Below are 115,343 nucleotides of genomic sequence, written 5' to 3' on the forward strand. Positions count from 1 at the left end.
GACGGAAAGGTCTCCGTTACGATTAACGAGGGTCGCCGGAACGATGTAGTCGAAGTCAGGACGGGCCAATGTCGTGCTGTAAGAGGCCCGGATGTCAAACCAATTCACCGGCTTGTACTTCACGTGGAGGTGCGGCAGGAAAACACTGTAGTCGTTCTCAGCAGTGCGCTCCGAACGTTCACCGCTCTCGCCCCAGTCGCCACTCAGATCTGCATAGATGCCGTTATATGTGTTCTGGTTCGCTTCATACCGGAAACCGGGAATCACGGTGAGCTGATCACCCATGCTGAATTTAAGCATTGCGTAGCCGGCAGCTACATTTTCAGTCAGGTCAAAATTATTCGTGATGCCAAAGAAGTCTCGCGGATACTGGTCGCGGAAAAGCTGATCGAAGCTCCGTAGTCTTTCCTCATCGAAACTGTAGGATAGACCCACATCGCGTCCCTGATTGTCTTCCACGCTAAGCGGGGAATCCGGGTCGAGGAAATTGACGACGCCTAAATACACTGTCGGGTCAATGCCCGAGGCACCAACTACACCTTCCCCGGGTAGGAGTTCATCCCAGTTGCGGATGGAGCGGAGGTAGTAGAGTTTGTCGTAGTATTCGTTGAAGGTCCGGCTCTTTTCGTTGGTTCGGTACTTACCGCCGAACTTGAACTCCGCCCGGATTTTATCACCTATCGAGAAAGGAATCTTTAAGTCGACAAAGGCCGTAGTGATGGATTCTTCGTTGCCACTGTCCGCATAGCTGGATCCCGTTAAGTAGGTACGTTCGGGGGCAACATTCAGGAAGTCATAAATCCGGTTAGGGTCATCACGATTATCCTGTACACCGGGTAGGAAGTTGTTGCCAGCACCCCGGAAATCAAATTCTATATCGAGCGGCGTTTCACCCACCACCTGACTGTAACTCACACCCCATTCGATGCTTAGGCTGTTCAACTTATGCCTGGTAGATAGCGAGGCAGAATATAAACTGATCGCACTCTGCTGAATGTTTGGGCGAAAGCTGACGCCGGTATTCTCAATGTCATAGCGTTCGGCGTGGTTGAACTGATCCCGGGAGGTGCGGGAGTAAATACCTAATAAGGTGACGTCGGTAGATTTACCAAAAGCATAATCCAGACCTAAACTACCATTATACCGGCGGCGGATCTCCTGCCGGCTGTTCAGCGTAAGCGCATTTGCCTGCTGATCGAAAATATTGAGCATGGTATCCAGGATGACCGCACGGTCGTCCCCCCAGCTTTGCCCTACCGTGTACCCGCCACGGTTGAACCTTTCCACGTTGGCCGTGGCAATGATGCCAAGCTTATCTTTAAAAACCCGGCGTGTCATGGAGCCAGTAAGTTTGTAATCCTTAAACTGATCGACAATACCATTATAGCCGCCAATCGCCTTAAGGGAGCCACGTGGCCGGTCATCGGCCTTCAGAATGTTCAGGTTGACGGTTCCTCCCAATGCATCACCGTCCATATCCGGAGTAGGGCTTTTGAACAGTTCGATGCCAGAAAGCAATTCTGGAGAAATCAGGGACAGGTCGACGGAGCGGTCAGTACCCGAGGTAGATGGCAGGCGGACGCCATTAATGTTGATGGCCGTAAACTTCGGGTCAAGACCACGGACAACAATTTTAGAGCCCTCGCCACCGCTACGGTTTATCGCTACCCCCGGCAGCCGGGAGATAGCCTCTGCCGCATTCACGTCGGGCAGTTCTTTGATTTTATCAGCAGAGACGAAGTTGGCAATGGCGTCAGAGTTCAACTGCTGGTTAATGGCCTTAGCCTGACCCAACATCTGGGCCGTGACCACAATCTCCTGGTCAAAGAGGATCGCACCGCCTAATCTCGCGGAGGCTTCGGCAGTCCCGTTCTCCGTAACGGTTACGGTCCTTTCCTGAGAGGCAAAACCCACAAAGGAAATTACTACCACGTGGTCACCTATCGCTACGTTTGTAAGGCGGTAAGAACCGTCCAAATCAGTAACCGTACCTACACCCGGGCTGGCCTTAAGGTAAATGCTGGCTCCTGGTAACCCGGATCCTTCTTCCGCATCCGTAATTAAACCGGAAATGGAGCCGGTTTGGGCTATCAATGGCATTAAACCTATCAATAGCAATAACGTCAGTAGTGATTTCAGTTTCATTTTTTGCATTTCAATCGACTAGTGAAAACTTCTTTCATTCGCCACCAGGTAAATCTGGTAGTGGGTGAAAACGAAGCATATCTTTTAAAAGCCGGTCATGCATGCCAGACTGAAATCAGTGGTGGTTATGCATTTTGATCAACCAGTAAGAACCCTTTTATGGTAGTAATAGAGAACCCTTTTGTGTCTTCGTGACACTAAAGTAATACTTTTTTATGTCTTTGTGACACACAAAGAAAAAAATTATGCAATCCCCAGCCTTATTTAACACCTTAAAAGGTCCTTTTTACTTAGCTAAAGGGGCCTAATAGTACCGTTCCAGATTTTCTGTGCACCACGCTAAATAAGCGGCCTCTAGTCTATTAACGACTTCTGGTAGTTCTTCCGCCAGGTCATTCCGCTCTCCCGGGTCATCAACGACGTTGAAAAGCTTGAGGTTCAGACTGTCCGAAATCGGTGCTATGTACTGGGCCGATGGCCGGCTCTTCCAATGATTTTCATTGGAGTTGGTAAGTTTGTAATCCCCCTGTCGTACGGCCCACGTTTTTTGCCATTTCCAGACAAGTAAACGCTCCGGATTGGGATTGGACAATAGCCGGCCGTCCAGCGTTGGATCATTCAGCGCGATGCCAACGGCTTCTGCTACCGTCGGCAGCACGTCCAGGGCAGAGACGTAGCGATCTTCCCGGCCTCCCGCCTTAATGGTTCCTGGCCAACTGACGGCCATAGGCACCCGGATACCTCCTTCCCACAGGGAGTACTTGCCACCCGCCAGTGGTGCATTGTCTGCCCCGGTCAGGGGAGAGCCTCCGTTGTCGGAGATAAAAATTACCATGGTATTCTTATCCATGCCTCCGGCTTCCAGCGCATCAAGCAAACGACCAATGTTGTCGTCCAGGCAATGCAGGTTGGCTAAGTAGTATTTTCGCAGCGGCCCCTCCTCAATTGCGCCCAAACGGGAGTATTTGTCATAATAGGCGGAGTACGAGCCAACCGGATGATGACTGTACGCTAAACTGTCGGCCGGATCGTAGTTAGGGATCGGCGGCACGTCGTAAATGTCCAGATATTTTTGCGGTACCTCATGAATCAGGTGATGAACGGCACTGTAAGCCAGGGTAAGAAAAAAGGGCTTGTTCTCCGCTTTATTCCCGTTCAGGTAACTAATGGCCTCATCGGTCAGGATGTCCGTCATATAGCCTTCCTCGTAGCTCTTTTCCCCTTCGTTATGGAGTAACGGCCCTAAAACCGCACTCGTTCCGTAAGGGTCAGGTGTCCTGTCTTGTATGGCCTTACTGTGTAGCCAGAAATCATGCGCGTGGGCGTTGAAGCCCAAAAACTCGTCGTAGCCGTGGCGGGTAGGGTATTCCCTTTTATCATAGTTCTTATGAAAGTTCCGGCCCAGGTCATTTTTCCCGATCCGTGCGGTGGAGTAGCCCGCATCGCGTAAGTACTCGGCAATGGTCCTGACGCTGTCCGGCAGGCCGGGCCCCCAACTTGCCGGTCCGTCCCAGCGAAACTGGTTCTTTCCCGTAAGCATGCCTACCCGCGAAGGGCTGCATACCGGTGCAGTGACGTAGGCTTGGGTGTAAATCGTTCCTGTTTTAGCCATCCTGGCCATGTTAGGGGTATGCGCCGAACCCTCGTAGTTGTCGAAGGGTGAAAAGTCTGCATAACCCTGATCGTCCACCACGATCAACAAAACGTTTGGCGGTCTCTCGTCCTGTTGGATAGTCTTACAAGAAAACAGAAAGAGAAAGGCTATTGGAAGAATGTACTTCATGATCTTGATTATCGTAATGTGTAAGATGGTCTGTTAGGAAGAATACAAGGAACTAATGTCGTTACCTAACAGGCAATAAAAATGCGCAGCGTTTAAATTTCCTCCTCGTAGAGCCAGCGACGAGACTTGCCGGGTAAGGAGACCCGGTGGGGTTTTAAAGCGTTAGACCAGTCCCCCAACTAAACAAACTTGCAGATAAAGCCATTTATTCCCTCGCTAATGCCCTAACCCGGTCCGGGTAATTCGTGATGAACCCCTCAATGCCCAAATCAAGAAGGTGGCGGATATCGGCATGGCTGTTCACCGTCCAGGCAAAAATTTTAAAACCAGCGTCGTGAATTTCCTTCACCGACTCTGGATTGAGGCTTCCGAGATAGGCATTGATGGAATAAGCACCGACTTCTTTACCTATTTCAAGGGCTTGAAGTGGTGATCTGTGCGGCAGGATACCGATTTCAATACGTTCGTCAAGTCCACGCATGATCTTCAGTTCATCATGTCGGAAACTGGAGATGTGAAAATCTTCCAGCTTCCATCCGTGTTCGCGGATAAATTCTTTGATGATGGCGTAGGTCGGTTCAGCAGTACCTGGCCCTTTCAGCTCTACGTTGATGCGTAGTTGTTTATCGGTCAGGAGTAGGACGTCCTCAAGACGGGGGATTTTATACATGCCGCCCAACATCAGCTGATTGAGTCCAGCCAGGGTGTAATCGGCGATCTTCCCTTCGGTGCCGGTCAGTCGCTTCAGGTCGCTGTCATGAAAGCAAACGACTTCGCCATCCTTCAGGGTAAAAACGTCCAGTTCAATCATGTCGGAACCCAGATCAACAGCTTTTTGGAAAGCGGGCAGAGAGTTTTCCAGGGCGTACCCACTGGCCCCACGGTGGGCGATAATCAGGGGGCGCGGCCGCAGGTGCAATGAAGAGACCACGGCAAAGTGGTCCGACGGAAAACGCCCGTCTACTGCATCAGTCAGGGTCGCGTAATTAAGGACCTTTACTCCTGGAGAGACCATAATATAATCGATCCTGCGGCTGGCTGATTTATCGTAATTGAAACCGGTGAAGGTTCCCGTCGGGCCAAGTCGTATCGGGGCAGCGTGGTAGGTGTCCGTCAGTGCCGCACTCATCTTTTGTAGCGGGGCGGTCTCTGGCGTCAGGTTGAGGTCTCCGGTAACCACGAAGGGCAATCCATCCTTATTCAACGAATCGATCATGGTCATGATGAGGTCCACGCTTTTGAGGCGGGCTGTTTCCCCGACGTGGTCAAAGTGCGTGTTGAAGACCAGGAAATCCCGCTCGCCAGTTCGCTCCGCCAGGCGTGCCCAGCTTACTATGCGTGGAAGGGCCGCATCCCATCCCGTAGAAACCTTGTCTGGTGTCTCCGACAACCAAAAGGTTCCGGAGTCGTGTACACTGAATCGTTTCCGGTTGTAGAACAACGCGGAGTACTCGCCGGCATGCCCTCCTTGCCTTCCTTCCCCGACGTAAGCATAATCCGTAAGCCTGCCGTTCAGCCAATCGATTTGTTCGGGGAGGCCTTCCTGGGTGCCCATGACGTCGGGAGCATGAAATTCAACCTGGCTGGCCAGGAACTCCTTACGCTCCGGCCAGGCATTTTTACCGTCATTGGGCGTATTGAGCCTGATGTTATAGGTCATGACCTTCAAACGCTGCTCTCCATCATCTTCACACTGCACCTGCGCGCCGCCGCCCAAAGGACAAAGGAAGAAGAGGAGAAGGAATAAAAGGGAGCCGTGCACCCGAAAAAAATTGATCGACATAACTTGACATTTTACGGTTCAGGGAAGCTGGAAGACTCCTTAGAGTACTTCTCCATCAGCGTGCTTCCAACTATGGACTTCCGACTACGAATTACTCTCTAGTAACCTTCATTCTGCGGGTAATTGGGACCCAGTAAATCTAATTCCGCTTCCGGAATTACCCAGTTTACGTGTTCAGGCTGGATCCGCTCCCGGGCAAAATTCACCAGGTTGTCGTTGGCGGCATGGTCACGGATGTAGTCAACCAGTACGCCCATGCGCTTCAGCGTATACCAGCGCTGCCCCTCGAAGAACAATTCGCGGGCCCGTTCATCCAGCAGTATTTCCTGGTTGATCTCGGTGAAAGGTGCTGCTCCCGCCCGGTTACGGATGGCATTGATCCGATCTAGCGCCATAGGGGTGTTGCCCTGGCGCATATGTGCCTCGGCGGAAATCAGGTAGGTCTCGGCCAGGCGGTAAACAATGATGTTCTTGATGGTATTGGCTTCGTTCGGGTCTGCGTCCCGCTGCTGGAATTTAAGGACCCCAGGATTCATCGTTTTGTAATACTGGGTATAAATATTGGAGTTGGGGCTGTCGCGTTCATATATCTTTATGGTGTCACCGATCGAAACGCCGTCCGGAAGATTTGTCGGATCATTATATATGTAAGCCGAAATCATGTAGGTATTGTCGTCTCGGGTATCTCCCGGATCTTCGGCCAATAAGTCGACGAGGTAGTTGTTCGGGATAAGTAAAGCAGCACCACGTCCGCCATTTTCGTTGGAGCGAGTGATGCCTGGGATTTCGAAGTAATTGGCCACCAGGTTGAAGTGGATTTGGTTGCGGCTGCCACCACCGATTGCCCCATCCTCGAACTGGATGGCAAAAAGCGTTTCCGAATTATTCAGATCACCGGCGAATACGTCGCGGGTATTCGGTATCAGGGCGTAATTCTCGTTGCCGATCACTGCTTCGGATTGGGTGATGGCCTCCGGCCAGTCTTCTTGCCACATAGCGGTCTTTGCCCGCAGGTGCCTGGCGGATGCCTGGGTCCACCGGCCAAAATCGGGCGTGGTCCAGGCAAGGTTTTCAATAGCAAAATCAAGGTCGGAATTGATCAGCGCGAATATCTCTTCGGGCGAACTTTTGTCCTGCGGTACGTCAAATACATTCTCCGGCGTAGTTGGCTCGGTAGTAATGAAGATGTTGTTGAATAACCGATAAAGGGTAAAGTAAGAATTTGCCCGCATCGCCCGGGCTTCCCCCAATATTTGGTTCTTTCGTCCCGCTTCACTTGTCGGAAACGTTACTTTCTCCGCCCCGGCAATGACCGCATTAGCACGGTCGATTACCCGATAGTGATTACGCCAGTAATGGCTGTAACCTCCCAGTCCGCCGGTGGTCAGGTCTCTGCCCCATCCCAGACGGGCATAGAGGGCTACTTCACCTGCCCGGCCTGCGGTCAGGTCAGATTTGGCCTGAATGATCAAGGCACGGTGATCGTTGTTGCCGGCACCGCGCTCGATATAGGACCGGTTAAGGTTGTAAAGTCCGACCACTGCATTCTCCAACCCTTCCGGGCTATTGTACAGGAAGTCTGCCGAGGTCTCGGAAAGAAGTTCATCTTTAAGAAACTCCTGGCAGGAGAACATCAGGAAAAGTAATGGCACAATTGCCAGAACTGCTTTGGTGAAAAGTTTCATTGTTTTATGTTTTTCGCCTGAAGGCGGTAGCGTAAAGGAAGTAAGGAGTAAAGAAGGAAAAGGGAAGCTTATCCCTTAAAAGCCAACTTTAAGGCCGAAGGTGTAACCCTTGGCGTCCGGGAATGCTCCGGGGTTAGTTTCCGGGCTGTAAGAAAGATATTCTGTATCGGTGAACAGGTTGGTACCGGTGAAGTAGACTTTTGTCGTCTTCAGACCAATTTTACTAACTAGGTCAGCGGGGAGATTATATCCCAGCGTGAGCGTGCGCAAACGCAGGTAACTGGCATCATCTACTGCCAGAGCGAAAAGGTTACTTGGCGTTCCGGGGCGTGGGCGTGGCGCAGTATTACTTGGGTTTTCGGGAGTGAAATAGTCGCGAGCGATGCCGTTGCGCGAGCCCTGTAGTGTTCCACCAAGGGCAAAATCAGCGAGATAGGGATTTGATTTGAGGGCTCCGCTGACGAAGTAAACGTCTGCAAATAAGTCAAATCCTTTCCAGGCCAGACTGGTATTTAGCGAGCCGTACCAATCGGGGTTTTCCCGGAAGATCATCAGGTCATCGTCGGTGATCATACCGTCGTTATTTAGATCTTGCACCCGGATGTCACCGACGATCGCATCAGGCTGGGAGGACGCGGCGATCTCTTCCTCGTTCTGGAAGATGCCGTCAAAAACCCGTTGGCGGATATTGTCAATTGGCTCACCAATGAAGAGCCCCTGAGACACAAAGTCAATCGGCACGCCCTGATCGTCCACACTGCCATCAAGACTGATGATTTTGTTACGGTTTTGGGACCATACCGCGCCGATGTTCCAACGAAGAGCTTCATTGCGTACCAGGTCGTAGCTCAGCGTAAGTTCAACACCACTATTTTCTACTTCCCCGATGTTGAAGCGGGTAACTTCGAAGCCAGTGGTGCCGGCCAGTACGCGGTCCAGCAGGAAGTCCGTTGTGCTGGAACGGTAATACTCTGCGGAGCCCTTCAGGCGATTATTCCACAGGCCGAAATCAATGCCAGTATTCAGCGTAGTGGTGGTTTCCCACTTCAGGTTCGGGTTGGGCAACCGGCTCAGGGGAGCGAAACCACCAGCGGAGGTCCCACCGAACGTATAAGGAAGGTCATCCGCCAAACCAAGGGACTCGGATGGGTTGATACCCTCGTTGCCCGTAGCGCCGTAGCTGACCCGGAGCTTCAGTTGAGTAATGGCTTTAGAATCGCTAAGGAAGGATTCTTCGTGCATTTTCCAGGCGACCGCAGCTGCTGGGAAATAACCCCACTTGTTGTTCTCTGAAAAAACGCTTGAACCATCGGCCCGCATTGTCAGGGTCAGCAAATAGCGGTTTTTAAGGTTGTAGCGGGCACGGCCGAGGAAGGAGACGAGGCGGCGGCGGCTGACGTCGCGCGTTGTGCCACGGATCTCACTGGCGTTGCCATTGAAACCAAGAGCGTCGTTAGGGAAGCCGGACTTGGTAATGCTACTTTCTTCGTTATTTCGCTGGTTGGTTGCCTGTACGAAGAGGAAGTCGAGCACATTGTTTTTGTTGATCGTCGGGCTGTAGTTGACAATGTTCTCCAACAGAAACTCACGATAGAACTCATTGCCCAGTGTTGCCAGCCCCTGGATGTCAGCATCTCCTTCGGAGTGTTCGGTGGAGCGGTAGATACCCTGGTTGGCCGCTCGGTTACGGAAGAAGGTGTTGAGCTTGTAGCTTAAGCCGGGGAGAAGTTCGTAGTTGCCAACGAAGTTCAGGTCAATCAGCGTCGTCTCAATCTGATTGTCAGATTCCCGGATATTCCAAAGGGGGTTCACGGTCGTAGAGCCTTCTCCAAGCGGGAATTTGGTTACGTTCCCATCCTCGTCGAAGGGGCGGGCAAGAGGAGAAATGGTAATGTAATTGATCGAGCCGGACTCTCGGTCCTGATCGCTTTTTTGAAAGTTGACGTTGGCCTGAAGGCTCATTTTACTGTTGATCTTCTGGTCTACGTTGAGGCGTACGGCCCCCCTTCGGAAACCAGAAGTAGGGATGATGCCATCCTGATCAAAATAGTTGAAGCTGGAATAGAACTTGGTGCTTTCGCTACCACCGGCCAGGGTAAGCGCGTGGCTCTGGATTACGGCGTTTTTAATCAAAAGGTCCTCCCAATCTACAAAGGAGCCCTCTTCTAACGATTGCAGTTCCTGTGGTTCGAAAATGATGTTGTCGTCGAAGTATTCGTCGTTATTTTCAGTTCGTTGTGCTTCGCGGCGAAGCTGCGCAAACTCAGGCCCAGTGAAGAGCTCGAAATTTTTGGTCAGTTTCTGTGTGGTGGTGTAGCCGTGGTAGTTCACCACGAGTTTGCCTGCTTTACCACGCCGGGTGGTGATCAAAATGACCCCGTTGGCCGCCCTGGCACCATAAATGGCCTGGCTGGAGGCATCTTTGAGTACCTCAATGGACGTGATGTCTTCCGGAGCAACGTCGTTGATGTTGTCATAAGGAACGCCGTCAACGATGATCAACGGATCGTTGCCTACCAGGGAAACCTTCCCCCGAATAACGATATTCGAATTTCCTCCCGGGCGCGCATCAGCCAGGTTGACCTGTACTCCGGCTGCACGGCCGCGCAGCATTTCGCTTACGTTCGTGGTCGGAATCGCAGTGGCTTCATCAATGTCAACGCTCGAAACAGCGCCCACCACGTCGCTTTTCTTAACGGTTCCGTAGCCTACGACCACCACTTCATTGAGCAGGTTGGCATCTTCCCCCAGCCGAACAATGATCGGACCTTCACCGATGGTAACCTCCTGAGTCGCATAGCCGAGGTAGGAGACAATCAGCGTATTAATTCCCTCGGGAACTGACAAGGTGAATTTTCCGTCGAGGTCGGTTATCGCACCGGAACTGGTTCCTTTTGCAAGAATACTGGCAGCAATCAGTGGTTCGTCGTTTTCGTCGGTTACCGTGCCGCTAACCGTCCGCTGGGCGCAGACGGAAAGGGTTAGTAATAAAGCAGTGAGCAACATCCCCAGGCGGGGTGCACAAAAAAGGAAAATCTGTTTCATATGACTAGTGTTATTGAAAATCAGCCGTAAATATCTAAAGTACAAAGTAAATTGATAGACGCCTAAAGTTACCTTTTAGTTACTAAATGATCGACTCCTTATTGCTCGACCAGGTTTAAACCTATTGCACCTGCGTACGCGCCCAGAATCCTTAACACAGCAACACATGCTTTGGCCCACCGTTATTTTTTGAAACCCACCTTCCATGTCTCTTCGTTATGCACTGGCCTTAGTTGTCCTCATCCTTGCCCAATTTTGTACAATTTATGCCTGGCAGCAATACGAGCGGAACGAAGAATTAACTGTAATTACGTCTAGCCTGCTGGCTGCCCACGAGATGGCCATTACCGGCCAGGAAGAGCTACTGGAGGCAGACATAAGAAGCTACGAGGAATTAATGAAGGACGATACCAAGGCTCGGTTCTTGCCACTTTTGCGCTTCGTGACCGAAAACCATGCTGCTTATCAAGCACTGATCAACGGCGAAGACGAGCACAGCTTCCGGGAGGAATCCATTGCGCTTATTGAGACGGTTTCTGCAGATTATGAGGCGATGATGATGACCCATCATGGATCAATGGATCTGAACGAGGAGGAAGCTAAAATCAAATGTAACAGGACTATGGAGTTCGCGGCAGAATCTCGGGCTCAGCTAGGCGCCATCTCCCAGGATCTTCATCCTGCATTACAATGCGATGTGGTACGGATTATTACCCTGAATTACCTCCAGAAGACACTATTCGACGCCATGGCAACAAGTTCTGACCGTGCCATTATTTTTGACCAATTCTTCCCGGTCTTCATGGCAGACCGCTGCGCCTATGAACGAGGAGACTCCCTCAATGCCCGGGTAGCCGTCGGCAGCTACAGTAATTCTCTTGACCCGGCGAACGTGAAACTCACCGTCGATGGGCAGGAACTTAAAATCGGCCCCGATGGTACGGCAAGATTCAAGGCTCCGGCGGGGAGGCGTGGTGAGCATTCGCTGGAAACCAAGGTTGTCGTCTCAAATCCGCTGACCGGTGAGGTGAAAATTGGGGCCGGATCGTTCAGTTACCGAGTGGAGTAAGTGCTTCACGCCAGCCCATTCCGCCCAATTACCTCCGAATACCATTTAGCAGAATGCTTAGGCGTACGTTCGAGGGTGTCGAAGTCGATATGGATCATCCCAAAACGTTTGTCGTAGCCACTGGCCCATTCAAAGTTGTCCATGAGAGACCACAGGAAATAGCCACGTACATCTGCTCCGCCAGCGATCGCTTCGTGTACGGCACCGAGGTATCCGTCCAGGAAGGCGATCCTTCTGGGGTCGGCAACCTCGCCTTCTACTACGGTATCGGGCATGGCACAGCCGTTCTCCGTAATGTAAATCGGCGGATGGTCATACCGCTCATTGATCCAGAGTAGCAGGTCCCGCAGCCCCCAGGGCACCACCGGCCACTGCATTTCGGTCAACTCCCAATCGGGAGCAGCAGTGAGGGCAACGTCCTGATCTTTGTAGATGCCGGGGTTGGCGTACACGGAATGCTCCACATGAGTGCCCGGAGCGACGTCGGCGGCATACATCGTAGTATAATGGTTGAGCCCAAAAAAGTCGGAGCTGCCCTTAATCAGGACTTTCTCCTCATCGGTAAAGGCAGGAAGCCGGTCACCAACGCGGTCCTTCATCACCTGAGGGTAATCCCCCAGATAAATGGGGTCGGTAAACCAGGCCAGGAGGAATTCCACCGAACGCTGGGCGGCGGCGTGGTCTGCTGCACGGTCTGTAAGTGGGTGGCGCCAGTCGCAGTTGTTGGTCATCCCGATCACGCCACCCTGGGTGGCTTTGAACTCTTGGCGGTAAATTTTTACTGCCTTGGCGTGCGCGAGGATGAGGTGATGGCCAACGGTATACGGTTCGCTGTCTGACTTACGGCCGGGAGCGAAAATACCGTTGTGGTATCCCAGGATGGCCATGACCCAACTTTCGTTAAGGGTGATCCAGTGTTTGACCCGGTCGCCGAAGGCGGCGAAGCAGATCCGTGAATAGGCAGCGAAGTAGTCGGTAGACGCACGCCCCAGCCAACCATCATCCTCCATTTGCAGTGCTGCCGGCATGTCCCAGTGATGCAACGTCACCCAGGGCTCGATACCATGCGCCAGTAGTTCGTTGATGAGATCGTTGTAAAAGGCAATGCCTTTCTGATTCACTTCTCCTTTACCGTCGGGCTGGATTCTGGTCCAGGCGATACTGAAACGGTAAGCTTTGAGACCCAATTTGGCCATCAGGGCAATGTCTTCCTTGTATCGGTGGAAATGATCACAGGCTACGTCCCCATGATCTCCTTGGGCAATCCGCCCCGGTATATGGCTAAATACGTCCCATATGTGTAAGCCTTTACCATCTTCCAGCCACCCCCCTTCTATTTGGTAAGAGGAAGTAGCAGAGCCCCAGAGGAAGTCGGGCGGAAAAGTCTTGGGCATATCTAGTGTTGTTTTTTCGAAAAGTGAAAGGGTGGAGGTTACAGAGTAGAGTGCGCTTGATTCGCGTCACTAGAATTATTTGTTGAGTTTGACCCCTTGCTATGTCCTGAAGGCTGACGCTTGATACCTGAATTCTGATCCTTGAAACCTAACTACTGAAACCTGATCAATACCTGGCTGCTTCGTTTCAGATCACTAATCTCACTTAACTCGATCTTGCACTTTAGTGAGCGACGATCAGGACTGATGATGATGTTGGGTTGGTCTACTGACTTAATACGCTCGGCGAAATGAACGGTAAGTAGCATGGTGGCACTGCCCATCTCGGAACTGAAGGCCTGATATTCCTTAAAATCCATGCTGAAGAGGTCCACATTAAGAATGTTCCAGCGAATTTCTTTACGACTGACCCTGCTGAAAGTATTCGGGATGTATTTGAAATACCATTTGGTACCGTCTGAGAGCTGGTCCAACAGAAGATTGTACGCTTGCTTATCTCCGATCTGTGGCTGGTCGCTGTTGAAGTTGAACGAGACGCGTAGATACTTGTCGTCCTGCTCCATCTTATAGTTGCTGATATTGTCAAGCTCAGCAAAAAGCTGTTCTATGATGGCAATATCCGTTCCGGCATCACCCATGGCTTCCATCAAGCCGGCACGAATGGCTTCTTCCGTGATTTCGTCCTCTTCTTTCGGGAGGTCAATAGTGTCCTCCTTTTCATCTTCCAGTGTATCCTCCTCCCAGGAGTCCTCCAGGCTATCGTCCATAAAGCCATTGGTGTCAGGCAATTCGAATTCAATGACTTTAGTGCCAGAAAGGTCTTTATTCAGGGTGATGGTTTCGCCAACGGTACAGCTGCACAAGCAGCTGGCGAGCAGGAGTAAGAGGCATAAATGGCGCATAATTTGAATGTCTTGGTGGTAAAAGGGGGAAGATAAGTTATTTGTATGGGCGGCCTAACATTTAGGCAAACCCTGCTACCTACTGGTAAAGGGAACCTCAATCCGCCACAAATCGTCCCCCGCGTGGCTATTGGAGAAGATGGTTCTTGCCTCTTGTTCGTGTGCAGCCCCGTTTTCGTACCGGGTGCTGAAGTGTCCCATCACCAGCTGTCCGACCCCGGCATCTCGGGCAATTGTTGCCGCCTGTTCGGCGGTGGAGTGACCTTTTAGGGAAGCATCTTCCGCCATGTCTTGCAGGAAAGTGGCTTCGTGGTATAACAGGTCTGTGCCACTTATAAAGTTAGTTAATTCAGGGAAATAGATGGTGTCTGAGCAGTGTGCGTAGCTGCGGGGTGGGGGAGGCGGCGTGGTTAGTTGGTCGTTGGGGATGACCTTGCCGTCAGGCAACTGATAATTTCCTCCTGCCTTGATATCCCTGATGGCTGGCCAGGGGATGTCGTATTGTGCGATAGCATCCTTACGAATATTGGCTTCGCGTGGCTTTTCACGCAGCAGGTAACCATTGGTGGGGATCCGGTGCCGGAGTGGGAAGGCCAGGATTTCCAGATCACCACTGATGTGCAAAGGCTCAAGGGAAGTGGCGTGAAAAGTATGAAAGGTGACTTCGAAGGGTAAGTCGTATTTATCCATTTCCAGCATAGCACTCAGGCGCGGCCGCAGGTGCTGGGGGGAGGTAATGGAGAGCGGGGCGGTACGTCCGTTGAGCCCGAGGCTGGAGAGTAAACCCGGTAGTCCGAAGAAGTGGTCGCCATGTAAATGAGTAAGGAGGATGTGGGAAACTTTCCCCATCCCCAGACCAGCCAGCATCAGCTGGCGCTGTGTCCCTTCTCCGCAATCGATCAATACATCCGTTGTGTCCGTTCGCAGCATCGCCGCAGAGCAGTTGCGGGTAGTGGTAGGGACGCCACCAGAGGTGCCTAGGAGGATAAGTTCGAAACGCAATGTGAAGTGTTCAGCGGTCAGGGTTCAGTGACCAGTTTTGAGTATTCAGTTTTCAGTAACACGAGTGATAGGTAACCTTTGCTGTGAAAAGTTCCTTTATCTGCTGAGCCCTGATAACAAAGTATCAAATCAGCGCACTGAATTCTGAGCACTGTCAACTGAATCTTAAGAACTGTAACCTGAACCCTGAGTACTGAATCCTGTCTACTCCTCTCCCTGAAGGTCCCGTTGCAGTTCCTCCATCATGATGAAGTCACTGGATTCGGAGACCGTTGGTAAAATGGTCAATACGGAGTCTACCTTGGATATTTCCACCAGCCGCTTAACTGCGGGGTGGTCTACACCCGTAACGACGAAGGTGCCGAGGTTAGACCACAGGCGACGAGCCGTCAGAATGGCGCTAAGGCCAGAACTGTCGACGTAGTGCACGGAACTTAGATCAAGGATAAGGTTAGTGATGCCCTCGTTGGCGAGGATCACGAATTCCGACTTGAGCTGCGGCGCAACGGCGGAGTTCAGGTTCTCTTCCTCCGGCTTAATGAGCGTATAGCGTTCCTGCTTGTCGATGCTGAATTTCATGCAAATGTATTTTGGCGCAAAGATAAGTTTTTGCTGTTTATTAGTTAAGACAGGCATAAAGTATGCCAGTTTTGGCGAAACAAACCAATAGACTGGGCAATTGTCAGTGTGTTTAGTCGTCCTTTAACCAACTAATTGTGACCTGCATTTGTTTCCTTGGGGAGTTACCGATTGTATAATAATCCAGGCTCGTGCACAGCTGTCAGGAAACCGGCGAATTGTCAGGTTCTTTTGTCAGGATAAGACGAGTGGCATGTTTATTTCACAAGAGAACGTAACTTTCACGAAGTAATGCTCAACTCTGCTCTTCGCAAATTGTCTTTGCACCAGCGGCCGCGCCAAAGCTAAGTAAAGTATACCCCCAGGTCTGGAATCTGGAAAACAGGTTTCCGAGCACAAATTGCCAATTAGGAATTTTTCCTTTACTTGGTACTTGCGAAGACCGCCCCATCGAACGAAGAATTGTTAAATATCTATAGAATGAATCCTAGCCAGAGAGAATTTAGCCCCGAGATAAAAAAGGCCATGGCCAGGGGAAAAATGGAAGCCGAAAAGATGGGCCACGCCTACGTCGGCCCCGAACATTTGTTGCTTGGCGTTCTTAGCATGCCTGATACCCTGGCCTCCCGCGTTTTGCGGAATCTGGCCGTGGATATTCAGGCGCTGAAGGACACTATTCGTGACAATGTTAACCGCAACGGCGGCCAAACCAGTGTAAATACTATCTCGCAGTTGCCCCTTAATGATAAAGCGGACCGGGTGCTGAAAGTTACTTTCCTGGAAGCCAAGGCGCTGAAAACTTCAATGGTCAGCCCCGAACATCTTATCCTGTCTATCCTACGTAATAAAGAATTGCCGGCGACAAAAATCTTACGGCAGTTTGAAGTGGAGTACGACATTTATAAAGCAGAACTCGATTACGTGAAAGACGAAAAAGACTTTACTGAAGATACCAACCTGCCCCTCGGCGCCGCTCCCGGCAATGATGATGAGCAGTATGATGAGGAAAGTGAGCAAGGCCGTGGTTTCCAGGGCGGAGGCCCTCGCAAGGGAGCTGCCAATAAAAGCCGGACACCGGTACTCGATAATTTCGGTCGCGATATTACTTCACTGGCCGACGAAAATAAACTGGACCCGATTATTGGTCGGGAAACGGAGATCGAACGCGTTAGTCAGATCCTTAGCCGGCGGAAAAAGAACAATCCGATTCTGATCGGAGAACCCGGTGTTGGTAAAACCGCGATCGTGGAAGGCCTGGCCCTCCGGATCAAAGAAAAACGGGTTAGTCGTACGCTTTTTGATAAGCGGATCGTGATGCTCGACCTCGCAGCGCTCGTAGCTGGTACCAAGTACCGCGGTCAATTCGAAGAGCGGATGAAAGCCATCATGACCGAGCTGGAAAAAAGCCGGGACGTGATCCTGTTCATTGATGAGATCCACACCATCGTAGGTGCTGGTGGTGCAACCGGTTCGCTTGATGCCAGTAACATCTTCAAGCCAGCGCTTGCAAGAGGGGAGCTCCAATGCATCGGTGCTTCTACGTTGGACGAATACCGCCAGCACATTGAAAAGGATGGTGCCCTCGACCGGCGCTTCCAAAAGGTGCTCGTCAATCCACCAAGCCCCGAAGAAGCTATTCATATTCTTAACAACATCAAGTCAAAGTACGAAGACTTCCACAGTGTGGAATACTCGGATGATGCCATTGAAGCTTGTGTGAAGTTCAGCGATCGGTACATTACCGATCGGTTCCTGCCCGACAAAGCGATTGATGTGCTCGACGAGGTAGGTGCCCGCACCCACCTTAAGAACATCATTGTGCCCGAGCACATTGAGCAGGTAGAAGCACAGATCGAAGAGGTGAAGGAAGCTAAGAATGCTGCGGTGAAAAACCAGCAGTACGAAAAGGCTGCCGACCTGCGCGATCAGGAAAGCAAACTACAGCGTAACCTGGAGGATGCGAAAGTGCAGTGGGAGGAGGAGTCCAAGACCCGCCGTTACCCCGTCAACGAAGAGGACATTGCTGAGGTAGTGTCAATGATGACGGGTATCCCCGTAAATCGCGTGGCACAGAACGAAAGTAAGAAGCTTGTCGGTATGGCTGAAGACCTGAAAGGAGCCGTGATCGGCCAGGACAGTGCCATTGAGAAGGTGACTAAGGCCATCCAGCGTAATCGCGTCGGTCTCAAGGATCCGAGTAAGCCAATTGGTACGTTCATTTTCCTCGGTCCTACCGGTGTCGGTAAAACCGAGCTCGCCAAAGTGCTGACGAAGTACATCTTTGATAGCGAAGACAGCCTGATCCGCATTGATATGTCGGAGTATATGGAGAAATTCAGCGTGAGCCGCCTCATCGGTGCGCCTCCCGGATACGTGGGCTACGAAGAAGGTGGACAGCTGACGGAGAAAGTACGCCGGAAGCCTTACAGTGTAATCCTGCTCGATGAAATCGAGAAGGCGCACCCCGATGTGTACAACATCCTGCTGCAGGTGCTTGACGATGGTCAGTTAACCGATGGTATGGGCCGCAAGGTGGACTTTAAGAACACGATGATCATTATGACTTCCAACATTGGTGTACGCCAGTTGAAAGACTTTGGTCAGGGCGTTGGTTTTGCCACCAAAGCGCGAACTGAGAATGCGGAGGAAAATACTAAGGCCGTGATCAACAACGCGTTGAAGCGGACTTTCTCTCCTGAATTCCTTAACCGGATTGACGACGTGGTCATTTTCAACAGCCTGGACCAGGACAACATCTTCAAGATCATCGACATTGCGTTGAACGACCTATACAAGCGCCTGAGTGGCCTTGAGTTCACGATGACGCTGAGCGAAGAAGCGAAGAAATTCGTTGCGGAGAAAGGTTTTGATCCCCAATTCGGCGCAAGACCGCTGCACCGGGCGATTCAGAAATACATCGAAGATCCACTGGCGGAATTCATCCTCAATAATAACCCCGAAGGCGGCGCTGCACTGGTAGCGACCCTCAACGAGGAAAAAGACGGACTGGATATTAGCCAGGAAGCTACCGTAAGCTCTGAAGCCGAGTAAACACTTTAGGAGATAAAGTTGACAGCCGGCTGCGTTTTACGTGGCCGGCTGTTTATTTTGGAAGGAAACACGGAAAACACAGAAATTTAGGCTGGAAACCTTGGTTTTCAACCCTGGATGATTTTTTGTGCCTTTTGTGCCTTTTATCTCAGGCATACACCACAAAATTCAGTCCTTTCGACTATTTTTGTAGGTGATGGAAATACCTTAACCAGAATTTTCAGCAAATACAGGGAACTTATCCCGTCAAAAAGCCTTTTTACTAAGGTATAACTACTTGAAATGCAGTCGCCTCGACCACACACCATAAGAGACGCCCGCTTTCCTTTTTTAAACTAAACGCCATAATTTTTTGGGTAGACGTAAAGGCGGCGGCCGCAAACGCACTTTCCGCAGAGAAGATACTGCACCGAAACACCGGATCAATGATATGATTCGGACCCCAGAGGTTCGCCTTGTTGGGGATAACGTAATGGATATTGCCAAGGAACTGGGCCTCGATATTGGCCCCGGTCAGGTACATGATACCCGCCGGGCCAAGCAATGGGCTCGTGACGTGGACCTCGACCTGGTAGAGATCAGCCCTAACGCTGAGCCGCCAGTTGCTAAAATTATCGATTACAAAAAATTCCTTTACCAGCAAAAGCAACGGGAGAAGGAACTCAAAGCCAATACCGTGAAAACGGTGGTGAAAGAAGTACGCTTCGGCCCTAATACCGATGACCATGACTTCGAATTCAAAACCCGCCACGCCCGTAACTTCCTCGAGGATGGAGCTAAGGTAAAAGCCTACGTCCATTTCCGTGGCCGTTCGATTGTCTTCAAAGACCGGGGAGAGCTCTTGCTGCTTCGTTTTATGAAGGAACTGGAAGACCTCGGCGTTGCTGAGGCCATGCCTAAGATGGAGAAGCGTCGGATGAACGTCATGATCGCGCCTAAGAAACGGCCGAGCAAGAAGAATGAGAAGAAAAACGATGCTCCCCTTAGCAAAAAAGCTAAGAAAGCCCAGTCGGCTGCTGAGCTTGCTGAAGCTGAAGAAGTGGAGAAGCGTTTGATGTCTACTGGCGAAGAGGAATAGGTAGATTATTGACCTAATCTGATAAAGGGTAGTAAGTAGCGGACCGCAAAACGTGTGGGGTGTTGCTTACTACCCTTTTTTAGTTGAGTAGGAGAGAGAGGCTTCCTGAAAAACTAATGCGTCAAGCAGGTATTAAAAGTATTTTTCAATCCCTACCATCTCCTCCGTCATTTCCCACAAAATACGCGCCTCGTCTTTGTCGTAAGAGCTGGAGTAAGACTTTTTCGGTGCAGCGTTGTCCCAGTATAATCCGGACTGGTCGGCTAAGTTAGGCTCGGTGGCCAGGAAGATGCTGGTGGCTGCGCCTTCAGCCGGCGTTTTATTACCGCTCATGCGGCGGCGAACCTTCCAGGCCAGGCTGTGCAGCCAGGTGTTGCCTTTGAGGCCGATGTCGGTCTGTACGAGGCCGGGCTGTACGGCAAAGATGGTGGGGTCATCAGACCGGCGTCGGCGGTCGAATTCATAGCAGAAAAGCACGTTGGCCAGTTTACTCTGCGCGTAGGCGCGCAGGCCGTGGTAGTTGCCATCCAGGTTGATGTTATCGAAGAACATGCCTTTAATCTGCTGGTGGCTGTCTGAAGCAACGCAGACGATCCGCCCATCAGAAGAACGTCGAAGTGACGGGAGTAGCAGATGGCTTAGCAAAAAATAACCCAGGTGGTTGACGGCAAAGGTTTTTTCTACGCCTTCGCTGGTAAGTTCTTGTTTGGAGTTCCAAACGCCGGCATTGTTGATTAATACATCCAGCGTAGGGGCAAGGATCAGAACTTCCTCCCCCAGACGGCGGACTTCCTCTAGCCTGGCCAGGTCGGCCATCACTATCTTTAATTCGGCATCCGGTTGCCCGGCGAGAATGGTATCCCGCGCAGCTTCTGTTTTCTTCCGGTTTCGACCGTGCATGATCACGGTGTATCCACGCCCTGCAAGGTCAGTGGCTGTAGCCAGACCAATGCCGCCCGTGGCACCGGTAATGAGGACTGTTTTAGACATTTTCTTGATTTGACCACAAAAGTAAGGAAAGGTGTTCACCTTACTGTTGTGCACCATTAATTATCTATGAATAGCGCCGGACCTATGGGAAGCTTATTCGAACCCTTGTTCAGAGATCGTATTCAAAAGGAATTGGTATTCTTCTGCCATGGTGTCCTGGAGACTCATCTGCTCGATGGTGCTTTTAGCGTTAATGGCAGCCTCATAGAACCAGGGCATTTCTTTAACCACGGATAGAAGCTTCACTAGGCCTGGAATATTTTTGCCAGCCTCTAACATCTTATATGCATACCGCGTGCGGTAATGAGGGCTCCAGTAGAATTCAGACTCATACTTCTTCCATACATCCAGCGTAACGCCGGGCGCAAAATCGAGGTAATTGCTTACATAAAGTGGGGCGTAAAGTGGGCCGTGGTATCCTACCAAATCCATCAGGCTTATGTTGGTTTTGTCAGGATTTAGCGCTTTCCATTCCTGTGCCAGCTTTTCATAAGCCGAATGGGCTTCAGTCGCACGATCCGTCATGTGGTAAACATCAGCGAGTAGGGCATGGGCTTGTTTGTCTTGCAAGTTTAGCTGGAGGGCTTTATCCAGAGAGGCTTCCGCTTCAGCGTAATTGGTCAATACATAATAGGCCCGGCCTAAAGCTAGGTGGAATCGGGAACTGGCTTCATCTTCGGGTGTGGCGTTTTCAAGCCCGGTTTTTACGCCTTGTGCAGGGTAACGATCTAGGGTGAAGCGCTCGATTACGGCCGCAAGGTCCCGTTGGTCTGCGAGAAGGTTATCGAGAAAGTAAATAATGACCATGCGACGATCATACGCTGACTGTACGGACTGCCATTGCATAAAATTGTTCTGAAAAGCAAGGTCAAGAGACACTTCTCCTGCTTCGGTACTCCATTTGAAGTTGGGGGAGTCAGCACCCGGCTTGCATAGATAACGGAGGATTGCCTCATTAAAAGCGGAAGTGTATTGTGCTTCCGGAGATTCCGGGCGAGGCAAATTAGCAGCGTCTTCTTTAGTGGTCTTTTTATGCCCAATTGATGCCTTAGGCGTTGTCATTTGGGTGGAAGGTTGTTCTTTCTTTCCAAATAGTTTTTTTAAAAAATTCATGGGTGTGTACAGGGTAATGGTGAGGAGGTCTGGCAAATGTAGTGACGATTATTTTGTTTAGAATCCGAAAGGTGATTGTTAAGTCAATTACCGGTGAGGGTCATCTTTATTAGGTGTCAAACGGTTTGCTCACTAAACTACCCAACAATTATGCTCCGACTGCTGCTTTTCTGCGTGACCTTGATCCTGTGCCTTACTGCTTGTCAACCGGGAGAGACTTCATCCACAACTATCTCCGAAACGCCCTTTGCACCTGCGTCCGCGCAAGAAAAAACACCCGCAGAACTGGTGCTTGATCAGGCACTCGCAGCACACAGCAATGGTAAATACGATCAGGCCCACTACCAGTTTGTCTTTCGGGGAAAGACGTATACTTTTTATAATAATGGTGGCCAATATACCTACACCCTAACCCATGAAAAAGATGGTTCTGTCCTATTCGATCAACTGGTCAACGGGGAGTTTACTCGTCAAGTCGACGGTAGTACAGTATCTCTCAGTGTTAAAGAAACAGCCAGCGGTATCGAGGGTCTCAACTCCGTAATCTATTTTGCTACGCTTCCGCACAAGCTCTCCGATCCGGCCGTGAACCTACAGCTTTCCGGTACCGATACCATCAAAGGGCAAGCCTATGATGTGCTCGACGTCAATTTTAATAAAGAGGGTGGGGGTGTTGATCACGACGATAATTTCCGGTACTGGATTAACCAGGAAACTCACCGTATTGACTACCTCGCCTACGATTACCTGACCAGTGGAGGCGGGGTTCGTTTCCGTTCAGCCTATAACCCCCGGGTGGTTGACGGTGTGCTTTTTCAGGATTACGTCAACTATAAGGCACCACTTGGGACGCCGCTGTCTGATTTGGCCGCAATGTTTGATAACGGCGACCTCGAGAAATTATCAGTTATTGCCACGGAGGAAGTAGTTAGTATTCAGTAAGCAGGAGCCAGGGTTCAGGACTTAGGGCTCAGTGCTTAGGAGTCAGGGTTCAGCTATTAGCGACCTGAATCCTGATGGCTAATGACTGAACACTGATAACTGAGCCCTGAACACTGAAACCTGACTACTCCTCAGTCTCTCCCAACTTAGCCAGAGCTTCCTCCGCTCCCCGGAGCTGCGCCCGGCATCCGGCGATAATAGCTTCTGCGCGAGCTACGCGCGCGTGGAGCTGGTCGATGTCAGCGGGGACCTCCTGTAGTCGGGCCAGGAGGGTTTCTAGTTCAGCGATGGCGGTGTTATAGTCCATATTCAAGGAGTCAGAGCGTCAGGTAGTCGGGCAAAATTAGCGTATTTTATACAGAACGACCTAAACGAACGAAGTGCGCAAAGCTGTGCAGTAACGACGATGACTGCCGAACTCCCTGACTAATAAAGGGCGCCCCGATAGCTATCGTAGCAGGTGCAAGAAAAGTTTGCAGGGTATTGGTCGTAACCCACCTATGACATAGGTGTCCCGCTGAATACCTAAATTGCCCATTCAATCTATTAACCATGCGCTTGCTGATACTTTTGTTTCTTCCCTTCCTGGCCGCACTTGACGGTTGTTTTGAAGAGAAAGCCGACGAAACCGCTGATGCTCCGGAGCAAACGATTACGGTAAATAACACAGGCAAGCCTTCCGCTTCAGCCGTTTATCGAGACGCTTCCCAATCGGTTGATGGGCGGATCACCGACCTGTTGGCCCGGATGACCGTGGAAGAAAAAGTAGCCCAGGTCACCGCCGTCTGGAATGACAAGCGGCGTATGGACAATGCTGATTACAGTTTTAATCCCGACAGCGCACGTACGCTCATGCCCCACGGTATTGGTCATCTCTCCCGGCCGAGTGAACTTGCCGGCAGCCATATTGCTGGGCGGACTGGGAGTGAACAGGTAGCGTACATTAATTCGGTACAAAAATGGCTCGTTGAAGAGACCCGGCTAGGGATTCCTGCGCTGTGCCATGAAGAAAGCCTCCATGGACTCGCAGCGGTAAACGCCACCAGTTGGGGGCAACCCATTTCGGTTGCCGCTACCTTCAACCGGGAGTTGACGCGTAAACTTTATGCGACTGCCGCCCGGCAGGCTGCCTCACGAGGTACACACGTGGTCCTCACGCCAGTTGTTGATGTTGCCCGCGACCCCCGTTGGGGCAGGGTAGAGGAAACGCTGGGAGAAGATCCTTATCTGGCGGGCCAGATCGGCCTGCAGGCTGTTCTTGGTTTTCAGGGAGACGACGATAAATGGGATGAAGGAGAAGTCTTCGCCACCCTTAAGCACATGGCCGGGCACGGAGAGCCCGAAGGCGGTAATAATATTGCTCCCGCCAATATTTCTGAACGCACCCTGAGAGAAGTCTTTCTAAAGCCGTTTCGCTATATCGTTAAAAACGGAAACGTACGTAACATTATGGCCAGCTATAATGAGGTGAACGGCATTCCCAGCCATGCCAACGGCTGGATGTTGAATACCCTGCTACGCGATACCTGGGGCTATAAAGGGGCCGTTGTTTCCGATTACTATGCAGTACGAGAACTTACCGATCGCCATGCAGTTGCGCCTGATTGGAAGGCCGCAGCAGTGCTCGCCATTTCCTCCGGGGTCGATATTGAATTGCCAGACCGGGAGGCTTTCCCCAGTCTGGTTGAAGCGGTCAATGATGGTTCGCTTGACTTAAAGGTGCTCAACCAGGCCGTCAGCCGTATCCTGAGGCAGAAGTTTGACCGAGGGTTATTTGACAATCCATACCAAGACCCGGCCAGAGCACTGGATAACACCAATGCTGATAAAGTACTCGTACGCCGGGCGGGCGCTGAAGGGATGATCCTACTGAAAAATGAGGGTATCTTACCGCTTTCCGATGAAGTCAGCCAAGTCGCCATCATCGGTCCGAACGCAGATAAGGTATTACTTGGTGGATACAGTAATGTGCCGGATGGCTTCGTAACGGTAAGGGATGGCCTGGAAAACCATTATGGCGATAAGACTAAACTGGTGACTTATGCCGAAGGGGTGCGAGTGACTGAGCCAGGGAGCTGGTATGCAGACTCTGTTGTTGCAGTGCCTGATAGCGAAGACCGGTTAAGAATAGCGGAAGCCGTGGAAGCAGTCCGTAATGTAGAAGTCATCATACTAGCCCTCGGCGGTAACGAACTTACGAGTAGGGAAGCCTGGGCGGAAGGACATATGGGAGATCGGCCAAGCCTTGAGTTAGTTGGGCTGCAAAACGAACTGCTGGACGCTTTGGCGGAAACGGGGAAACCCATAATTAGTTTGATCTTCGGTGGCCGGCCACTCATTATCAGTAACGTGGTGGAGAAATCTGCGGCGGTCTTTCAGTGTTTTTACCTTGGGCAGGAAACAGGGAACAGTGTTACCGATGTATTACTGGGTAAGGTGGCGCCGGGAGGGAAGTTGCCCATCAGTATTCCCCGTTCTACGGGGCACATCCCTGCTTACTATAATTACAAACCTACTGCACGACGTGGTTACTTATTTGATGACGTGTCGGCAGCCTGGGCCTTCGGCTACGGGCTTAGTTATACCACTTTCAGCGTGTCTCCACCTACGCTTGACGTACAAGCCATTGAGAAAGGTGCTACAGGTCGGGTATCTGTCGACGTTACCAATACTGGAGATCGGGCTGGTTCTGAAGTGGTACAATTGTATATAAGGGACAAGTTCAGCTCCGTTACCCGACCAGTAAAGGAGTTAAAAGGATTTGAAAAGGTATTTCTGGAACCCGGTGAGAGCCAGACGGTCAGCTTTGAGCTTGGCCAGGAACAACTTGAATTGCTTGACATTAACATGGAATGGACCGTAGAGCCAGGAGATTTTGACATCATGGTGGGTACCAGCAGCAGAACAGAGGATTTAAGGTCGGTAATGTTGACCGTACGGTAAAAAATGAAGCTCCCGGCCACAGACTTGGTGCCGGGCCGGGAGACAAAACAAAAAACAGCAGAATAAAGAAGTCGGCGGGTTGGAATCCTTGAAACCGACTTCTGGTTCTTGGTCATGGAGTAACCATTAAGGCACTAAAGCATTGAGGGCTAGGCTAAGGAGTGTAGATAAGTACTTATAGAATAAGCAACATATTTAGAAATTCCTTAATGGCCACTTAATGTCTTAGTGCCTTAATGGTTAAAAACGGAGAAGTCCTAGATTTCGCTGATGCGACGAACTACCTCATAGAGTTTGGTCGACATTTCAACTTCCTCTACCCAAGGGTCATGCTCGAGGTAGTTAGCGGAAATGAGTTTGAGACCAGTGATGCGACCTTTATTATCGGGTACTTTCTGGACGTACTTGATCCAGATGCTTCCTTTGCTACGTACGGCGTAGATGCGGTTTTCCCGAATCTGGCTGATACCGTCGATTTCTTTACAGATCACCACGTCGCCGTTGTTGATAACGGGTTCCATGGAATTACCAGTAATTGGAAAAGCAACGTAGCCTGAGCCCATGATGCCGGGAAGACGGAAGAAGTCTGTATCCTCAGTAGTAAAGCTGTCGGTGTCAATGCTGGCACCAGCGAAAGCTTCTTTGGAGGTAAACATGATATTCAGCGGAACATCGGTTCCGGTAACCGTAGGCGGTTCAGGAAGCTCCATGCCGAAGGGGGTACCTTCTCCCTCCAGTAAATAACCGAGGTTGACATTGTACTCATGGCATACCCGGCGGGCCTGCTCATAGTTGATGCAACGCTTGTCGTCATCATTAAGGAAGGCACGGACGATGTGCCCATAGGAACGATTGTTGAGGATGCGTTTGGCAAAATCACCAAGACCACGGCCATTACGGTCGTTTTTGATGATCTCACCACGTTCTTCCAAAATATGGAAGACCTCTTTAAAGCGATCGTTCAATTCGCGGCGATCTTTTGTAATCATAATAAACTATTCTATTGGTATCTACAGCAAATTAAAACATTTTAAACCTCCCGCGCAACTTTTCCTCTTAAAATCTTTAAATTTTATGTTTTTTTCTTAAAATTAGTTAGGGATTTCTGGTAAAAAACAAAGTGTTGGAGGTTGGCTTTAGAACTTTACTACCTTGCGGATAACCTTGAACAGCTTCATTGCTGGATCTACTTCTTCCTCCCAGGGTTGGTGTTCAAGTTTGTTCTCTGAAATGAGCCGAAGGTGGGTAATGCGTTGATCTTTATCGGTAATCAGCTGGACGTACTTGATCCAGATTTTCCCATTGGTGGTGATGACATAGATTTCGTTGTGCTTTAACTCAAGAATATCTTCAAGCTTCCGACACACGACCAGCTCACCACTACTAATTACCGGCTCCATAGAGTTGCCACTAACGTCAAAGGCAACGTGACCTTCTCCCTTGATGCCGGGTAAACTGATATAACGTTGATCTTCGAAACCCTCATTGCCAATACTTGCGCCCGCAAAGGCTAGCTCGGTGGTGTATAAGATGTTAGGCGCGTCCCCAGAATCCAGCGCTGAAGGAGCCGGTGGAATATCTGTCCCAAATGGTGCTCCCTTTCCTTCCATCAGGTAACTTAGATTGACGCCAAATTCCTCACAAACTTTGCGGGCTTGCTCATAGTTGATCAAACGGTTGTCATGATCATTGAGAAACGCTTTAATAATATGGCCGTAAGTGCGGTTACCGAGGACGCGTTTGGCAAAATCTCCCATTCCACGACCCTTTCGATCATGCAGAATAACAGCATTCCGCTTCTTGAGTATTTCAAAAACTTTTTTGAAACGCTCATTTAGTTCCTGTCGCTCTTTTGAATACATGTGGTTGGATTTGTTGGTGAAACCACAATGTACAACAAAAAATAGCTAGTATAGAAATTTCAAACAAAAAAAACCGGGAATGTTTGCTGATTCAATAAAATAAATTGCGGAAATACTACATTCTGTACTTGTTATCCCAGGAGTAGCTCTGCTGAAAAACGGGCGACGTACCCCAAGCTCTCCATTGTGCTATGCTCCCGCTTATAAAGCAGGTTGTGTTTTATCCCTGCGATGACCCGGGGGGATTTGGCGGCAATAGCCACGGCAATCTCCATGACACCTGCCATGAGCGCTTCCCGGTCGGCGAAGGTGCGATTAACCATACCCTGAGCTGAAGCTTCGGGGCCATACATTTTACGGCCGGTAAAGGCCAGTTCCGCAACCATACCAGGATGCAGGACGTGGGGCAGGCGTTGGAGTGTGCCGATATCGGCGACGATGCCAAAGTCTACTTCCTTTACCGTAAAGTAGGCGTCTTCGGTACAATAGCGGATATCGCACGCTGTGACGATGTCAACGCCACCACCAATGCAGCCACCATGAATGGCCGCCAGTACCGGCTTGCTGCACTGCTCGATGGCAGAGATGCAGTCCTGAATGTCTTCGATGAAGTCAATAAGCTGTTTTCGGGTTTCTTCCGGGGTGTCGGCCATACGGTGCTGCAGGCTGCCCAGTACCGCAAGGTCCATGCCGGCGCAGAAGTGTTTTCCTTCTCCGGCCAGTACAATTACGTGGACGTCGGGATTTACATCTGCTTCATGGAAAGCTTTCCGCATCGCAGCCCAGGCCGCTTCGTCAAGGGCGTTCGCCCGTTCGGGAGCGCCAAAAGTCAGGGTGGCAATGTGATTGGAGACGGTTGTTTGCATGGTCAGGTGGTCAGTTTATCGAACTCCGTAAGCTCCTGGTGGGCGCCGCCAGAAATTTCTGATTTTATGCTGGTCGGGCGGGGGCAAGCCCAGCCCGTGCTAGCGTCAATTTTATTGACCGCGTTCGCTCAGCGAACGCGGTATGATTCTGTTCTGGCCAGTAGGGGCGGGGCTTGCCCACGCCCCACTGGTGCGATTTGTAGCTGGACCTTCTGGCGTCAACTACAAACCCTTAAGTTACCTAAAAGCATCAACCATCCGCATTCGGTTTGAATGCAGGTGGTCTAACCCATCGACGTAGAGCGTCGTTCCGCTGGTGTAGGCTGAAAGGGGAGAGGCGAGGAAAAGCACAGCGTTAGAAACGTCTTCGATGGTTCCGTGGCGTTTCATCAGGTTATCTTCCTTCATTTGATCGAGCAGTTCCTTGACGGGTTCGGCGTAAGTGTCGAGGCCCGAGGAGATGATGGTGCCGGGAGCCACGCAGTTGATCCTGATGTTATAAGTTGCCCATTCCTGAGCGAGGGACTTAGTCAGGTTTTCTACCGCGGCGCGGGCCGCACCGGTGTGCGCCATGCCGGGAAATCCGCGAAAATGGTTGACAATGATGTTGACGATGTTCCCTTCCTGCTGTGGAATGAAGAAACGGTTGGCCATGATCCTGGTCACAAAAAAGGTACCGTTGACGTTAGTATTGATCACTGCTTTCCATCCGTTGTCCGAAATATAACGGGCGAGGCTGGGGAATTGGCCGCCGGCGTTATTGACCAGAATGTCCAGCCTTCCGAATTCTGCTTCAATAAGGTCTGCAAGTGCTTCCACCTGATCACTTTCCCGAATATCACAAGGGCGGTGCACGCAGGTGCCCAGTTCGGATAATTGAGCAGCGGCCTTGGCCAGCGGCTCTTCTTTTCGGGCACAGATGATGACTTTGGCGCCGAGTTTCAGTAAGTGCTCGGCAATACCGTAGCCGATACCGGAGCGGCCGCCGGTGACAAGGGCTACTTTATCCTGGAAGAGGGTGGGGGAATACATAGAGGTGGCAGTTGTTGCAGGGGTTGCAGTTGTTGCAGGGGTTGCAGGGGTTGCAGGGGTTGCAGGGGTTGCAGGGGTTGCAGGGGTTGCAGGGGTTGCAGGGGTGCAATTTAGGCTTTATGAGCGGAACTATGGTATTCAGCAAGAATGGTTTATGCAAATCCTGCAACGGGAGTGAAGCGACCATGCAACCCTTGACCCTTGAAACAGGAGTACAGCGACGCACATCCGCAGGCCAGGTTAAGCAAACCGTCGGAACGCCGCCACCAACCGGTCTGGTAAGGTTTGTTTCCCACTAGCCGTAAGGTAATCCTGATAGGTACACGGTACTAACCGGTGGCGCTCTTCACCTTTGCGGCCCTGGGCTGGTACCTGTACCCACCAGCGGTTGCTCCGGGGGGAGCGCCAAAAGGTAAGCCGGTTGAACCCTTCCAGGTCGACGACGTATTCCAGCATGCCTTTACTGCTGACGGGAAAGTCCCCTTGCCTGCGGCTAAAGCCATGAAGGAAGTACCAGGCAAGCTGAGCGTAAGCTGCGGAGGTCAATTCGACGTCCGTTGGTGTGCCGGCGGACAAGTCGAGGCCGTAGAGCCCGAAAGAGGACAACTTATCGCTATTGCCGGCATAATAGGCAAGCTGGGTTGCCTCCTGTAGAGAAAAGCCGCTGGGGTGAAAACCACTCCTGGCGGGTGCTTCATTATGGCCGATGGCACGGATGTTGAGACCAATCAGGTCGGCGTCTCGTAGCAGCGGTTCCATCGCCGATAAGTCGCCTCTGGCTGGCCCCAGGCTAACGGCTTCGTAGGCCTGGCCTTCACACAGCTCCAGTATGGCGGGATCGATCAGGTGCTGCTGGGCTCCAAGGTGAGTGAGGTGAAAACGGCGGCGACCTTTTTCATGAACGGCATTATCCAGCACGCCATCCGCAGCTCCCTGGGGTGAAAGGCTGATCGTTCGGTCTACTTGTAACAGGCTCACCTGCCGGTTCAATTCCGCGAAAGCAAGATACTGGGCTTCGAAGGCCCGATCGCTTCCCCCAATCAGAATTGGGGTGATGTTGGCAGAGTGAAGCTCCCGAAGCAGCGGAATGATGAAATCCGGCGTTGTCTTGCGCAGGTTGCCCAGGTCACGTACCGCCAACTTTCCGAAGTCCCAGCTGGTGGCGTAGAGATGGGTACGTGTCTTTTCGGCAATCTCTGCGTCTATACCAATGATCGCAACGGCGACCTTTCTGGAACGTTGGCGCAGATGTTTGCCGAGAGTATGTGCCGCCAGATCGGCGGACGGTTTAGCGGGGGCAATTAACCAGGGATTGTACATAGGCAATATCGAATGCGCCGAAGGTACTTAAAGCCTTGTGAAACCAACAAAGTAGACTGGAAAAACGAATGTAATTTTTTACTAATACGAAAAAAAATTATATCCGTTTCCCTAAAAAGTACTACCGTTTCGAAAACAACTACTACCTTTGAACTGTGAAAAATGCACGTTTTGCCCTAGAATGGTGCCGTTCCTTCTCGGAATTGTACCGTTCCCGGTAAAAACAGATCCTTTTTAATCTTTGCATTTTACCGGACAGCCGACTATTAATCCCATTTAAGAAACTAATCCTTACTACCGATCCTATGAAAGTATTGCAACTTTCCCTCTTTAGCCTGCTGCTTTCCTTAAGCGCAGGAGTATTGGCCCAGGGAACTCCCGTTCCTGCCACCAATGATGCCGAAACCGTAGAAACCACTGACATGACCATTGATGATCTCAATGGTGATGAAAAGATGGACAAGAAGTCCAAAATGTCTGGTGAGAAATCAGGCACGATGCTTGAGATCGGTATTCGCCCATCTTACATGTTTGTTGCTGGAGACGTACCATCCGAAGCCGGCTATGGTATAGGTCTGCATTTCCGTAAGTCTCTTGACCACTTGTTCTCAATTCGCGTCGATGGCATTTATGGTGTCAACAAAGGAATCAACGAGTCCATGACCCGCCAATTCGAGAACACCTGGATCAGCGGTTCAGGTTTGGCCGTAATGACCCTGAACAATTTCCGCTTCAACGGAGACACCCGCTCCACCAATTTCTACGTTATGGCCGGTGCCGGCGGTAACCTGGTGGAAGTTGAGCGTCAGGGTAACGCTATTCCGTGGCAGGACGGTCGAAACACCATCTTTGAGCAGGACTTGACCGTTCACGCCGTTGCGGGTGGTGGTGTTACTTTCCGCCTCAGCCCCAAAGTTAATATCGGTGCTGAATTCCAATCTTTCATCCCCTTTGGTAAGCGCGCTGACCGCCTTGACGGTTATACCGTTGGAGGTAACTTCCGGGACATCCAGAACGTAGGCTCCCTCAGCCTCAACTTTAACCTGGGCAATGCCTCTAAGAAAAGCGAACCTCTCTACTGGACCAACGCTTTCTCTCCCGTCCGTGACGAATTAAACCGCGTAAGTGGCAAGATCGACGCGGCAACAACGGACTCTGATGGTGATGGTGTGGTGGATGCCATCGACCAGGAAGCCAACACCCCCGCTGGTGTACCCGTCGATACCAAAGGACGCGTACTCGACAGCGACAAAGACGGCGTGGCCGATTACAAAGACCTCGAACCGTTCTTCCCTCCCCGCGCCGGTGAACAAGTGGACGCAAATGGCGTGGTTATGAACCGCAATGACAAGCCGATTACGGAGGACCGCGTACAGGAGATGATCGATGCTTCGATTGCCAGCCTGAAGAATTCTACTAATCAGCCCGGAACTACTACCGTACGTACTGATCGCGGAGAGGTTTACCTCCCGATGATTTACTTCCCACTCGGCCAGTCTACCGTTAAGTACAGCGACTACGGCATCCTGTCCAGCGTCGCCCGCGTACTGCAGGGTAACACCGGCATGCGGATGGTTATTCGTGGTTACACGGATCGTACTGGTAATGCTGCTAACAACGAGGTGCTTTCTTACCGTCGTGCTAAAGCCGTTGTCGATCACCTCGTGAATCAGCACGGCATCAACCGCAGCAGCCTTGTCCTGCAATTCCGTGGTGAGGAAAACGCTATTGTACCTCTTGATAAGTCCTACATCAACCGCCGTGTTGAGTTCCTGACCGCCGAAGCCGGTGCGTCTGAAGATGAAGCTCCAGCCGGTGGAAACTCCGGTCGTGGAGGTTTCTAAAGATCTTTACAGCTTTTAATCCCATGAACCCCGTCTGCTTCGGTATGACGGGTAGATTTAGCCCCTCGTCGCTTTTCGATGAGGGGCTTTTATGTTCGCTTCGCTCGCTTTGCAGTGCGCCTGCGGCGCGATGCAGGTTGCAGCTACCGCACCAGGCAGCTAGCTAGGCTCGGCAGGCAATGCATCCTGCAACCAGAGCATAGCGACCCTGTACCCCCTTCAACTGGATTCCCAGTGATGCCTTATACGAAATATTGCCAGGCTAATCAGAGCGCCCCGATAACTATCGGGGCAGGTGCAAAAGCTACACGTGTAGCCTCGTCTTCAACCGAGTTGCTCTCCATAATACCTACCCCTCATTGAACACACCGGTCTTTTTTGAAAAATCAATTTGGAACAACAAAAAAACGCCCGACCCTCAATTAAGGAGGTCGGGCGTTTCAAGTATTCGCTCTAAAAATCAACTCGGTATTCACCCATAAGATACCCTGGGTTTTGGATGCGTTGCCCGAGGGAAGAAAAAAAGATTATTTTTTCCCACTACCTTCGTTTTATGCGTTTAATCCTTTTGATTTTAATCTTTGCCAGCGGCGCAGCCGCTGCTTTCGGGCAGGAGACTTTGCCCTCAACGACTCCCGCTACGGACCTGCGTTCGCGCCTGCAGCCCCCCGTAAAACCCCTGGAGACGGACCTCAATGGCCTCTGGGTCGGTGAACTTCTGCAAAATGAGGGAGGCATTGCCGATAAGTTTGAATTCAGCATGCAGCTGCATCAAAACGGTATTTTCATGAAGGGGACCGCTTATGTCCGGTTTGGGGACATCTGGGCTGAAATGAGGCTAAGTGGATATCAACTGCAAAATGGCTCCTGGAAACTGACGGAAACCGAAATTCTTCGCGCTAAAAAACCAGCCGATTTATCCTGGTGTATTAAAAAGTACGAACTAAGGGTAACCTACACCAACGACGGAATAAGCCTGCACGGACCCTGGTGGGGGAACTCCGACTTCGGGCCATGTATCCCCGGCTCGGTGAGGCTGAAAATGAAGAAGAAGAGTGCGTAGGTTAGTTCGTAGTTCATTAGTCAGACATACTAGGAACTAATGAACTATGAACTACCGACTAATCTCTCGCCCAAACCCAGTCGTTCTCCGTGCTGAGTGATTCGTTGAAAACGTAGTCATTGACCACCAGATCTTTCAGCGGCTCTGCAGTAGTAATACCTTCCAGCGTGATTAATTTTGCCATTCGCCCCCGGGCACGTTTAGCGTTGAAGGCCACGACGCGGTATTTCCCGTTGTGCGCTTCTTTGAAGTGCGCGGTCAGGAGGCGAGCCTCCAGTTTTTTGGTGTTTACGCTTTTGAAGTATTCCTGGCTAGCCAGATTCAGGACCAACTGTTCTCCTTGTTCCTTTAGGTCAGCATTCAGCAAGTTCGTAATGCGATCTCCCCAAAAATCATAAAGATTTGCCCCGCGCCGGTTCTTCAGCCGGGTACCCATTTCGAGGCGGTAGGCCTGCATCAGATCATTAGGGCGCAGAACGCCATAGAGGCCGGAGAGTATTCGGATTTGCTTATTGGCAAAAGCCATCTCTTTATCCGAGAAGGTATCCGCTTCAAGGTCCTGGTACACGTCTCCCCGGAAGGCGAGCACGGAGGGCTTAGCGTTGTCGTTGGTAAAGGGCAGGTGGAAATCCTGATAACGCTGGTAGTTGAGGTCTGCTAAGTTTTCACTGATATGCATCATGTCCTGAAGCTTGGTCCGCGACTTTTTCTTTAGTGCGTCGGCCAACTTCTTGGTATCCTCCAGTAAACGGGGTTGCGTAGCTTCTGTTGCTACGGGGGTCATGTCGAGGGTCTTGGCGGGGGAAAGAAGAATTAGCATTTTGGTATTTTGGTCTTTTGGTCTTTTGGGCGGTGTGATCACTGATCATTGAACCCTGATTACTGAACTCTGAATCCTAAGTACTGAATCCTGAATCCTAAAAAACTGAGTCTTGAACTCTGAATCTTAGACCTCAGGGTTCCGGTTTTTCAACCGCAGCAGGTATCTTTTTTTGAGGTAATAATCTTTGAGGCGTTGAAGTTCACCTTCATTCGTCGTCGCGTCGTCATAATTTTCGAGCAGATCGCCGACTTCAGCCCGGAAACCAGCTTCCAGTTCGTTGACCATACTGTCAATCCTGGCACGTGCGCCTGGGTCGTCGTCGAACTCCAGTTCCATCAATGCTTCGTTAACCTCCATAATTTCCATGAGAAAAGACTGCGGCATCTTGTTGCTGCCTTCTTCCCCCAGGACTCCCTTGATGTCCAAAAGATGTTTCAGGGTGCGATCTTCGTCACTCAGTATCTTATACCCCTGGTTGTTTATGGTGCTTTGCTCAAGGGCATCATCACGGGTGGCGTCATCTGCCAGGGTATGGAAGTCGGGATGGAACTTTTTACTGTTGGCGTAGAAGGTCTTCTTTAGTGCTGCCTTGTCTACGGTGGGGGATGGGGGGAGGTTGAAAAAGTTGAAGTAGTTGATCATGGTTGCATTGGTTGCAGGGGTTGCAGGGGTTGCAGGGTCGCTTCGCTCCGGTTGCAGGGGTTGCAGGGTCGCTTCGCTCCGGTTGCAGGGGTTGCAGGGTCGCTTCGCTCCTGTTGCATTGGTTGCAGGGTCGCTTCGCTCTTGTTGCAGGGGGTGCAGGGTCGCTTCGCTACTGTTGCATTGGTTGCAGGGTCGCTTCGCTCCTGTTGCATTGGTTGCAGGGTCGCTTCGCTCTTGTTGCAGGGGGTGCAGGGTCGCTTACGCTCTTGTTGCAGGGGTTGCAGGGTCGCTTACGCTCCTGTTGCAGGGGTTGCAGGGTCGCTTCGCTCTTGTTGCAGGCTGCAACAATTGCAACCCTTGCAACGCGAACGAAGTGAGCTTCTGCAACGCGAACGAAGTGAGCTTCTGCAACGCGAACGAAGTGAGCTTCTGCAACGCGAACGAAGTGAGCTTCTGCAACGGGAGAGAAGCGACCTTCGGCGCTAGCCGAAGAGTCCCCGCCAGATATCAAGCCCGTTGGCCAGTACTACGAGGCCAAGAACAATGACGAAGCCGACCATGGTGGCGTACTCCATGAACTTGTCGCTGGGCTTACGGCCAGAAACGACTTCGTAAAGTAGGAACATCACGTGGCCGCCGTCGAGTGCGGGGATGGGGAGAAGGTTCATAAAGGCGAGGATAAGCGACAGAGAAGCCGTCATGTACCAGAACCGTTCCCACTCCCAGGTTTTACCGAACATGGAACCGATGCTGGCGAAGCCGCCGAGACTCTCGGTCACCTTAATGTTGCCTTTGAACATTTCGCCAAATGCCTTGAACTGATCGCCGAGGAACCGTACCCCCTGGTTATAACCGGCGGGAAAGGATTCGATGAAACCATATTCGATGCGTTCGGTATCATAAAACACGGTAGGGCCGGCGGGGTTAACGCCGATCTGAGCATTCTCGTTGGTGATGAGGGTAACGTTTTTAACCGTTTCGCTGCCTTTAGATTTTATACCCAGGGTTATCTCCGTATCCTTTTTTCCTTTGATGTAGGTGGAGAACTCATCGAAGTAGGCGATGGGACGACCATCTACACTGACGATCTTATCTTCTACTTCCAGTCCGGCTTCGGCGGCGGGTCCGCCTTTGCCTAGCTTGGCTATCATAAATGGAACCCGTGGTAGAAACAGTCTTTCCCGCTTGTTTTCGTGCCGGGTCAGAATGTCGGCCCACTTATTGTCAATGCTGATCTTTTGCTCCCCGCCATCGCGATTAACGGTCAGCTCCCGGACGTTATTGATGGCCACAGCCCGCAGTACGGCCCGGTCATTGAAGCGTTCGAACTTTTCATTGCCGATCATCAACAGCTTGTCTCCGGTCATCAGGCCCATTTCCTGGCCTAGACTGTCGACGGCGATACCGGCCACAGCGTTTTCCGCTGGCAGGTACTCTTCTCCATAGCCAAACAAAACCATGGAGTAGATCAGGAAACCGAGGATAAAATTGACGGTAACACCGCCCAGCATGATGATGAGGCGTTGCCATGCCGGCTTACTCCGGAACTCCCATGGTTGCGGTTCAGCTTCCATCTGGTCCGTATCGAAGCTTTCATCGATCATTCCGCTAATCTTAACGTAGCCACCCAGCGGTAGCCAGCCGATGCCGTATTCCGTTTCACCAATCTGCTTCTTGAACAGACTGAAGTAAGGGTCGAAGAACAGGTAGAACTTTTCTACACGGGTACCGAAAAAACGGGCCGGCAAAAAATGACCGAATTCGTGCAGAACGATGAGGATGGACAGGCTGAGGACCAGCTGCCCGATGGTAATTAAGAGATCCATAGGCTTCTTTGGGGGCGGAACACGAATGAGCTCCGTTCCTATAACTAACGAAAACGCAAATTTAAGGTTGCGCAGCGGGATTATTTAGTCTAAAAGAAGACGTGAAGCCTTTTGGTTCGGTAGCACGGCACAATTTTGGCTAAGGTAGACGGCTCTTTTTTACCCCTCCCTGCACCTGCGTCCGCGCCCAAAAGAGAAGGAATGGATTAGGGAATGAGTGAATAACTGACGCTGCTATTACTTTCAGTGCTATGCCTGTTCGCCCACGGGGAAATGCGAAAAACAGAAGCCTTGAGCAAAATGTCCAGAAGTATACCGGGTGGATATAACCTTCTCCTGACGTAAGTCGGAACCGGACAACGTACCTTGCAGCCTGTAAAAAAGAATACTGCCTCATGAGCTTCGAACAACGAATCCCCCGACAAAAATCCGCTGACCTATTTGATGAAGCCAAGGGCTATTTCCCTGGCGGCGTCAATAGCCCTGTACGGGCATTTCGCAGCGTAAGCGGGCCGCCGCTGTTCATCAAAGAAGGGAAGGGCAGTCGAATGACGGATGAAGACGATAATGAATTTCTCGATTTTTGCTGTTCCTGGGGGCCCCTCATTCACGGCCACGCCAACGATTATATTGAGGCAAAAGTGATGGAGACGGTGCGCAAAGGAACCAGCTTCGGTACGCCGAACCGACTGGGTAACCAGCTGGGTAAGCTTATTCTGGACAACCATCCTTACGTTGAGCGCATTCGCTTCGTCAGTTCCGGTACGGAGGCGGTCATGTCCGCATTAAGGCTGGCGCGCGGCGTCACTGGTAAAAACAAGATTCTCAAGTTTGATGGTTGTTACCACGGCCACGTCGATAGCTTGCTGGTGAAGGCGGGGTCTGGGCTGGCTACTTTCGGAACCAGCTCGTCTGCCGGCGTACCCGAGTCCGTAGCGGCCGATACCCTGGTCTTGCCCCTCAACGACCGCGACCTGCTGGAAGAAACGCTCAGCAAGCACGCAGACGACATCGCCTGTATCATCGTGGAACCGATACCTGCAAACAACGGACTGTTAATCCAGGATCCCAGTTGGCTAAAGTGCCTGCGGATCAAAGCCTGGAAGCACAATGTATTACTCATCTTCGACGAGGTCATCTCCGGCTTCCGTGTTGGCTTTACCGGCGCAGCTGGCTACTACGACGTACAACCCGACATCATCACCTTCGGTAAGGTGATCGGCGGCGGCTTTCCGGTGGGTGCGTACGCCGCAAGTGCGGAGATCATGGACCATATCGCACCCGTCGGCCCGGTGTACCAGGCAGGGACGCTGAGCGCTAACCCCGTTGCCATGGCTGCCGGCCTCGCAGCACTGGAGCTGTGCCTTACCCCGGGTTTCTATGAATTGCAGGCCCAAAAAACACACGGTATGGCCACCGCCATCGAAGCCTATGCTCAGGAAAAAGGCTACCCCCTGCACGTACCGCACATTGGTTCTATTTTCTGGCTGGCCTTTGGTAACGAACGCATTACCCGCTCCGACCAAATCGACGCAGCTAACATGGCTTATTTCAAGGTCATTCACCACGAGCTGTTGCAAACTGGTGTTTACCTCGGACCAAGTGGCTACGAGGTTGGCTTCGTCTCCGGCGCACACTCGGTAAAGGACCTGGAAGAAGGCGTCACTAAAATTTGCGCGGCTATGGATGTGGCTTTTGGGGGGTAGGCCCACTGCAGCTAATTTGGCAAGGGAACGATTTTCGAATCGCAGATTTAGGCAGATTACTCAGATGAACACAGATTTCCCTGGCTATTAATTCTGTGTCAATCAGCGTAATCCGTTATAATCTGCGATTCAAAACATACTTCGCCAATGCCGCGGGCCGAGCGTATCCTTACTTCAGCTTCGTTCAATAACTCCCCTCTATGTAGAGTCTTGGAAGACGGTTTTTTGTAACGATTACAGCGACCGAAGAAAAGAGAGATGAGCACTGCAAATAAAATCGCTTTATCTTACCAATAAAAACCAACCATGCGTAACCTCCTTTACCTTCTTCCACTAGCCCTGGTACTGACCCTGGCCTCCTGTAATACCGCCGCTAAAGCCACTGCCGCCAAGTCGGAGATGGCCCCCAAGAAAGAAATGGCAGAAAAAGCCCCCAGCTTTGCCGGGACCTGGTCCGTCACCGTGGAAGACACCCCACTCGGTACTACGACAGGTAAAATGATCCTGGAAGAGGAGGACAATGGCCTAAAAGGTACCTTCGTTACCGCCGATGGCAAGAGCCTGCCGCTGCAGAACATAAAAACCACTGAGAGTGGCATAACCACCAGCTTTTACTTTGCTGATTATGACGTTGACGTCGACGTTAATCTGAAGGGAAAGCCGACGGATGCTATACTGGTTGGCACATCTATGGGTGAATATAGCACTACGGCTAAGCGGATGTAGGTACCGCAGCCAGCGAGTCACTGAGTCACAGCCTCAGAGAGCCACTGAGTGGCTGCCGCTGTTACCACTCTTCGCTGCGCTCGTTCGCCCAAGGTGAGCAAGCGCAGCGTCGCGAACGGTACCTTCGGTAGCCACTCAGTGACTCAACAACTCAAAGACTCAGTACCACGCGCCGACGACCCACAGCCCCCGCAGTATTGTGGAAAACAACCGTGTACATGCCGGCGGGTAAGGGGCTAAGCGATACGGCCCGGTTACCGCTTAGGGCACCGAAGGTTAGCACACGCTGGCCGGTAATGGAGAATACTGTAAGGGAAACCGGACCTAAATCAACCGGAATATCCAGGTTGATCCGGCCATCACTGGGGTTGGGGTAGAGGCGGATGCGATCATCGTGGGGGAAGTTGTTGACGCCGTCAACCAGGCCGTTGAAATTTAAGGGGGTACCGTCACTACAAGTAGCATTGTTGAAGTAAAGCAAGCGGTTGATGACGTGTGAGCCTTCCACGGACTGATCAAACGGACCTGCTACTTGGTTGAGGTAGGTTCCACTGTGACCTATCAATCCACTCATCCAATTGTAACACTCGTCATCTTGAGGCCCCCAGTGGAGGTCAAGTAAAAAGTACGTTCCGAGGCACCCGCCGGGAATGACTTGAAGTATGTTTTGGTCGCCGAACTGGCCCGGGAAAAGCTGGCTGGCCTGGCCTCCCAACCAAGGTTGCTCGCGAAGGTCATAGACAATGGTCTCCCGACGATTCTCCCGATAGATGGAATCAGACAAATTTAGGGAGGGGGATGTCCCGTTGTAAGTCAGCTCGTTTTTCATGATGCTGACAATGACCAGACTGTCACCAAGTCGGTGGACGTCAAGTACCGTTGCCTGGGTTTCTACCGTTTGGTAATAGACCCGGTCCATATCTTCAATGGTGTTGATGGTCCGGGTGTGGTATTCGTCGCCGGGCGCAAAATTGGTCAGCGATTTAAAAGAGGGGGCTTGTAATCCTGCCTCCGGGTTGCTGAGTCCTGCCAAAGGCAAGGATTTACTACTCGCCAGATCGTAAAAATAGGTAGCAGTCAGTAGACCATAGTTTTGCTTAGGCTGATCGTTGAGCCAATGGTTGCACCAGTTACTGCGTGCTTGAAACTGATGTGCTTCACGCTGTCGGCCATCCCGAAGAAAGTCTCCATCAATACGGAGTCAATAGTGGCAAGAGTAGTGTCATTTGCCATCCAGCTTTCGCCAGTTTGGGCGGCGGTGCGCAGGTGCAGGGAATCAGCATAAAAGAGCAAGGTGGTCAGTTCCGGTTCCTGCCGGATGCGTATGCCGGCAAAGGAAGGCACCCGTTCACGACAGTTAATATCTTCCCCACGTAAGGATTCGTAAACGGCTTCTTCCCCATTACCAGAGAGCTTCATGCCAAGGTATTCCGGCTCGTCAAAGCCGGGCTTTTCGTACAGGTACTGAACGCCGGGGCGAAAGAGTTGCCAGTCAAAGGCCTGCCCAAGCACCACGTTATCAAAAAAGCTGAAGTCAAAGGGCTCGCCGCACAAAGCTCCGTCGGGAGCAAGGGTAGCCTCCAGGTCATTGAGGTTTTGGGACTGAGCACCCACCGTGAAATAAGGACCACCCAACTGCTGGAAATAATAGCCTGACTTGACTTCTTCCCTTAAGCCATTTACTTCCCAGACGCCTTCTGCTGTTTGAAAGAGATAAGGAGAACGTCTTTTACCCAACCCGAAGCAACTGAAGTCTTTTAGGTAGACCAATACCAGCGAAGTTTCTCCGTTGCTTCCGGGAGCCTCAGCGACTACGGCAGCGCCGGGTTGGGCGTTTAACCAATTGTGTCTTTCTTCGGTCAGCCGATATCTTCCGGATAGGTTCTCGGTGAAACTGAGGTCATAGGCTGCTTCCCGTTCTAAGTTCTTCACGGTGAAACGGAACTCATCGTAGGTGAAACCCTGTTCCCAGGAACCAGTGACGGAGTCTCGTTGGAAATCTCCAACCCTGATCTTGTGTTGCTTTGCGATATAAATGTAGTCTCCGGCCCCATCGATATAAGCTTCCTGAACGCGTTCAACATCAAGGATGGTACCCTCCGGAATTTCCAGCACGTTATCTAAAACGGGGAGCTGCTGTTCCTCCTCCGGAGTAATTGCCAGCCATCGGGGCATTGCCGTTTGCGGCTTAATCAGCTCATGGAAGAATACGGATGTTAACAGGCCATGGTTTTTGCTGATCCGAATAGAAGCGGCAACGCTGCTACCGTCCGCTAAAAGCGCGAAACTGATGTATTTGACGCTGTCCGTAAACGTACCAAATACCTCCTCCCGAACGGAATCAACCCTGGCAAGAACCAGACTTGTAGCCATCCAGCTTTCTCCGGGTGTAGCATTATTTCGGATAATGACATTTTCCCGGTCTGCTCCCATATTCATGGTGGTAGTCCCGTCAGTTTGCTGTACTTCTTCACCGGCAAAAGAAGGCACCAACTTGAAGCTGGCGCGTGAATGCTCAACAACCTCGTCAAGGGACCTATATGCGGCTAACGGGCCGTTCTCGTCAGGGTGGTCATCATCTACCTTCAGTTGCATCCCCAGCATCGGCGATTCATAGTCCCCGTCTGCGGTCAGGTCTTCAAACAGGTACTGAACGCCCAGGTGAAAGAATTGATAATCAAATCCCTCCTGAGCAAAAAGCTGCAAGGAGGAGACGCAAAAAAGGCAGGTAAGGATCAGGTGTCTCATAAGTTGTTTAGGTGAATACCTAATCAATATACGAGTTCAGCACTGTCGGTCCAAAAGGACTTATTTTATAATTGCTCCATTGTCCGTTCCATTGCACCTGCGACCGCGCCTCATTAGTCAGGGAGTCAAATAGTCAGGGAGTCTCGCCCACTATTTGAAACACTGACGTTCTGACTGCTTGACTAATCACTCCACGGAAGTGAAAAAGTTACAGTCCACCGCACCATTCTCCATGGCCTGTTTTGCCAGCCCGAAACGGAAGGGCAACGCACCATTGGTGGTCATCTCTTCCATGGGCACAGTGTCCGGATTTACGTTGTCCACCTTATGCGTGTAATGGTCGTATTTCTTCTTCAAAAATTTGAAGACAGTGCCGTCTTTCACATAATGACGGTACTGCGCCGTTGTATTTTTGACGCCGGGAATCATATTGCCGTTACTGTCTTGCATCATAGGACCATCCAGCTGCCAGGTATTGGTTTCGGATAGCTGGAAAATGAGTTGCCCGTCCTGAAAGTACCAACGGTCGGTTGTCGTCTGCTGTGTACCGTCTTTGTACTGGTTGAGCGCGAGTACGATCTTTCCGTTTTCAGTGTGCAGTTGAATGCTGCCGTCGAGTTCACCACAGTGATAATCAACATTGCGTTGCTGCAACATCCCTTTTTCGTACTGGTCTTCAATCCGGCCGTATTCGTTGCGGATGGCGTCGATCCTTTCGTCTCCACTTTCCTGCCGGTCGAGGGGAACGGCGGCAGGGGCGGGTTCCGTCGTAGTGGCGGTAATGGGGGCCTCGTTGCCGGAGCAACTGAGTAAAAGGGCGAAGACGAGCAGTGAGAAGTAGCGCATAGTATAAGAATCAGGGAGTCAATTAGTCAGGGGGGCAGGGAGTCAGGGAGTCAGATAGTCAAGGAGTCAGTCCAGTACTCTTTGACTATCTGACTCCTTGACTATTCTTCCTCCATCTTGCGGCAAAGCAGTGGCAAGACTGAGTCATACCAGTCGATCAGGGCAATTTCCTTTGCCAGCGTTAGATCTTCGCAGGCACCAGCGAGGCGGTTGTGGTCCATCCTGATCTGGCCTCGTATGATGCGGAAACGACCGTCGCGCGGGAACATATCAACAGCTTGGTCCATCTTGGCCAGGCCGGCCTCAAGGGTGATGCTATCCTGGGAAAGCTGCTGACCTTCGGAGATCATGGCAACTGCATCGTTATATTGGTCGAGAACAACTTTACATGCTGCTGATTCGGGTGCGAAGGTGAAGCTCACGTCGTAAGCTGAGCTTACCGGGCGGCCCTCATATTCACCCGGAGACCAAAGTCCGTAGGAGCTGGTGGCTACGTTTACGGCTTCGAAAGTGAAATCGGAGCCCAGGTCATTATAGTCGATAATGTCCTGTACGTCAACCTGCCCGTTGGGGTGCACGATAAGTTGTACGTCCAGCTGGCCGGTACTGCAGCTGTCTTCCCCACTGGCTGGATAGTTGATCTTACTGTTGAAATATCCACCGAGGTCGCCTTCGTTGCCGGTGAACGTAAGGGCTTTGGTTAATTCGGTATAAATGGTGTCCCGCCCGGAAAGCACGTAAGGCTTGCGCTCCTCCAGCCGGAAACGGATGGGCAAGATATATTTAAAGCGGACGAACTCGCCGTCGCGCACCGCTGGTCGGAAGCGGACTTCGTTGGCCATCCCGGCGACGGCCCGCAGGGCCGAAAGGCCCAATTGCGCTCCAGGATCACGCAAAATTTGAGCCTTGGATATATAGCCATTGGCCTCCACCACGAAACCAATTACTACCATGCCACTGACGTTGTTTTCGCGAGCCTCCGCAGGGTATAGGGCACGGCCATTAATGTAACTTAAGAGGGCAATCTGAGAACATTCAGATTTGGCGGCAGCGGTGGTATCCAACCGCTCGCAGGGAGAGGGGAACCGTGGCGCCTCATCGGCAATATCGTAAATGGTCGTATCTACCGTCACGGAGTCGGGAGCAACGGGGGCAGGGGCGTCCTGAGCCAACAGAAAGAATGGCAGGGAACAGAGGAGCGTAAGTAACGTTTTCATTTGCGTAAGCGTAGGGGAGTAGTAGATAGTTGGTTTTGGCGCTCTCGTGTGAATGGAGGGCAAATATAGGGTACTGGGGGCGAGATTTTGGAAAGATGTGCTACCTCGACCTTTACAAACAGCCTCTTGTACAGTTCCTGTTCGTCCGTCCCCGTCTTTGCAGCCCCGCTTAGTTATTCCCTTCGGTCATGCTCTCCGCTTCGCTCCTGGTCAGAGACCGGGTTGCCCTAAACGCCCTTGCAGCTTGCTAGGAACCTCGTGCCGACTGGAGCAGGAATGCCGCGTCAATATGGAAACGATGTGGTTGACCAGAAATTCGCAGCCGAAACATAAAACCATTGCTGAATTTCCAGAAACTTATCCAAAGCTGATTAAGAGGGTATTTCGCGACTACGTTCTGCTATTGAAGGATCGGGATTTGATCCTGGTCACGTCCCAGACAAGCTTGAAAAGCAATACGTTTTCGGTATTTAGAGCAGCAGCTATAAAAGCCATCATTCTGATGGTTTCAGATGAATTGTGGACTATTAATATAATTGATTTGTAATTTAATAAGTAGTCTTAATCACCCAATTAAGTAGTTATACCCATTATTAATAATGCGCGTTTTTACGCTTGCGCTCCCTTGTCTGCCGTACTAATTTTGGTGTATCAAGGCAACGGGGAGGAGCGAATCACTTTCGGTTAAATCTTTTCCGGTGCCATTTTTTTCACCTCTTTATTTAAATCATTGTTATTATGGAAAATCAAACCACTTTCCAGGCTGAAGCTACCCACCAAGCCAAGCAGCGTCACCTCGTCGAGATGTCGAAACTCCACGCCAACCTGAAGTTGGATGCGCAGGCCTACACAACTACCGTGGCATCGGGATCTTGTGCCTTCGTATTCCTGTACCTTCAGTGCGACTGTAACCTCACTTTTTCCGATGGATTAAATCTTACCTTCAATGGTAAAGGTATTGTAGCGGGGCTTGGTGCTACGGGCTCTATGGCCGGCCAGGCTTCCTTCAACGTAGATCCACATACGTTGAAAGGCGCGAGTGGCATTTCTTTCGAAGCTGCCGCCATCGGAGTCGGAGTCGCTGGCTTTCAGGTAACCTGGTATAAGGACAACCAGTATATCGGTCACGGAGAATTTGCCGGAGCCGGAGCACAACTTGGTACGCCGGGTGGCGGCTGGGGCACCTTCTCCTAATTACTTTCGGGTAGCCGTTTTGTCCATCAGGACTATCGGATTTTAGTATCGCCGATGCTGAAAGCGGTCATCAGGTGCCTTCGCGCACAAGGTGACCGTTTTCGGAGTCGGCTTTGCTTTTTTAAGCGTACACCGCTATACACATGGCGTTGCTTTTTCCCAACGTACATTCTGTGATCTTTATGGAAAATCGACCGTAAAGTGGGTCATGTATATTCCCATAAAGCGCAATTATGATAAAATAAGAAGTAACGCTTATTGACCTATTCTCCTAAATCCCACTAATAACCACCACGGTGTCCACCCCCCAAGGTGGATTAGGTGGCTTACGGCGCGCACCATTGTCCAGATCAAAAATACCAAAGATGACCGGCAGGTCGTACCGGTGTGGCGGGTACGGGGTGAAGCCGTCAGTCAGCACCAGAATAGAGTCTGGTCGGGGAACTTGCTCCAGCGCGGCTTCGATCCCTGCAACCATATTGGTGCCACCGCCGCCAGCCAGCTGATGAACCTTAAAGGCTTCGGCAGCAGCCACCAGGGTAACGGGCTCGTAGACCTTGTTGTCACAAGGAATGATCGTTACGGGGTATTGAAAGACGCGTAATACACCGGCGACCTCGGCCAGCGCGCGTTGCAGGAGGTCCGGGCCCATAGAGCCGGAAGTGTCGACCACAACAGTAATTCGGGCGGTTTTATCTCCCCTTAATGAGGGTGTGAGAATGGGATGGTAGACCGATTGCCGCCGGCTGGGCCGTTGGAAACTGTAGTCGATCCGGCTACCCAGTCCTTTGCGAATGGCGACACTCATGCGGTGGCCGAGACTGCGTCGCCAGTCGACTTGCGGGACTAGTGTGTCTTCGGCCCAGGAGCGCCAGCTTTCGGGGATACTGCTGTTGCCTGCCTTCCGGATACGTTGTGCCACTTCCCGGCGTAACACCTGATCGTCGAGCGAGCTGATGTGCTGTCGTTCATTGCCCGCTTCCCAGTCCCGGGATTGGTTATGGACGCCGCTGCCGTCGTCGTGTGGAGCTTGCAAGTCCGGATGGTCAGAAAATATGGTGGCGTAGTAGACTTCAGCTAAGAGGCCACGTTCCAGTCCAAAGGCGTCGGGTAACATCCCCGGATAATGCAGCGGCATGGTGAGGCCAGCCCATTGGCCGTCGTTGATCTCGAAGTCTGCCGCAATGTTCCAAAGCCTGGCGGCTTTATCTCCCACCAGGTTGCCGTCCTTAGCCCGCTCCGCGTGCTGTCGTAGCCGATGGCTGATCTCGTGAACCCAGATAAAGCCAAGTTCTGCCAGGGCTTCAGGTCTTGGCCGGCGCGTCCAAATGTCTTCAACTACCTCCGGATTCCAGTATACGTTGTAGTGTAGGTCTATTGCTGCAACGTCGACGGACGGCGTCACCAGTATCCGGCAGCGAAAGAGTGCAGGTGCAAACCAGGGCAGCTTCTCCGCTGCGTAGGCACGAGCGAATCGAAGATGGTCAAGTAGTTCGTTAGCTGAGGACACTGATGAATTCGTTGAGGCCGGGATCGCTGAACAGGCTGGTGATGTGGGTATGTACGTCGGCTAATTCATCGGGGCCTGCAGCCTGAGCGGCATTGACCAGGTCGTGCATCCATTTTGTCCGGGCCAGGTCTTTGAGCGGGACGAAGACAACGTCACGCCGTCCACTACTGAAGGCCACCTCGGCCAGGGTGAGATAAACCCGGGAATAAGCAAGTAATTCATCCTCAGAGGAAACATGTTTCAACTGGTCGTTCAGGCTGGCGAAGAGCACGAAGACTTCACCATCGTCAAAATCCTTCAGGTCAATGCTCGTTTTTCCGGACAGGAGCTCGACCGGGTCCGGCAGGCGCAGATTAGTCAGGTATTCGAGCAGCATGATGGCGACGGGTTCCCCAAGGCAACCAGTAGTAAGCTCGAAGAGGACGTTGTTGTTACCTCCGTCGGAGAGGTGGTAGCCGAGGAGGTCCGCTGCGGCTAGCAGGGCTGCTGCAAAATCCCAGCTGCGAGGACTTGCGAAGCCGTATTTGTTTTCTTCCGGGCTGGCGTGCAGCGCATCGGGTTTGATGCGGAAGAAACCCGTGATCTTTGTCTGGTACTCCCGAAGTTTCTCGGCGTGGGCTGCAGGATCAATTTCGGGTAGTACTCCCATCTCCCAGCCATGGTTGAGGGCGTTGATGTAGACGTCGGCGGGTATGTCCCAGTTAAGGTGGACGAAGCGGTTACGGAGTGGGGGAGAGAGCTCCCAGCCACCGACCATAAGGTCGGGCGGATTGGCCGCTGCCACAATCCTAACCCCGGAGGGTAGTGGGTGAAAACCAACTTTGCGTTCGAAGACGACGCGCAGCAGGGCAGATTGCACGGAGGGAGGTGCGGTACTTAGTTCATCGAGAAAGAGGATGCCCGTTTCGGTTTCTTTGAAATCGTCGACCCAGCGGGGGACAGCGTAATTTACTTTTCCGTCTTCGAGTACTGGAAGTCCACTGAAATCAGTGGGGTCATGAATGGAAGCGATCAAAGTGGTTACGGCCAGGTCTTTGGTGGCCAGGCCCTCGATAAAGCTGGACTTACCAACGCCGGGCCTGCCCCATAGCAAAACGGGGATTCCGGTCAGGCCCTGGGGAGAAGGGGTGGCCAAGGCAATGAGTAGGGCTTCGGCGCCGGTGGGGAGATGCTGAGATGTGTTCACGAAGATTAGTAAACGGGGAAGGCGATGGTTAGTTGAGGTTAGTGAGCTATTGATTACACTAATGGGTGTTTTCCGAACCGGACGCTCGCAGTACTCGAAAACCCTCCGTTCCGCTTCGGGTTCGAGACCTTACGAGGTCCTAATCGCCCTACTTAGTACCTCGCAGCGTCTTCGTCAATAGAGCCGAAGGCGAAATTGAGGAGGTCCGCATCCGGTCTCAATTTGAAAAAGTCCAGTAGTCTGGCAATTGACTTACCTGCTTACACCAATGTTGAACGTAATGTCGGCCTTGACCCTTACGGAGTCTGTGGGCATAATTGCCCGATATAAATAACCATTATATTCTAACTCGGCTCTCAGTAAAAACGCGTTGGATATTCGGCACTCGTTCCCCAAGTTGCCAAAAAGCTCGGGGGTTGCTATAACTTCAGCAGTAGGATCGGTCTTGGTGAAAAAGACCCCCTCAATGTAGTTGATGGAACGAACGTGAGAGGTGTAATAGTCACCGTTGATGATGCAGGCAACTACAAAGTATACGTTGGGGTCATTGAAGATGCCTACACCGGTTTCCAGCACATTATTAAGATTTATAAATCCTTTGTCGGCTCCGGATTGGCCAAAATAATAGATAGCAACAGGAGGTCCCTGCCAACCTGAGTCGGTAGTGAGGTAGCCCCAGGAATAGCGCTCATAAAAATATTCGCCATGACTCCCTCCCGAAATTTGGGTGCTTCCCGCTACGTAAGGGCTGTTGCACCAATCATCATAATGTGCATACAGTAGGGTGTCACTGTTCTCGAGGTTAGTAATGAAGAATTCAGTTGTTTCATGTTCTGCCGGTGGCAGGATGACCTCCTCATCATCGGGAGCGCATCCATTTATTTGAATGCCTAAGAATACGAGGAAGAGGAACCTGAAGAGTTGTTTCATTAAAGGCTTGTTTAGGGTCTGTTAAAAGGTGGGACTTTCATCCCATTGCTAAAAGTAAATGACCGCCAGAGCGCAACCAAATCTAGGTAGAGAATAAATTTTAGGAGTGTCCGTCGTTTCCCACCTTGCTTTCGTCGACCTTTTTTTGCACCTGCGGCCCCGCCCTGCATATTTGTATCATCAACAACAAAAGAACTTTAAAATACCCTCAAAAATGATCTGGAAGAATTTTATCCTCGCACTTAACAATTACCTGAAATTTGAAGGAAGAAGCCGCCGGGCAGAATTCTGGAGTTTCGTTTTGGTAACGATGTTGTTCGGAGCCGCTGCGAGTTTTTGGGATAACCTGATTTTCAACGAAAGAGAATTCTTTGAAGGTTTGGTAAACCTGGCCTTCCTGGTTCCTTCTATTGCTGTATCAACCCGTCGTCTTCACGATATCGGTCGCAGCGGCTGGTGGCAATTACTTTGGCTGACGGGAATTGGTGGTTTAGTGCTGATTTACTGGTACGCTCAAGACAGTGACAGCAACCGCAACGAATACGGCAGTAGCCCCAAGTACGACTTCGTTGATAACGACAACGATACCCTGTACAATGATAATGAGATCGTCTGATCTCGCCGATAAATTTTATGCATCAGTTTCGTGGCGATGTCTCTTATGGGGACATCGCCACTTTTGTTGAAGCGCCTAGTCCCGCCAAACAAACGGAAACAACACCAAGCCCACAGCCAGCGCCAATAAGTCGATGGCCAGTGCCAATAGAAGGTAAGAGGTTTCTTGTCCGGAGGTCAGCCCAACGGCGTAGCCTCCAGCATTGACCAGTAAATAAAGCAGTGGAATAACCAGCGGAAAACTAAGCACCGCCATTAAGGTGCCACTGCCGCCAGCCCGGGCCGCCAAAGCGGCTACGAAGGTAAGGATCGCACTCAGTCCGGCTCCGGCCAGCATCAATGCCAGGATGAAATAGCCTGGTTCGAGTACATAATTCTGTGAGGTAAAGAAACCCAGTAAAGCCCAGGTCAGCCCACTCACGAGCCAAATGATCAGGGTGTTGTAGAGGAATTTACTGATCAGTAAAGCCTCCGGTCCGGCCAGGGTGTAATAGTAGTAATGTCGTTTACCTCCCTCCCTAAGGAAGCTTCGTCCTGAAGCAACCGTTGCTCCGAAAAACAACACTACCCAGTATAAAGCGTTAAAGGTCATGGGGCTGAACCGCTGCACCGCAAAATAAATAACAACGGTGGTTGCTGCCACATAGAGTAGTACGCTTCCAAGGGCATATCTATTCCTCCATTCCGTCCTCACCTCCCACCCCAGGAGGTGAATTATTTGCCGTAGGGTGCTCATGGCGCTAAGGTAAGCGCTTGACTTACTATCTTGCGCCTTCCCTGGATTATTGTCTTTCCCTTATGCCATTGAAACAGCTCTTTTTTACATTATCTCTACTTGTTCTCACTTCGACCCTGGCGGCCGAGCATCTGCTCGTGACTGCACAAAAAGGCGATGGTATTTATGCTGTGTTGCGCCGCTACCAGTTGTTAGACTATAGTTGTAACCTCGAAGAATTTTACCGACTGAACAGTCTGAAACCGAATGCTAATCTCCTGGTGGGGAGAACCTATAAGCTGCCCATCGAAGTAGTTAACTATAATGGTAAGAGCATCCGGAGCTCAACGGGGAATGAGGATTTTACCCGGGCACTGAACATCCAGTATTACAATGAGGAATTGCTGGAATTGGAGGTTCGCTCCAAGGATTTCCGGGAGGATAAAATCCTGTATGTTCCTTACCACATCGATAATTGCTACGAGGAGAACCTGAAAGCTGCGCCGGAAGAAATCGTTGGTACCGGAGAGATCGCCAAAACGGGAGGGAACCCCGACAGCCTGGCGCAGGTGCCGAGCCAGGTGACGACGAGTGCCTACCGGACCTTCAACATTTTTGGCGAAAAGTATGCTTATGTTCCTAAGATGGACGATAAGCTCGCCGGCCGGATCTTCTACGTCGTCTCCGGACACGGTGGCCCCGACCCGGGAACGATCGGTAAGCGATCAGGTCATCACCTACACGAAGATGAATATGCTTACGATGTAGCCCTGCGGGTAACCCGTAACATCCTGGCCCACGGCGGTACGCCCTACATGATTATCCGGGATACTGACGGCATCCGTGACGAGCGCTACCTGAAAGGAGATAAAGACGAGACAGCCTGGGGAGGGCAACCAATCCCTTACCAACAAAAAGCCCGGCTGGGACAGCGCAGCACCATCATCAATAAGCTTTATGATGAAAACCTGGCTAAAGGCATTACGGACCAGACAATGTTGGCCATCCACGTAGACAGCCGGCAAAAAAACAAAACAATTGACCTCTTCTTCTATCATTTCGAGGGAGACCTCGTGGGCGCCAAACAGGCCGAACGGATGCACACCATGATAAAAACGCAATATGACCGGGTACGGAAAGGCCGTGGCTATACCGGCACCGTAGGTGCACGTGACCTTTGGGTGCTCCGTGAAACCAAACCAAGTGGCGTTTTCATCGAACTGGGCAATATTACCAATCCATCGGACCAGGTCCGGATAGTGGAGCCGAGTAACCGGCAATTGATTGCGGATTGGCTGGTGATGGGACTGTTTAAGTAGGCGAAAAGTCGCTGACTCCTTTTCTCGGTAAACGGGCCTTCGGCCCTGGTAGACGGCCTTCGGCCTTGCAGATTGATAGGCTACCGCATGAGGCAGCTCGCTTCGCTCGTACGGCTTCGCCTACCGTGAATAGTAGCAAAATTTGATCAAAATGACGGTAAGACTTGCAGGCGTAGCCTGAGGATTGTTTCTTCCGACAACCCGACAACCCGACAACCCGACAACCCGACAACCCGACAACCCGACAACCCGACAACCCGACAACCATGACCTTAACCTCCAATGTCAAACAACTCGCCCAAGCCGCCGGCTTCTCCTTCGTAGGGGTAGCCAAAGCGGAGATGATGGACGAAGAGGCCCACCGGCTGGAGGAATGGCTGAGCCAGGGCCGCCATGGCACCATGCGGTGGATGGAGAACCATTTCGATAAACGTGTGGACCCGACTAAACTGGTGCCGGGGGCGAAGACGGTAATCTCACTACTGTACAACTACTTCCCGGAAGATGAATCACCTAGCCAGGAGGCGCCAAAAATCAGCCGATATGCTTACGGGGAAGACTACCACCGGGTGATTCGGGCAAAGCTGAAGGAATTGGTTTTCCGGATCGAAGAACTGATCGGCGCGCCGATGGATGGGCGGGTATTTGTGGACAGTGCGCCAGTGATGGAACGAGACTGGGCCAAACGCGCCGGGGTAGGGTGGGCTGGCAAAAATACCCTCCTCATCAACCCAAAAGCCGGTAGCTATTTCTTCCTGTCTGAGATTATCTCGGACCTGGACCTTGAACCAGACACTCAAATTAAAGATTATTGCGGTACCTGTACGGCCTGTATCGACGCTTGTCCAACCGAGGCGATCAGCCCACAGGGCTTTTTACTCGATGGTAGTAAATGCATCAGTTACCTGACGATTGAATTGCGCGAGGCCATCCCGGAGGAATTTGCCGGGCGGATGGAAGGATGGGCCTTCGGCTGTGATATCTGTCAGGAAGTTTGTCCCTGGAATAGATTCAGCACCCCGCATAAAGAACCCGCCTTTTCCCCACATGCCGACCTGCCAGAGATGACGACGAGAGAAATGACGGAGATGACGGAAGAGGTGTTCCGAAAGGTATTCCAGAAGTCGGCCGTGAAGCGAACTAAATATGCCGGGCTGCGGCGTAATATTGATTTTTTGTCCCGATGAGGGGCGCTACGCGCCTGCGGCGCGTTGCAGTAGTTGCAGGGTCGGTTCGCTCCTTGTTGCAGAGGTCGCTTATGCTCCCGTTGCAGTGCGCCTGTGGCGCGTTGCAGGGGTTGCAGGGTCGGTTCGCTCCTTGTTTCAGAGGTCGCTTATGCTTCCGTTGCAGTGCGCCTGCGGCGCGTTGGAGTAGTTGCAGGGTCGCTTCGCTCCTTGTTGCAGAGGTCGCTTATGCTTCCGTTGCAGTGCGCCTGCGGCGCGTTGCAGGGGTTGCAGGGTCGCCCTCGCTCCTGTTGCAGGTGTTACATTGTCGCTTCTTGTAAAGGCGGCGCTGCAAAAACTGCAACCCCTGCAACGCGAGCGCTAGCGAGCCTTTTGCAACGTGAGCGGAAGCGAACCTCAGAATTCAACTAATATGTACCAACTAACCTTTCCCCTAGCCCTGCTTCTTTTAACGTTCCTGGCACCTGCGTGCGCGCCAAAGGACCCACCGTCTCCGCCCGCAACATTACAAAATCTGGTTTTGCTTACGGATACTACGCAATGGGAAGCGACCACGCTGCAGTCCCTGCAAGACAGCCTGGCTTCAAGCGGCTACCGCGTCATCACCAGTGGCTATCCTGGTGAAACGGCTGCGGAACTAACGGCCCGACTGCCCTGGCTTTTGCAGCCTGGAGTGGATGTCTTGCTTTATGACGATCGGCTGGCGGGAGCTGCTTTATTTGATAGTCTTGTGCAGAGGGTTGGCTTGTTGTCTCCTCATACTGAGGTACAGGGTTTAACCACTAAGGCATTCAGGCATTAAGGAGCTACACTAAGAGCTAAGGTGTTGGAGTAACCATTAAGGGCATTAAGGAGCTACACTAAGAGCTAGGGTGTTGGAGTAACCATTAAGGGCATTCAGGCATTAAGGAGTTACACTAAGAAGTAGGGTGTTGGAGTAACTATAAGGGCCACACGAGCGAGGCGAGCATTCACTTGCGGTAGCACTTCCTACTACCCGCTACAAGGGCGGAGCCCGCACTACAACGAAAAGGAGCGCAGCGACTTTTGGACTACCCTTTCGGAATCAAAACATACCCAGTCGTAGCCAACCGCCCAAAATCATCGTAGCTGATCCGGACGTAGCCCGCATCGGCCCAGTGCCGTCCGAAGAGGCCACGAAGTTCAAACGTTTCGCTGTTGCCATCGTAGCCAACCACGGTGAGGAAGTGTGTTTCCCCGGTTGGGGTAGCTGTTGAATAGGCATTGGTCCGCAGGGAAGAAAAGGTCGCATCGGTATGGAGTTCCACGATCACCGGATTGCCGCGACTGAGGGCTTTACGCGTTTCGAAAACGCGGTTGCGCGCCCGGGTTTCGGGACGGAACAGGTAGCCGAAGTTCGTGATGGTGTACTTAGGCACGGAGTACACGGCCGTTGGGATGGTCGGGCTGCCATAAGGAACGATGGCCGCTGAAACGGTTCCTTGCTGGACTAAAAAACGCAGTCCGTCCTCCATCGTAGGGCGCTTGCCCTGGGCGGCGAGGTTAAGGGTAAGGAAATCTGGGCTCAGGTTGTCTTTGAAGTTACTGTTCAGGTTTTGATAGTACTCCAGTGTGCCGGTCAGTGCATAGGCCCACTCCATTTGCGGGTGGGGTGCCTGGCGAATGGGCATCATGTAGCTTTTGATGTTCTGCCGGAGCAGATCTTCCCGTGAATCGCTGCCGATGCCGGGGATGTAGAACATCATCTGGTCGAGCATTGACGCGTCGTCCAGACCAAGTACAGCGGCTGTGCCACGTGTTTCGCCGTAACTGACAGCGGGTCTTTGGGCGCGGACGCTGGTGCAAGCCAGGGTGAACAGGAGCAGGGTAAGGAAGCCACGGTAAAGCATATTCTATCGGTCTCTGATGATGAAAGGAACTATAACTCTCAACGCTCCGTGAACAGCTTTTCGTTTAACCATTACCGGATGGTTTAGGGAACGGTCGTTTATCTTAGTGTTCAGTAATCCGGATTCGGGGATCAGCCATCAATAGCCTGGATTCAGTGTTCAATAGTCACCAATCAATAATTAATAATTATCAATCAACCATCAACGCGCCTGGCACCCACACCTTCGGGCTATCTCCACCGGGGCAACGCAGCTAACTTCGCCCTGAACGCTCTCCTTGCCGGAGAGAATGGCCATATCCTGCTTCGCATCGATGACCTCGACCGCGCCCGCTTTCGTGAGGAATACCTCGAAGACATCTTCAAAGTAGTCGACTGGTTAGGCATCACCGTCACCGACGGTCCGAGGGACGCAGCTGACTTCCACGCCAACTGGAGCCAGGAGCACCGCCTGTCCCAATACCGGGAGGCATTGAGTCGACTCCGTGGCCATCCCTTAGTTTTCGCCTGCCCCTGTTCCCGTAAAGATCTCGCCTCCGGCGAGCATCGCTATGATTGCCTCAACGGAGAACGCTCCCTTGACGACGTGAACGTAGCCTGGCGCATCAATACCCGGGAGCTTGGCCCGGTGACCATTCCCGACCTCGTCCGGCCAACGCCCTTCATCGTTGACCTGCACCAGGAGATGCCAGACTTCGTCGTCCGCAAAAAAGACGGCCGGCCGAGTTACCAGCCGGCCTGTGTTGTGGACGATGTCATCTTCAATATCAATTATGTGGGCCGTGGGGAAGACCTGCTGCCGAGCACGGCCGCTCAGGCGGTGTTGTCAGAAATGCTGGGCTTCGCCCCGCTGTTCGAGCGGATCAGCTTCGTCCATCACCCGCTGGTGACAAGTACTGATGGTGCGAAACTGAGTAAGTCTGCCGGGAACGCCGAAGGACCAATCGTCGGCACTTCCGGAGAACCCGCCGACTTTTTTGACGTCGCTCGGAGTTGGCTGACTACTGCCTAATTTCGTTGCGCCTGCTGCCTGCGTAACTCTGCCAGTCGCTCCTTAGTCATCAGGTTCACCTGGTATGGGTACTTACCGTAGTTTTTCGCATTTTTCATCAACTTACTTACCCTGAAAAAGCTAAAATTATCGGGCGAATAGTTGACCAGTTCATCGTTCGAAATCTGCCGGCGGTCTACCCAGACGCCATATTCCTTACTGTCTTGCCATTCCTTAAGCTGCGCGGCTGAGGGAGTCTTTTCCTCAAATTCATTCCAGTCCATTGGTGGTGGTGGCGGTGGAATTGCCGGAGGAGCTGGCGGGGCTACACCGGGTGGCGCCGGTGGAGCAGGAGGCGCGGGAGGCGCCGGAGCAGCAATGGGAGTTGCCGCTGGAGCCTTTGGAGCTTTACCGGGAGGCATGGGCGGGAACGGCGGTGGAGGTGGCGGTACGTCAGGCCAGGGATACGCCTTCTCGGTAAACAGGAAAACATGCAGGCCATTATCTCCAGATCCCTCAGGTGCTTTCAGCACATAGTACTGACTGAAGTCTTCTGGTTTATAATCTTTTAGCCTGGAAGCATCGACTCGTTGCTGATCAATGCGAAACTCATTGTCCTTATTTGCTTCCCAGGTTGCCAGCTGTTTTGCGGTGGGAATGGCCTGCTTGACGTCCTTGAAGCGGTGCTGCACTGACACAGGTGCCTTGGTTGGTGGCGGTGGCTTTTGAGCGTAGCCTACTTGCCCGAACAGGAACAAGAGTGCTACCCAAAGCAAACCGGAAGTGAACAGTTTCATCAACGGGCGCGGACTGCCTGCTGCGTGTAAATTCATCATTTGAAATCGTTTTTTGGTGAGGTAGAAATCAACGCCGCTGCTGAATTCCGGTGAAGCCGGACGCCGCAGGGCCGCAAGTAATTGTTGTTGGTAGGAAACAGGATCGATGCCCTGCTGAAGTACTGCCTGGTCGGCAAGCAACTCATGGTTCACCCGGATAGCGCGCTCATAATGACCAAGCAGCGGGTTGAACCAGAAGACCACCCGTAACGCCCCAACGAAAAGGCGGTCGATACTGTGCCACTGTCGGGCGTGAGCCAGCTCGTGGGCCAGGACCTCCTTCGCTGGAGGGGCGGCTTCGTAGAAAAATATCCAGTGCCCAAAGGTGTGCGTCGCCGTCGGCTCCGCCAGCCCAATTAGCCGAATGCCCGGTGCAATTTCTTGTGAACTGGTCGCCTTAGAAAGGCAGTTTCTTACCGACCAGAGCGCCTTCAGCATACGGACGAGGTAAACCAAAACGCCAAGGCCATACAGAACTACCACCAGTGGCCACAACAAATCACTCAGGGAATACACTTCGACGGGAGGGAACTCCGGCGTGCCGGAGAAACCGGTGCCTGGTTCAATAGGTATGCCGCTGCCGATAGTCGGCGCGAAGACGCGTACGGGCTGAGCAAATAACGGCGGTACGGCCACCAATGGAATGACGAAGGACAATAGCAGGCTGCCCAGCAGATAAGCCCGTTTCCAATGTCCGAGTGGCTCTTGATCCAGGAGAAGTTTATAACAGCCGAAGGCGATCAACTGGATCAGCACCGTCTTCAATAAATAACTTAGCCAGATCATTTCTTGTCCTTTAATTGGCTGTCGATCATTTGCTGAAGTTCTTCCAGCTGCTCACGCGTCAAGTCGGCCCCGTCAGTAAACAGGGACGCAAAAGCGGTCGGAGAATCGGCAAAAAAGTCGGAAATCATGCCTTTTACCTGCTTGCCGAAATACGCCTTTTTACTGACCAGCGAGTAGTACTCCCGACTGTTGCCCCGCAGGCGGTAGCCAACTACTTTCTTATCCGTCATCCGTCGGATCAGCGTAGCCACGGTGGTTTTTGCCGGCTTGGGGTCGGGTAGGGCCTCCAGCAGGTCCTTCATGAAGCAGGGCTCCAACTCCCACAGGTACTTCATCAGTTGTTCTTCGGTATTTGAAAGCGGCATGGTCTATGTTTGTGGACTTTGTTCTACAAATGTAGATCAATTAGCGTGAATTTGCAAATTCTCCCTGAAATCTGATCACGAAAATGTCGCTTAATCTATTTTTCACCCATGAGATTCCTGAGTCGCCTTAGCCAGGAACTCGTCAGCTGAGGATTTAGTGAGTGGTCAATCGGCAGTTAATAAATATTCTGGGAGGGCACGTAATAGCGGATGGAACCTGGATAAGTGCTGCCATCTTGTTGTTGTAGATGTTCCTGCATCGTGACTTTCTGCCCATGTAGGTTGGGAGATAAACAGCACGAATCATGCAATAGATGTACCTGGTCATGACGGGAAAATTTGCGACCTTCGCCCGCCAATGAAATTACCCCTGACTTCCTTTATTCATGATTTACCCCCTGAGGTGTTGAATACGCAACTTCCTGAGCGTTTCACTTTCCCGTTTCACTATGTTCCCCATCCGGTGGCAGTGGCTGCGGTAGCTGACCTGCAGCGGCACCTGGAAACGCAGTCGGATTGGGTACACGATTTTGGCCACGGTGAAACTGCTGGGGTAGGGGCTAAAGGTAAAATGTTTGGCGTCCTGGTAGTCAGGAAAAATAACGGTAGCCTCGGTTACCTGGCTGCATATTCTGGTAAACTGGCCGACTCCAATCATCTGCCGGGATTTGTTCCGCCGGTGTACGATGTCTTGCTCGCCGAAGGCTTTTACAAGCAGGGCGAAAAGGAAGTGAACGCCATTAATGCCCGGATCGAAGCGTTGGAAAATGCGCCAGAATTGGCGGCAGCACGTGATCAGTTGGCGCGGGCGCAGGTGCAGGCAAAGGACGAATTAGCAAAGGAAAAGGCATCGGTTAAAGCTGCGAAGAAAGCGCGTAAACTCCGGCGGGAAGCTGCCCGGGAAACCATGTCTCCCGAAGCTGTTGAAGCATTAGAAAAGGAGTTGGTCCGCATGTCCGTTGGTCGGCACTTCGGTTACAAAGACCTGGTCCGTGCCTGGGATGCCCGCCTCCAAACGGCCACTGAAAACCTGGAGGAACTCACCGGTGAGATAAATCGGTTGAAGGACCTGCGCAAAACAATGTCCAACGACCTCCAGCGTCGCATCTTCGAGGAATACCGTTTTCTTGATGCCGACGGTACGGAGCGTGATCTGACGGACATCTTCAAGGACACCATCTTCAAGACCCCGCCCGCAGGGGCGGGGGAATGTGCGGCACCTAAGCTGCTGCAATTCGCTTATCTCCACGGGCTGCGCCCGGTGGTTATGGCGGAGTTTTGGTGGGGGCAAAGCCCCCGTTCCGAGATCAGGAAACACGGCCATTTTTACCCCGCTTGCCGGGGGAAGTGTGAACCCATCCTGGGCCACATGCTCGTTGGTTTGCCCGTTGACCCTAACCCGATGCTGGATAACCCTGCCCTGGGTAAAGTTCTTCCGACAATCTATGAAGACGATCAGTTGCTGGTGGTTAATAAACCCGCTGAGTTTTTGTCCGTTCCAGGGAAAAATATCGAGGATTCCGTTTGGCTGCGCATCAAAAAGAAATACCCTGACGCAACGGGCCCACTCATTGTGCACCGGCTCGACATGAGTACCAGTGGCCTGTTGTTGTTAACCAAAACTAAGGATACCCATAAGCTTCTCCAGCACCAGTTCTTCAAACGCTCGGTGCAAAAGCGCTACGTCGCGCTTTTGGAAGGCGTAGTGAAAGGGGAGGAAGGGACGATTGACCTGCCGCTGCGCGGCGATATTGAGGACCGGCCGCGACAGATCGTTTGCCACGAACACGGAAAAACATCGCGTACCCACTGGAAGGTAATTGGCCGGGAGGAAGGCCGGACCCGCGTCCACTTCTGGCCGGTTACCGGCCGGACGCACCAGCTACGGGTTCATGCAGCTCATCCGCATGGCCTCAACGCTCCGATTGTGGGCGATGACCTGTACGGGCAGCCGGCCGAACGTCTGCACCTGCACGCGGAGTGGATCAGTTTTGTGCATCCGGATACCCGGGAAGAGGTGGTGTTTGAGGCTCCTGCGGAGTTTTGATAGAACAATGACAAGATTGACCGGATAACCAAGCCATTGTTCGCCGTCCGACAGCTGCTTAGTTAGCGCCTGAATGCAATTGGTTGTCCCCACCTTACTGGAGCATAAGAACCTCACGGCTAATCTACCCTTCCTTGCACCTGCGGCCGCGCCTGAAAATCGCTAAGCGGGCTGTATCTGATCATCGGAACTCACCTTAAGCGATGTCTCCGGTTGTGGGTTGACGGTCTCATCAGCTACACGCACCAGTTCCCGTTTCACCTTTACGGCATCTTTCGTAGGGACGATGGGATTACCTCGCCACCGGGCCCAAACCTGGGTGAACTCCGCCCCAAGGAAGAGAATTTGGCTGTTATAGTAGGTCCATACCAATAGCGTGATCAGTGCGCCAGCTGCTCCGTAGGTACTGGAGAAATCACTGTTGCCGATGTAAAAACCAATCAGGAAGCGTCCCAATCCAAAGAGAAGAGCGGTGAAAATAGCACCAGCCCACAGGTCGCGCCAACGCGCTCGGGCATCAGGCAGAAAGCGAAATAGCAGTAGGAAGATGAAGGCGGTGACGATGGTGGAGACAAACCAGCTGGTGACGGCTAGCATCAGTGGTCCGAGTGCAGGGATGAAGGAGGCTATCTGGTCCATAAAACCAATTACGAATGCATTGATGATAAGGGTCGTCATTAGCAGAAAGCCCATGCCAATCACGAAGCTGAAGCTCAACAGTCGCGTGAAGATGAAGGCAAGGATTCCGTTGGTCGGCGTGGATTGAATGTTCCAGATTTTGTTCAGGCTAATCTTCAGGTTACTGAAAACACCGGTAGCGGCGAAAAGTAGCGTACCGAGGCTGATGGCCGTGGCCCAGAGGGTGTCTCCAGAGACGTAAGCATTGCTGATGATCTCCGACAAGGTCTGGGCGGCATTTGGCCCAAGAAGACTGATTAGCTCACTGTTGAGGCGACCATTGATGGCCTCCTGACCGAAAAAGTAGCTGGCAACGCTGGTCGCAACTACCAACATAGGCGCGAAACTGAAGACGGTATAGTAGGCCAGGGCGGCCCCGAGGTTCAACGCGTCATCTTCCGTGTAGGCGTTGATTAGGTCTTTGGTGAATTGGAATATTTTCTTGAAAAAATTGGTCTGTTTCAACGATTTTTTTTGGTGAAACGGGCAGGAGGATGTGCAGGTTCGCTGTTAGTCAGCATTGATTAAGCTTCTTCGTTTAGTCGGCCTCCGCAGTATTTACAATAAATGGCGTCGTTGGCGTGGCCTTCCCTGGTGCAGTACCGACAAACTTGCGTGTTGGTAAATTTAGCGCCAGAGTTTCCGATCATTTCATTGGTGACAATCCCGGTAGGTACGGCGATGATCGCGTAGCCCAGAATCATGACTACTGCAGAAAGAAACTGGCCAATGGAGGTTTGGGGCGTAATGTCACCGTAGCCGACGGTCGTAAGGGTAACGATGGCCCAGTAAACGGATTTGGGGATGGAACTAAAGCCGGTGTTCGAGCCTCCCTCGACTAGGTACATCACGGAACCGATCAGGACAACTAACAAGGTGACGGCAAAAAGGAATACCGTTATTTTGTTTCGGCTGGCGATGAGCGCACGCCGCAGCTGATCGCCCTCGGTCAGGAACTTACCCAGTTTGAAGATCCGGAATACCCGCAGCAGGCGGAAGACGCGGATGATCACGAAGTACTGTGTCCCCGCGAGGAAAAAACTCAGATAGCTCGGCAGAATGGCGATCAGGTCAATGATGCCGTAGAAACTAAGCGCATACTTCCAGGGCCTGATGGTGACCCATAGTCGGAGCAGGTACTCGATGGTGAACACAATGGTGAAGATCCATTCGAGTATAATGAAAAAATTATGGTAAGCCTCATTCCATTCATCCGAGCTTTCTAACATCACCGTGATGACTGATAGAACGATGAGAATCAGGAGGCTGATGTCGAAGAGCTTACCGGTGGGGGTATCTGCTTCAAAAACGATCTCATGAATACGGTCACGTAAACGCCGGTTGGCCATAAATTCTGGTTGCTGCCCGCCAAATGTAGGTAAAAGGGTAGAGTTGCCGGGAGCAGAAGGGCGCGCGAAATCCGATTTATTGTATCCCGGGCGATAAAATGCAGGGGGAAGCCTATGACAAATTGGTATAAAGTAGCTGGTGAGCTATTTTACGTCTCATATAAAAATAGTACATTTGTTCTCAGGTTATAGGATTACCACCCAAAACGGTCTTTGCACCTGCGACCTCGCCAAATGCCGGGAAAACGTTCTGTGCCGAGCCCGGAATTTAGTTGGCAGTGTCCCATAGTTCCACCCAAAAACGATTAAAATAAAAAGTATGTTACTCAACGCCGTAATCATTGAGGACGAACGCAACGGCCTCATCAACCTTAAGCACTTGCTGGCTGAGCACTGCGACGAAGTCGAAGTAATCGGCGATGCTGATGGCGTCGAAAGTGGCTTGAAACTGTTTAGTCGTGAGGATATAAAACCCGACGTTGCTTTTCTGGACATCAACCTCCAGGACGGTAAAGTCTTTCAGCTGTTGAACCAACTCACCAGTATCGAATTTGACGTGATTTTCGTTACGGCCTATGATCAGTTTGCAATGAAGGCCTGTGAATATTCCAGCATCGGTTATATCCTCAAACCCATTGATCCGGACAAGTTAGTGGAGGCTGTTTCACGCGTTCGCCCCCGCCGTCAGGGCCGCACGGAGGAAAGGTTACAGGTGATGCAGCAGTACACCAGTCACCCCAATTCTTTCGAGAAAATGTCCATTGCGGCGCTTGATGGGATACATTTTGTGAAAATCAGGGATATTGTTCGGTTCGAAGCAGAAGATAATTATACTCACATTTTCCTCCACGGTGGTGGTCGGATCACGGCCTCTAAAACCATCAAAGCCTACGAGGACATGTTGACGCCGTTTAACTTCTATCGCGTGCATAAACGCCACGTGATCAACATGAATTATATGAAAAAATTCGTAAAAGGTGACGGTGGGTACCTGATTATGGATGACGATGTAAGGATTGAGGTCAGCCGCCGCCGCCGGCCTGCCTTCATGACACAACTTCGTGTCCTTCAAGACGTTCTTTAGGTAGTATCAAAACTATGTGCTATTTTTGGAGCGGTATTTAAAACACCCAGATCGGTGTCCCCCATCCGATTAGCGGTTAGAATTACAAACGTGTTATTAAGGATCTCTCTATGTCTCAAAACGGGAAGAAAACAATCGAGGAACTAAAACGGGACCAGAAGGATAAAATTCTGGACCGGAAGAGTATGGATCAGGTGACCGGCGGAAAGCGTCGGGGAAGCTGGCTTCGTCGTGTCTGCGGCGGTATCATGCCACAATAAAGCACGGGCAGTTTACGTAACTTGCGGAGATATATTCCGGATTTTACCCAGCCCATGTCAGTAGTTCAACCTCCGCTTCATACAGCTTCGATACTGGAAGATAAGCTCTCCACCGCTACCGACCCCTATTTGCGGGTCAGGTACATTAATGATCTTATATCAGATTATGTCTACACTAAGCCCGTTCGGGCCAGGAAGCTTCTTGGGCAACTTGCAGCTATATATGCTGCCGGGCACCCCAGAGAGTCAGACTACCTTTACTTTCTGCATTTAGGTAACCTGGAAAACCAGGAATACGACGATCAAAAAGCATTGAAGGCTTTTGAAAAGGCTGTATTGAGAGTAGATGAGCATGGTGATATTGGCGAAAAAATAGAAGTTTACCTCGATTATCTCGGTATTCTGGTTAACCTGGGGAACATGGACCTGGCCAGAGATTTCTACGAACGAAGCCTCCGGTTGATGGGGTCCTACTCCTCGGCGCGCCTACGTGCCAGAGTGCTGTGCCGACAAGGGTTTTTCTACCTCCATGATCATAGTTACGCAAAAGCTACGCCTAAATTCTTAGAAGCAGATCGTCTGCTTTCCGGAAAAGAGTTTGAACTCAACACCAAAGACCATTACTTCTATACCCTGGTACATTCAGGTCTAGGTACACTTTGGACCAGGCCGGATAGTGAAGATAAAGCTGCCAGTGCCTTTCAGCAAGCAATCACCAGATGTGAAGAGAAAGGTTTAGGAGCACGGCTTCCCTGGCATCAACTCAATTTGGGTAAGGTGCTGATGAGTATGGAGGCTTATGAAGAGGCCATTGGGAATTTCCAGTCGATCATCGATAATAATGCCAATGGCAGTAAGCCTGCTCTGGCTGCGGCCTATGTCAACCTTGGTCTCTGCTACTACGATACGAACGAGTCTCCGGGAGCGGTCATTCGGTTGCTCAATCATGCGGAGAAAATTTTCCTGCAAAGCAAGCAACCTAAGAAACAAGACCTCGTCTCCATTGAATTGGTCCGTGCGCAGTTGTTTTTGGACAAAAAAGACTTCGTGGGCGCCATCGAGAAACTGCAGGGTACCCTGGAGGGAATTGAGCAAGAGAAAGATACGGAGAACCTGACCCTAACGGGCCACGCTGCAGAGATTTGCCAAACATTGGCCCGCTCTTATGCTGAGATTGATGCTTTTGACCTGGCCTACTACAGCCAGGTGGAAGCAGAGATGTACCTGGACAGGTACTACGAGCTACAGGATGCCAAACAACAGGAACAGTTTGCTGCCCGTTTTGAAGCCGAAGCCAGAGAAAAAGAAAGAGAGAGTTTACAACTCAGGGCCAGCCAGCTTCAGCTGCGCGCGCTACGCGCACAGATGAATCCTCATTTTCTCTACAATGCCCTGAACAGCATTCAGTCTTTCATTACCACCAAGGATGCCAGCACCGCCTCGAAATACTTAGCAAAGTTCGCCATGCTGATGCGGCGAAGTCTGGAATATACCAACCGGGAATACATTACCCTGGAAGATGAAATACTGTTTTTATCCGATTATCTGGACATCAACTGTCATCTGCGATTTGACGGACAGCTTTCTTTCAATGTGGATATTCAGGGAGAGCTAGAGGAGGACATTATGGGGGTTCCGACTATGATACTGCAGCCGTACGTAGAAAATGCGATAGAACATGGTCTACGGACGCGCCCCAAGGGGCACATCCAGGTTACTTTTACCCAAATCCCTGACGATGACGACAATATCATTGCCACCGTCGTTGACGACGGTATTGGACGGGCCCGGGTCCGCGAAATGCAGGAGAACGATGTAATCAGGCCGTATCACCAATCACGCGGGACGGACATCACACAGTCCCGACTGGAATTGCTTACGGATGATCCCGATAATCGGGTGCTGATCGAAGATCTATTCCATTCAGACGGAACTGCTGCGGGAACTAAAGTAACCGTTCGCATACCGGTAGCCGATGTTTTGATGAGAAGAGGAGGATAAGTAATTCCCTTTCATCAGTATCTCTCATACTTAATTCCCGTTACTAACCGATTCTCCGGACCTCCTCTGCAATCCGCGCCAGTTCTCCTTCGGGGTCTCCCCAAATATCTAAAGCAGGTAAGGAGAGGAGTTGAAAACCTGCCGTTTGTAGTTCACGCAGGCGGAATTTTTTCGTCGTAATGGTCCCGTGGCCGGGCAATTCACCGTCAGGCAAAAGCACACTTTTTTTCCCGGTAGGTGAAAGGATGACCAGTGGCAGGAAGGTGTCTCTCCAGGGCTGATGGATTTCGAAGAAATGGTCTGGCAAGTAGCTTTTAAGCTTATCACCAAAGTGTTCTGCCAATGGGTGCGGAGCAGGGGCTGGAAGTCCGCAACGTAGCAGTATCTCCTGACCCAGCGCTACTAATGCCTGCCGGTCAAACGGCTCAAATTCCGCAGCTTCTGCTGCACGGAGCAGTGCTGCAGACAAAAAGCCTGCGGTAAAGCCATCGGAAAGCAGCGCTTGCGTTATATCGTCCGGAGTCCAATTATGAAAGAACGTTATTTCCTCAGTCGTCGAGATCAGGTATTCCCAGATCTCCAGCAGGCGCTGTGCGTCTGCTGGCGTTGGTAAAAGCGGCAGGAACAGATGAAGACCAGTTGATGCGCTGAGTGGCCAGTTGGAAATAGGAATCCACTCGGTAGCATTTGCTGCCTGGCAAAGAATGGTACCTTCCGGAAACCCTGGGGGAGGGATTGAACTTGTTCGTGCATGCCAGGCTGGAGGCGTGAGCGGGAAGAACGTTTGAGAGAACAACAATACCGGGTTCCGAACTCCTGCAACAGCAACGAAAACTGCCTCCTCGTCATGCAATGGAGCAAGGCGAATGGAAGGACAGGGTAGGTTAGCCCTCAGGGTGGTTGCTGCATCCAGAGCGATAAACAAATCCTCTTCGGTCATTTCTCCGGGCTTGGCTCCTTTCGCGGTTACAAATACGACACGGCCGGTCTTCGTATCGTTTGGATCACTGTCCACTGCTTCTTGCCTGGAAGCGGGGAGTACGGGAGTGTGGTCTTTGGTCCACCTTTCGATGCACCGATCAAAATACCAGGAAGTAAATGCCGTCTCCCAGTCTGACGTAGGCAGATTAAGAAGCGGTGCCAGGAGGCGCCGCAAATGAGCTGGCTGGGCGTACCAGAAATGACGGCGACCGTAAAAATCTGGCAATTCCGATAAGTGGCGTTGTGTATTTCTAAGTTTGTCGAGTAGACCTTCTAACCGCAATAGTTGCCGGTGGGTGGTAGCTGCCTCGGTCCCGCTAAGGGGGAGTTGGTATAGGCCGGCCTCATCTACTTCCCTGATCAGATCAGTCAGGCGGGTCTCGAGAGAAGAGAGCATGGTGGGATCGACAAATCTGGGATCAGCGGTAAGGGAATTCAGGCCGAGCCCCGCTGATTGAAGATCTCTGAACAACTGGTCTTGCCGTTTGCTAATGTCCTCAAGTTCATGGTTGAGCTGTACCTCCATCGGTTGATCGGGCGCAGGCGTGAGCTTGTGTTCCTCGTGGTATTCCTGCCAGCGCTGTTGGGCTTCACGCCTCGCTCTTTTAGCCACCCTGCCGGATTCGCTTTTGGCTGAACTTAGCACCTCCGAAATGTCGGCTAGCTGCTCCTTGCGTTTCCGGAGCTGAGCTCTCCCCGAAAAAATAGACTTCCGTGTGTAGCGGTTGATTTTCATGAGGTAGTCACGATGCAGATCATCCCCCTTATTCAAATAAATACTAAGCCTTTCTGTGATAAATTCCTGGCTCTCTTCCAGCGAGCGGTGACGAAAAAAACCGGTGTTTAAGTCCTCCAGCCCACGCGACACATTAGGCAGGCGTTCATACCTGCGAATGGCCGTTTGTAGTCGTTCCCGCAGGTCAATGAATTCTTTTGGTGTGAAGGAGAACCCTTCGGTGGAAATGAAGGGGCTGAGCAGGGCAGCAGCATCGGTTCCCATACCCTTAAACCAAAGTCCGACTGTCGCAGCGAGGGAATAGTCACCAAAGGCAGGTGGTTGGATTTGATCATGAATCCAAGCTTTTTCATACCCGAAGCCAGGATCAGGGATAACGTTCTCTGTAGTTTTTTTCAACCAGTCAGTTATCGATTTTTGGAGCGCTGGAGCTTCTGCCTGAATCCATACTTGGCCTCCTTTTGTCAGCGTTTTCCTAGCCTGTTCCAGCGCCCAGGTCCATTTTCCCGCTCCTCTGACAGCAGTGTGGCGTGAGCTGGCGGTTACTGCCAGGGTATAGGTCATCGTGGAGGAGGAAAAAGGGAGAGAGTTGCTCATGATTTTGAACGCCAGCTGATAAATTCGCCTTTTCATACCTGTTTGCTGCCGCTGGGTTGAAAAGACACAACGAAGTTAGTTCATCGAGGCACTTTGCGGGTATAATTTAGATTTTTCTTGAGTTTCAAGGGTTTATGCAAATGTTTCGTTGCTAAAATGAGTGGATTGTGACTTGAGGTTACTATCTTTAAAGGAGCACGAAATATTTTTCGAAATTCCATGTTTTCATACTGATACCTTCATTGATTATCAGTGCGTTTTCCTGTTTGTAACTATCTATCTAAAATGAATCAAGTAGCTGTAATTCTTACCGATGCAAGACGTCGGATATTGTGGGTAAACCGTGACTTTGAAGCCATCACTGGCTACGAGATCGGAGAGGTGGTTGGAATGAACCCGGGGCAAATACTACAGGGCCCAAAGACGGAGCCGGACGTTATCGAACGAATCCGGCAAGGTCTGGCACGTGAAGAGCCTTTTAAAGAAACGATCACCAACTACCGAAAGAACGGCGAAGCCTATCAGTGCAAACTGGTTATTCATCCAATCCACAACAAAAATAAGGAATTGGTGAACTACCTGGCTTTTGAAGTAGATGGAGATGCAGTACCAAATGAAAACCGCATATCTCTCCTTAACCTCAAGGACAGGTATCGGACCAGCAGCCTAAGGGGACTCGATGAGCTTCAATTATTCGAGCGCATAAAGGAGATTATGATCAACGAGCAGCTTTACCTTGACGCTGATCTTACCCTACGCAAATTGTCCGCCCGCTTAGATACCAACACTAAATACCTAAGCCAGGTGATCAACCACCACGGTAGTGCTAACTTTCTAACTTTCATTAATTCGTACCGCATCGATGCCATCATCGAACGGATCAAAGCAGGAGATTTCCGCGGGCATACCTTCTATGGGATTGCTCAGCGTTGCGGCTTCAAGAATAAGAGTACGTTCTATAAAGTATTTCGGGATGTTACCGGACAAACACCCAAAGCATTTACCGATAGGTTGATGAGCCTGAACAAGATCGAAGGATAATTGCACTCGGTGCAAATAGAAGCGTCGGTGGAAGCAACAGGCTAAAATCAGCCCTATTCGGACACGCTCCTAATGCTCATTCCTTGATCCCTCCAGATACGCGTTCATCATCTTTGTAAAGGTACTCGAGAGTGACTTTGCCTTCGTCGTTGTAATAGCGCATGTATCCGTCCTTAAGGCCCATCTTATAGCTGACTTCCTGCTTAATCTTTTGGTTGCGGTAGTCATACTCTGCCATTACGCCGTCGAGCGCGCCATCAACGTAATTCGCCGTTAATTCAGCCCGGCCGATGCGGTACTTTCCATAATATCCATGAAGCTTGTTGGCCCTGTAATTGGCAATCAAAGCGTAACGGCCCTGTACGTCCATTTCAATGTAGGGGCCGTTAAGCGCGCCGTCAATGTAGCTCATTAGTTTTTCCGGTGCCCTGCTGTCCTTGCTGTAATAAGTCCAGGTACCCTGTTTCTTGCCGTCAAGGACGAATCCTGACTCAAGGATCTGTCCCAGGGTATCCTTTCTTTCGGCTTTTTTTGTAGTGGTGCCGGCAATGTCGGTCAATTCGTATTCTTTTTCGTCAACGATTGCTTTTTCTACTTCTTCAACAATGGACTGGCCTGCCTGCTGGCAGGCAAAGAGATGGAGGGCAAAAAGGGAAAGTATAAGAAAGCGCATGGCACTGATTTTTGACAAAGTTATCATGAGAACTGATTTCACCGGGTGACTTTTTGAATTTCTCCGCGTCATAAATGCGGTTTGTCGCTCCGCTGCAGCCCCGTTCCGTTATTTAACACATGTTTAAACGAGGGGGGAATTGAACCTCCCGGGGCTTGATTCCGGGACTTTCTTTGGTGAGAATCCCAAAAAGTGTTAAGGTTTTTTAGGGCGTAACAAGTAGCGAAACCTGCCCGTTTTGAAGGCATAAATTTGCTGAAGCACGACCCCAGACCCACCAATTTGGGTGCAGACTGCATTTTCTTAACAGTTATTAAGGTTTCCTCCGGTACGCATCGTTTTTACTGGTCTTCCAGCGGCCCGGAGTAGTGAAAACTTTTATGGGCCTGAAAACCTGCCTAAATTTGTTTTGTCGGATGAGCGATGCTTCGTTCCCTTCGGCAACCGGAAATAAACACCGCTTTACACCCCCTGTTATTTTTTTTGAGATGTAGTAATTAATGTAAAGCTTTTTCAGGCCGACCCTGCCAGTTAAAGCGAAGACGTAGACACTTTTACCCTTGCCCGAACCCATACACATCAACACCTGAAGTTTTGGAATAACACCTACCCTTTTTGCTTTATTCAGTGTATCCCTTTTTAAGTATTGCTCTGATAAAACTGCCTCGCTTGCTTCGGCACAGCGGGGTTTTTTATGTCTGTTGCAGGAGCAGGAGGCGGGGCCGCAGGTGCAATGGAAGGTAAAACGCAATACCGTAATGCCCACTCTCTGCTCCTTCCAATCTATTCCTTGCACCAGCGGCCCCGCCCGGATACCGAAGAAATAAGGCAAGCTCCATGTCACGTTAGCCACCTCCACGCGCTTATGGTTATACCGTAAAGGCTTAGGATTCAATTTACGTGGGTTGGCAGTCTTTACGGGCGCTCAGCGCCATGGAATTCCTCCAGCCACTTCATGAAGTCATATGATGGTCATCTGGCCGTCAAACGAAAGAGAAACTACAACGTTTGCCGAAAAAAAGCTTGTCGTGCAAACGATTATCGTTTCTTGCGGTTTCAATGGAAGAATAACCAAATAAACATTACTAAAATCATCCAATACATGTTACTTAAAAAAGGAAGTTTGCTGCTGACCTGCTGCCTGTTTGCTCTGGGCCTGGGCGCACAAACCAACATCGATTTCACCAAGTATACCTTAGACAATGGCCTGAAGGTCATCTTGCACGAAGACGCGACGGCACCCATCGTAGCGGTATCGATCATGTATGAAGTGGGCGGCAAGGATTCTTACGAAGGCCGTAGCGGATTCGCTCACTTCTTTGAGCACCTGCTCTTCGAAGGAAGTAAGAACATCAAGCGCGGAGAGTACGCCAAATACGTGGAAGATGCCGGTGGTGTCCTTAACGCCAATACCAGCCAGGACAGAACTTATTACTACGAATTGCTCCCGAGCAATCAACTTGAACTTGGGCTTTGGCTTGAAAGTGAGCGTTTGCTACATGCTGTCGTTGACCAGGAGGGCGTAAACACCCAACGAAGTGTGGTAAAGGAAGAGCGTCGCCAACGGATGGACAACCAGCCCTATGGCAACCTTCTTTACGAATTGTACCGTCACGGCTTCACCAAGCATCCGTATAAGGACCCCAATATTGGTTACATGGAAGACCTGAACAGCGCCGAAGCTGCTGATTACCAAAAGTTCTATAAAACCTACTACGTACCCAATAATGCGGTACTCTCCATTGCAGGAGACATCAATATCGCTGAAACCAAAGGGCTGATCGAGAAATACTTCGGTGGTATTCCCCGTGGCGAAACGCCACCCCGGGTAACTATTGTAGAGCCAGCACTCGGCAGCGAGGTACGGGACAGTATCTACGACGAAAAGGCACCACTACCCGCACTAGTGATGGGTTACCGCGTGCCGGAAAGAAACCACCCCGACTACTACGCCATCAGCATGATGAATCAGGTACTTAGCAGCGGACAGAGCTCCCGACTGAATAAAGTCCTGGTCGACGAAAAGCAACTGGCCGTACAGACTGTCTCCATCCCCAGTTTCACGGAAGGGCCAGGACTGGCGATTGCATTTATGATCGCGAAACCAGGTGGTGCCATCAAAGACCTGGAAATGGCCTTTAACGCTGAGGTGAAGAAGTTACAGGATGAAATGATCTCGGAAAAGGAATTCCAAAAACTCCGTAACCAAGTGGAAGCAAATGCCATCTCCGGTTACGGCTCCATGGCCGGTATCGCCGAGAGCCTGGCCAATTACGAAATGTACCAGGGGGACGCTAACCTGATCAATACGGAAACCGATCGTTACATGAAAGTAACCCGGGAAGACATCCGTCGGGTAGCCAAGACTTACTACACCCTCGATAATCGGGTGACTCTCTACTGGGTGCCCGGAGCGGCGCCAAGTAAGTAAACAACCACTAGATTTTCCATTAAATAACTGACCGGCTCCTGCCGGTCCTCCAAAATATAAAGAATGCAACGTTTACTAATGGGCCTGATGGTCCTTTTCCTGGCAGCCGCCTGCTCTACGCCGCAGGCGACTAAAGCCCCAATGGCCGATAAACCGATGGAGGCAAAGGAGATGATGGACGGAGACTTCCGTGCCGAAGCTCCGGCTCCCGGTCCGGCACCAGTGATCAAGCTGGGTGATTTTCAGGATTTTAAACTTGACAATGGACTGCAGGTCGTTCTGGTCGAGAACCACAAGCTTCCTCGTGTAAGCTACCAGTTGTTTGTGGATGTGCCACCGATCATGGAAGGCAAGTACGCAGGCGTCAGTAGTATGATGGGCAGTATGCTGCGTCGGGCGACCTCCACAAAATCAAAGGAAGAGCTTGATGAGGCCATTGACTTCATTGGCGCTACCCTGAGCACGGGCGGGTCTGGCGCTTACGCCGCAACGATCAGTAAGTACAAAGAAACACTGATGGATATGATGGCGGAGGTTGTCCTCGATGCCCGTTTTCCCGAAGAGGAGTTCGCCAAGGTTAAATCTGAGGCGGAAGCTAACCTGCAGTCGACCCTCAACAATCCTGGTGCCATCGCTGCCCGGGTACAATCGGTCGTTACTTACGGTAAAGACCACCCTTACGGAGAACTCCAAACAGCCGAGACCCTGAAGAACATCACTTTAGAAGAGGTAAAGGACTTCTATGATACCTACTTCGTCCCCAACCGCAGCTACCTGGTTATGGTAGGAGACCTGACGCGTGCCGAAGCTGAAAAACTGGCAAAAGATGCTTTTAGCAGTTGGAAGGCAAAAGACGTAATGGTGAAGGAGTTTGATATGCCCAAGCGCCCAAGCGGTGTAACGGTGAACTTCGTACCACGTACCGGTGCTGTTCAATCTAACATCATCATTTCTCATCCGGTGGACGTGAAACCTGGTTCAGACGAAGCCATTCCCGGCAGCATGGTAAACCTGATTCTGGGTAGTGGCAGCTTCAACAGCCGCCTCTTCCAAAACTTAAGGGAGGACAAAGCTTACACCTACGGTGCCGGTTCTTCGCTGAATACCGATGAAGTGGTCGGAAGCTTTTCCGCCAGCTCAGATGTGCGCAACGAAGTGACCGATTCCGCCGTTACCCAATTCATGCTGGAACTCGCCAAGATCAGCTCCGAACCCGTTACCGCTAAGGAACTCGCAAGTACCAAAAGCCTGATCACGGGTAGTTTCGGCCGCGCTCTGGAGAGCCCGCAACGGATCGCCCGCTACGCCCTGAATACCATCCGCTACGGACTGGACCGGGACTATTACCCAACCTACCTCAAGAAAGTGGAAAGTACCAGCGCCAACGATTTGTTGAACGTTTCCCGCATGGCGATGTCGCCAACGAATACTAACATCATCGTAGTGGGAGATAAGGCCGTTGCTGAAAAGCTGGCCAAATTCGCCACCAGTGGCAAGATCAATTATCTAGATGTCAACGGTGAGCCCATCAATATGGAGGAAATGGCAGCTCCGACGGACCTTACCGCGAAGAGCGTCATCATGGGCTACGTCGATGCAATCGGTGGTGCCGATGCTATTGCTAAGGTGAAAAACTACGCCCTGACCATGGAAGCCGACGTTCAGGGCCAGACACTGGTCCAGACCATGGTGAAGGAAAACGGAACTAAGTTCAATAGCCAAACCATGATGATGGGAATGGTAATGGCCGATCAGCGGTACAATGGCGGTAAAGCTAAAATGATGCAGCAAGGCCAAACCATGCCCGACAGCCCTGAGTTGACGGCCACCATGGCCGAACAGGCTGCATTGTTCCCGATCGTTGAATTGATGAACTCACTGGACAAGGTTTCCGTAACCGGAACAGAAATGGTGGACGGTAAGCCTGCTGTTGTACTAACCGTAGAAGGTGAAACCGGAGATTCTCAGCACTTCTTTGACAAGGAGTCCATGCTCGAAGTTCGTATGGTTAAGAAGCAAGGGCCGCAAACGGTAACCATGAATTATGGAGACTACCGGGAAATTGGCGGCGTGAAAATGCCTTATTCCATGAAGATGAGCGGTATGCTTCCTTTTCCCATCGAAATGAAAGTTACGAAGGCCAAGGTCAATACGGAGATTGATCAGTCGTTGTTTTCGGTGGAGTAATTACTGGATTAACGGATAAACTAAAAGCCCGGTTCCGCCATTGCGGGGCCGGGCTTTGTGCGTTCGCGGCCTTTACGAAGCCTGGCCAGTAGAAGGGTAAACCTCGCGGTTGCCCGACGGAAAAAGATATTTTACCTCTGGTGCCTGAGGCGAGTATGGTTCAGTCTCAAAGGTGAGCAAGCGACCACCGAAGGCCGCCACGAAGTGCACCGCTGCGAACGGTACTTACGGGGGGAGTTCCCTTACCCATTCCTGCCTTATGCCTTTCACTATTTAATCCCCAACCCAAACTTCAAAATACAGTAAATAGCCCGGACCCCATCCCGCCAACCGATCTTCTTACCTTCCTCGTAAGTCCGGCCGTAGTAACTGATGCCCACTTCGTAGATCCTGACGTTCTTGATCCGGCTGATTTTGGCCGTTACCTCCGGCTCGAAGCCAAAGCGCTTTTCGGTAAGGTTGAGCCCCTGGATCATCTCCGTCCGGAAGAGTTTATAGCAGGTTTCCATGTCCGTCAGGTTCAGGTTGGTGAACATATTGGAAAGGGTGGTCAGGAATTTGTTGCCGATGGTATGCCAGTAGAATAGGATCCGGTGCGGCTTACTTCCCTGAAAACGGCTGCCGTAAACGACGTCCGCAAAACCAGCCAGTATCGGTTTCAGCAGATCATTGTATTCTTCGGGGTCATATTCCAGGTCGGCGTCCTGAATGATGAGGTATTCCCCGGTTGCCCTGGCAATGCCGGTGTGGAGGGCGGCACCTTTTCCCTTGTTGACTTCGTGCGCAAAGTACTGGATATTCAAACCTGGATTGGCATCGGCATATCGCTGAACGGCGCCGGCGGTATCGTCGGAAGAACAATCGTTTACGATGATGATCTCCTTTTTCAGGTCACCTACAAGTACGACGTCCCGGACTTTATCCAGAATGAGGTGAATGGTTCGTTCCTCGTTGTAAGCCGGGATGATGATGGAAAGCATCTGGAAAATTTCGTTTGTCTTAAAGCCGGTTGTTGGGGTGGGGAAAATTCCACGGGGCGCAAAGGTAGCGTTTCAAATGTCTACCTTTATAACCGTTCTTAGTTCAGGAAAATAGCGGGAGACATAAAAAGCCGCATCGGAACTAATCCGATGCGGCTTTTTATCTAGCGTTTGCTACGTTCCGGGGAACGATTACTTGGAGTCAACCTGCTTCACAAGTTCGTTTACAATTGCTTCAGCAGTATTGAAGTAAGTGTAAATAGTACTGGCCTGGTCAGTTAACTTCTGGTTTGGATCGATCATCTCCGCAGTAGTCATAAGCTTACTTAACCACGCAGTCGGATCGTCAAAATTAACGTCAATAGCAATGTCGTTCAGGATGTTTGAAGTCGCGATAAATGCTTTCCGCGCATGATCGGCGTGTTGGAGGCTGGTCCAGTCCTTCTTCATCATTTTGGACATTTTCATCACTTCTGCTTTGCGTTCACTGAAGTTTTTCACCGATACTTCTTCGGCGCGTGTCATGGCCTCAGCTAAATTTAAGAGCTTGGAAAGACCGTTGTAGGTAAATTCGTGGTTTAGCCCTACTTCACCGTCAATGTTGATCCGGTTCCAGTTACTGTAGTCGTCCAATTCGTATTGGTAAGACAAAGAGAGTGGCACCAAATATGTCATCGTTGGCAACATTTTTACTACCAAATCGCGCTTTGCCCGACGGGTATACATGTCTTCTTCAGAAAAGAAGCGGATGGCTTTTCCTGGCGTAATAACGTCTTCAAGCCGGTCGAAGACATCTTTTTTGAGCTCCATTTCAGCAATGTCGATTTCCCAATAATTTTCTACAAAATCACCAGTCTCGTTCATTTCGTCTTTTGCGGTGTCGTCCTCTGCCATCTCATCGGCGTAAGCCTGGACAAGTTTAGTACGCCGCTCTTCGAGCTGTTCTTTACGCATGGTGTAATTCATCAAAATCGGCGTAAAATCAATGGTTTGCTGCTCGGTCAGATCGAGGCTGTTGATGGCCCGGGCACGAGTGTTGATGAACATTTTACTTTCCATTATTTGCTCATAATCTTCGGCAGTAACTTCCTGAACATCGTTACCACGATCGGAGGCTTTCTTGGTCATTTCCTGGGCGAAAGTGGGTAGACTCAGGGCTAAAAATAAAAATAGGGCTGAAAAATACTTAGTCATAATATTGTTGGTTTTCTAATGCAAAATTTAAACGGGCGATAATGTTTGCCCTTGTTATTATAACCTAAGGGGGGGAGGGGTATGTTCGGAAGATGCTCCTTTTTTCTATTTTTTGTTGGCTAAATCGCGGCTCTTGGCTGATGTTAAACTATTATTTGTGTTTTATGCGCAGGGCTTACGCTGTTTTATTCAGGCGGGGCCGCAGGTGCAAAGAGGGTAGAAGAGGCAGGCAGGGAGTTACCCCATACTTCTGCATAAGTCAATTTTGAGCGTCAGCGAAGACAAGGCAAAAAGAAAAACACCCACGCCGAAGTTCAGCGTGGGTGCAACAATTGGGATCTGAATTAAGGGAATAAGCTCTTTAGGGGAGTAGCCCCGTCAGCGTGAAGTTGGCGGTTGTCGTGCTGGATGCTCCGACACTCAGGCTACTTAAGTTAATGCCAAGGAGTGCATTGACACTGAAACGGCCTTTCATTTCCAGCTTTCCGTCGTTGTCTTCATCTTCATACGCTACGACCACTAGCTCGTAGTCGCCGGCTTCGAGGAAATTGAATTGATAATCTCCGGTAGAGGACAGCCGCGCGCTGGCGACGGCGTTGAGGAAGAGTTCATCGTCGTCGTTTCCTTCTGCCTCATTGCTAGTGAAAGAACCGGCGGTGTAGGCATAAACGATGAATTCGCCGTTTTCGCTGGAGGCATTAGTTGTTGAACCGGAGAGGGAACCGGTCTTTTCCTTTTCAACAAACCTAAGGCTACTTTCGAGCCTGCTTTCGGCAGCGAAAGCATAAGGGCTGGCGGCATCGTCGGTCCGCTTCAGCGCTTTACGCAGGTCAAAGTCGATCACGGTAGCAACAGTGGAACCCTGGGTAAGTTGGAAACCTGAATTGGTGGCGCGGAGCGCACCGTCTCCGGCTACGTCCAGGGCTACTTTACCGTTGTCGTTCGTCATGGCGTAGCAGCCGGGGCTGTTGCCGGCGGCATCGGTAGCATCGTCCAAAACGATTTCAACGCTGCTGTAGGTTTTCGCTTCCAGGTCAGCGGCAACCAGCATCTCGGTGACGCCGTTCTGAAGGGCGGAAAGCTCGATGGTTGTCTTCGAGAAGCCTGCTACCGATTGTCCGTCGACTTTAACGTCGGCAACGGTAACGAAAACGGCTGAAACGTTAGGATCGTCAACGGGTGCGTCGGTCAGCTCCAGGGAGAAGCGGCCTTCGCCGGTGGTTACAGGATCATCATCGTTACAACCGACGGCAAGGAACATAATAAGAGAAAACACGGTGCAACGTGTCAATAAATTTGATACAGTCATGGTTAATGAAATTCGTGGGATAAAAAAGATGGTTTAAAAATTGGTTTTCCGGTTTGGGAAATGAGTCCCGGCCATGCAAGGCGGGGAGGTGATAAATGGTGGTTAAAGCTGAGGTCTAATATTTAAAAGCAGGCTATTTTGAGGTAGACATACGAAGGCTTTTAATGGAGTGGTTTTGGGGAGGCAGGTTTTTTCAATGAAAATTCTACCCATGATCAACCACCTGAGAATGTGTATGCTTTACTCCTTGTCCGTAGACGAGTTTTCCTGCGGCCAGAGAAACGAGACGAGAATTGGAGGTATTGTACCAGGCGTGTTAATGTTGGGGGTTACTCCTTCTTCCCAATCAGCAAGGCAGTTTAAAGATGGGCGTTACCAACTCCCTGCTCTCACCCTTAATACTGCACTTCCAAACCTTCCCCTGCACCTGCGGCCGCGCCCCCAAATCTGCGTTGATTCAACTAAGTACCCCTTTCAATTGTCCTTATCCGAACGATCCCATTAATATGACCATGCCCCCCCGCTCCCGCGCTCAGGAAAGCCGTACCGCCGTACAACGCCTTTATATTGCCATGCGCCACCTGTTGATCCGTGGAAGTTATAAGCCAGGCGGCATGAGTGGGAAAACCCTGATGGATAATCTGATGCTGTTACGGCCGGAGATCTATGGCTCAATTGCCGACGATGAACGCGTGGAACTCAATGGCCTGCACTACGTCTTCAACCGCTTACCCCAAGGTATTGAGGAGTGCCGGTTCCTGAAGTTAATTACCCGCGAGGGCTATGAAAACAGTTCTTTCGAACCGATCATCGCCCCTGCCCGCCGCCGAAGTGCTTACCGGATCGATGAGAATGAGATGTACATCGAAATGACAAGAGGGCGGTCAGATATTTACGACATCCTCACTCATCTGACCTTTCTGTATTCCGAGGCGAATAAGATCTACCGGAATAGCCTGGATAGTAAGGAGCGACCGATCCGGGAGTGGGAATTGTTGGAAGGAATTGTGCTGGGAGACGACCTTGGAGCAGATTTCAAATTGGAAACGGCCTACACTTACCTAAGCACGTTGCTGGGGCGGACCTACGATGAGGTGGTACACGCCTGTAAGCGATTTGCTAATGCTGAAGATATCAATTCGCTTTTTCACGTAACCTACTGGCTGGGCCGACTGGCCAAACTGGAGGCGGAAGCAGATGAGGATCGGGAGATCACCTTCAGCAGCTCGCTTCGGGAATCTACCGGACACCATTACTACGGAGAAATGTGGGCCCTCAACATCAAAGCGGTATTGCTGGAGCGAAAGCTGATTGAGCGACCATTGCACATCATCAGCGCTAACCTGCACAGTGTAGCCAATAGCCTGTTTGGTGCAAGTTCACTGTCGGTTAAGCTCAAGAAACACAAAGGGTTGTTTGAATTTGCCCGGGCCCTTAGCCAAGCTGAATATAAGCACCTGCGGCCGGAAGTATTTAAACTAGCCCGCAAAAATGGCCTGATTGAAATAGCGGATACAAGTGGCACAAACCTTGGCGTACAGCTATTTGACACGGCGAAATTTGATCCCAAACTGGTGGCACCGGAGGTTAATTTTCAGCCTGCGAAGAATCCGGACCAGGCACCCGTAATTCTGGTAATGGATTATGCTTTTGGCGAGCAGGCCTACGAGAGTATGGACGAACTGCTGCGACCTTACCACGATCCGGAAACGGGCACGGTGTACGACATGGCGGTAGAAAGCATCAACATTATGGGCAAAGCCGGGATCCTTGAAGGGCAAAAGGGAGATATTATGGTGCCTAATGCGCACGTATTTGAAGGTACAGCCGATAACTACCCCTTTGATAACCATTTTACGGCCGATCAGTTTGCCGGCGAAGGCCTCGGAGTCTACGAAGGACCAATGGTTACGGTTCTCGGTACCAGCTTGCAAAACATACCGATCCTCGACTATTTCCTGACCAGCAGCTGGGCTGCGGCCGGACTAGAAATGGAGGGCGCGCACTACCAGAAAGCCATTCAGGCGGCGACCCACATACGCAAATCTGTCAACCCCGACCTTAAAGTCCGGTACGCCTACTACGCCAGTGATAACCCGCTGTTAACGGGGCATACGCTCGCGTCAGGCTCTTTGGGAGCTGATGGGGTGAAGCCTACCTATCTGATTACTGTGCGGATGCTTGAGGGGGTTTTGGGCAGTTAAAAGCACTGACAACCTACTGATCTTTCCTTTTCTATCCCGGTCACCTAACCACGGGCGGAGTACCAGCATCATACCTTTTATAAAAAAAAGTACGCTCCCACACGCCAATAAGTATTTGAGACGAATCTATTTGATACAGATAATATATCTAAGTCAAATAGACGCCAATGCAACTCTCTTCTTTCCGTAGTACCATCTTTTACAGCATTGAAAAAGCGATCAAGGCCTATCGGCGGTTCGCGCTGGAGAATATCCACCAGGGGCACCTGGAGCTGACCATCAATCAGGGGCTCCTGCTTTCACTAATTGCGGAGTCTTCTAACATCTCCCAGGTAGAGATGGCAGAGATATTATTTAAAGACTACGCTGCGGTAACCCGAATGATTGAGCTCATGGTCAAGCATGGCTACCTGGTTCGTGAACCTCATCCGGAGGATCGTCGTCGTAGTCTGCTCAAGCTTACCCCCTTAGGTGTCTCTACCGTAAAAGATCTAACCCCGATCATTAAAATGAACCGGAAGCTGGCGCTGGCCGGACTGGACGCTGCTGAGCAAAAGGAATTGCACCGGTTGCTCCATAAAATCATTGATAACTGTGAAAAGCATTAATTATGAACAATTATACTCTCCTTCTCCTCCTGCTCTGCCTGGCCCTTACTTGCTGCCAAAAGGCGGACCCGGGTTTTGAGGAACGACTCACCACACTCCGCGGAACAATTGATCAGTTGGGACAGGAAGACCTCTATAGTGGCGTTGTACTACTGACCCGTGGAGACGAAACATTATTGGAAGAAGCTTATGGCCTGGCAGACCAGAAAAGTAAGGAAGCGATAGGCCTGGATACAAAGTTTAACCTGGCCTCGATGAATAAGATGTTTACGGCAGTAGCCATTATGCAGCTACGGGAATCGGGTAAGCTTGGTCTTCAGGACCTTGTTGGCCAGCACTTGCCGGATTATCCGGATATATCGGTAAGGGATAGTGTGACCATTGAGCAATTGCTTACGCATACTTCAGGTCTGGGAGATTTCTTCAATGAGAAATTTGAGCAGCGCGAACCTGCTTCCGTCAGGACACTGGATGACTACCACTCCCTTTTTGTTGGAGACCCGCTTAATTTCAAGCCGGGGGAAGGTTTTGCTTACAGCAATGCAGGTTATATTGTGCTGGGGTTAATCATCGAGCAGATAGCTGGCCGGAATTATTATGACCACATCAAGGAAGAGATATTCATTCCCTTAGCGATGAATGATTCAGGATGGGGACATTCAGATACCATTGTTCCTGGTTTGGCTAAAGCGTACGTACAACGTGACTCTCTTGGGTTTTGGCAGGAAAACCCATATTTGGCCATAAAGGGTAGCTCTGCCGGAGGGGGCTTTTCTACTGTCGGAGACCTTTCAAAATTTGTGAAAGCGCTAAAGTCAAACAGCCTGGTATCGGCCAACACGCTGGCAGAAATGACCGATGATAGATTTGAAAACGGCTATGGCTACGGCTTTAGTCTAAGGGAGCTGAATGGATGGAAGGTATACGGCCACAATGGCGGGTTCCCAGGTGTATCTGGAGAGGTGGACATCTTTGATCAGGATGACCTGGTCGCAATCTCACTTTCTAACCGAGGACCACGTAGTGGCTGGGCAACGATGCGGTCACATTTGCGGGAAGCTATTGTTGGGAAGACGGAGGAGTCTCAGAGTTTTCAACGTGCTGAGCAGGTGGTGGCCACTTACGAGGCCGAAGGTCAGCCGGCAGCGCTGGCACTAGCTGAATCTTTTGCCGGAGAACTCGACGAGCGGCAGTTGATCCACCATTCTGAACAGTATTACGAGGCTGGAGAGCGCTTAAAGGGGATTGATATTCTGGAGATAGTTGTACAGTCTTTCCCTGAGTCGTGGTTCCCGGTTTCTATTATGGCTGATCTTCAGATAGAAGGAGGAGATACCACTACGGCGGTAGCGAATTACAAGAAAAGCCTGGCATTAAACCCTGACAACAGGTGGGCGACGGACCGGCTGAAGGAGCTTGGGGAGTAGTCCTATTTCTTTGGTTCCCAATAAGGCGCGGCCGCAGGTGCAAGGAAGGGTTGAAGGAGCAGCATAGTTAGTTCATAGTTCAATAGTTCATAGTGGAATGAAACTATTGAACTATGAACTAATCCACTACAAATAAACCCACCCCTGCTCAGCATGGCTCTTAAGGATGGCATCACAAATGACCAACTCACGGTACCCATCTTCGAAGCTGGCGTAGTGCGTGTTTTCATCTGTGGCGGCGTCGCCGGCGAGGATGGCGTTGTAGAAAGACCGGAAGCACTGTTTGAAAGTATCGGGGAAACCTTCGTTGTGTCCGCCGGGGTAGTTGACGTACGGGCCGGCAAGGCCGGTCAGCAGCGCCGGATCCTTCTGCAGGAATTCGGAGGGGGCATCCCGCCGACCAATAAGGAGTTCGTTGGGGCGCTCACTGTTAAATTCGTAAGCCGCGTTTTGGGTAGCAATATCGTAAGTTAACCGGTTTTTATGCCCGGCGCTGACTTGGGTGACGAAGAGCTGCCCTCTGGCACCGCCCTTGAATTTGAGGAGGATACTGGCACAGTCGTCGGTCGTGACCGGAATAGACTCGAGGTCTTCGTCGCGTAGTTTTTCATTGTTAAACGAGCTGACTTCCCCCTTTGGCCGTCGACGGGTTGTGTGGACGGTTGTCAGGTCAGCAAGAACAGCTTCAACTTCCAGTCCGGTGGTGAAATGAACAAGGTCGAGCCAGTGGGTCCCGATGTCGGAAACGGCACGAAGGGCACCTCCCTGGTCAGCGAGTACGCGCCAGTTATAGTCGGTGTCGTAGAGTAGCCAGTCTTGCTGGTACCCTCCGACGACGGAAAATATCCGGGTACCTTCTTTTGCCAGCCTTTCTTTTACTTCCAGATTCATGGGGTAGAAGCGGAGGTTGTAATTGACGCCAGCCTTCAGGTTGGTGGCAGCGGCAAGTTTGACCAGTTCTTTACCCTGTTCTGAAGTCATGGCCAGGGGCTTTTCGCACATTACGTGCTTACCGGCGGCGAGGACTTGCTTCACCATGGGGTAGTGCAGCACATTGGGGACAGCGAGGTGGATGACGTTCAGTTCGTCGTCTTCCAACATCTCCTCGAAGTTGGCGTAAGCGTGTGCCAGATTAAGCTGCTGGCAGGCTTCTTCCGCGAGCGCAAGGGTCGCGCTGGAGATTCCTTTGACACGAACGCCGAGCCGGCGGAGTCCTTCAACGTGAACGGGGCCAATAAATCCGGTACCGGCAACACCGGCGGTAATGGAACTGTACATTTTTTATTTGCTTAAAAAGTTATGGGTAGATATTCGATGTGCCGACTGGCGCTAAGGCCAAGCTAAAGAGATTTATTGATTTTTAAGCAAAGGGGGACTTAGAATTTGCGGCGTTCTACTAAATCCAGACGGTTTTTAGCCAGTACAGTGTAATTTAAGGTTCAATATTTAGGCTACCTTGATATCGCGTAGCGAATACACATTAGTTATCCCGGACAAAGTCCGGGGTAACGGACTAAGGACTAACCTTACGACGCGCAGCGTCGTCAAACCTTAACGGCCACTTTCGTTACCTGGGACTACGTCGTTCCTCCTTGTCTCAGGCAACTCAAGTGCAGTGGCTGCGCGACAAGTAAAAAGAAGTGAAAACTTAATTTGCACTAGTCTTCGCGAGCAGAGCTACTTGCCAGCACGCTTTCCTCTCCATCTGCGAAACAGCCATACCCCCAGAAACCCAAGAATAAGGAGTGGCCAGATTGCCAGAGTGCCCAGTATCAGGTCCTGAACTAACTCCCAACCGTAGGCCAGACTGGCCACTAGTTTACTTCCGAAACTACGGGTATAGGTTTCACCGGTGTTCCGGTATTCTACGGTTTCATAAAGCTCAAGCGTTAGGGTGGAAAGAGATACCTGATCACGGAGGTAACGCAGTTGACCTTCTTTGGACTCAATTTCTTCGGTAATGACCCGGATCTTGTCTTCGGCGTTGAGGATGTCTTCTACTTTCTGCGCTCGATTCCGGAGGATGTCGATGTAACGGTCCCGAACGTCGCGTTTAGTTTGGAGCCTGGTTTCGAGATCCAGCCATTGAGCGGTTACGTCCCGACTATCGAGATTCTGGTAATCTATCTGGTTGGAAATTTGAGGAAGAAAGGCCAGGGTTCCTTCCAGTTTGCCAGCCGGGAGCCGAATGGTGAGCTGGGCAGCGTGTTCGTAGGTGGAGTTACTGCGATGCTGGCTGGATAGGAAGCCGCCGTTTTGGCTGATCAGGCGGGTAACCCGGGCAAGTGCGGTATCGAGGTTCTCGACCTGGGCCCGAGCGGAGGCAGTGTAGATGACCTTTTGCTGACGCACTTGTGGCTGGCCGTCGGGTGCTGGCGGCGGAGGCGGCTCAGCGGTTCGGGGTGGTTCCATTTCGAATTCTTCCATGCTGGCGTAATCGTCCATCTCGTCGCCAGCGGAGGATTCCACGCTAATGGAAGATGGGGCTGAGGAGTCATATTTAGCCATGCTCCCTTCATTGCCACAGGCGAAGAGGAAAACGGCAATGATGGTACTGAGCAGTGTGCGAATTAGCATAGTATTTGGATGTTTAGTAGGATAGATGCAACCAGGTGAAGAAGTGCATAGGCAGAATTTTGCATTTGCAATTCGTTGACAATTTGGTGTACTCTCCTCTATTCAGGAGTAATTGCCTACCACAAATGATTAATTAAGCCCATTTTATAGCACAAAAGTTACCGTTTCTTTGGTTATTGGAGGAAATAGCCTGGAGGAGTGATGTAGTGGTTTGGCCAATCAGTCTGCCAGGGAAAGTGCCAAGACAAAAGAACCGATGAAGGAAAGATACCGAGAATATGCGGGAAGCTGTTTTTTACCAGTACTGTTGCTGATCGCAATAGCTTTACCTGCTTTTGTGACAGCGCAGGAAGACAACCTGTATGTTGAGCGTATTGGCTCTCAGGAGGGCTTGTCCGCCAATTACGTCACGAGTATTTTCCAGGACGATGACGGCTATATTTGGTTCGGCACCTTTGGCGGACTTAACCGATATGATGGTTATGAGATCAAGGAATTTACGCCTAATCCTCAGGTGCCCGGTTCCATCAGCGGTATTCGTGTTTTTACGATTACGGATGATAAGGAAGGTAACCTTTGGGTAGGCACTACGGGCAAAGGGCTGAATTTCTATGACCGCTCCACCAATAAGTTTCGAGTAATTCAACATGATCCGGAGGATCAAAGCTCCCTACTTAGCAATACCATTTCGCACCTCGCTTCTGATCAACGTAACCGGATGTGGGTCGCAACTAATGAAGGGCTTAGTGTATTGGACTTGTCTGAATTTAAGGAAAATGAAAAACCAGCGTTTCAACACTTTCAACTTGATGACGAAATAGAAAGGCAATTTATTCAAACGGTTTTTATAGATGATTCAGGTAATATATGGGCTTCTTCCCGCCGATATCTTTACCGAGCTTTGGATAGTGATAAACCTGTGTTTAAGAGGATCTCTAACCTGGGTTTTACTGACACACCAATTGAATCTATTGTACAAGCTGCTAGTGGAGAGTTGTTAGTGGCTGGTGGCGCCGGGCTTTTTCAACAAAACGCACCGGGTAGTGAGGAATTTACCAAGGTTGGGTATTTAACCAGCATTTCCACCATGGCTTACGACAAGCGAACTGATCAACTTTGGGTCGGTGCAGCGTCCGGGTTGCACAAATTTGCCATTGGCAGGAACGGTGAGACTCCGGTAAAAATGAGCCATTATCATTACAATCCGCAAGACCCTAAAAGCCTGAGTGGGGATGATGTAACTGCCTTATTTATAGATGAATCAAGAGTAGTTTGGGCCGGCACCAGTGGAGGAGGCGTCAGTAAATTCGATCCTTTACGAAAAAAGTTTTATCACCATAAGAATTCCTCTGGTACCTACAGCTTGTCTGGAAATACCATTCGTGCCGTATATCAAGATGCTGCTGAGCAGGTCTGGGTTGGGTCAGACGGTGGAGGGCTAAATAAGAGTACCACTAAACTGGTCCCTAATGAGGAGTCAACCTTTCGACACTACTCCGTTCCAAATCGGGTTTACGCTATCCTGGAGGTAAATAACGAGATTGAACATGCGATGTATTTCGGGTCGGCAAGCGGACCTGGAATGTTCAGGAAAAACCTGAAAGTGGCTAACTCTGATATTGAACCACTCCGGGAGATGGCCGGATCGGTTTTTTCCTTGTTGGAGGATCGCCGGGGATCAATTTGGGTTGGCACGTATTCGGAAGGTCTTTTCCGTTGGGACCCCGATAAGAATGAGCCTGGTGGCTACCGGAAAACGTCCATCGGTTTTGCAGAAGACCAGGAAGGAGCGTTGCCGAACCATATAATCAGGAGCCTGAAGGAAGATAAATCTGGTAATATTTGGATCGGAACCGGGGGAGGACTGGTATTACTCAGAGCCGAAGATGCATTGAGCGATCACCCGCAGTTAACGGTGTTTAGAAGTATTCCTGGAGATAGTACTTCTCTTAGCAACGACTACATCCTGCCGATATATGTGGCAAAGGATGGTAACATCTGGGTAGGTACTTTCGGCGGCGGACTCAATCGTTTTCTCCCCCCTACGGAAGGAGAAAAGGCACGCTTTAAATCTTACGGGGAGAAGGAAGGGCTCATTAATGGCGTGATTAAAGATATTCTCGAGGATGAAAGCGGGCATTTGTGGATCAGTTCAAATAATGGAATCAGCCGTTTTAATCCAGAAGATGATACTTTTGAAAATTTTGATGTGAATGATGGTCTCCAGGGAGATGAGTTTGGTGAGCTGGCAGCCTTCCAGCAGCAGGACGGAACCATGATTTTTGGCGGAGTAAACGGCCTTTCCGTTTTTAGCCCTCAGGCCATTAAACCTAATCCTATTCTGGCTAAGCCGATGATTACGGGAATGAGTATCCTGAATAAACCCATTGAGGTAGGGGAGAGCCGTGATGGCAGAATCGTATTGCCTCAACAATTTGGAACGTTAGACAAAATAGAACTCGATTATCACCAAAACAGCCTCTCTTTTGACTTGGCTGCTTTGCACTTCGCCACACCGAAGAAGAACAGCTTTGCCTATAAACTAGATGGCTGGGATGATGATTGGATTTACACCACGGCAGACCAACGGAGTGCTACGTACACTAATCTCCCTCATCGCTCTTACACTTTCATGTTGAAAGTAAGTAACAGCGACCAGGTTTGGAACGAGGAAATTTTGAAACTCGGAGTAGTCATTCATCCTCCTTTCTGGAAGACTACGATTGCCTATATTTTTTACGGCTTACTGTTTCTCGGATTCCTCTACCTAATCCGCCGCTATTCAATCATTGACATCAAAGAGAAGAACCTGATTCAACTTAAGAAAGTCGACCAGGAAAAAACGGAAGAATTGAACCAGTTGAAGCTCCAGTTTTTTACGAATATCTCCCATGAGTTCCGTACGCCGCTAACCCTGATTGCAGGCCCGTTGGAAAACCTTATTCGTAACCAGTCCAGTATCGCGCCAGACCAACGTAACCAATACTATCACCTGATGTATAAGAACTCAAAGTACCTCCTTCGGCTGGTGAATGAGTTGCTTGACTTCCGGCGCCTTGATCAGGGGCAGCTGAGTTTGCGGGTGAGTAAAAACGATGTCGTTAATTATATTGAAGAGACTGTAGCGCCGTTTGAATTTTTAGCCACAAAAAAGCAGATAGACTTCGAGGTGAAGGCTGAAGAACGGCCCATTACCACCTGGTTTGCGCCCGAAGCATTAGAGAAGATTCTATTTAACCTGCTGTCAAATGCCTTTAAATTCACTCCAGAAGGTGGTGCCATAGAAGTTGCCATTAGTAAAACGACCGCTGATGACCGTCGTTTTAAAACTCATTTACCGGGCTATGGGGCATTACTGATCACCGTGAAAGATACCGGTATAGGTATACCTTCAAAACAACTGAAAAGGGTCTTTGACCGATTTTATAAAAGTACCCAGGCAGAAACTGCTAATCGGGAAGGTGCAGGAATTGGTCTGGCGTACACCAAGAGCCTTGTTGATCGTCATCACGGCCTTATCGACGTGGTAAGTAAACCTGGTGAAGGAACTACTTTTTACCTGCGTTTTGCCTTGGATAAGTCCGTATACCACCGCTCAGAAATAGAGCAACGAGACCTGGATAACTATACTCCCCAAGCTGATCCGGTAGATTATTTTATGCCAGATGAGCAAATTTCAGACGATGAACTGAACGAACTTCAACTGCATACCAACCGGCTTGTTGAAAAAGAGGATGCTGAAAATACGCCGATTCTGCTGTACATAGATGACAACCCTGATCTGCGTAATTATATCCGTCAGAGCTTCTCTAATGACTTCAGGGTAATTGCCGCCGACGGTGGCGAATCCGGCCTCGAACTAGCCAGAACGTCTTCTCCTGACATCATTATCACGGACGTCATGATGCCGGGGATCGATGGAATGGAAGTATTGGAAACCTTGAAGAATGATCCACTGACGAGTCATATTCCGGTTATTATGCTGACGGCAAAAGACACCGAAGAGGGCAGGCTGGAAGGGCTCAAGTACGGAGCAGATGGCTACGTTACTAAACCGTTCAACTATGAAGCACTCCAATTACAAATTATCAACATCGTGCAGCACCGGGACATCCTGCGGAACCGTTTCCGCCGGGAGGTGATTACAGAGCCGGCAGAAGTGACGGTCACGGACTCCGATGAAATATTCCTCCGCCAGGCGATGGACATCGTGGAGGATAATATGTCGAACACAGAATTCAGTGTAGATCAACTGGTGAAAGAAATGGGTGTTTCGCGGAGCAAACTGTACCTGAAACTCAAGGCGCTTACCGGGCAGTCATCCAGCGAATTCGTCCGGACAGTCCGATTGAAACGAGCCGTTCAATTATTGGAAAACAGTAACTACTCCGTAAAGGAAGTGATGTACATGACCGGCTTCAATACTGCCAGCTATTTCTCCAAATGTTTCAAGCGTCAATTTGGAATCGTGCCAAGTGAGTATGTACGGCAAGAGAAGCGGGCGCGGATGGAAGAGTAGGGGACAGTACCCAGGATTCAGTAGTTAGGAGCCAGGAGCCAGTGTTCGGGATTCAGGAGCCAGTATTCAGGGCTCAGGGATTAGTACTCGTAGGACAATTATCAGAAACCGTTTTCATCCGAGAAGGCTGGAACACCGTGCACGATGGAAGGATAATAATCGGATTGATCGCCGGGGTTCCGCTTAGCCAGATCAAGAAGAGACACGCTTGAGGATGAGCCTATTCGTCATCTTAAGCTGCCCACTAACCTTGGTTGCTGAACCCTGAGTACAAATACCTTGTCCCTAAAACCATTTGTCCTATCCATTTATCAATGTCTGCTTCTCTGGCCTGACGGCGCAAATTACTTTTGGTACTCAGCCAACCCCATCCTTATGCGCCTACAAAAACTGCTTATAAAACTTCTCTTTGCACCCGCGGCCCCGCCCTTAAAATCGCTTAACCCCATGATGGTGAAAAACAACCTCTTTTACCTGTTGCTCTTCTTTCCACTTGTACTAGGTGCCCAACCGACCTTTCTGGCCGGGGAAGACCCTAAACCGGCGGGCCAAACCTGGATGTCCGTTCCTGAACTCTCCGATGAGTTTAAGGGTAGGAACATAGATCATACCAAGTGGCAAATTGAGCCAATAGGTAATGACTTTAGTTGGATCGGTCGTCCGCCTGGTTTGTTCCAGGCAAAGAACATCCGGCAAAAAGGTGGAAAACTAACCGTTGAGGTAGGCGTACTCGACGAACCTACGATAATGAACGGGGATACTTTCCTTTACTACGGTGGCATCGTTCGTTCCTGGAATCCCGGAACTCATGGCCTTTATTACGAGGCCAGGATTAAAGCGAACCATACGGAGATGTCGACCACCTTCTGGCTTATGTCTAAATACGATTGTGAGCAAAAGCAGGAACTCGACATCCTGGAGTGTGTTGGGGCGGTATCTCCACTGAAAGCAGATTGGGTGAAGAATTGGGACCAGATTTTCCATTCCAACGCCATCCACCGTAAGACGGAATGTAACCCGGAGCCCACCCAGATTCAAGCGCAGATGACCCCCGAAACGAAGAACTGGGAGCGATACTATGTTTATGGCTGCTGGTGGAAATCACCCGATGAACTCCGGTTTTATCTGGATGGAAAATACGTTTACTCCATCAAGCCCAGTATCGGCTTTAACATGCCTGCTTATCTGCATATGGCGATCGAAACCTATGATTGGAACCCCGTTCCGGCCGACGGTGGTGTTCTGGCCAGAATGAACAAAAAAGGGCGGACTACCAGCTACGATTGGATCAGGACCTGGCGGCTGGAAGAGTGATTTTGGGTGGCAGGCTTAAACGCTCAATCCACAAACTGGAGCCAGCTTATTTTTAGGGATCAGTACTGCTGGAATTGAAACTCCCCGGGCAAATCGACTTTGATGGCATCAGTCTGGTGCCCTGTTGCGTGCCGAAAAGGAAGTTTAGTAGCCCGCATGTCTTCACCGAACACAAGGCTAAATTATAAGTGACAAGGTAATGACCAATAATAAAAGAATAAAAGACCTTTTAGTCTTATATTTGCACTTTACTTAAAAATTAACCCGGAAATATGTTCTCCAACGGCTGCGAATACGGTATCAGAGCTTTGACTATCATCGGTCGGGCAAGCAAGGAAGACCGTAAGGTTGGCATCAAGGAAATTTGCCGGTTGGCCAAAACTCCAGAATCTTTCACGGCAAAAATTATGCAGAACCTGGTCCGCAGAGGAATCCTGGATTCGCAGAAAGGCCCTGCCGGAGGGTTCTACATCTCAAAAGACCTGGACAGTATTACCCTTTACGACATCGTGGAGGCGATCGATGGTACGGGGGTCTTTGTCAGCTGCGGGTTGGGCTTAGCGCATTGCGATGCCTCACGGCCCTGTCCGTTGCACGATAAGTTTGCTTCGGTCCGGCAAGAGCTTAAGGCAATGTGTAAAAGCAATACCCTGAACGATCTGCTTTCGGGCTTACATGATCAAGTTTATAAACGTTAAATCAAAAGAATAAAGTTATGTCTACACCAGGAAACGAACAGCTATTTAGTAATGAAGAGCCGACAAAACGGCGGGTCAAAATCAAGCCTGTCGTCACTACAGATGAGGCTAAAGTGATCAGTATTTCTGGAGGCCCGGGAGATGCCCTCGACCGGCATAAGGTAAATGAGAATGCGCTGCTGCTGGTACGGGAAGGGAGGGTGCAGTATTCAGAAGGAGGAGATCCCATCGAGCTGGGTGAAGGAGAAGGCCACGGTATCCCGGCGGAGGTTTTCCACCAGGTGACTTGCGTCACTGACGCAGAGGTATTTGTCGTTATCCCAATTCGCGGAAAGATCAAATTTGAACGTTAAGACCATGCAGGACATCACCAATAAAGCAGACATCAAAGTCTTTGTAGATGGCTTTTACGGTAAAGTGAGGATGGATCCCACGATCGGACCTGTCTTCGCCGCCGCCATCAAACCAGATCAATGGCCTGCTCACCTGGAGCGGATGTACGGGTTCTGGAACACGATCCTCTTTGCCCAAATCGATTATCGGGGAAACCCCTTTGCAAAACATGCCACCTTGCCCCTGGAGCACCGGCATTTCGAACGTTGGCTGGCGCTATTGGCAGAAACGCTTGACGAAAACTTCGCCGGTACAAAAGTCGACGAGGTGAAATGGCGCGCAGCGCAGATGGCCATGACTTTTGAGGCGAAACTCGAACACATCCGGAAACGGGGCCCGCAAACTAACCTAATTTAGTAGTGCATTGTCGGTAGTCTAGTAGTTCATAGTTCCGCAAATCGTCTGCAGGAACTATGAACTACCGACTAATAAACTATGAACGAATAAACATGACCCTAAATCAAGTAACCTTCCCTTCACTAGACCTGAGCCTTGCCGTCCCGTTTTACCAACAACTGGGCTTAGAACTCATCGTAGAGGCAATGCCGCATTATGCCAGGTTTGCGTGCCCAGACGGAGGCTCGACCTTTTCTGTGCATAAGGTTGGTGCCTTACCCGTAGGAGAAGGCACATTTATCTATTTTGAATGTGCAGACCTTGACGAAAGGTGTGCGGCCCTGGTCAAAGCGGGCATTACTTTTGATGAACCCCCGTCTGACAGAGATTGGCTGTGGCGGGAGGCCCGTTTGCGCGATCCGGATGGGAACCGGCTGATCTTGTTTTGGGGCGGAGAGAATCGGTTGAACCCGCCCTGGAGGGTTGGGAAGCGCGAGGCTTAGACCTTAGATATGGAGCGAGCGCTCCTGATCCCATTCGTACATCGGCAGTATAATTAAGGATCCACAATTTGGACCTGACCATCCGTCCGCAGCTTGCCGGCCCTGATGGAAGTATAACGGGCCAGCATATTTTCAACCCTGTCGGCGTACTTCGCCTGATCAATAAGGTCGCCTTCCGGCTTCTCTTCCACATTATCTCTAAGGTTGTAGAGGGAGACCGGTTTGATCTCAACGCCTTCCCTATCAGACTGCATGATGAGTTTCCAGTCTCCATCCCGAAAGATGACTTTCCGGTCGGTACCTCCCTGAATCATCAGGTAATCACGGGAAGGAGCATTCGGTTCGCCGAGCAGCGTACCCAGGAAGTTATAGGAATCCATACCCTGGTGCGCGGCCAGGGACTGATTGGTGATGGCGGCCAGCGTGGCCATAATGTCGGTCCCGGAAACAAGATCAGGCGCAAAAATAGCTGCGGGTATATGACCTGGCCACGAGGCGATGAACGGAACCCGATGTCCGCCTTCAAAGCTTTGGTTTTTCCCGCCGCGGTAAATGGCCGGAGAGTTGTGCCCGGCTTTTATACTTTCTCCCCTCAGCAAGCCGCCGTTGTCGGAGGTAAAAATGAACAGTGTCTCGTTGGCAATACCTTTCTCCGCAAGCGCTTTGAGGATGAGGCCTACCTGGAGGTCAAGTTCTTTGACCATGTCAAGATGATAGCTCGGTGTGGTTCCCCGTACGGCCTCTCCGTCCAGCACCATCGGTGGGGTATGAGGTAAGTGCACTGCCTGGCTACAGTAATACATAAACAGGGGGCGGTCATTAGCCGCCGTTTTGATGTAATTGACAGCTTTGTTTACCAGCAGTGGGCCCATGTCGAACGCATTCCAGTTGGAGTCCCCCAGGCCTTCCTCCTTGTCCAGTTTAAAGCCGAAGCGATCGACAGATTGCTGCGCTACTTCCGTGATTTTGGAGGCAGGATACAATGGCATCCAGACATCGTTTTCGTAGACAGCGTACGGGACATTCTGGATGCCGGCAGGAAATACCAGGCTATAGTCAAAGCCTTGTTCCAATGGCCCTGCTCCAACTATGCGTGAAACGTCAACGTTCAACTGAGCCTTCGAACGATCCGACTGGCGGTAGATTTCCTTAGTTTCTTTGCGGTAATAATCACCACCCATGTGCCACTTACCCAGGAAGGCCGTCTGGTAGCCTGCCTGCCGCATCAGCTTGCCGAGCGTCATGTCAGTATCCTTGATGGGGCTTTCCTGGTAGGCTCCCCAAACGCCCCAGGGCGCGTAGCTGTGGTAGGTGTTATTTCCTGTCATGATCGCGTAACGGGAGGGTGCGCAAAGGGCATTGGGCGAATGAGCGTCCGAAAAAGAAGTACCGGACGCCATTAGCCGGTCCAGGTTGGGTGTTTCAACGACGACCTTTTCACCCAGTAAGCGGCGGTAGCCGGAAAGGTCGCCCGGGCCGATGTCGTCGGCCAAAATAACTACTACGTTTGGCAGCCCGGATTGGGCTGACTGGACTGCGGGTAGCAATAGAAAAAACGGGAGTAGGAAAAGGAGCAGAATTCTCATCGAGATAGTTTTTGGGGCTTATCCAGACCCGCAGGGTCGTCCGGCTTAGCGAGGGGATTTATCCCCTCGTTTTCGTTACGTCCCGGGCGGAACGCCTTCTGGGGCAACTGTATAACGACAATATCGCGCATGAAGCCCCTCCTCCCAAATCCCAAGGCGCCCAGAAATACCTAAAAGGGATGAATAAACCAGCAGTGTTCCTAATTTAACGGATAGTACAAGCCAGCGGGCTGGTGGCAGGACATATTTGCTTCCTCAACGTAACACCCATTCAATTCAGTGATTAATGCCAACGGTAACCTCCCTTGCTTCAAGACTTTTCCTCGGCACCTGCGTCCGCGCCCCCAAAAAGGCAGCAAAGGGGAAAGGGGCGAAAAGAGGATGCTACAGTCTTCTTCTCCTGCCCTTCCTCCTTCTTTCTTTTACGCCCTTATCCGCACAAAATGACCTGCTGGGCGATCGCCAGAAAATTAGGATCAATAACAACTGGCGCTTCCACCCGGGAGACGTAAAGGGTGACCCCACGGCTGTAAATTTTGACGATAGTAGCTGGGAACAAGTCTCTGTTCCTCATGCTCCCGAACTGGTAAGCCTGGAGATGGACAGCACCCTCAACACCCGCCCGCAACTCGAATACCTGCGCGACATCAGCTGGTATCGAAAGCAAGTGGACGTGCAGAATACACCAGGCCGCCGTTTCGTGATCGAATTTGAAGGTGTCCACCAGGTTACGGACCTGTACGTCAACGGGAAGCACGTAGGACAGTACGCCGTAGGTGGGTACACACCTTTCCATTTTGACGTCACGGATTACGTAACGCCGGGCCGCAAAAACCTCATCGTTGTCAAGGCTGACAACTCCGCCAATGAGCACACGCCACCGGATCCGCATAAAACTGATTACATCAAGTACGGAGGTATTTACCGCGACGTTTACCTCGTGGTTACCAACCCGCTACACGTCACGTACAACTACGAAGCCTTTGATGCTGGCGTACACCTCACGACCCCGAGTGTTCGGAACCACGATGCGACGATCAGTGTAAAAACGACTGTCCGTAACGAAAATGGCTACGGCACCCTGGCCCGGATCGTGACCCGCATCATCGATGCCGACGGATTGGTGCTGCACGCTATGGAACAGCGTGCACAGGTAGGGGCCGGGGAAGGGCATACCTTCCGCCAATCCGCCGCCATTACCGAAAACCTACACCTCTGGAGCCCCGACAACCCCTACCTCTACCGGGTACATTCCACGATTTATGAGGGAGATACACCGGTAGATTTTGCCCAGAATGACCTTGGTGTTCGTTGGTTTGAGCTGGTCGAAGGAAATAAGTTTATGCTCAACGGCAAACCGCTCTGGCTCGTGGGTGTCAACCGGCACCAGAACTACCCGATCATCGGGGATGCCACGCCGGATGCCCTCGGCCTGGCCGAAGCGCAGCAGTATAAAGATGCGGGGATGAACTGCATTCGCCTGAGTCATTACACGCAGGATGAGAGCTTCATCGCCGCCTGCGACCGTCTGGGAATTCTGGTTTACGAGGAGGCCCCGACCTGGATCGATTGGGGTGACCAACAGTGGTGGGATAACCTGGAAGAGGCCCTGCGCACTACCATCCGGGCCCACCGAAATCATCCGAGCATCTTCATCTGGGGGGCGGGGATCAATCATCGGGGCGACATCCCGATGATGCACTTCGCCGCGAAGGAAGAGGACCCCTGGCGACTCACCGCATCGGCCAGTAGTAATGGTTGGACGGGGCGGCCCAACGCTGGCGTTTCCGACGTTTACGCCACGATGGATTACCGCAACGCCATCCTCCCCGACGGTGACTGGACGCTGAGCATGGAGCACCGGAACAGCCACGATGCGGAGGGCAACCAGCTGGTGATTAATCGTTACCTGAAGACCTCCAGAACTTTTGGTGCGCTGGCATGGGTTGGGGCGGATTACAACCAGATCATCATCGAAGGGACGCGGAAAAGTTATCGGTCGCATTCGGGCCTGTTGGACTTTTTCCGGCGGCCACGGCCCGTCTATCATTGGTACCGGGCGGAGTATGGTGCCGCGCCGATGGTCCACATCGCTGATGAGCGGGGCAGCTATGATGGCATCGTTCGGGTGTTCTCGAACGCCGAAGAGGTGGAGCTCTTTCACGACGGTGAATTGATCGGAAAAGCGCGGCCAACCCGGGGCGTGGACAAGAATATGTTGGCACATCCGACCTTTTATTTCCGGCATGATTTTCGGGCGGGGACGCTGGATGCAAAGGGGTGGAGTAATGGCAAAGTGGTGGCCACGCACAGCATTACTAAGGGCGGCAAAGCCGCCAAACTGGAAGTCAGCTTCAGCGAAGCACCAACTCCTTTCGAAGCGGGTGGGGGAGACGTCCGCATCGTTCACGCCCGGGTCCTCGACGCCGCAGGTAACCCCGTCGTTGACGCCGACAACAAGGTCACCTTTACCGTCACCGGCGCAGGAACCCTGGTTGACAACCCCGATAAAGCCATTCATCCCGTACTGCCGGAATTCGGCTGGGCGGCAATGTACGTTCGTAGCGGCGCTACACCGGGAGAGATCATGGTTACGGCTTCCGCACCCGGCCTTGCCGCCGGCCGTGCTAAAATCCAGACGATGCCCTACGAAGCAAATGCGCTAATTGCCATTAAACCCTATCGGGAAGTACCCGAGGTTCGCCTTGATTTGGGGAAAAAGGGTACCCTCAACGAGATCGGCTGGAAGCCCTGGAGCGATGCCGGCCTGTTATACACCTTATCAGATTTCAACGGCGCTAACATCACGATCTCCGGTAAGGACCTGGAGTGGTCAGACTACGCCACGCTCTTCGGCAACCTGAGCTACGTCGGAGCCGACGGCCTGTTCACCGAAGACCAGCAAATCACCCTGACCTTCACCGGCCTTCCGGCCGGCAATTATGAACTCAAGACCTACCACCACCCGCGTACCGGAGACGGGCCGCTGCTGAAACAGGTGAAGTATACCGTCGAAGACGCCACCGGAAGCCGGACCCAAAAAGGCCGCCAGGCCCCAATGGGCTACTGGGATAAAGCACGGATTCTGGAGCAGGAACCCTTGCATGGAGACATCGGATTCACTGTCGGCACGGATGGAAAGGCTACGGTAACGGTAATGCCGGTTGAAGACAAGAAAGGCGCTTTTTGGCTGAATGGGTTGGTGCTGCGGGGACTATGAGGGATTTGAAATTTGTTCACCCCTTCTCAATAGTCGCCTCTCCCCCGACCCCTCTCCACCGGAGAGGGGTGACCCAAGCATTGATGTTGTACTGAAAATTGGATAAAAACATTAACGCTAAACTTCAAAAGAGTCTTATAGATTCAAGCCACTTGAGTCGAGAAAGCAAGGCGGTAGCCGCAGCGTGAATCAATTCCCCTCTCCGGGGGAGAGGGGCTAGGGGAGAGGCGACTTAGGCCAGAGAAAATATCCCAATCCTAATCCCCCTGCCTCTCAACTCCCCCCTGCACCCGCGGCCGCGCCCAAATCAAAATTATTACCAAAATGAAAAACCAACAATGTATGTTCCGACTGTTGCTTGTGACGTTGTTTCTGAGCCTGGGCATCGCCGCAGCAACCGCCCAATCCCCCCCAAACTTCGTCTTCATCCTCACCGATGACCAGTCCTACGGCTACCTCGGTTGTACGGGTAACGAAGTACTGAAAACGCCAAACATTGACCAGCTGGCGGCAGACGGCATCCTGTTCGAGAACGCCCACGTAACCAGCGCCATCTGCACACCTAGCCGCATCAGTATTTTACTGAGCCAGTATGAGCGCCGACACAATGTCAATTTTAATTCAGGAACGAGCGTGGCCCCAGAAGCCTGGGCCCGGTCGTACCCCGTAGTTATGCGCAAGGCTGGCTACTACACCGGGTGGGTGGGGAAGAACCATGCGCCAATCGGCGAAGGCGGTTACGGAAGCGGACTAATGGAAGAAAGCTTCGATTATTGGTACGCTGGCCATGGCCACCTGGGCTTTTACCCAAAAGATCGTCACGAAATTTTCAAGGGGGCGGAGGAAGATACCCAACCGGAAATCATACGTGAAGGCGTCGACGATTTCCTGATGACGAATGAACGCAAACTAGAAGGCGCCCTGCACTTTCTTAATGCGCGTCCGAAGGACCAGCCTTTCCTACTCTCCATCAACCTGAACCTCCCCCACGGCGCCGGCACCAACTCCATGCAAATACGGGAAACCGACGATGAGATATACAAAACCCTGTACCGGAACCAGACGATTCCCTTACCCGAGAATTACGTCGCCAAAGCAGACATAGGAGACCCTAAACTTCCAGCAGATCTGCTACGCACCGAAGACCGGCAGGCAGGTTACAACTTCGTCGATACCCCGGAGGCTACCCGTGAGCAACTGACCCGGGAATACCAGGCAATGGCCGGTATTGACCGCCTGGTGGGGAACCTCCGAATAGCCCTGGAAGAAGCAGGCCTGGCAAAGAATACCGTCCTGATTTTTTCTTCTGACCACGGCCTCTTTCACGGCGAACAGGGGCTGGGTGGAAAAGCACTTTGCTACGAAGAAACTACTCATGTGCCACTCATCGTTTTTGACCCCGGCTTACCCGGAAGAAAGCGGGGTAAAAGAAGCTCGGCCCTGGTGCAATCCATCGATATAGCGCCCACAATGCTTGCCATGGCAAGTGTCCCTGTTCCAGAGAGTTTTCAGGGTAAGGACCTGGTGAAGTTAATAAATGGTGGGAAGAAGAAAGTCAGAGACTACCTGTTTACCGAAAACCTATGGTCCACAAAATTTGGAAATCCCCGCTGTGAGGCGGTGCAGGACATGGAATGGAAATACATTCGCTACTACCACAACAATACCTTCCCGGCAAGTAAGCTAATAGCAATAGCAAAAGAGCTTGGTATTAACGTTAATACGATGCTCTACCCGGTGCACGATCATGAAATTGCCATTTACCGCGACTACATCGAAGGGCCGCTGCGTGGAGAAGCACCGGTATATGAAGAACTCTATCACCTTGCCAAAGACCCTGAAGAACGATTCAATCTTATTACTGAACGGGCGCATGCCGGTATTCTACAGACCTTGCGGGCTGCCTGGAAACAGGAGATCACCCGGGCGAGGGGAGAAGGCAGGCCACTGATTTTACGTTATACGGCAGATAATGGGGCGAAGGCGGGATAACCAGATTATTTACCTAAATGCCGCTGGTAAAACTGCCAGTTCCACCTGGCTATCTTTCGACCCAATTCAAGACCTTCTACGTTATCAGCCTGAATGTGGTAGCCACCCAACACACGTGAGAATCCAGCCATTTCAGCCGTCTCGGTAAAGGTGGGAAAATGTATGACGACGCTGTCTCCCAGGTTGTCCGGTTCCGTTAGCGCGCCCGGTACCAGTTTGACGCTGGAGCCAAAAACATCGCTGCCAGTCCACAATTTCAGCGCTTCACCACAAGCACCGCTGATGGTACTGTGGCCGGAGACGTAGCTGGGGAACGGGGGGCAAAGGAAAGTCTCCGGAGAATATGGCCGCCACTCCTTCCCCTTCATCTTTCGGTTGCCAACTTCAGGACCGCCCCAGGCTTCGATGATTTGTTCGTCGTAGTACTCGTGCACAAGCGCATAAGGGCGGGCAAAATCGTAAAACATCTTGGCGTCCCAACTGGCGATGAAGGCATCAAGTGCTGTTACCTGGTTATAGAAGTACATCTTCACGTCCTGGTCGAGGGTGTGGTCGTCACGAAGCGAGACTTCCTGCGCAAATTTCAGCCAGTGGCCAGCTTGTTGGACGGACTGCGGGCCGTCACGCATAAATTCCACTAATGCGCGTTGCTCATCCGTTAAGGTACTCTGCAACTCCATGACCTGCCTGACTTCCTCTTTCAGTTGCTGCGATCCGATGCCGGGAGGCGGTCCGGGCCGGAACTGGTCTCCGGATTGTAACCCGATGGGTTTCACCTTACCCCAAAAGGGCGTTAGGCAACCGGGCGCAAAACGACCTCCGGCGCCATCCGCAAAGTATTTGGGTTGCCAGCGGATGGGGTCGGTCATTTCGTCGGCGGTATTGACCGGCTGGTAGCCGGTGTAGTCAGCGTAGGCCTCTCCTTCCGAACCGTCTTCTTCGCCGTACTGATTGGCGCCGTCTCCATGGCGCGCTTCAATAACAGCTTTTGCCGCCAGGTTTCCGATACCAGTCGGGGTCGCAGGGTCAAGCGATTGATCTGACGGATCATGCCCCAGTTCCCGCATCAGGTTTTCAAATAACGCCTGGTCGGTAAAATAGTACTCGTTCAGCGTTCGTAACGCCGCGTAGCTGATGGCCTTTTCCTTATTGGCGAGCGTGTGCTCCGCAGCGGGCCTGCGGTCATGACCATTGAGGTATACCGGAATAGCCGACGCATTGTAGTGTGACCAGGCATCGAAAACAGCTACTGACACCAGCGCAAGGTACCGGGAGGTAACGGTTGGCCGGGGCTTGAACCTTTCAGTATCGTTAGCCTGGGCCGTGAGTGCCATCTTCCCCCACTGATAGGCCACATTGTCGGCTCCATGGGGCTCCGCTGACTTCGTAATAGAATTGTTTTCTGCGGCGGTTGGCCGGGCGCAAAAGGAGAAAAGCAAGGGCAGTAAAAGGAGAATGCCTCGTACTGATATTTTTCGGAGGGTTAGCATGATTAGTGAGTTAGTATTAATGCTGTGTAAGCATAGAACAGTCTGAGAGGGTGCCTGAATGGGCTTTCGTGGCAGCGTTAGCCCTACGTGCTGAATGTAGGCACATTCTAAGGCCTGGAATACCTGGAACAGTCAAATTAAAAGGAAGCTGATGGTGAAATCCAGCCTGCTCTTTGGGGTTGCCAATGTGGGAATTAATTTAGTTTCATCAAAATAGAAGTAGATATTTGTTGGGCATTGCGGGGTCTTGCTACCGCACCACCACCTTCCTATCCACCACGCCTTCAACAACGGTAACCCGTATAAGGTAAATACCTGCCGGCAAACTACTCATAGCGATGGAAGCCTGATCGCGGAGACCTGTTTTTGTCATCAGTACTCGTCCCTGCAGGTCCCTAACCGTGATGGTGGCACTACCCAGCCCGGCGGCAAGCTGAACGTTCAGACGATCCGTTACCGGGTTAGGGTAAACCTGCACCTGCTCCTCCGACAGTCTGGGCTGCTCCGTGCCAACAACGTTTGAACCACGAATAACCTCTCGGCTGAAGGCAAAGGTCTGCAGGGCCACGGAACTGACGTGGCCGCCGGCGTCCGGGAAGGTCACTACCACCTCGTTATTCTCCCGGAGCAGCGCATAGGGAACAGGTATTTCCAACACGCCAAAAAACCGGTCCCGGTTGTTTTGGTCGTAGCCCCGATAATCTGATGGTACCGTCACTGAAGTCCCATTGATGCGTAGAGTAGGGCGACGATTTTGTGGCCGGTCCCGGCCAATACCAAGTCGTAGGGTGGCCTCACCGTAAGTACTGCCAGTCTCCAGACCTTCTACCTGGAAGGTAATCGGTTGGTTGGCAGAAATCGGACGCAGCATATCGGTAGCGTAGACCTTCATTTCTTCATTGCTTTGGTCGAGGAGTAAATCTTCGGCGAAGTTGTATTCAATGACGGCCGTGGCCTCCTGCCCAAGGGTGAAGGAAGACAAGGTAGTCGGGGTGGTTTCTTCGAGTACCGGTACCCGATCCGGGCGCCGGTAAAGGTGTTTGATCTTGATGTCCGTTATCGCAGCATTCTGTGGGTTCAGTACATTCAGGTCAATCTCCTGATCAGAGAACTCCAGGCTGTTCAGGATAACGTAGGCTTTTTTGCCATTCACGTAAGCGTCTATTTGAAGGTCAGGGTCAGGAGACCAGGTATCGATCCTTTTTCCCCGAACATCTTTCCACAGCTCGAAAAATTGCAACAACTCGGTATATACCCACCGGCTACCAGTTTCTCCGGCCAGTTCGCTTTGTTGGCGCATGAGGCGGTAAGGATATTTATTGCCGCTGGGATGCGTCCACCACGTTGCTTTATTGAGCACAAAAGGGACAGTTTTCAACATCACGTCCGGCCTTTCCATCATCTGCATCATCATAGTACTGAAAGACCGCAGGTTGTGCCAGTCCCGTTCCTTGGTATAAGGTGTACCGTTAATGCCCGGGCTCCAGTAACCGTACTCGGAGATGTTCCAGGGTTTGATGGCTCCGGAGGTCATCACGCTGTACTGCTCAATCATATCGAGCACGGCCTCGATATTGGAGCCGCTGCGCCGTACCACCTGTTCCGGGTTGGAGGGTACGCCGTAGTCGTATAAATGGACGCTGTAAAAATCCATGTTCTCACCGGCTTCATCGATGAACATCTTCCAGTTGTCCTGCCACTGATCGAAACCGTTGCGCTCTAACTCCGGAAAAGCAGCGGTATAGCCACCAACCAATACTTCTGGAACAATCTGTTCAAACTGCTCGGCAACGTCGTTGTGCCAGCGGGCAATTTCCAGGGGCGTGGTGCCCCAGTCTCCCGCTTGATAAAACGGTTCGTTCACCACTTCCACCATGGTCGGCCTTAGCTGTCCGCTATCTCCTCCTTCACCATAGAATTCTTTGACGGCGGTAGCCATGTACTCACCAAGTGCAGATCCGTTGGCGTAGGTCCAGCCGGCGGCGGGACCACAACAGGGATTTGGATTGGTTGGCCCGGAGGTGGGGAAGATGGACATTTGCCCACCGATCATCATCGACCGGGTACGGTCTTCCAGGGCTCGAGCCGCGCTTGAGTTAGCGTAACGATTTCTGTCCGCAAGGCCTTTTGCCGCCAAATTGGAAAGCAAGGGGAAACCTGGCCTGGCCGGGTCCTCAAAAGATTGGTTGTATTGCCAGACCAAAGAGCCGTTGTCCCTGCCGAGGTACACGTCGTAATCATTCAGGAAGGAGGCGCGTTGTTCATCACTGTCCCAATCGTTGCTGTATAAGTTCTCGTGCATCACGATGAATCGTTCCCGGGCAAAGCTGTCGGCTCCGTTTACGGAGTGCCGCAGGTCTAGATTAATATCGATTTTTACTGCATTTTGGGCGACCATTTGGGCGCTGCCGCAGGTGCAAAGGAGTAGTACAAAGAGCAGGGATGAGAAACGCATGGACTTAGTTTTTGCCGGCTTATTAATAGCTCACAAGGTTGTCAATGCAGCCTTCGCAAAATGGGACAAATGGTTTTCTCTCTAAGATTTTAGGTTAATTAGGTGATGGTGTGAAAACCATCAACCTCCCTCCACCCGCCCGGAGGTGAAATTCCTGCCTTTCCTCGCCCTTCCAGGTAGCACTCTCAACCATGAGGACATTCTTTTTGTGCCCGTCCCGATAGTCCGCCATCAAAGCCGGGGCAGAAGTGATGAAGTCAGCCGGATTGATTTCCAGATCAACGCCTTGCGAACCGGCTACTTAGTACAGTGTAACGTAAGTTTTCGCTGCTTTTTACTTGTCGCGTAGCGACCGCACCTGAGTTGCCTGGGACAAGGAGGAACGACGCAGTCCCAGGTAACGAAGGGGACCGTTAAGGTTTGACGACGCTGCGCGTCGTAAGCTTAGTCCCTAGCCCGTTACCCCGGACTTCGTCCAGGGTACCTATGGTGTATTCGCTACGAGAAATTCAGGCCGGGTAAATTGCTAAAAACTTAGTTTACACTGTACTAGGTCTAAGGCACGATTATTCCTCCTTAGCTTTTGCCTTAACCCCCTTAGCCCGGTGCCGCTCTTTTCGGGCGCCTTCGAACCGCCGAATCAACTGGTAATCACCGGTTCTGTACTGGTGCGTTAAGCCCCATTCCATGATCTTCAACGGATCGTCCGTATCGTCGTTCTCGCGCACCAAACCAATGGCGTGTGGTGCACCGGGGATGTAGCTCTTTATCTCGAAGTTAATACCGTCCGGTGCCCATTGGATGGTGTTTTTTTCCGGACCGTCGGTGGTGACCAAAGCCGCAATTCCACTGTCGTGGTGCCACACACAAATCTCGTGTCCGCTGTTGCTGATGGGGTTGTACTTAGACTTAACGTAGGGGCCGAGTGGGTTGTCGGCAATCGCCACGCCGTGGCGAATCTGCCGGCCGCCGAAAGTGATTTCTTCCCCCATTTGTTCGCCTTTATAGTAGAGGTAGAATTTGCCCTTAAAGGCCATCAGGCAAGGGTCGTGTACCTTATGGCTGTCGAAATCTCCCTTCTTTTCCACCGCAAAGCGGTCTTGTGCAGTCCCCTTCCAAACGCCGTTATCTGCTGGGCTGAGGATCGGCTCGTCGAGCTTCGTCCATGGGCCATTCGGACTCTCCGACCAGGCCATGCCAACCTGGTTCTTGACCCGAACTTCGTACGGGCCGCCAACTGTTTGGTAGGTCAGGTAATACTTGCCGTCGTGTGGTAAACACTCGACGGTGAAGACCGAGCGGTCGTCAAAAGCCCCCTTTTCTCCCCGCGCTACCGCCAGGCCCTCTTCTTTCCAGGTCCAGCCATCTTTGCTGGTTGCGTACCAGATGTCACAACGGTCCCAGGGGAACACTTTGTCTTTTTCAATGTCGCCACCAAAACCCTGGCTGGGGCCGGTACTGCGGCTGTACCAGGTGTAGTAAGTATCGCCGACTTTGATAACGGCAGAAGGGTCTCGCCGTACTACTCCTTCTTCATAAGCGAAGTCCCCCTTGAGGTCAAATGTCTGATACTCAATGAACCATTTATTACTGCGACTGCCTTCAGGCCAGGCCAAGGCTCTTTTGGAGGCGGCACTTAGGTGTTCAGGGTCCGTAATGCCAAGGTAATCGAGGGTTTCCTCATCAATATTGGAGTAGTCCGGCTTCATTTCTGTGGCATTGTCGTTTTGCGCTCCGGTAGTACCAGAGTCGGTTGGGGTGCAACTCAGCGCGATGAGGCATAGGGCACCCAGAGTAAGAAATCGGTTAAGCATATGTTTTTCAATTGTAGCTGCTAAGCTGATTAGAGTTTGTTGTTATTGATTCCCGTGTTTATAACCGTAGTACGCTTGGTTTTTTCAGGCGGGGCCGCCGGTGCGGGGGAGGTTTTTTAAGGAGCAGGGTTTAACTTCGGACCATCTTAAAGAATAGTCATGACGCTGGACAGCCACCAACACTTCTGGAATTACGAACTACCCAAACACGATTGGATTGACAACGAAATGGCCGCCATTCGCCGCAATTTCAGTCCCGACGATTTAAGCCCGGTACTTCAGGCCCACGGCGTTGATGGTTGCATCGCCGTCCAGGCCGACCAAACCACCGCCGAAACTGACTTCCTGCTGGACATTGCCGCCAACAACAACTTCGTCAAAGGTGTCGTCGGCTGGATCGACCTGCGGGCAGATGACCTGCCCGCTCAGCTGGGGAAATACGCAGGTCAGCCATTATTGAAAGGCTTTCGGCACGTCGTCCAGGGTGAACCAGATCCTTACTTCCTGCTACAGCCCGATTTTCTGCGGGGCATCGATACCATCGGCAAGCTTGGCTATACCTACGACATCCTGATCTTCCCGCACCAATTGGTCAGTAGCCTGGAACTCGTAAAGCAGTTCCCTGAGGTCAAATTTGTCATTGACCACCTGGCTAAGCCTTACGCTAAAGACAGCTATTTTACCGGCTGGGCGGCGGGAATTTCGGCCATTGCCGCTTTCCCAAACGTCTATTGTAAACTCTCCGGACTGGTCACCGAGGCTGATTACCAGGATTGGACCGCGGAGGCACTTTTACCTTACCTCCGACATGCCCTGGAGGCTTTTGGTCCCGACCGCTGTATGTTTGGTTCCGACTGGCCGGTTTGCCTCGTTGCCGCTGAATACGGCCAGGTCATCGGCCTGGTGAAAGACTTAATGACCGGTTTTTCGGACGAACAACAAGCTGCCGTTTTTGGCGGCAACTGTGCTCGGTTTTATGGGGTTACCCCGCTAACCCATTTCCCATAGCAATCACAATCACCCCCAGCACCATGGCCGCTAGCCCGATGTAAAGGAAGTTCTTCGCCTTGGAGGAAGCTTTTATCCATTCTCCCGTCACCAGACCGGTGACAATGGCGACGGCTACACAGACAGTATTAAAGATGGCATAGCCAACGGTGTTGCCCGCCTTGCCAAGCTGGTAGGCAGCGTAAGCAAAGGTGACGGAGGCCGCGAAGTTCAGAACCGCCATTAATACCGTCATTAACAGGTTCTTGCTAAAGGCTGGCGTTTTGAATTTCCCCCAGAGGTCCTTCTTAGTTAGCTGGTAGAGGAAATACGGCATTACGAACAGCGCACCGGCTACGTAAATGACGAACATCACCACTACTGCCGTGACCCACTCGGGATTGCCCATGGCCTGAGAGGCTTCATGAATTGCTGGGCGACCCGCTGCATTAGCATAGCTGAAGCCAGTGGCCAATAATCCACCTCCGATGGCGATTAGGATACCGGTACTCATCGCTGACGAAGGCTGGGTAGTGGCCAGTTTTTCCTGTTCGTCTTTCTGCCTGGTCATTCCTGCCCGGCCGTTGGCGATGACGCCGATCAGCACGATCACGATCCCGGCCAGGATGGTCAGAAACACGTTGGTGGGCGGTAGTCCGTCTTCGATAAAGGGTAGGAGGGAGCCGACCAGAATGACGGTGCCAATAAAGATGGAAAACCCAAGCGACAAGCCAATGTAATTGATGGCTTTGCCCCACAGCATTACTCCAATTCCCCAGGCGAGGGCCGCGAGACCCATCTTAAGCAGGACTTCCGTCGGCAGCGATCCGAGGATGTCCCCAAAACCATTGACCAGCGCCAGGCCCGCAATAACCGGTACAATGAGCATATTGATGAAAAACATCAATCCCCAGGTATTTTCAAATTCAAAATCCTTGGTGTATTTCTCCGGCAGGGCATAGAGCCCCAGCATGATACCGGCCGCAATGGCCGTAATTATTCCTAATGTCATGATCGTTGAGTGTGTGGTTAGAAGTTTATGTGATAAATGGTCCGACTTTGGTACTGATCTCCGGGATGAAGGACAGCGTCCTTCACTCCTTCCAGATTAGGTCCGTTAGGGTAACGGCTGGCTTCGAAGCAGAAGGCCCGATACCGCCCGTATTGGTCGCCGTTGCTCCGGTACAGGTCATCGGAAGTGAAAAAGCCGGTGTAGAACAGGGCACCGGGCTCTGTGGTAAGTACCCTTAATCTTCTGCCGGATGCAGGATGGGCGAAGTGGGCAACCTCTCTGGGCGCATCGGTGCTACCGTCGAAGCGATAGTAGGTCTCGAATCCGGTGTCTGTCTGATCCAGTCGGTCACCGAGTCGGGTTACCTGCTGCAGATTAGTAAAATGACCTCTTACGGCTGTTTGATCACCTACCGGGACATTGGTCTCGTCGGTTTGTAAGAAAGCAGCGGCATGAACCTGCGCCTCGTGGTTATGTATGGTCTCGATAAAACCAGATAGGTTGAAGTATGTATGGTTCGTCATGGACAGCGGCGTAGCCTGATCAGTCACCCCGTGATAATCCATCACCAACTCGTTCTCATCGGTCAGGGTATAGGTGATACTGACGTCAAGGTTGCCGGGATAACCGCCATCTCCATCCGGACTGTGTAAGCTCAGCTTCACAGATTGTCCTTCCGCTTTCTCTACCTGCCAAACACGCTTGTCGAAAGCACCGATGCCGCCGTGTAGGTGGTTCGAACCGTCGTTGACGTCGACCTGGTAGTCTTTGCCATTGAGGCTGAATTTTCCGTCCTTGATCCGGGAGGCATAACGGCCAACGGTACAACCGAAGTAGGGCGCATTTTTTAGGTAAGCTTCGCTAAAATAGCCGTCGAGGTCGTCAAAGCCCGCGGCTAACTCTGCCCGCCCATCTCCGTCCGGAACACTTATGGAAGTTACGGCCGCACCGTACGGCGTGATCTTCACTTGCATCCCGTTGGCGTTTTCCAAGATAAAAAGATCAATGTCTTGTCCTTTGAAAGTGCCGAAGGCTTGTTTTGATACTGGCATGATCTTGTTTAGTTCTTAATAATTTAGAAATGGAGGACTTTTTGCTGAATAGATTTAAAATGTATCCTATGTGAGGCGGTTAGAGTTTGAGGTGTGCAAAAGGAATCGCTCGTCCGCCGAGGCGCGACGAAGGAGCTGACTCGTCGGCCGAGAGATTCCGGGATATTGACGACCTCTCGGCCGACGAGCCAGGCCCTTCAGGCCGTCTCGGCGGACGAGCGGTCTTCCTGCGAACACTGAAATTCTAATCATCCTATTTCCGTTGTGCAAACTCTGTACATTTCAATTCCTGTTCCACCTCAAACTCCCCCAGCTTCCCCCAGTCAAATTCCACCCCCGTCCCCGGAGTCTCCGGCGCAACGGCTCGGGCATTTTCGACCACAAGGGGCCTTTTCGTGTACTCATCGATCGGGAAACTGTGTACTTCCAACCAGCCGCCGTGCGGCTGACTGGAGATAAGACTCACGTGCAACTCCTGCATCCCGTGAGCGCAGACCGGTATATTATGTTCCTTCGCCAGCGCCGCTGCCGCCAGCCAACCACTAATGCCGCCGCAGTTGGAAGCATCCGGTTGGATGAAGGAAAGCTCCGCCTGCTCGAAAGCATAGCCGAATTCGTAGATCGTATGCAGGTTCTCACCCATCGCCAGCGGGATGTTGGTCGCTCGGGCAATCTTTCCGAAGCCCCGGTAATCGTCCGGTAGGGTAGGCTCCTCAAACCAGTAAATATCGTAGGGCTCGAAGGCCTTTGACATGGTAATTGCCTGCTCGACGGTCTGGCTGTAGTTTGCGTCAACCATGAAGGTGATGTCCGGACCGATCAACTCCCGGACGGCTTTCACCCGGGCCACATCTTCCGCCAGTTCCGGCCGGCCAACTTTGATCTTTACCGCAGTGTAACCCCGGGCCAGGTAACTCCGGATATTGTTCAGCAGTTTCTCCAGCGGAAACATCAGATCGATGCCGCCACAGTAGGCTTTGCAAGTACGGTCGGCACCGCCCGCCACTTCAACCAGCGGTTTACCGGCACGCTTGCAGCGGATGTCCCACAGCGCAATATCGATTGCGCTAATGGCAAAAGAAGCGATACCCCCACGACCAACGTAGTGGATGTGCCACTCCATAAAGTCGTAGAGCCTGGCAATGTCTGTTCCATCCTGACCAATTAGGGCCGGCGTGAAATCATATTTTACCATCGCCCTGATGGCCTGTCCGCCCTTGCCGCCGGTGTAGGTATACCCCGTTCCTTCACTGCCGTCCTCGAGCGTAACGGTCACCGTTACCAACTCGAAGTGGAAGTGGTCCCCGTGTTTGGCATCCGAAAGAACTTCCGCCAACGGGACCTTGAACAGCCGGGTTTGGATCGATTTAATTTTGGTCATTATTCTTTATCTAACTCGTCGGCCGAGGCGGGCGTTAGCCCTGACTCGTCCGCCGAAGGAGTTATTTGATTCTTCCATTCCCCCGATAAGGCCGGGGTTAAACTTGACGCATCGCTTATTGGAGTCTTCCATGTGGCCGCTTTCGCTCGGCGGACGAGTCAGGGCTGCGTCCGCCTCGGCCGACGAGCGAAAGCTCTTCAGTACTTCAGGTAAGTAGTTTTCTTCTCCATGTATTGGTCCAATCCATAGCGCCCATCTTCGCCACCAGTGCCACTCAGCTTAAGCCCATTGTGGAAACCCTGGTGCAATTCTCCGTGGCCCCGGTTGATGTAGATCTCACCGAATTCCAACACCTGGTGCAGGCGCATGATCTTGCTCAGGTCCTTGGTGAAGACCATCGCCGCCAGACCAAATTCACAGTCGTTTGCGTAAGCTATCGCCTGATCAAACCCTTCAAATTTGATGACTGGAAGGACCGGGCCGAACAGCTCTTTGTGGACAATGTCCATCTCCTGCGTAACGTCTTCGATGATGGTGGCTTCGAAGAAGTGGCCTTTGGCAAAAGCGTCGCCTTTAGGCCGGGCTCCTCCCCGGGTGATCCGTCCACCTTGCTCGACGGTTTTGGCCACCAGGTTTTCCAGGTTCGTGACGCTGCGTGCCTCGGTCAGCGGGCCGAGGTCAGTGTCTTCCTCGATGGGGTCACCGAGCTTTAGCTTGTCCACTTCTGCCAGAAATTTGGCCATGAACGCATCGTAAACGGACGCTTCCACGTACATGCGCTCGTTGCAGGTACAGACTTGACCAAAGTTGTCGAAACGGCTGTGCAGCGCACCAGCCACGGCTTGGTCGAGGTCGGCGTCGGCAAAAACGATGCAGGGAGCTTTCCCCCCGAGCTCCAGCTGTACGTGGGTCAGGTTATTGGCGGCCGACCGGGCAATGGCCTGTCCGGTCGGGGTGCTGCCCGTCATGGTGACCATCTTGGTGAGGGGGCTTTCCACGAGGGTTTTGCCTACTTCCACATCACCGGTGACCATATTGAGGATACCGTCGGGTACACCAGCTTTTTTGGCGAGATCGCAGAGTGCAAGCGTGGAGAGGGGAGAAGCAGGGGTCGGTTTAACGACCACGGCGTTCCCCGTTACCAGCGCCGGACCGATCTTCCGCCCCGCTAAAGCCAGTGGGAAATTCCAGGCCGTGATCGCGACCACCACACCGCGTGGCACCCGATGAATGAGCAGTTGCTCGTCCGGGTTGTCACTGGGGATGATGTCGCCCTCCAGGTGCCGGGCGTGGGATGCGGCATATTCTATAAAAGAACAGGTAACCTCCACTTCGAAGCGGGCTACTTTCAATAGTTTGCCCTGTTCCCGGGTAATCAACTGCGCCAGTTCCTCGGCGTTAGCACGAATTTCGGCGCAGAAGGCGTGCAGCACCTTCGCTCGCTGGATGGCGGGGAGTTTACCCCAGGCCTTCTGTGCGGCGGTCGCCGTCTCCAGCATCGCTTGCACGTCGACTGCGCCGGCGATGGGGACGGTGCCAACCACCGAACCATCCGTCGGGCTGTAAATGGTATCCGTTTCGCCGGTTAGGGATTCTATCCAGGTGCCGTTGCGGTACAATTTAAAATCGTAGGTCTTTTGCATAGTATTTATGGGCTTATGCCTGACAATCTAACAGCACTTTCATGCCGTCCGGGTTGCGGTCAATGTTTTCAAATACGGATTGTACGTCGGTAAGCGGTGCTACGGAAGTGACCAACTGGTCCAAAGGCAATTCCCCGCCTGACACCAGCGCGATCGCCTTTTCGTAGTCTTCCGGCTCGTACACCCGGGCACCAATCAGCTTGAGTTCTTTCCAGAAGAATTTGAACAGGTTCACCGGCCGTGGCTGACCATGAATGGCTACCATGACGATGCGCCCGCGAATGCCGGCTACTTCGGTCATGATGTCAACGGTAGGCTGTACTCCGGCGACTTCAAAAACCACGTCAGCCAGGCCACCATCGGTTTCCCCGGATACGTATTCTACTAAATCGGTGTCGGCAGGACTAACAACTTTGAAGCCAAGGGATCTCGCCAACTCGATCCGAACTGGGTTCATCTCAGAAATGATCACCTCTCCTCCGGCCTCACGCGCCACCAGCGCAACTAGCATACCGATCGGACCGCCGCCTAAGACCACTACACTTTCCCCTGGAATGAGACCCGACAAGCGGACGTCGTGACAGGCAACGGCCAGTGGTTCGATCAGTGCAGCTAAGCGCATGTCCGTATCGGAAGGCAGTTTGTGTAGGGTAAATGCGGGTACATTCCAGTACTGCTGCATGGCCCCCGGGCTGTCTATTCCGATAAACTTTAGTCCGGCCGCAATGTGACTGAAGCCTTTGTCGGAGGGCTTCTCCGCCCGGTCGTCCAGCGGGCGTACAACGACGCGATCGCCTACAACATATCCACTAACTCCTGTGCCGATGGCATCGATGGTGCCAGACATTTCGTGGCCAATCGTCAGCGGCATCTTTACCCGCTGATCCATCATGCCGTGGTAGATATGGACGTCGGTTCCGCAGACGCCGCAATACGCGACTTTGATGCGGACTTCCCCTTCTCCAGGTTCTTCCCTGGGGACATCAACAACGGCGAACTTTTTGTTGCCGGTGTATTGGGTTGCTTTTATGGTCATTATTTTATGTTTTTAAATTGGTTCTTGTTTGGCCGACCGCGAGGGCGCTCCTACATAATTGGGCATCTCAGGCGGTCGAGGCGGAGCCTCGACGATGTTAACCCACGATCATTTTAAGGGCCACTCTTGCGGTCGCCCGAATATTCTCGTACGCCCCCCTCGCGGTCACCCGAATGCTTCCACTCAGAGAATTGCTGCTTATTGACAAAGGGCAACGATATTTTTACGCTAGGCAGCTCCTTGGCACTGACGGTAATTTCATTACCTGTCTCTCCAAGGCGCAGGATGGCCAGTGCCTTTCCTGAACTGGTCTTCACTTTGCCTCCCTGGAAGGCGTAGGTGTTAGTCGCCGCACCGTTGTCCACGCCAAGTAGTTCTGCGCCGGTTACAGTAAACGTTAGTTCCCGATCTGTATGCCTGACCGGATTGCCGTCCTCATCCAGTAATTCCACGATGAGGTGCTCAATATTCCCTTCCTGGCTGCCTTCAGTGGAGAGGTGGATGGACGCCGGAGGACCACTGGTTTGCAGGCTGTTTTCGACGGTCTGCTGGCTGGCGTAGCCTTTCACCGTCAGGGCTCCTGCGGCAAAGGGCACCGCCCATTTATAGATATGGTCCGGGTTGTCTGCCAGCCGTTGCCGGCCCAGGCTTTTACCGTCGAGGAAAAGCTCCGCCTCGGGGCAGTTGCTGAGGGCTTCGACGATGATGGTTTCGCCGTCAGTATAATTCCAATGGGAATTCACGTCGTGCCAACTCCAGAGGGCATGTTCCCATCCTCCTGGTTTGCGCTCGGCCACCTTGCCGTTGGGAGTAGTCTTAAAGATCGATTCCTCCTCCCGCTGGCTGGTCAGGTGAATCATCGGTTCTTCTGTCCACAACGATTTGAGCATATAGTAGCTTGGCTTGGGGAAGCCCGCCAGGTCGAGCAGGCCCGAAGTGGTCTGTTTTTTTGGCCACTGACCGTTGCTTTCACCCAGGTAGTCGAGGCCGGTCCACAGAAAGGTGCCCGAAACCCAGGGGCGATCCATGACGGCTTTCCATTCGTGGTACTGTCCCAGGTTCTCAGTACCCATTACCGGCAAGTCCGGGTAGTTTTCCTTAGCGTAATCATACATCACCCGGCGGTAGCTGAAGCCGATGATGTCGAGGGCATCCGCGTAGCCGGATTCGTAACTGGCCGAAGGGAGGATGCAGTTAGCGATGACGGGGCGGGTGCTGTCTATTTCCCGCGTCCAATCCGCCAGCTTCTGAGCAGTCTCCCCAATTTGGTAATCGGTACGGGGGATGGATTCCTGGAGCTCCCGGATTTTTTCGGTGGAGTAGGGGGGAGGGTTCCAGAAGTAATTGCCGTTGGCGTCGGCGCCGAAGAAGCCGGTGGTTTCCTTTTGCCGGGGGTACGTCCACTCAATCTCGTTACCGATGCTCCACTGTATGATTGAGGGGTGGTTGCGGTGAGCCAGGATGGTATTCTGTAAATCTTCTTTAGCCCATTTCTGGAAGTGCTCGTGGTGACCACGGGTGATGTAATCCGTGGAAGTAGACTCCCCCATGTTTTTACGCTTGTCTTTGGGGTAGTCCCACTCGTCGTAGAACTCGTCCTGGACCAGAAACCCCATTTCGTCGCACAAGCTCAGGAATTCTTCGGAGGCCGGGTTGTGTGAACTACGGATGGCGTTGCAGCCGCCGTCTTTAAGCGTTTGCAGGCGACGTCGCCAGACGGCTTTAGGAACAGCCGCGCCCACCAGCCCACCGTCGTGGTGGAGGCAAACGCCTTTAATCTTGCGGTTAACCCCGTTGAGGAAGAACCCCGTAGCTGCGTCGAAACGGAAGCTGCGGATACCAAAGCTGGTCCGGTATTCTCTACCTGGTTTACCGTCTACGTCAATGCGGGATACGGCCGTGTACAATTGCGGGTCGTCAATATCCCAAAGCGCAGGTCCGGATACCGTCATGTTCTGCACCTTGTCTTGCTCCTGCCCGGCGTCCAGTTGAATGGACGTAGTTTGCGTGGCAACCGTTTTTCCATTCGGAGCGACAAGGTCCGTGACCAACGTTGCATCCTGCGGCCCCGCCCCTTTATTCATCACTGAAACTTCCACCCGGACGTCTGCCGAAGCAGCAGATACATCAGGCGTAGTGATCGAAGTACCCCAAACGGGGATGTGTACCGCCGGCTCGCTGAAAAGCTTTACCTCCCGGTAAATGCCCGAGCCCGAATACCAACGGCTGTCGGCGTAACGGCTGTGGTCCACCTCCACCAGCAGTTCATTTTCTTCACCTGCAGGCTTCATTACTTCGGATATGTTGTAGTAAAACGGCGCGTAACCGAAGGGATGGGAGCCGAGTTGGGTTCCGTTCAGGGTTACGGTGGCGTTGTTATATACCCCGTCGAAATAGAGGTAAGCAACGGGGTCAGCCGAAGACGCAAAGGATTTACGGTAGTTGCCGATACCGCCCAACAGGTAGCCAGTGGCGCCCTCGCCCTTGATCGAGTCAAATGGGAAGGACACGCTCCAGTCGTGGGGAATATGAACCGGCTCCCAATCTTCGCCCTTCAGCGCAAATTCCCAACCGGTATTAAAGTCTGTTGCATCGCTGTTGCCACCTTCCTGATTACAGGAAAACATGGACAGGAATAATACGAAAACGAGGTAAAATCTAGCGCTCAAGTCAATGTGTTCTGGTGGTGGTTAAAGACGGTGGTGTTTACACCCTGGTTAGCTTTACCGGTGGCGTTCTTTCTCCGTTCCACTGGCAAACGTACATGCTCTCGTCTTCGTCGATACACACGTCGTGGCCGTGGTAGAAGGTCTTCGCTTTATCCTGGTTGACGGGTTGCAGCACACCGTCCTGATAGACCGGGACTTCACCACCCGGGCAGGAAATCACCCGGTCGTTTTTATCCATGACCATGGTGAATCCGGTCTGGACCAACCAAGGTTTAGGCGCGTCAACCTTGCCAAAGTCGTGGCTCCAGCAGACACCGGCGTAGACGTTGTTTCCATGGATGACGGCCCGGCAGACCTGCAGATTAGCCAGCTCTACGGTCTTAATCCATTTGCCGTCCAGCGTGAAATATTTAAAAGATTTACTGGAACGGCTGGTGACGATCAGGCGCGGGTTGGCCGCGTCCCGATGATCGAAGGCAATGCCGTGGGCACTGTAGAGGTCGTAGTTTTTATCGGCGTTGTTGCGCCCGCCGAATTTTCGAATGAATTTTCCGTTCTGGTCGTATTGAAGAACGTAATCTGATCCGTAACCGTCGGCCACGTAAATGTCTCCGTTTGGAGCAACTGCGGTCTCGGTGGGCTGGAACTTCATATCGGGGGTATACGCCCCCACGGTCATCGGGTGGCTGATGGTGAAAATCATTTTGCCGTCGATGGTGGTTTTGGCGACGTAGCCGTTTTGCCGGATCATCGTTGCGCCGTCGCTCTTGCTTCGCATCCAACCGCTTTCGCTGATGTAGAGCATGTCTTCCCCGCCTTCATCCACGAGGGTAAGGCCATGGCCACCGGGCCAGTAGGTGCCCCAGCTATCCAGAATTTTGCCGGACTTGTCGAAGACCAGCACGTTGTTTCGGGGGTCGTCCCCGATCATGATCAAGCGGCCTTTACTGTCTTGTACCATCTCATGACAGTTGTCGATGAAGGTGCTGAACGGATTTACGTTGGTCCATTCTTTGTCCACTTTGTAGCGAAAATCGCCGTGGCCGATAATTTCCTGATCCGTTGGCGATGCTTTGCCGGTAATGGCAAAGAGAGGCATACTCGCCACAGAGGCCGTGGCGAGTACTCCAGTACGTAAAAAGTCTCTTCTTCCAGGCATAGACATATGTTATTGATAGGATGCTCAAGGTAACGGCATCAGGAGGGGATGTGCTGAAATCTATCGACTTTATGTTGCCACGTATGATTTAATGGAGAGGTGAATTCATTTTTTTGGGCGGGGCCGCAGGTGCCGGAGAGGGGGTATTAAAGCAGAAGGGGGGGCTATTGAAGCAGGACACCTATTTGTACGCT

Annotated in this window: 86 protein-coding genes (1 of these 86 running past the window's edge); 34 read left to right on the forward strand and 52 right to left on the reverse strand. The window is 51.6% G+C overall.

Annotation, left to right across the window (positions count from 1 at the left end; all coding sequences use genetic code 11):
* From B036_RS0122150 to B036_RS0122170, 5 genes are all read right to left on the reverse strand, one after another.
* Positions 1-2,145, reverse strand: partial view of a TonB-dependent receptor gene (locus B036_RS0122150; RefSeq protein ID WP_211217427.1) — the 5' portion only. Its footprint begins 777 nt before the window's first position; the window shows 2,145 of its 2,922 coding nt (coding positions 1-2,145); its start codon is at positions 2,143-2,145; its stop codon lies off the left edge, out of view.
* Positions 2,146-2,449: 304 nt separating this feature from the next.
* The gene (locus tag B036_RS0122155; protein WP_020570933.1) at positions 2,450-3,928 is read right to left on the reverse strand and encodes a sulfatase family protein; all 1,479 of its coding nucleotides are present in this window, start codon (positions 3,926-3,928) and stop codon (positions 2,450-2,452) included.
* A 205-nt stretch (positions 3,929-4,133) separates the two neighbouring features.
* Positions 4,134-5,711 (reverse strand): glycerophosphodiester phosphodiesterase family protein, encoded by a 1,578-nt coding sequence (locus tag B036_RS33025; RefSeq protein ID WP_020570934.1) that lies wholly within the window; start codon positions 5,709-5,711, stop codon positions 4,134-4,136.
* A 98-nt stretch (positions 5,712-5,809) separates the two neighbouring features.
* Positions 5,810-7,396 carry a RagB/SusD family nutrient uptake outer membrane protein gene (locus tag B036_RS0122165; protein WP_020570935.1) on the reverse strand — a complete coding sequence of 529 codons (1,587 nt, stop codon included), beginning with the start codon at positions 7,394-7,396 and terminating at the stop codon, positions 5,810-5,812.
* A gap of 75 nt (positions 7,397-7,471) precedes the next feature.
* Positions 7,472-10,441, reverse strand: a complete 2,970-nt coding sequence (locus B036_RS0122170; protein WP_020570936.1) for a SusC/RagA family TonB-linked outer membrane protein — start codon at positions 10,439-10,441, stop codon at positions 7,472-7,474.
* Between the two features lie 205 nt (positions 10,442-10,646).
* Here B036_RS0122170 and B036_RS0122175 point away from each other — a divergent pair, with 205 nt between their 5' ends.
* Entirely contained in the window at positions 10,647-11,510 is an 864-nt protein-coding gene (locus B036_RS0122175; RefSeq protein WP_020570937.1) for a hypothetical protein, read from the forward strand.
* Between the two features lie 5 nt (positions 11,511-11,515).
* On the opposite strand, the gene B036_RS0122180 is transcribed toward B036_RS0122175, so the two are convergent.
* From B036_RS0122180 to B036_RS0122195, 4 genes are all read right to left on the reverse strand, one after another.
* A complete protein-coding gene (locus B036_RS0122180; RefSeq protein ID WP_020570938.1) occupies positions 11,516-12,904 on the reverse strand; it encodes a GH1 family beta-glucosidase in 1,389 nt (462 codons plus the stop codon).
* A gap of 152 nt (positions 12,905-13,056) precedes the next feature.
* On the reverse strand, positions 13,057-13,806 hold the full coding sequence (locus B036_RS0122185; protein ID WP_020570939.1) for a hypothetical protein: 750 nt from the start codon (positions 13,804-13,806) through the stop codon (positions 13,057-13,059).
* Positions 13,807-13,881: 75 nt separating this feature from the next.
* Positions 13,882-14,808: a ribonuclease Z gene (locus B036_RS0122190; protein ID WP_044103514.1), complete on the reverse strand. Its 927-nt coding sequence runs from the start codon at positions 14,806-14,808 to the stop codon at positions 13,882-13,884.
* Between the two features lie 204 nt (positions 14,809-15,012).
* A complete protein-coding gene (locus B036_RS0122195; RefSeq protein ID WP_026232234.1) occupies positions 15,013-15,387 on the reverse strand; it encodes an STAS domain-containing protein in 375 nt (124 codons plus the stop codon).
* 480 nt (positions 15,388-15,867) lie between these two features.
* Between B036_RS0122195 and B036_RS0122200 the strand changes: the two genes are divergently transcribed.
* Together B036_RS0122200 and infC are read left to right on the forward strand one after the other, a co-directional pair.
* Entirely contained in the window at positions 15,868-18,438 is a 2,571-nt protein-coding gene (locus B036_RS0122200; RefSeq protein ID WP_026232235.1) for an ATP-dependent Clp protease ATP-binding subunit, read from the forward strand.
* A gap of 352 nt (positions 18,439-18,790) precedes the next feature.
* Positions 18,791-19,516 carry a translation initiation factor IF-3 gene (infC, locus tag B036_RS0122205; RefSeq protein WP_020570943.1) on the forward strand — a complete coding sequence of 242 codons (726 nt, stop codon included), beginning with the start codon at positions 18,791-18,793 and terminating at the stop codon, positions 19,514-19,516.
* A gap of 132 nt (positions 19,517-19,648) precedes the next feature.
* Here infC and B036_RS0122210 read toward each other — a convergent pair whose 3' ends face one another.
* Entirely contained in the window at positions 19,649-20,506 is an 858-nt protein-coding gene (locus B036_RS0122210) for an SDR family NAD(P)-dependent oxidoreductase (RefSeq protein WP_026232236.1), read from the reverse strand.
* A gap of 93 nt (positions 20,507-20,599) precedes the next feature.
* Positions 20,600-21,619: a tetratricopeptide repeat protein gene (locus B036_RS0122215; protein ID WP_020570945.1), complete on the reverse strand. Its 1,020-nt coding sequence runs from the start codon at positions 21,617-21,619 to the stop codon at positions 20,600-20,602.
* A gap of 150 nt (positions 21,620-21,769) precedes the next feature.
* On the opposite strand from B036_RS0122215, the gene B036_RS0122220 reads away from it, so the two are divergent.
* Positions 21,770-22,561, forward strand: coding sequence for a DUF6503 family protein (locus tag B036_RS0122220; RefSeq protein WP_020570946.1), 792 nt, complete (start codon positions 21,770-21,772; stop codon positions 22,559-22,561).
* Between the two features lie 124 nt (positions 22,562-22,685).
* Here the strand turns inward: B036_RS0122220 and xseB are convergent, their stop codons facing one another.
* Entirely contained in the window at positions 22,686-22,868 is a 183-nt protein-coding gene (xseB, locus tag B036_RS0122225) for an exodeoxyribonuclease VII small subunit (protein ID WP_020570947.1), read from the reverse strand.
* Positions 22,869-23,113: 245 nt separating this feature from the next.
* On the opposite strand from xseB, the gene B036_RS0122230 reads away from it, so the two are divergent.
* Positions 23,114-25,504, forward strand: coding sequence for a glycoside hydrolase family 3 N-terminal domain-containing protein (locus tag B036_RS0122230; RefSeq protein ID WP_020570948.1), 2,391 nt, complete (start codon positions 23,114-23,116; stop codon positions 25,502-25,504).
* A gap of 257 nt (positions 25,505-25,761) precedes the next feature.
* On the opposite strand, the gene B036_RS0122235 is transcribed toward B036_RS0122230, so the two are convergent.
* The 5 genes from B036_RS0122235 to B036_RS0122255 form a co-directional block, all read right to left on the reverse strand.
* The gene (locus B036_RS0122235; RefSeq protein WP_020570949.1) at positions 25,762-26,493 is read right to left on the reverse strand and encodes a S24 family peptidase; all 732 of its coding nucleotides are present in this window, start codon (positions 26,491-26,493) and stop codon (positions 25,762-25,764) included.
* 147 nt (positions 26,494-26,640) lie between these two features.
* Complete coding sequence (locus tag B036_RS0122240) at positions 26,641-27,366, reverse strand: S24 family peptidase (RefSeq protein WP_020570950.1); 726 nt, start codon at positions 27,364-27,366, stop codon at positions 26,641-26,643.
* 131 nt (positions 27,367-27,497) lie between these two features.
* Positions 27,498-28,232 carry an enoyl-CoA hydratase-related protein gene (locus B036_RS0122245; protein ID WP_020570951.1) on the reverse strand — a complete coding sequence of 245 codons (735 nt, stop codon included), beginning with the start codon at positions 28,230-28,232 and terminating at the stop codon, positions 27,498-27,500.
* A 237-nt stretch (positions 28,233-28,469) separates the two neighbouring features.
* Positions 28,470-29,264 carry an SDR family oxidoreductase gene (locus tag B036_RS0122250; protein ID WP_020570952.1) on the reverse strand — a complete coding sequence of 265 codons (795 nt, stop codon included), beginning with the start codon at positions 29,262-29,264 and terminating at the stop codon, positions 28,470-28,472.
* Positions 29,265-29,504: 240 nt separating this feature from the next.
* Positions 29,505-30,584, reverse strand: coding sequence for an arginase family protein (locus B036_RS0122255; protein WP_020570954.1), 1,080 nt, complete (start codon positions 30,582-30,584; stop codon positions 29,505-29,507).
* Between the two features lie 305 nt (positions 30,585-30,889).
* Between B036_RS0122255 and B036_RS0122260 the strand changes: the two genes are divergently transcribed.
* A complete protein-coding gene (locus tag B036_RS0122260) occupies positions 30,890-32,428 on the forward strand; it encodes an OmpA family protein (protein ID WP_020570955.1) in 1,539 nt (512 codons plus the stop codon).
* Positions 32,429-32,981: 553 nt separating this feature from the next.
* Positions 32,982-33,491, forward strand: a complete 510-nt coding sequence (locus B036_RS0122265) for a CBM20 domain-containing protein (RefSeq protein ID WP_020570956.1) — start codon at positions 32,982-32,984, stop codon at positions 33,489-33,491.
* Positions 33,492-33,549: 58 nt separating this feature from the next.
* On the opposite strand, the gene yaaA is transcribed toward B036_RS0122265, so the two are convergent.
* From yaaA to rseP, 3 genes are all read right to left on the reverse strand, one after another.
* Positions 33,550-34,311 carry a peroxide stress protein YaaA gene (gene yaaA, locus B036_RS0122270; protein ID WP_026232240.1) on the reverse strand — a complete coding sequence of 254 codons (762 nt, stop codon included), beginning with the start codon at positions 34,309-34,311 and terminating at the stop codon, positions 33,550-33,552.
* Between the two features lie 126 nt (positions 34,312-34,437).
* A complete protein-coding gene (locus B036_RS0122275) occupies positions 34,438-34,956 on the reverse strand; it encodes an iron-sulfur cluster co-chaperone HscB C-terminal domain-containing protein (RefSeq protein ID WP_020570958.1) in 519 nt (172 codons plus the stop codon).
* Between the two features lie 482 nt (positions 34,957-35,438).
* Positions 35,439-36,782 carry an RIP metalloprotease RseP gene (gene rseP, locus B036_RS0122280; RefSeq protein ID WP_020570959.1) on the reverse strand — a complete coding sequence of 448 codons (1,344 nt, stop codon included), beginning with the start codon at positions 36,780-36,782 and terminating at the stop codon, positions 35,439-35,441.
* Positions 36,783-37,177: 395 nt separating this feature from the next.
* On the opposite strand from rseP, the gene hemL reads away from it, so the two are divergent.
* Both hemL and B036_RS0122290 read left to right on the forward strand, forming a co-directional pair.
* Complete coding sequence (gene hemL, locus B036_RS0122285) at positions 37,178-38,488, forward strand: glutamate-1-semialdehyde 2,1-aminomutase (RefSeq protein WP_020570960.1); 1,311 nt, start codon at positions 37,178-37,180, stop codon at positions 38,486-38,488.
* A 306-nt stretch (positions 38,489-38,794) separates the two neighbouring features.
* Positions 38,795-39,214, forward strand: coding sequence for a hypothetical protein (locus B036_RS0122290; protein WP_020570961.1), 420 nt, complete (start codon positions 38,795-38,797; stop codon positions 39,212-39,214).
* 151 nt (positions 39,215-39,365) lie between these two features.
* On the opposite strand, the gene B036_RS0122295 is transcribed toward B036_RS0122290, so the two are convergent.
* The 4 genes from B036_RS0122295 to B036_RS32510 all read right to left on the reverse strand — a co-directional run bounded on the left by B036_RS0122295 (position 39,366) and on the right by B036_RS32510 (position 44,025).
* Positions 39,366-40,247 carry a T9SS type A sorting domain-containing protein gene (locus B036_RS0122295; protein WP_020570962.1) on the reverse strand — a complete coding sequence of 294 codons (882 nt, stop codon included), beginning with the start codon at positions 40,245-40,247 and terminating at the stop codon, positions 39,366-39,368.
* A gap of 44 nt (positions 40,248-40,291) precedes the next feature.
* Entirely contained in the window at positions 40,292-41,962 is a 1,671-nt protein-coding gene (locus B036_RS0122300) for a hypothetical protein (RefSeq protein WP_026232242.1), read from the reverse strand.
* Positions 41,963-42,148: 186 nt separating this feature from the next.
* Complete coding sequence (locus tag B036_RS0122305; RefSeq protein WP_020570964.1) at positions 42,149-42,808, reverse strand: hypothetical protein; 660 nt, start codon at positions 42,806-42,808, stop codon at positions 42,149-42,151.
* Positions 42,809-42,909: 101 nt separating this feature from the next.
* A complete protein-coding gene (locus B036_RS32510; RefSeq protein WP_020570965.1) occupies positions 42,910-44,025 on the reverse strand; it encodes an energy transducer TonB in 1,116 nt (371 codons plus the stop codon).
* 738 nt (positions 44,026-44,763) lie between these two features.
* On the opposite strand from B036_RS32510, the gene B036_RS0122320 reads away from it, so the two are divergent.
* Positions 44,764-45,219: a hypothetical protein gene (locus B036_RS0122320; protein WP_020570967.1), complete on the forward strand. Its 456-nt coding sequence runs from the start codon at positions 44,764-44,766 to the stop codon at positions 45,217-45,219.
* A gap of 271 nt (positions 45,220-45,490) precedes the next feature.
* Here the strand turns inward: B036_RS0122320 and B036_RS30570 are convergent, their stop codons facing one another.
* The 3 genes from B036_RS30570 to B036_RS0122335 form a co-directional block, all read right to left on the reverse strand.
* Positions 45,491-46,729, reverse strand: a complete 1,239-nt coding sequence (locus B036_RS30570) for a vWA domain-containing protein (protein WP_020570968.1) — start codon at positions 46,727-46,729, stop codon at positions 45,491-45,493.
* Positions 46,716-47,915 carry an AAA family ATPase gene (locus tag B036_RS0122330; protein ID WP_020570969.1) on the reverse strand — a complete coding sequence of 400 codons (1,200 nt, stop codon included), beginning with the start codon at positions 47,913-47,915 and terminating at the stop codon, positions 46,716-46,718. The genes B036_RS30570 and B036_RS0122330 overlap by 14 nt, the downstream gene beginning before the upstream one ends.
* A 252-nt stretch (positions 47,916-48,167) precedes the next feature.
* Positions 48,168-48,845 (reverse strand): hypothetical protein, encoded by a 678-nt coding sequence (locus B036_RS0122335; protein WP_020570970.1) that lies wholly within the window; start codon positions 48,843-48,845, stop codon positions 48,168-48,170.
* A gap of 214 nt (positions 48,846-49,059) precedes the next feature.
* Here B036_RS0122335 and B036_RS30575 point away from each other — a divergent pair, with 214 nt between their 5' ends.
* Positions 49,060-49,461, forward strand: a complete 402-nt coding sequence (locus tag B036_RS30575) for a DUF805 domain-containing protein (RefSeq protein ID WP_020570971.1) — start codon at positions 49,060-49,062, stop codon at positions 49,459-49,461.
* 75 nt (positions 49,462-49,536) lie between these two features.
* Here B036_RS30575 and B036_RS0122345 read toward each other — a convergent pair whose 3' ends face one another.
* The gene (locus tag B036_RS0122345; protein ID WP_020570972.1) at positions 49,537-50,196 is read right to left on the reverse strand and encodes a heme exporter protein CcmB; all 660 of its coding nucleotides are present in this window, start codon (positions 50,194-50,196) and stop codon (positions 49,537-49,539) included.
* Between the two features lie 68 nt (positions 50,197-50,264).
* Here B036_RS0122345 and B036_RS0122350 point away from each other — a divergent pair, with 68 nt between their 5' ends.
* From B036_RS0122350 to B036_RS0122360, 3 genes are all read left to right on the forward strand, one after another.
* On the forward strand, positions 50,265-51,494 hold the full coding sequence (locus B036_RS0122350) for an N-acetylmuramoyl-L-alanine amidase family protein (protein ID WP_169435089.1): 1,230 nt from the start codon (positions 50,265-50,267) through the stop codon (positions 51,492-51,494).
* A 266-nt stretch (positions 51,495-51,760) separates the two neighbouring features.
* Complete coding sequence (queG, locus tag B036_RS0122355) at positions 51,761-52,681, forward strand: tRNA epoxyqueuosine(34) reductase QueG (RefSeq protein WP_020570974.1); 921 nt, start codon at positions 51,761-51,763, stop codon at positions 52,679-52,681.
* A 409-nt stretch (positions 52,682-53,090) separates the two neighbouring features.
* The gene (locus B036_RS0122360; RefSeq protein WP_026232245.1) at positions 53,091-53,480 is read left to right on the forward strand and encodes an SGNH/GDSL hydrolase family protein; all 390 of its coding nucleotides are present in this window, start codon (positions 53,091-53,093) and stop codon (positions 53,478-53,480) included.
* A gap of 250 nt (positions 53,481-53,730) precedes the next feature.
* Here B036_RS0122360 and B036_RS0122365 read toward each other — a convergent pair whose 3' ends face one another.
* Positions 53,731-54,549, reverse strand: coding sequence for a C1 family peptidase (locus B036_RS0122365; RefSeq protein WP_020570976.1), 819 nt, complete (start codon positions 54,547-54,549; stop codon positions 53,731-53,733).
* A gap of 210 nt (positions 54,550-54,759) precedes the next feature.
* On the opposite strand from B036_RS0122365, the gene B036_RS30580 reads away from it, so the two are divergent.
* Entirely contained in the window at positions 54,760-55,560 is an 801-nt protein-coding gene (locus tag B036_RS30580; RefSeq protein WP_264758377.1) for a glutamate--tRNA ligase family protein, read from the forward strand.
* Here B036_RS30580 and B036_RS0122375 read toward each other — a convergent pair.
* Both B036_RS0122375 and B036_RS0122380 read right to left on the reverse strand, forming a co-directional pair.
* Positions 55,557-57,161, reverse strand: coding sequence for a M56 family metallopeptidase (locus B036_RS0122375; protein ID WP_020570978.1), 1,605 nt, complete (start codon positions 57,159-57,161; stop codon positions 55,557-55,559). The two genes, B036_RS30580 and B036_RS0122375, sit on opposite strands and share 4 nt — an antisense overlap.
* Positions 57,158-57,526, reverse strand: coding sequence for a BlaI/MecI/CopY family transcriptional regulator (locus tag B036_RS0122380; RefSeq protein WP_020570979.1), 369 nt, complete (start codon positions 57,524-57,526; stop codon positions 57,158-57,160). The genes B036_RS0122375 and B036_RS0122380 overlap by 4 nt, the downstream gene beginning before the upstream one ends.
* Before the next feature lie 358 nt (positions 57,527-57,884).
* Here B036_RS0122380 and B036_RS0122385 point away from each other — a divergent pair, with 358 nt between their 5' ends.
* Entirely contained in the window at positions 57,885-59,573 is a 1,689-nt protein-coding gene (locus tag B036_RS0122385; RefSeq protein WP_020570980.1) for an RluA family pseudouridine synthase, read from the forward strand.
* A 162-nt stretch (positions 59,574-59,735) separates the two neighbouring features.
* On the opposite strand, the gene B036_RS30585 is transcribed toward B036_RS0122385, so the two are convergent.
* On the reverse strand, positions 59,736-60,716 hold the full coding sequence (locus tag B036_RS30585) for a YihY/virulence factor BrkB family protein (protein WP_020570981.1): 981 nt from the start codon (positions 60,714-60,716) through the stop codon (positions 59,736-59,738).
* A 59-nt stretch (positions 60,717-60,775) separates the two neighbouring features.
* Positions 60,776-61,600, reverse strand: a complete 825-nt coding sequence (locus B036_RS0122395; protein WP_020570982.1) for an ion transporter — start codon at positions 61,598-61,600, stop codon at positions 60,776-60,778.
* A gap of 319 nt (positions 61,601-61,919) precedes the next feature.
* Here B036_RS0122395 and B036_RS0122400 point away from each other — a divergent pair, with 319 nt between their 5' ends.
* From B036_RS0122400 to B036_RS0122410, 3 genes are all read left to right on the forward strand, one after another.
* The gene (locus B036_RS0122400; RefSeq protein WP_020570983.1) at positions 61,920-62,684 is read left to right on the forward strand and encodes a LytR/AlgR family response regulator transcription factor; all 765 of its coding nucleotides are present in this window, start codon (positions 61,920-61,922) and stop codon (positions 62,682-62,684) included.
* Between the two features lie 110 nt (positions 62,685-62,794).
* Positions 62,795-62,944, forward strand: a complete 150-nt coding sequence (locus B036_RS33750) for a hypothetical protein (protein WP_020570984.1) — start codon at positions 62,795-62,797, stop codon at positions 62,942-62,944.
* Positions 62,945-62,998: 54 nt separating this feature from the next.
* Positions 62,999-64,945 carry a tetratricopeptide repeat-containing sensor histidine kinase gene (locus B036_RS0122410; protein WP_020570985.1) on the forward strand — a complete coding sequence of 649 codons (1,947 nt, stop codon included), beginning with the start codon at positions 62,999-63,001 and terminating at the stop codon, positions 64,943-64,945.
* A gap of 43 nt (positions 64,946-64,988) precedes the next feature.
* Here the strand turns inward: B036_RS0122410 and B036_RS0122415 are convergent, their stop codons facing one another.
* Entirely contained in the window at positions 64,989-67,259 is a 2,271-nt protein-coding gene (locus B036_RS0122415; protein ID WP_157472317.1) for an AAA family ATPase, read from the reverse strand.
* A 285-nt stretch (positions 67,260-67,544) separates the two neighbouring features.
* Here B036_RS0122415 and B036_RS0122420 point away from each other — a divergent pair, with 285 nt between their 5' ends.
* A complete protein-coding gene (locus tag B036_RS0122420; RefSeq protein ID WP_020570987.1) occupies positions 67,545-68,300 on the forward strand; it encodes a helix-turn-helix domain-containing protein in 756 nt (251 codons plus the stop codon).
* Between the two features lie 76 nt (positions 68,301-68,376).
* Here B036_RS0122420 and B036_RS32515 read toward each other — a convergent pair whose 3' ends face one another.
* Together B036_RS32515 and B036_RS0122430 are read right to left on the reverse strand one after the other, a co-directional pair.
* A complete protein-coding gene (locus B036_RS32515) occupies positions 68,377-68,973 on the reverse strand; it encodes a toxin-antitoxin system YwqK family antitoxin (RefSeq protein ID WP_020570988.1) in 597 nt (198 codons plus the stop codon).
* A gap of 313 nt (positions 68,974-69,286) precedes the next feature.
* Entirely contained in the window at positions 69,287-69,868 is a 582-nt protein-coding gene (locus tag B036_RS0122430; RefSeq protein WP_044103526.1) for a hypothetical protein, read from the reverse strand.
* A gap of 207 nt (positions 69,869-70,075) precedes the next feature.
* Between B036_RS0122430 and B036_RS0122435 the strand changes: the two genes are divergently transcribed.
* Positions 70,076-71,404 carry a M16 family metallopeptidase gene (locus B036_RS0122435; RefSeq protein ID WP_044103529.1) on the forward strand — a complete coding sequence of 443 codons (1,329 nt, stop codon included), beginning with the start codon at positions 70,076-70,078 and terminating at the stop codon, positions 71,402-71,404.
* A gap of 63 nt (positions 71,405-71,467) precedes the next feature.
* Positions 71,468-73,591 (forward strand): insulinase family protein, encoded by a 2,124-nt coding sequence (locus tag B036_RS0122440; RefSeq protein WP_083926290.1) that lies wholly within the window; start codon positions 71,468-71,470, stop codon positions 73,589-73,591.
* Between the two features lie 269 nt (positions 73,592-73,860).
* Here B036_RS0122440 and B036_RS0122445 read toward each other — a convergent pair whose 3' ends face one another.
* The 3 genes from B036_RS0122445 to B036_RS0122455 form a co-directional block, all read right to left on the reverse strand.
* Positions 73,861-74,571, reverse strand: coding sequence for a glycosyltransferase family 2 protein (locus tag B036_RS0122445; RefSeq protein WP_020570992.1), 711 nt, complete (start codon positions 74,569-74,571; stop codon positions 73,861-73,863).
* 192 nt (positions 74,572-74,763) lie between these two features.
* The gene (locus B036_RS0122450) at positions 74,764-75,765 is read right to left on the reverse strand and encodes a hypothetical protein (RefSeq protein ID WP_020570993.1); all 1,002 of its coding nucleotides are present in this window, start codon (positions 75,763-75,765) and stop codon (positions 74,764-74,766) included.
* Positions 75,766-76,126: 361 nt separating this feature from the next.
* Positions 76,127-77,074 (reverse strand): DUF4382 domain-containing protein, encoded by a 948-nt coding sequence (locus B036_RS0122455; RefSeq protein WP_026232249.1) that lies wholly within the window; start codon positions 77,072-77,074, stop codon positions 76,127-76,129.
* Positions 77,075-77,586: 512 nt separating this feature from the next.
* Between B036_RS0122455 and B036_RS0122460 the strand changes: the two genes are divergently transcribed.
* The 3 genes from B036_RS0122460 to B036_RS32520 all read left to right on the forward strand — a co-directional run bounded on the left by B036_RS0122460 (position 77,587) and on the right by B036_RS32520 (position 81,313).
* Positions 77,587-79,278, forward strand: a complete 1,692-nt coding sequence (locus B036_RS0122460; RefSeq protein WP_026232250.1) for a DUF6909 family protein — start codon at positions 77,587-77,589, stop codon at positions 79,276-79,278.
* A 167-nt stretch (positions 79,279-79,445) separates the two neighbouring features.
* On the forward strand, positions 79,446-79,886 hold the full coding sequence (locus B036_RS0122465; RefSeq protein ID WP_020570996.1) for a MarR family winged helix-turn-helix transcriptional regulator: 441 nt from the start codon (positions 79,446-79,448) through the stop codon (positions 79,884-79,886).
* A 2-nt stretch (positions 79,887-79,888) separates the two neighbouring features.
* Entirely contained in the window at positions 79,889-81,313 is a 1,425-nt protein-coding gene (locus tag B036_RS32520) for a serine hydrolase domain-containing protein (RefSeq protein ID WP_020570997.1), read from the forward strand.
* 126 nt (positions 81,314-81,439) lie between these two features.
* Here the strand turns inward: B036_RS32520 and B036_RS0122475 are convergent, their stop codons facing one another.
* Both B036_RS0122475 and B036_RS0122480 read right to left on the reverse strand, forming a co-directional pair.
* Complete coding sequence (locus tag B036_RS0122475; RefSeq protein WP_020570998.1) at positions 81,440-82,591, reverse strand: Gfo/Idh/MocA family protein; 1,152 nt, start codon at positions 82,589-82,591, stop codon at positions 81,440-81,442.
* 399 nt (positions 82,592-82,990) lie between these two features.
* Entirely contained in the window at positions 82,991-83,890 is a 900-nt protein-coding gene (locus tag B036_RS0122480) for a DUF4349 domain-containing protein (protein ID WP_020570999.1), read from the reverse strand.
* A 256-nt stretch (positions 83,891-84,146) separates the two neighbouring features.
* On the opposite strand from B036_RS0122480, the gene B036_RS0122485 reads away from it, so the two are divergent.
* The 6 genes from B036_RS0122485 to B036_RS0122510 all read left to right on the forward strand — a co-directional run bounded on the left by B036_RS0122485 (position 84,147) and on the right by B036_RS0122510 (position 91,653).
* Positions 84,147-88,409, forward strand: a complete 4,263-nt coding sequence (locus tag B036_RS0122485) for a hybrid sensor histidine kinase/response regulator transcription factor (RefSeq protein ID WP_020571000.1) — start codon at positions 84,147-84,149, stop codon at positions 88,407-88,409.
* Between the two features lie 375 nt (positions 88,410-88,784).
* Positions 88,785-89,723 (forward strand): LamG domain-containing protein, encoded by a 939-nt coding sequence (locus B036_RS0122490; protein ID WP_020571001.1) that lies wholly within the window; start codon positions 88,785-88,787, stop codon positions 89,721-89,723.
* Between the two features lie 272 nt (positions 89,724-89,995).
* Positions 89,996-90,421: an RrF2 family transcriptional regulator gene (locus tag B036_RS0122495; RefSeq protein WP_020571002.1), complete on the forward strand. Its 426-nt coding sequence runs from the start codon at positions 89,996-89,998 to the stop codon at positions 90,419-90,421.
* A gap of 17 nt (positions 90,422-90,438) precedes the next feature.
* On the forward strand, positions 90,439-90,774 hold the full coding sequence (locus B036_RS0122500; RefSeq protein WP_020571003.1) for a cupin domain-containing protein: 336 nt from the start codon (positions 90,439-90,441) through the stop codon (positions 90,772-90,774).
* Positions 90,775-90,778: 4 nt separating this feature from the next.
* Positions 90,779-91,171 (forward strand): group III truncated hemoglobin, encoded by a 393-nt coding sequence (locus B036_RS0122505; protein WP_044103531.1) that lies wholly within the window; start codon positions 90,779-90,781, stop codon positions 91,169-91,171.
* Positions 91,172-91,263: 92 nt separating this feature from the next.
* On the forward strand, positions 91,264-91,653 hold the full coding sequence (locus tag B036_RS0122510) for a VOC family protein (RefSeq protein ID WP_020571005.1): 390 nt from the start codon (positions 91,264-91,266) through the stop codon (positions 91,651-91,653).
* A 53-nt stretch (positions 91,654-91,706) separates the two neighbouring features.
* On the opposite strand, the gene B036_RS0122515 is transcribed toward B036_RS0122510, so the two are convergent.
* Complete coding sequence (locus B036_RS0122515) at positions 91,707-93,239, reverse strand: sulfatase family protein (protein WP_020571006.1); 1,533 nt, start codon at positions 93,237-93,239, stop codon at positions 91,707-91,709.
* Between the two features lie 286 nt (positions 93,240-93,525).
* On the opposite strand from B036_RS0122515, the gene B036_RS0122520 reads away from it, so the two are divergent.
* Positions 93,526-96,459, forward strand: coding sequence for a glycoside hydrolase family 2 protein (locus B036_RS0122520; protein WP_020571008.1), 2,934 nt, complete (start codon positions 93,526-93,528; stop codon positions 96,457-96,459).
* 342 nt (positions 96,460-96,801) lie between these two features.
* Complete coding sequence (locus B036_RS0122525; protein ID WP_020571009.1) at positions 96,802-98,451, forward strand: sulfatase-like hydrolase/transferase; 1,650 nt, start codon at positions 96,802-96,804, stop codon at positions 98,449-98,451.
* Positions 98,452-98,456: 5 nt separating this feature from the next.
* Here B036_RS0122525 and B036_RS0122530 read toward each other — a convergent pair whose 3' ends face one another.
* From B036_RS0122530 to B036_RS0122540, 3 genes are all read right to left on the reverse strand, one after another.
* Positions 98,457-99,941: a vanadium-dependent haloperoxidase gene (locus B036_RS0122530; RefSeq protein WP_071596800.1), complete on the reverse strand. Its 1,485-nt coding sequence runs from the start codon at positions 99,939-99,941 to the stop codon at positions 98,457-98,459.
* 250 nt (positions 99,942-100,191) lie between these two features.
* Entirely contained in the window at positions 100,192-102,396 is a 2,205-nt protein-coding gene (locus B036_RS30605; protein WP_083926291.1) for a T9SS type A sorting domain-containing protein, read from the reverse strand.
* A 566-nt stretch (positions 102,397-102,962) separates the two neighbouring features.
* On the reverse strand, positions 102,963-104,210 hold the full coding sequence (locus B036_RS0122540) for a glycoside hydrolase family 117 protein (protein WP_020571013.1): 1,248 nt from the start codon (positions 104,208-104,210) through the stop codon (positions 102,963-102,965).
* Between the two features lie 159 nt (positions 104,211-104,369).
* Here B036_RS0122540 and B036_RS0122545 point away from each other — a divergent pair, with 159 nt between their 5' ends.
* Positions 104,370-105,218, forward strand: a complete 849-nt coding sequence (locus B036_RS0122545) for an amidohydrolase family protein (protein WP_020571014.1) — start codon at positions 104,370-104,372, stop codon at positions 105,216-105,218.
* On the opposite strand, the gene B036_RS0122550 is transcribed toward B036_RS0122545, so the two are convergent.
* The 7 genes from B036_RS0122550 to B036_RS0122580 form a co-directional block, all read right to left on the reverse strand.
* Complete coding sequence (locus B036_RS0122550) at positions 105,193-106,209, reverse strand: L-rhamnose/proton symporter RhaT (RefSeq protein WP_020571015.1); 1,017 nt, start codon at positions 106,207-106,209, stop codon at positions 105,193-105,195. The genes B036_RS0122545 and B036_RS0122550 overlap by 26 nt on opposite strands.
* A gap of 17 nt (positions 106,210-106,226) precedes the next feature.
* On the reverse strand, positions 106,227-107,261 hold the full coding sequence (locus B036_RS0122555) for an aldose epimerase family protein (protein WP_020571016.1): 1,035 nt from the start codon (positions 107,259-107,261) through the stop codon (positions 106,227-106,229).
* Between the two features lie 253 nt (positions 107,262-107,514).
* Positions 107,515-108,645, reverse strand: a complete 1,131-nt coding sequence (locus B036_RS0122560; protein WP_044103538.1) for a mandelate racemase/muconate lactonizing enzyme family protein — start codon at positions 108,643-108,645, stop codon at positions 107,515-107,517.
* Positions 108,646-108,839: 194 nt separating this feature from the next.
* Positions 108,840-110,285 carry an aldehyde dehydrogenase gene (locus B036_RS0122565; protein WP_020571018.1) on the reverse strand — a complete coding sequence of 482 codons (1,446 nt, stop codon included), beginning with the start codon at positions 110,283-110,285 and terminating at the stop codon, positions 108,840-108,842.
* Positions 110,286-110,298: 13 nt separating this feature from the next.
* On the reverse strand, positions 110,299-111,315 hold the full coding sequence (locus tag B036_RS0122570) for a (R,R)-butanediol dehydrogenase (RefSeq protein ID WP_026232254.1): 1,017 nt from the start codon (positions 111,313-111,315) through the stop codon (positions 110,299-110,301).
* 119 nt (positions 111,316-111,434) lie between these two features.
* Positions 111,435-113,990 carry a glycoside hydrolase family 2 TIM barrel-domain containing protein gene (locus tag B036_RS0122575; RefSeq protein ID WP_211217428.1) on the reverse strand — a complete coding sequence of 852 codons (2,556 nt, stop codon included), beginning with the start codon at positions 113,988-113,990 and terminating at the stop codon, positions 111,435-111,437.
* Positions 113,991-114,027: 37 nt separating this feature from the next.
* Complete coding sequence (locus B036_RS0122580; protein WP_026232255.1) at positions 114,028-115,149, reverse strand: NHL repeat-containing protein; 1,122 nt, start codon at positions 115,147-115,149, stop codon at positions 114,028-114,030.
* Between the last annotated feature and the right edge of the window lie 194 nt (positions 115,150-115,343).

Origin of the sequence: Neolewinella persica DSM 23188 (assembly GCF_000373105.1) — a bacterium.
GTDB classification, from domain to species: Bacteria; Bacteroidota; Bacteroidia; order Chitinophagales; family Saprospiraceae; genus Neolewinella; species Neolewinella persica.

Bases quoted from the DNA above. Each gene is read 5' to 3' on its own strand.
- B036_RS0122155 (WP_020570933.1), bottom strand. From the start codon at position 3,928: ATGAAGTACATTCTTCCAATAGCCTTTCTCTTTCTGTTTTCTTGTAAG.
- B036_RS33025 (WP_020570934.1), bottom strand. From the start codon at position 5,711: ATGTCGATCAATTTTTTTCGGGTGCACGGCTCCCTTTTATTCCTTCTC.
- B036_RS0122165 (WP_020570935.1), bottom strand. From the start codon at position 7,396: ATGAAACTTTTCACCAAAGCAGTTCTGGCAATTGTGCCATTACTTTTC.
- B036_RS0122170 (WP_020570936.1), bottom strand. From the start codon at position 10,441: ATGAAACAGATTTTCCTTTTTTGTGCACCCCGCCTGGGGATGTTGCTC.
- B036_RS0122175 (WP_020570937.1), top strand. From the start codon at position 10,647: ATGTCTCTTCGTTATGCACTGGCCTTAGTTGTCCTCATCCTTGCCCAA.
- B036_RS0122180 (WP_020570938.1), bottom strand. From the start codon at position 12,904: ATGCCCAAGACTTTTCCGCCCGACTTCCTCTGGGGCTCTGCTACTTCC.
- B036_RS0122185 (WP_020570939.1), bottom strand. From the start codon at position 13,806: ATGCGCCATTTATGCCTCTTACTCCTGCTCGCCAGCTGCTTGTGCAGC.
- B036_RS0122195 (WP_026232234.1), bottom strand. From the start codon at position 15,387: ATGAAATTCAGCATCGACAAGCAGGAACGCTATACGCTCATTAAGCCG.
- B036_RS0122200 (WP_026232235.1), top strand. From the start codon at position 15,868: ATGAATCCTAGCCAGAGAGAATTTAGCCCCGAGATAAAAAAGGCCATG.
- B036_RS0122210 (WP_026232236.1), bottom strand. From the start codon at position 20,506: ATGTCTAAAACAGTCCTCATTACCGGTGCCACGGGCGGCATTGGTCTG.
- B036_RS0122215 (WP_020570945.1), bottom strand. From the start codon at position 21,619: ATGAATTTTTTAAAAAAACTATTTGGAAAGAAAGAACAACCTTCCACC.
- B036_RS0122220 (WP_020570946.1), top strand. From the start codon at position 21,770: ATGCTCCGACTGCTGCTTTTCTGCGTGACCTTGATCCTGTGCCTTACT.
- xseB (WP_020570947.1), bottom strand. From the start codon at position 22,868: ATGGACTATAACACCGCCATCGCTGAACTAGAAACCCTCCTGGCCCGA.
- B036_RS0122230 (WP_020570948.1), top strand. From the start codon at position 23,114: ATGCGCTTGCTGATACTTTTGTTTCTTCCCTTCCTGGCCGCACTTGAC.
- B036_RS0122235 (WP_020570949.1), bottom strand. From the start codon at position 26,493: ATGATTACAAAAGATCGCCGCGAATTGAACGATCGCTTTAAAGAGGTC.
- B036_RS0122240 (WP_020570950.1), bottom strand. From the start codon at position 27,366: ATGTATTCAAAAGAGCGACAGGAACTAAATGAGCGTTTCAAAAAAGTT.
- B036_RS0122245 (WP_020570951.1), bottom strand. From the start codon at position 28,232: ATGCAAACAACCGTCTCCAATCACATTGCCACCCTGACTTTTGGCGCT.
- B036_RS0122250 (WP_020570952.1), bottom strand. From the start codon at position 29,264: ATGTATTCCCCCACCCTCTTCCAGGATAAAGTAGCCCTTGTCACCGGC.
- B036_RS0122255 (WP_020570954.1), bottom strand. From the start codon at position 30,584: ATGTACAATCCCTGGTTAATTGCCCCCGCTAAACCGTCCGCCGATCTG.
- B036_RS0122260 (WP_020570955.1), top strand. From the start codon at position 30,890: ATGAAAGTATTGCAACTTTCCCTCTTTAGCCTGCTGCTTTCCTTAAGC.
- B036_RS0122265 (WP_020570956.1), top strand. From the start codon at position 32,982: ATGCGTTTAATCCTTTTGATTTTAATCTTTGCCAGCGGCGCAGCCGCT.
- yaaA (WP_026232240.1), bottom strand. From the start codon at position 34,311: ATGCTAATTCTTCTTTCCCCCGCCAAGACCCTCGACATGACCCCCGTA.
- B036_RS0122275 (WP_020570958.1), bottom strand. From the start codon at position 34,956: ATGATCAACTACTTCAACTTTTTCAACCTCCCCCCATCCCCCACCGTA.
- rseP (WP_020570959.1), bottom strand. From the start codon at position 36,782: ATGGATCTCTTAATTACCATCGGGCAGCTGGTCCTCAGCCTGTCCATC.
- hemL (WP_020570960.1), top strand. From the start codon at position 37,178: ATGAGCTTCGAACAACGAATCCCCCGACAAAAATCCGCTGACCTATTT.
- B036_RS0122290 (WP_020570961.1), top strand. From the start codon at position 38,795: ATGCGTAACCTCCTTTACCTTCTTCCACTAGCCCTGGTACTGACCCTG.
- B036_RS0122300 (WP_026232242.1), bottom strand. From the start codon at position 41,962: ATGAGACACCTGATCCTTACCTGCCTTTTTTGCGTCTCCTCCTTGCAG.
- B036_RS0122305 (WP_020570964.1), bottom strand. From the start codon at position 42,808: ATGCGCTACTTCTCACTGCTCGTCTTCGCCCTTTTACTCAGTTGCTCC.
- B036_RS32510 (WP_020570965.1), bottom strand. From the start codon at position 44,025: ATGAAAACGTTACTTACGCTCCTCTGTTCCCTGCCATTCTTTCTGTTG.
- B036_RS0122320 (WP_020570967.1), top strand. From the start codon at position 44,764: ATGGAAAATCAAACCACTTTCCAGGCTGAAGCTACCCACCAAGCCAAG.
- B036_RS0122335 (WP_020570970.1), bottom strand. From the start codon at position 48,845: ATGAAACAACTCTTCAGGTTCCTCTTCCTCGTATTCTTAGGCATTCAA.
- B036_RS30575 (WP_020570971.1), top strand. From the start codon at position 49,060: ATGATCTGGAAGAATTTTATCCTCGCACTTAACAATTACCTGAAATTT.
- B036_RS0122345 (WP_020570972.1), bottom strand. From the start codon at position 50,196: ATGAGCACCCTACGGCAAATAATTCACCTCCTGGGGTGGGAGGTGAGG.
- queG (WP_020570974.1), top strand. From the start codon at position 51,761: ATGACCTTAACCTCCAATGTCAAACAACTCGCCCAAGCCGCCGGCTTC.
- B036_RS0122360 (WP_026232245.1), top strand. From the start codon at position 53,091: ATGTACCAACTAACCTTTCCCCTAGCCCTGCTTCTTTTAACGTTCCTG.
- B036_RS0122365 (WP_020570976.1), bottom strand. From the start codon at position 54,549: ATGCTTTACCGTGGCTTCCTTACCCTGCTCCTGTTCACCCTGGCTTGC.
- B036_RS0122375 (WP_020570978.1), bottom strand. From the start codon at position 57,161: ATGATCTGGCTAAGTTATTTATTGAAGACGGTGCTGATCCAGTTGATC.
- B036_RS0122380 (WP_020570979.1), bottom strand. From the start codon at position 57,526: ATGCCGCTTTCAAATACCGAAGAACAACTGATGAAGTACCTGTGGGAG.
- B036_RS0122385 (WP_020570980.1), top strand. From the start codon at position 57,885: ATGAAATTACCCCTGACTTCCTTTATTCATGATTTACCCCCTGAGGTG.
- B036_RS0122395 (WP_020570982.1), bottom strand. From the start codon at position 61,600: ATGGCCAACCGGCGTTTACGTGACCGTATTCATGAGATCGTTTTTGAA.
- B036_RS0122400 (WP_020570983.1), top strand. From the start codon at position 61,920: ATGTTACTCAACGCCGTAATCATTGAGGACGAACGCAACGGCCTCATC.
- B036_RS33750 (WP_020570984.1), top strand. From the start codon at position 62,795: ATGTCTCAAAACGGGAAGAAAACAATCGAGGAACTAAAACGGGACCAG.
- B036_RS0122410 (WP_020570985.1), top strand. From the start codon at position 62,999: ATGTCAGTAGTTCAACCTCCGCTTCATACAGCTTCGATACTGGAAGAT.
- B036_RS0122415 (WP_157472317.1), bottom strand. From the start codon at position 67,259: ATGAGCAACTCTCTCCCTTTTTCCTCCTCCACGATGACCTATACCCTG.
- B036_RS0122420 (WP_020570987.1), top strand. From the start codon at position 67,545: ATGAATCAAGTAGCTGTAATTCTTACCGATGCAAGACGTCGGATATTG.
- B036_RS32515 (WP_020570988.1), bottom strand. From the start codon at position 68,973: ATGCGCTTTCTTATACTTTCCCTTTTTGCCCTCCATCTCTTTGCCTGC.
- B036_RS0122435 (WP_044103529.1), top strand. From the start codon at position 70,076: ATGTTACTTAAAAAAGGAAGTTTGCTGCTGACCTGCTGCCTGTTTGCT.
- B036_RS0122440 (WP_083926290.1), top strand. From the start codon at position 71,468: ATGCAACGTTTACTAATGGGCCTGATGGTCCTTTTCCTGGCAGCCGCC.
- B036_RS0122445 (WP_020570992.1), bottom strand. From the start codon at position 74,571: ATGCTTTCCATCATCATCCCGGCTTACAACGAGGAACGAACCATTCAC.
- B036_RS0122450 (WP_020570993.1), bottom strand. From the start codon at position 75,765: ATGACTAAGTATTTTTCAGCCCTATTTTTATTTTTAGCCCTGAGTCTA.
- B036_RS0122455 (WP_026232249.1), bottom strand. From the start codon at position 77,074: ATGACTGTATCAAATTTATTGACACGTTGCACCGTGTTTTCTCTTATT.
- B036_RS0122460 (WP_026232250.1), top strand. From the start codon at position 77,587: ATGCCCCCCCGCTCCCGCGCTCAGGAAAGCCGTACCGCCGTACAACGC.
- B036_RS0122465 (WP_020570996.1), top strand. From the start codon at position 79,446: ATGCAACTCTCTTCTTTCCGTAGTACCATCTTTTACAGCATTGAAAAA.
- B036_RS32520 (WP_020570997.1), top strand. From the start codon at position 79,889: ATGAACAATTATACTCTCCTTCTCCTCCTGCTCTGCCTGGCCCTTACT.
- B036_RS0122475 (WP_020570998.1), bottom strand. From the start codon at position 82,591: ATGTACAGTTCCATTACCGCCGGTGTTGCCGGTACCGGATTTATTGGC.
- B036_RS0122480 (WP_020570999.1), bottom strand. From the start codon at position 83,890: ATGCTAATTCGCACACTGCTCAGTACCATCATTGCCGTTTTCCTCTTC.
- B036_RS0122485 (WP_020571000.1), top strand. From the start codon at position 84,147: ATGAAGGAAAGATACCGAGAATATGCGGGAAGCTGTTTTTTACCAGTA.
- B036_RS0122490 (WP_020571001.1), top strand. From the start codon at position 88,785: ATGCGCCTACAAAAACTGCTTATAAAACTTCTCTTTGCACCCGCGGCC.
- B036_RS0122495 (WP_020571002.1), top strand. From the start codon at position 89,996: ATGTTCTCCAACGGCTGCGAATACGGTATCAGAGCTTTGACTATCATC.
- B036_RS0122500 (WP_020571003.1), top strand. From the start codon at position 90,439: ATGTCTACACCAGGAAACGAACAGCTATTTAGTAATGAAGAGCCGACA.
- B036_RS0122505 (WP_044103531.1), top strand. From the start codon at position 90,779: ATGCAGGACATCACCAATAAAGCAGACATCAAAGTCTTTGTAGATGGC.
- B036_RS0122510 (WP_020571005.1), top strand. From the start codon at position 91,264: ATGACCCTAAATCAAGTAACCTTCCCTTCACTAGACCTGAGCCTTGCC.
- B036_RS0122515 (WP_020571006.1), bottom strand. From the start codon at position 93,239: ATGAGAATTCTGCTCCTTTTCCTACTCCCGTTTTTTCTATTGCTACCC.
- B036_RS0122520 (WP_020571008.1), top strand. From the start codon at position 93,526: ATGCCAACGGTAACCTCCCTTGCTTCAAGACTTTTCCTCGGCACCTGC.
- B036_RS0122525 (WP_020571009.1), top strand. From the start codon at position 96,802: ATGTTCCGACTGTTGCTTGTGACGTTGTTTCTGAGCCTGGGCATCGCC.
- B036_RS0122530 (WP_071596800.1), bottom strand. From the start codon at position 99,941: ATGCTAACCCTCCGAAAAATATCAGTACGAGGCATTCTCCTTTTACTG.
- B036_RS30605 (WP_083926291.1), bottom strand. From the start codon at position 102,396: ATGCGTTTCTCATCCCTGCTCTTTGTACTACTCCTTTGCACCTGCGGC.
- B036_RS0122540 (WP_020571013.1), bottom strand. From the start codon at position 104,210: ATGCTTAACCGATTTCTTACTCTGGGTGCCCTATGCCTCATCGCGCTG.
- B036_RS0122545 (WP_020571014.1), top strand. From the start codon at position 104,370: ATGACGCTGGACAGCCACCAACACTTCTGGAATTACGAACTACCCAAA.
- B036_RS0122550 (WP_020571015.1), bottom strand. From the start codon at position 106,209: ATGACATTAGGAATAATTACGGCCATTGCGGCCGGTATCATGCTGGGG.
- B036_RS0122555 (WP_020571016.1), bottom strand. From the start codon at position 107,261: ATGCCAGTATCAAAACAAGCCTTCGGCACTTTCAAAGGACAAGACATT.
- B036_RS0122565 (WP_020571018.1), bottom strand. From the start codon at position 110,285: ATGCAAAAGACCTACGATTTTAAATTGTACCGCAACGGCACCTGGATA.
- B036_RS0122580 (WP_026232255.1), bottom strand. From the start codon at position 115,149: ATGCCTGGAAGAAGAGACTTTTTACGTACTGGAGTACTCGCCACGGCC.